We start from the raw sequence: 115,343 nt of genomic DNA, 5'->3' as shown, positions 1-115,343 counted from the left end.
ACGTCGGGCGGCTCGCGTTCGAGTGGGACGTGGACCGCTCGGCGGAGGAATGCGTCCTTCCGGCATTGCTGCTGCAGCCGCTGCTGGAGAACGCGGTTCATCACGGCGCGCTCCGTCGGGCGGGCCGCGGCCGTGTCGCCCTGCGGATCGCCCACGACGCGGACCGCTTGCGCTGCATCGTCGAGGATGACGGGCCAGGCTTCGACCCGGGCTCCGCCCGCCCCGGGGGCCGGGGGCTGGACCTGGTGCGGCGCCGCATCGCCCTCGAATCCGCCCACGCTTCGCTGCAGGTCGACGCGAAGCCCGGCCGGACACGCGTCGAGATCGTGTTGCCAAAGAGGACCGCATGAAGCCCCTGTCCGCTCTGATCATCGAAGACGAATGGCCGGCTCGCAACTACCTTGTAGAGCTGCTGCGCGACACTGGAAGCTTCGGGGACATCGCCGCGGTGACGAGCGTCGAGGACGCCCGAGAGGTGATCGAGCGCCCTGAGCTCGGCATCGAGGTCGCGTTCATCGACGTCCGCCTCGTCGATCGGCCGGGGGATCGCTCGGGGCTCGACTTCGCCCGGTCGCTCGCCGACCTGGCGAGCCCCCCGGCGGTGGTGCTCGCCACCGCCTCGGCGCAGTATGCGCTCGACGGGTTCGAGCTGGGCGTCGTCGACTATCTCCTGAAGCCGTTCACGCTCGATCGCATCACCACGTGCGCGGCACGGCTGCTCGAGCGGCGCCGGCCGCCGCCCCAGGGCGCCGCGCGGCGGCGCCTGGTCGCCCGGAAGAGCAACAGCCTGGTCTTCCTGGACCTCGATGGCATGTTGGCGTTTCAGACAGTCGATCGCCTCACCTACGTCCACCACGTCGATGGTGTATTCTCGATGGACCTCTCCCTCAACGCGCTCGGGGCGGCCCTGGGCAGCCGCGTTCTACGCGTGCACCGCAACTGGCTCATCGCCCCCGCGCACGCGCAGGGGCTGAGCCGGCTCGCGGGAGAGCTGATCGTCGAGGTCGGCCCCACGCTCCGCGTCCCCGTGTCGCGCGATCGGGCGCGGGAGGTCCGGCAGCAATTGCTGGAGAACACCGTGGGCATTCGTCAGCCAGGCTGAGCTCGTCCTATCTCGCCGAGAGAACGAATTTGGCGAGCTCGCCCCCGAACTGCTCGATATCGAACGCGTCGGACGCGTTCGTCCCGAGGATCACGCGGCTGTTCGCCTCCGGGCAGTCCGCCGCGTATCCCCCGAAGCCGTAGTCGCTGCCCCCGGCGTAGCCGTAAACCGTCTTGCCCTCGAAGGTTCCGCCGGAAAGGTACAGCGTCCGGTAGGCGTTGAGCGCGGCCGGGTCCAGCACGTCCCCGCCCCAGACGGCGACCAGCCACCGCTCCAGATCGGAGACCGTCGTGACCAGCCCGCCGTTGCCGACCAGCGACCACGTGTACGGCCACGCGGCCGGGTCGTTGCTCCCGAACGTCGAGTCGCCGTACCCGAATGCGGTGTCGACCCGTTCCCACACCGGGTCCCCGAAGAAGCCGCTGTGTTGCATCCCGGCCGGCGTCAGGAGCTCGTCGCGCACGTAATCGGTGAACCCTCGCCCCGAAACGGTCTCGACGACGTCGGCCAGCAACGTATAGCCCGAATTCGAGTAGTCGACCTCGCTTCCCGGCTCGAACCGCAGCTCCTGCGCGAAGATCCGCTGGCGGGCTTCGAGGCGCGCCATGGGCTCGAAGTCTCCCTCGGTGTCGTGGTACTCGTCGAACCCGGCGCTGTGCTGGACGACTTGCAGGACGGTGATCTCGGCTTTGTCGGCCGGCACGTCGTCGAAGAGGGTCGCGAGGGAGTCCGACACGCTGAAATTGCCCTCGCCTTCGAGCTTGAAGATGGCCGCCGCCGTGAGGTCCTTCATGACGGAGCCGAAATCGTACGCTGTGTCGGCGGCGTTGGGCACGCCGTCGTCGCGGTCCGCGAGGCCGTAGCCGCGCGCCAGCACCGTGCCCCCGTCCACCGTGACCCGCACCGATCCGGAGAACCCGGCCATCGCCGCGGCATCGAGGCGGCGCTCCAGCTCGTCGCGGAGGTCGTCAGGCGCGTCCGGCGTACCGGAGCTCGACCCGCATGCGGGGTTCAGAGCAACCAGCGCAGTGAGGGCAACTACCATCGACAGAGGATCTCGTCTCGTACGGGATGTCATAGGGCACCCATGTTGCCAGACGAGGTGGCGAGATCGAGCGACGGATGACCAGGCGGGGGTTTTGCCCGACGAGCGGCGGGTTCTCCGGTACGAGGCGCGGGGCGGTGCCGGCGGATCGCGCGCGCGGAGAGCTTTGGCGTCGGCGGGTCGCCTATCGCGCGCTTCCGCGGGGAATGCCGAGGCGGTCTTCGTAGGCGTTCAGGACCTTCACGAACGCGGGCCGCTCTTCGCAGCGACGGCGGTGGTCTTCGACGTTCGGATACCTGGCGAGGATCTCCGTCTTACGAAGTTCGCGCAGCACGCACGTGAGAATGATGTCGGCGACCGTGAAGTCAGCCCCCGTGATGAACGGCTGAGCCTGCAGCATCTGGTCGATCGTCGGCAAGAAGCGATCGAGTATCTCGACATGCCAAGGGCGCAAGGCCTGCAAATGGGGATTTGAGTCGCCTTGGAGATCGGCAAACAGAATCGGCAGCGAAAAGGGCTCGATGTTGTTCAATGACGTGATCGTCCAGCGATAGACCTGCGCGCGCCCCTTCAGATCAGAAGGGATCAATTTCCCGGATTTCTCCGCGAGATAAAGCAGAATCGCGCCCGACTCCGTCAAAACATACCCGTCATCATCGATCGCCGGAACCTGTCTGAACGGCGATACAACTCCGAACTCGACTTCATCCTGAAGACCCTTCGGCCCGCAATCGAGCCCGACGGCCTCGTAGGCGATTCCACACTCTTCCAGCGCCCACATCGCACGGAGGTCGCGCGTGTAACCCCAAAGAAACGGCGGCAACGATTTGAAAACGTATACTTTCATGAAGCTGACCTCATCCCGACTCGGGCGCCGCGCCGTCAAGTCGCCCTATGACGCCGAGATTTCTGTATCTTTCCTGGCGCTCTTGGCGGTTCAAACGACCCCATTCTCATCCAAGGTGCACCACGACGGGTGGTGGAGAAGATTTTACTTCTTCAACCAGGTCTGGGTCCTGCCGAGGAGGGAGATGCCCAGGAAGCCGCGCACCTTGAGCTTCTTCCCGCCCTCGATCGCCTCGAGCTTGCAGCTATAGGTCTCGCCGTTGTTCGGATCCAGGATCGTACCGTCATCGTACTCGTCGTCATCGCGGACCATGTTCTTGATGATGACGAGCCCCACAAGGGGCTTGTTCTTGTCGGCCCCCTCACAGGCGGTGCAGATCTTCGGCTTCCCCTTCGCGTCGAGCGGCTGCTTCAGGCTCACGATCTTGCCGAAGATCTTCCCGCCCTTCTCGTAAATCTCTATCACCGACTGCTCGACCCCCTGCTCATCAATCGTCCGCCACTGGCCGGTCACAGGGAGAGGACCCGCGAGCACGAGCGAAGTGGCGAGGGAGCAGCCCAAGGCGGCAGAGAGAGCCAAAAACGTCTTCATGTCGTCAGAACTCCTTTCATCGGTCTGCGGAGCCACGGCGTTCGGCCCTGGCGTGGTGTTTGATTCGCGTGTCGGCGTGCGCCGCCGTGTGCAACATGCCTTGGAGGGGGGAGAGGGGACGGGGCGCCGCGCCGTTTGTTCATCGGACCGGAGGGAGCGGCGGCGGAGGCAGGGCTCTGGTCAGAGGGGAGCCGAACGGTGGACATGGCTCCTCTCGCAGCAGCCCTGCGGCGCGGTGGACGTCATTTTTCCCCCGAGAGTACCGAGCGGGCTCGTGGAGCGCAACGGCGCCGTGCAGCGGGGCGCCGGGACGTTGGTTGGCCAGCGAACGGTTGATTCTACGGGGCTGGATCCCGCCGTGGCCAAGCTGCCCTTGGCCCGCGCCTCGGCCGCGCAGGTCCGTCCGTGCTGCGCCGGTGCGATCCCGCCGACTGAGGCGGTCATGTAAGGTTCTCTATGTGAACCAGCGCGCGCAGCGTGGCCGTAGGGTGGGACCGCTGATGCCACGAACCCTTCACCGCGGGCGAGCACCGCGCGGAGCTGGTGCCGCACCAGGGCGCACGCCGTCGCCGGAGATCCTGGCGAGCCGGACGGCGCGGGCGGCGAGGAACCGCGAGCGGCGGGCACGCGAGCGCGCTGGCTGAGTGGAATTGTGGATGCTCACAGCAGCGCGTACCTCGCCAGTCGCGCGGAGGGCTTGTCGATCCAAGTTGACATCGATCATGTGAACGCTCACACTGGCGACCGGTCGTTGCGCTTTTGCTTCGCTCCGGATGGGCCGTCATGCGCATCCAGGAGACAGTCATGAAGTAGCGATCGGTCATGCTGCTCGCGGCTGGGATCGCGGTCCTGGCCAGCGGCGACCCTGGTTGCAGCAACGGTCCCAGCGGCGGTGGGACCCCGGTGGAGCCGGCAGCGGCGGGAACCCCGGAAGCGACCCGACGTATCCCGCCCAGCAGCAGGCCTCTCCGGGGGGCTGCACCGTGAACGTCTGGTTGTGCTGTACGGCAACACCAGTGCTCGATGATGTGGTGGCTACTGCTTATCGCACCTTCATGAGGATCAGGCCCGCTCGCGATGCACAATCGGCTTGACGGACATGCCAGCCCGGAACAATAAGCACGATTATCGTGTTGCCCGGCGCACGCTGAGCAAATTTATTCACTTTGCGCGCATCTCGACGTTCGTCCGCAGCGGCAATGTCCAGCGCGGGAGCCTTGAGCGCGCGGCGAGCGACCCCGACCTACGCAAGAGCAGCGTTGAGCAGTAAGAAGATTCCAGTTTCACTTACTTAACAGGACGAGGAGAACAAGATGAGATTCGGAACCAAGCAGAGCTTGCTTGCGGCGGCGACGGGCATCCTCGCCGTGTCGTGCGTCGTCGGCCCCGAGGGGGCGTACGACGCCGAGATCGAGGAGGCAGGCTCGCTCGAGGGCGCCATCACGATCGATACGAGCGCGGTCTACACGATCGTCGGCGCCCAGAGTGGAAAATGCGTGCAGGTGGCTGGAGGCAGCACCGCTGATGCAGCGGCCATGCAGATCGCCAGCTGCAACGGCTCGACGCGGCAACAGTTCCGCATGGAATCGGCAGGCGGCGCCTACTATCGCATCCGCAACGTCAACAGCAACCGTTGCATGGACGTCGCGGGCGCCTCCACCAGCGACGGCGCCGCCATCCAGCAATACTCCTGCTGGACCGGGCAAAACCAGCAGTGGTCGTTCACGGACGTCGCCGGCGGCGTCGTGCGCCTCACCGCGCGCCACAGCGGCAAGTCCCTGGACGTCTACGGCCGCGGCACCGCGGACGGCACCGCCGTGATTCAATGGGCGTCGAACGGCGGCACCAATCAGCAATTCCGACTCACGCCCGTGGGCTCGGGGACCGGCGGCACCGGCGGCGGGGGCAGCACCAGCGGCTCCGGCGGCGGGGGCAGCACCAGCGGCACCGGCGGCGGGGGCAGCACCAGCGGCTCCGGCGGCGGGGGCAGCACCAGCGGCTCCGGCGGCGGGGGCAGCACCAGCGGCTCCGGCGGCTCCGGTGGTGGCGGCAGCTCCGGCGGCGCGCGCAGCGCCGGCTGCGGCATTCCCACCTCCCTCACCAGCGGTAGCCGCACCATCAACGTCAACGGCACCACGCGCCAGTACGTGCTCGACATTCCGGCGAACTACGACCCGAACAGGGCGCATCGGCTGGTGTTCGGCTGGCACTGGCGCGGCGGATCGGCCAACGACGTCGTGAACAACGGGTACTATGGGCTCAAGGCGCTGGCGAACGGCAGCGCGATCTTCGTCTCGCCGAACGGCATCGACAACGGATGGGCCAACACGGGCGGGCGCGACATCGCCTTCGCCCGCGCCATGGTCGACTCCCTCGAAGCCAACCTGTGCGTCGACACGAGCCGCGTCTTCTCGACCGGGTGGAGCTTCGGGGGGATGATGTCGAACGCGATCGGCTGTGATATGCCCGACGTCTTCCGAGCCATCGCGCCGATGTCCGGCGCCCTCTACAGCGGCTGCAACCAGTCCAACACCCAGCCCGTCGCCGTCTGGATGTCGCACGGCCTGTCCGACAGCGTCGTCCCCGTCTCGGCCGGAAGGGCGGCGCTCGACGTCTTCGTGCGCAAGAACGGCTGCAGCACCGAGACGAGCCCCGTGGGCCCCAGCTCGTGCGTCGCCTATCAAGGGTGCCGGGAGGGATACCCGGTGCACCGCTGCGAGTTTGCCGGTGACCACCAGACGCCGAGCTTCGCGAGCTCGGCCATCTGGAACTTCTTCACGCAATTCTGACCTCGCGCCCCGCCGACGCGGCGGATCGAGCAGCGGCAGACGCGCCCGCCCGAGCCGCCGCGTCGCCCCGCCCCGCCCGTGAGCTGTCGAAGCAGGTGCAAAAGGGCAAGGAAGCGAGGGAAGGGTATTCCTGCAATCCGTCGACCACGCGATGGATACCCTGCTTCAATCTCACCTCGCCAAAGTTGAGAGACTCGTTCGGCGCTCTGCCGCCGGGCCAGGCGCCGACCCCGATCGGTGACGCCGCGGGCCCTTCACCGCGGGCGACGCGGCGGCAGAGGGCGCTCCCAAGCTTGGGCCGAACGTCGAGCCCGCCGCTCGCGTCGACTCGCTGCCGGAGCCCTGTCGCTCGCCAGTGCCCGCAGGCTCTACTCGGATCGCCCGCGCGCGGCGGTTGCGTGCCGCAGCGCCCCGGAGGCATCCGGATAATGATGCCGGCAAGCACCAGGCCTGTGCCGGGAGACAAGCGCGGCGGCGTGCGCAGGCGACGACCCTCTCGCCGCGATGCTGCATGGTGCCGCCATGGCGGAACTGCCGACGTCGCGGGGAGCAATGGGAAAACGAGTGGCGAAGAGGCTCCTGCATGCTGGCACGGAGGCGGCACGCGCACCATGCGCCTCGGCGCCAGAGAGCGCAGATTCAAGCACGTGCCCGGCACGCTGCTCATTCATGGTCCCGATGAGAGGCATGACCATCACCTGCTCGGTGATCGGGATCATCGGCGTGGACAGCTCCGCTAGCCGGCTCTGCTGCACCCGGATGATCTCCTCCTGCAACGCTGCGCGCTCGCGCTCTGCGTTCTCGCGCTCCGACATATCGAGCGCGAGCCGGGGGCTCGGCGAGCGCCTCCTCCGCCGCCGCGGCAGCGAGCGTCGCGGCCCGCCGCCCCCCGTCCCGCCGCTCCGCCATGGCGCCGCCATGGGCGATAGCCCAGCGGGTTGTCGAAATTCGCGGCGAAAACGCGCCCTCACCGCGTGGCGTGCGGCGTACGGTGTCGGCGCCGTGTGGCCAGCGCGGCTCGCACCACGGGCGTCGTCTACGAGCGCCGTCCGGGCGGTCGACAAACCGCGCCGAGCTCTTGCGCCGCACATTTGCGATCGACGTCCTCGAGTGCCCAACTTGCAAGGGGCGGATGAAGCTCGTTGCCATGGTGACCGAGCCAAGGAACATCGCCCGCTTCCTCTCCGCGCTCGGCGAGCCGACCGACGTCCCAGCTCGCTCTCCCAGCGTCCACGCGGCGGCCGCCGTACTGGAAGAGCACCGTTCTGCGCCGCAAGGCGCCCGGTGACGCCGCATAGCGTCTCGCGACGCGCCTCCCGGGCCAGACCAACGCCACCTGGGCACCGAGCAGCTGGACCGCGCGCCTCGCCTCCGGGGTGGACAAAGCCGCGCGGCGACGGCGAGGGGGACATCCGCAAGGCCGGCAGCCGGCAGACAGACCTCCCCGACTGCCCAGTCTTGAAACCATCGGGAACGTGTTGACAGTTGATGCACAAATTGTCACACTGTCTTCATGCAAGCGACGACGACAGACGACGAGGCGGCCGCCCGCCGCGCGAGGATCCTGACCGCCGCGCGCTGGTGCTTCCTCAACTTCGGCTTCGCGAAGACGGCCTTCGAGGACATCGCCAAGCGCGCCGGCCTCTCGCGCACGCTGCTCTACCGGATCTTCAAGGACAAAGAAGACATCTACCGGGCCGTATTCGTGGACTGGCTGGTCTCTCGGCACCCCGCCGCGAAGGAGGCGGCGAACGGCCCGGGGAGCGCCTATGAGCGCTTGCTCAGCGTCTGCCGTCTGCTGGCGCTCGAGCCCTGGGCTGAGATGGTCGGGGCGCCGATGGGGAGCGATTTCATCGAGGCGTGCGAGCGCATCGATCCCGAGAGCGAGGCACTTTATCGCAAGATCACGCTCGAGTGCGTGGGCGCCATCTTGGGCGATGAGGCGAGCGCCGAGGTCTTCCTCCTCTCGCTCGACGGGTTGCTCTCGGACCGACCGTCGATGGAGGTGCTGGAGCAGCGGACGCAGCTCCTCGCAGCGCGCTTCGCTCCTCGTTCGTCGAAGAAAGGAGCGCGGCCATGACAGCGTCACCTGAAATCCAAGAGATCGTCATTATAACCGGTGCGTCTACCGGCATCGGCGCGGCCACGGCACGCGAGCTGGCTCGGCGGGGGTTCCACGTCCTCGCGGGTGTCCGGCGCGACCGGGACGCCGACGCAATCCGGGGGCCAGGTATAGAGCCGCTGATCCTCGACATCACCAACCCGGACCACATCCGGGCGCTGGCGACTCGGGTGCACGGGGACCCGCAGGGCCGGGCAGTGCGGGCCCTGGTAAACAACGCCGCCATGGCGGTCAACGCACCGGTCGAGGTCTTCGCGATCGACGAGTGGCGACGCCTGTTCGAGGTCAACCTCTTCGGCCACATCGCCGTTACCCAGACACTCCTGCCGGCCCTGATCCGCAGCAAGGGTCGCGTGGTCAACATCAGCTCCGTGGGCGGCAAGGTCGCCATGGCCACCTATGGTCCGTACGCAGGCACGAAGTTCGCGCTCGAAGCGGTCAGTGACTCCTTGCGACGCGAAATGGCCCCGCTGGGCGTCCAGGTGGTCGTGGTCGAACCGGGCGCCGTGCGAACGGAAATGCCCGGCCGGGCGATCGCCAGCGCCCATGAGGTGGCGTCGACCATGACGCCCGAGCAAAGCCAGCGCTACGGCGGGCTGGTGCAAGCCATCATCGCGCAGACCGCCTACCACACCAAGTCGGGCCTGCCCGCTGACGCTGCGGCCAAGGTGATCGCCAAGGCAGTGACGGCGCGCAAGCCGCGCACTCGCTACACCGTCGGCCGCGAGGCCGCACTCCTCACCTTGGTGCGCATCCTGCCCGACCGGATACTCGACCTCCTCTTTGCCGCTGCTCTGCGTCCCCACTTTCCCAAGGAGAGCAAGTGAGCACCCGAACCTCGACATCCTTCTCTGCGACCTGTCGCGGATGGCCGATGTGAAGCGCGCCGCCGAGGAGTTCAAGGCCAAGCACGATCGGCTCGACGTCCTCGTGAACAACGCGGGCGCCACCTTCAAGAAGCCGACGATAGGGCCCGACGGGTTCGAGCTTCCTGTTCACGACGTCGCTGCTTGCCCTCATCCGCAAGACCCCCGGCGCGCGCGTCGTGTCGACCTCAAGCTCCATGCAGGCGCGCGGAAAACTCGACCTCGCGAAGACGCCGACCTCGCCGGAGGCGGCGTCGCTCAAGGGCGAGTACATCTCGAAGCGACGGCCGGTGACCCCGCAGAAGCAGGCGATGGATCCGAAGCTCGCGGCCGACCTGTGGACGTCGAGCGAGAAGCTCGGCGCCGAGGCGGCGGCTCGGGCGGCGAGAGGCAACGCATGAGGTTTCATGGTCTTCGTCTGGAACGAGTTCGTTCGTCGAGGCAGTTCGACGGCGACGTCTTTCGTAACCCGCTGGGTCCGTGGAGGGCGTCGACGACCGGAGTCCTTCCGATGCTCCCCGAGCTCCTCTTCGGGGGGGCTCGACGTAGACCGAAAGCTCCCTTGCCGACGACGCGCCCCCACGAAGCATGGGGGCGTCCGGTCAGCTCCGGGCTCCGCACGACGTGGCTCGGCCACAGCACCGTGCTCATCGAGATCGACGGCCATCGAGTCCTGACCGATCCCGTCTTCGGCGAGCGGGCATCCCCGGTCTCCTTCGCGGGCCCGAAGCGCTTTCACCCCGTGCCGGCAGGGCTCGGAGAGCTACCTCCGCTCGATGCCGTGGTGCTCTCCCATGACCACTACGACCACCTGTGTGCGACCACGATCGCCGGTCTCGCTCGCATGCCGGAGATCCCGATCGTCACGTCGCTTGGGGTGGGGTCGCACCTCGAGCGGCTGGGAATTGCGCCAGAGCGCATTCACGAGCTCGACTGGGGTGAATCATGCGACGTTCGCGGGTTACGCTTCATCGCGACCCCAAGCCAGCACTACTCAGGTCGCAGCCTGAGCGACCGGGACGCGACCCTCTGGTCGTCATGGGTCATCCAGTCAGATCGGCACAAGGTCTTCTTCTCGGGCGACACGGGGCTGACCGAACAGTTCCGCGAGACGGGCCAGATGTACGGGCCGTTCGACCTCGTCATGCTCGAGATCGGCGCGTTCCACCCAGGCTTTGAGGCCATTCACCTGGGGCCCGAGAACGCGCTCGACGTGTTGCAGATGCTGGGCGGCGGGACCTTGCTGCCGGTGCACTGGGGTACCTTCGATCTTGCGCTCCACGCGTGGGATGAGCCTGCGGAGACGCTCGTGCGACTCGCGGCCGAACAGGGCCTACGGGTTGTCACGCCGAGCCTCGGCCAGGTCGTCGAGCCCTCGCAGCTCGATGCCCCAACGCCGTGGTGGCGAGACCTCAAGTCGAGGGAGGCGCCTTTCCGCCCCTTGGCCGAGCAGCTTCAACCGCCCCCGTAACAGCTACGGGTGACCCGATGTCCAACTCAACCAATGTCCCATCGAGAACTGCGGCTGCCCTGGACGAGACGGAGAAGGTGCGTCTGGGCAAGACGAACGTCCTCGTCTCGCGCCTCCGCGTAGGCACCGCCGCGTGGTGGAAGAACAAGTACATCAAACCTCTTCGGCAGCACAGAGCTCGCTCTGGTACCGTCGCCCGGAGTTCGATGGCGCGCTTGACGCGTGTCGGGAGCTCGGAGTCACTCCAGTCGGGTTCATGCCTCTAGCGATGGGCCTCCTCTCTGGAAAGTACCGCCCGGGAGATGTCCCACGGGACTCGGTCCGCCGCCGGCTCACCGGGGTGTTTCGGCCAACGGAGATGCCCGTCCGCCAGTTCCGAGAAGCGCTCGATCGCGAAGGGTGGCCGAGCGCCGTAGCGAAAGAGTCGTTCCCGCCCCTCGCGATCGTGGGCGGCAAGACGTACGCCCATCGGACGGGCCGCTTATTTTCCGGCGGCCGGTCGTCATCGAGCGGTGTTTCTGGCGGGATTTCTGACGCGCGGAACCCGGCTGCCGGCCGGCGCACGCGTCGCTCACCCCCGGCTCATCCGCGCGATCGCCTCGCCCAGCGCGCCGTCGTCCGCGCCCTCCGCGCCCTCCGCATCGCCCGAGAGCGCCGACTCGGCAGCCGCGAGCGCCGCGTCGCGGAGGCGGTAGAGCGCCGGCTCCGGGATGCGCTCGCGCGCGGCGAGGACGCCCGGCGGGACGCCGCGCAGCATCTCCAGGACCAGCCCGAGGCGGCGGCGGGCCTCGGGCGACGGCGGCGCGCCGAGGCCGAGCCGCCGCCGCGCGGCCTCCGGCGCGGCGGCGAGGCGGCGCGAGGCCGCGTCGGCGACCTGGGCGGCCAGCGCGTGGAACGCGGGGGGCGACGGGAGCCGCGCCTCCATCCAGACGAGCAGCCGCACGAACTCGCGCGCGCCGCCCTCGAACGCCCGGCGGCCGTGGAGCATGCGCCGGTTGTCGACGACCAGGAGGTCCGCCGGGCCGAGCGCGAGCTCGATCACCTCGCGCCGCGACGCCTCGATAAACGGCGCGAGGCGCGCGGCGATGGCGTCCCCCGGCGGCACGACCGGCGCGTGCGTCAGCGCGAGGGCGCCGTCGCGGAGCGACACCGTGGGCCCGAAGAAATCACCGAAGACGAACGGGATGCGCCGGTACACCGTGAAGAGCGCGCGGAAGAGCTCGGGATCGGCGCGCTCGATCGTCGAGAGCAGCGGCCAGCCGTCGAGCAGAAGGCAGCCGCCGCCGCGCTCCGCGGGCCGGACGCAGGCCATGATCTGCACGGCCGGCGGCGCGCCCGCAAAGCACTGGCTGTCGGTGTGGAGCGGCGCCGCCGCGGAGCTCGCGGCGAACGACCTCCCCCCCGGCACGGCCTTGATCGGCTGCCGCTCGACAAGGCGCGGCCTCGCCCCGAGGAGCCGCTCGGCGAAGCTCCACGGCGCCCGCGCGGCCTCCTCGGGGGCCAGCGCGGCGTCGCCGCGGAGGACCGAGAAGCCGCGCGCCGCGAGCTCGTCGAGGAGCCGCGCCGGACCGCGCTCAGCCCCGGGCTCACGCATCGAGGAAGCGGGCCTCGCGGAACCCGGCCCGGAGCAGATCGCGCGGGACGGGCACGACCCGGAGCAGCGGCGCGCCCTCGGGCACCTCGATCGGCGCCCCGATCCGGCGCACGTGGAACACCGCCGGGGTCGCGAAGAAGACGTCGGTCGCGACCACGCCGCGCATCACGTCGTAGCCCTCGCCGTGGATGCCATCGAGCAGGCTCGACCAGCCCGGCGGCGTCCGGAGGAAGGCCCACGGCTTGACGAAGAAGTGCGGCTCGCCCGGCGGATGGGGCGTGAAGTACTTCGTCAGGTACCAGAGCGCCCCGCGGTTCGCGGCGATGAAGTCCTCGCCGAAGACCCGGGCGAAGGTGCGCTCCACCGCGGCCGCCCCCTCGGCCAGGCGTGGCGCCTCCGGCGCGACGGCGAGCGTGTGCCCGTCGAACGTCGCGCGGAACGGGACGGCGTTCCTCACCACGAGGGACGCGAGCCGCCGAGCCCCCCCGCGCCACGGGACCGGATCCGGCCCGGCCGCGGTCGTGACCTCGGTCACCTCGGCGATCTCGGGCGCCGCCGGCCCGGCGACCACCAGCCGCACGCGCGCCGGTCCCCCGCTTCCCTCGCCCCCGCTCCCCTCGCCCGCGCTCCCCTCGCCCGCGCTCCCCTCGCCCGCAGTCCCCTTCCGCTCGCCCGCCTTGCCTCCCACGAGGCGCCGGTACTTGCGGGTCACCTCGCCCTTCTTCGCCGCGAAGTACCTCGCGTCATAGAACGCCGCGTGCGCCCGCCCCACCTCGGGATCGTCCGCCAGCGCGCAGGCCTCGATCTGCACGTCGGGGCGCACCGGCGCGATGCAGCCGATCTCGCCCTCGAGCCGCAGGCTCCGAGGCGCCTCGTCGCGGACGCGCAGCTCGACCACCAGCGGGACGAAGGCGCTGTCGTCGGCGAGGTACGCCTCGCTCACCTCGATCAGCACGTTGCGGCGGTTGGCCGCGCCCGCGACCCGCAGCCAGAGGCCAGGGTCCGGGCGCACCAGCAGCCCGGTCCACAGCCGCAGGCGGGGCCGCCCCAGACCCGTCCGGCACGTCCAGGCGAGACCGCCGCGCAGCGCCCGGTGCCACGCCCCCTCCGGCGCCAGGAAGCCCTGCGACACGAGCCGGGGCAGCGCGGCGCGGTGGGCGCGGAGCAGCGCCTCGCGGTGCTCGCCCGCCGGCTCGGCGCGGAGCGACCCGAGGCGCCGCTGCACCTCGATCGGCCACGCCAGCGTGATCTGATGCCCGAACGCGTTGCCCTCGAGGAGCGGCACGCACGCCTTGGCCACCCGGAGCGGCACCGCGCCGTCGAGGTCGCCGGTGCGCCGGGTGAGCCGGCACAGGCCGAGGGCGTCGAGCACCTCGAAGCACGCGTCACCCGCCGCAGCCACCGCCACCGCCGCAGCCGCCGCCGCCACCGCAGCCGCCGCCGCCGCTGCAGCTCGACGAGCTGCAGCCCGAGCCGCCGGACGAGCCGCCCCCCGTCGAGACAACGACGGGCGGCGTGATCGCGTAGACCATCGGCCCGAAGAGCGGCGACAGCGCGAGCGCCGCCGTGCCGGTCGCGGCCACCGTCAAGCCGATGTCCACCGCCTCCCGGCGGCGGCCGCCGGAGACGTCGGCGCGGAGCGAGACGGTCGAGTCCTCGATCCACTCGAGATAAGCCGCCTTCGAGGCCGAGTACGCGCTCGTGCTCCTCGCCACGATCCACGTCGCGAACAGGAGCGCGAGCATCTCCATCACCAGGAACGTGTGAGGCCGGTTGAGCTCCTCCGCGCGAAGGACCCGGATCAACCCCACGCCGAGCAGGCCGATGCCCACCGCCCAGACCACGGCCGAGAGGATCACCACGGTCCCCGGCGGGCGGATCATCCCGGCGGCGGCGAGCTCCTCGCGGATCTCCTGCTTGAACCGCTCCGCGATCTGGTCGGCGGAGGCGCGCACCTGCGACACCGAGAGCGTCCCGCCCGCGGCGCCCCTCGAGGAGAGCGCGCTGAAGAACGCCGAGAGCACCCGGTCGCGCGGCGGGGCGCCGCCCAGCACCTGGAACGACTCCGGCTCGCCCGTCGCGCCGCCGGCGGGGACGAGCCACCCCGCGGCCATCGCGACGGCGATCAGCGTGGCCGCGACGCCCTTGTTCTCGTCCCGGAGGTACGCGATCGCCCAGTACTCGTCCGGCTGCGGGATCCAGCCCACCGAGAGCCGCTGCCGAGGCGGCGGCTGCGCGTGGAAGCGGTAGGGCGTGCCCGCCCCGGCCGCCGCGGCCGCCGGCGCGCCGCCCGGCGGCCCCGAGCGATCGAGCGACGCGCCGATCGCCTTTCGCACCAGCACGGCGAAGAAGAGGCCGGCCGCCGAGAGCACGAAATAGAAGAGCAAGAACTCCGGCCCCGACTCCATGTTGAACGGGAAGAAGTCGAAGATCTCGTGGATCATCACGCCGCCTCCTCGTGCTCGAGCCGATCGACGTCATCGACCGCGCGCGCGAGCAGCGCCGCCAGCGCCTCGTACGCCGCGCCCGGCGCCTCGTGGATCCGCTCCAGCGGGGCGACGTCGGCGCCGAGCAGCTCGCCCGCGCCGGCGAGCACCGCGCCGAGACCGTCGTCCACGTCGATCCCGCGCAGGCCGAGCAGCGCGTGCAGCGGGGCGCGGATCTGCTTCACCTTGCGGAAGACAGCGCCCCGCAGGGCGTCGTCCGAGCCCATCCCGTCCACCACCGCGCGCCGGAGCCGGATCTGCGCCTCGCGGAGCTCCTGCTCGACGCGCAGGCGGCGGTTCTTCCCGTCGATCACCAGCGCCGAGAACGGGTCGCGGCCGGCGAGGAGCACGTGGCACCGGCGGATGTCGTCGTAGAGCAGCGGGAACACGTCCGCGGCCCGCGGGATCTCGGCCGCGGTGAGGATCATCGCCTCGACGCGGGCCGCGTAGCGCGCGAGCCGGAGCGCGTTGGCGATCGCGTCGAGGCTCTCCCGGGACGCTTCCTTGAGCACCACCATGAGGTCCACGTCGCTCTGGCCGTCGCGGTAGCCGCCCCGCGCCGCGCTGCCGTAGACGAGCAGGCATTCCAGCGCGTCGCCGAGCACCCGCTCCAGGCTCTCCTGGAGCTCGACGAGCCGCGCCTGCACCGGCGCCGGCAACCCGGACACGGCGCTCCCCGTGGCGATCGATCCTTCTTTCATAGGCTATCTTCGCGGCTCGACCAGCCGGACGTCGGCGCTCGAGCCCATCCCCTTGATCGCCCAGATTACCCGACCTCCCGGCAGCCGTTCCCGCCGAATGAACGGCAGGAGCCTGGGCCGCACGCTCCCGTCGCCCGCGGGCCCGACGAAGCGGGCGCGGAGGAGCAGGCGATCGACGATCGCCTCGGGCGCGAGGCGAGCGTCGGCCTCCGCCGCGGCGGCGATCCGGAGCGCGTCGGCGACCGCGGTCAGGCGCGGGGCCCGCGGCGACGCCTCGACGCACCGGGCCCCGAGGCGCGCGGCCGCCTCGCGGTGCGACGCGAGGCGCGGCAGCAGCGGGAGCGCGTCGTCGACGCGCTTGCGCTGGAGGATCGCGCGCGATCGCGCGACCTCCTCGGCCGCAAACGGCCGCACGTCGGCCGGCGACGGCTCGATCGGGGCGATGAGCAGCTCGGCCACGCGCGCCTGGACCGCGGCGAGCGCCGGGGCCTCGGCGGGCGGCTCGCCGGTGGAAATTTGCAACGAAGCTGCGCGCGAGGCGGGCGGCGCTGGACGGGGCGGCGCGGCCCGGGCGAGCTCCCGGACGGTCGCGAGCTCGTCGGCGAGGGCAGCGAAGGGCGGGAAGTCGCCGTCGCGCTCGAGGAGGATCGGGACCGGCCCGGTGCGCGCGAGGACCGCGGCGAGCAGGGCGAAGACGGGCGCGGGGACGGGGTGGGCGTGCGTGTCGAAGTAGAAGCCGTGCTCGCGGGCGCCGCCGGCGATGTGGATCATCGCCACGCGATCGAGCGGATACGAGCGGACGAGCGCTCCGGGATCGACGCCGGCGTTGACGGCGTTCGCGTAGACGTTGCCGACGTCGAGGAGGAGGTCGCAGCCGGTGCGGGCGGCGACCTCGGCGTAGAAGCTCCCTTCCTCGAGGGCGTCGTCGGGGAAGCGGAGCGTGCGCGCGGCGTTCTCGAGCAGGAGGGGGATGTCCGGGAGCGCCCGCCGGGCGGCGGCGACGTTCCGCGCGACGACGCGGGCCGCCTCGAGCGTGTACGGCAGGGCGGTGAGGTGCCCGATCTCGCGGCCGCCGCCGCGCACGAAGGCGACGTGCTCGCTCACGACGGGGGCCGCGAGCTCCCGGCAGAGCGCCCCGAGGCGGCGGGCGCGATCGAGGTCGACGCCCGCGGCGCTGCCGAGCGAGAGCTTCACGCCGTGGGGCACGACAGGCCAGATGCGCGCGATGGCCGAGGCCTCGCGCCGCGCGGCCGGGCTGGAGAAGCAGGCCTCGGCCACGACCTCGACGAAGTCCACGGCCGCAGGCGCGGCGAGCAGATCGGCGGCGATCTCGGGGCGGAATCCGATGCCGACGGCGCAGGCGGCGCCGGCGGCGCCAGCGGCGGTGAGGGGCGAGCTGGGGGAGCGTTCGAGCACTCGAGGACCCCGCGCAGTTTGCCCTGGCGGAGGGGTTCGCGACAGCGCGGAATCGGCTAGGAGGGGAGAGCACCCGATGCAGGAGTCAGCAACGATGCGCGTGGCGATCCTCGACGACTACCAGGGCGTGGCGCTCCGGATGGCCGACTGGCAAAGCCTCCATCCGGCGGCGGAGGTGCAGGCCTTCGCCGACCACCTCGACGATCTCGACGCCCTGGCCGAGCGGCTGGGCCCCTTCGACGGCGCGGTGCTCCTGCGCGAGCGCACGCCGTTTCCGCGCGCGCTGCTCGAGAGGCTGCCGCGCTTGCGGCTGCTGGTCACGGCCGGCATGCGCAACGCGTCGATCGATCTCGCGGCGGCGACCGCGCGCGGGGTCCAGGTCTCGGGCACCGACATGCTGCCCTACCCGACGGCGGAGCTGACCTGGGGGCTGATCCTCGCCCTCGTCCGGCACATCCCGCGCGAGGACCGCGTCGCACGCGAGGGCCGCTGGCAGACGACGCTCGGCCTCGGCCTGAAGGGCAAGACACCTCGCGCGGCCCCATCGTGGACGAGGCGGCGCTCCTCGCCGCCCTGCGCGAGCGGCGCATCGCCGGCGCGGGGCTCGACGTCTTCGAGCCCGAGCCGCTGCCCGAGGATCATCCGCTGCTCGCCCTCGACAACACGGTGATCACACCGCACCTCGGCTATGTCACCGAGGAGGGCTATCGCCTGCTCTACGGCCAGGCGGCCGAGAACATCCGCGCATTCCTCGACGGCAAGGCGCTCCGTCCCCTGAATCAGCTGGCCACAGCGCCCTCACCCCCCTGAGGGCGCCGATGGCCGGCGTGCTCCGCGGCGGAGAGGCGCTCAGAGGAACTGGCTGCTCCACTTGCGGAACGTCATGATGCCCTTTTCCCCGGCGCACAGGACGGGCTGGGGGCGATAGATCTTGTTCTCCCAGATCGGGATGTCCTCCTCGATCTGCCGGCACACCTCGGCGGCGAGGGCCTGAGCCAGGCGTAGCGCGCCGTCGTTGCGCAGCCAGAAGGCGACGCGGACGTCGATGAGCTCGTCGTCGATCGGGGTGACCGTGTTCACGAAGAGGAGCTCGACGATCCCGGTGAAGCGGATCGTCCCGTACCCCATGCCGTGGCCTTCCCAGGTGATCGTGCCGTCGACCACCTGGCCGCCCGGGCCCTTCTGCTTCACCGCCGAGCGGGATCGGATGATGTGGCCCTCGAACTCGACCTCGGTCCGGGGCGGCGCCGGCATGCTGTGCACAACGACGAAGTGGGCTGGATCCACGATGTTCTCGAGCGTCTCCTGGACGTGCGTCCGGATCCTCCAGCGCTTGCTCATGCCCGGGGACCACTCGGTCGACCGCGCCTCCGGGAGCGGCGGGATCTCGAACGCGGGAGGCTCTCCGCCGAGGGCGTGATGGACAAGGATCACGCCGTCGAGCTCCCGCACCTCCCAGCAGCGGATCCTCGCCTTCGGGGGGATCGTGTCGGCGTAGGGGATACGCACGCACACTCCCTGGCCGGAGATCACCCATCCGTGGAACGGGCACCGGATCCCGCCCTGCTCGACGCGGCCTCCCACCCCGAGGTGGGCGCCCATATGGGGGCAGTGGGCGTCGAGGACACGGGCCTCGCCCTCCTGCGTCCGGAACAGCACAAGATCCTGCCCGAAGCAGCGGAGCGGGAGGGGGCCGCCCGTCGACAGCTCCTCCGAAGACGCGACCTGAAACCAGCCTGTCGGGAACGGCTGAAGGGGGATTCGAGCGCTCACGTGGGTCTCCTCGGCTCCGCGTCTGTCAGGGTCGCCCGGGCGCTCGTGCAGCGACGGGGGATGGGGTCGGGTCGTGCCGGCGGTCGCGGCATGAGCTCACCATCTTACGAGACCCGGGCGCGTCGAGGTACTGCCAAGCCGGCTCCTGCGGGCCTCGCGCGCCGGAGCGGGCAGCCGCGCTCCAGCGTACATCGCGTGTCCGCCGCCTGACCTTGCCCGCCCGCGAGCTCTCGGACGATCGCCGCCCGCGGGATCCCCGCGGTTCACCGCCCGCGGCGCATTCCCTGTCAGCGCGCCGCCGAGAGCTGCTCCAGTCCTTCTTCCACGCCGACGACGGGCGCATACCCGAGCTCGGCGCGGGCGCGGTCGGTCTTCACGGTCACGGAGCGCGACACCCTGGAGACGGCGAGGCCGGTCATCGGCGGCGTCCGGCGGACGCCGAGGAGGCGCCATGCGCCCTCGATCGCGGTCGCGAGCGGGAGGGCGACGGCGCTCGGGATGCTGCGCCGTCGGGTGAATCGCCTTGTTGAGTCGCAGCGATCAACCGTCAGGAAAGCACTTCCGTGGCGGTCTTCGCCCCAAGGACGTTATCGATCCAGCGGTCGAGGGTAGCGATGTCCGTGCATGCCTGGATGCGCGCGCTCTCGCTCTCTGTGAGCACGATCCCTGTACGGGCAAGCAGCCGCAGCAGCGTGCCCCTCTTGCCCTCGAGCTTGCCCTCACGTAGGCCCTCGAGCTTGCCCTCACGTAGGCCCTCGAGCTTGCCGCGGTCGATGAGCTTCTGCACGAACGGGGGAAATGTCGCCTCGCCTTCGATCTGCCGTTCCATGACCAACGCCTCCAGAGCCTGCCGCATCGGCTCACGCAACCCGTTCCAGATGACCTGAAAGTAGACCGTCGCGTGCTCCTGGTCGAGCCGGCCGAGGGCAACGAGCGCCGCCTGGACCACGGTGAGCCCGTTCGGCCCGTTGCCGTGCGCCACCGCCGAGAGCACGGCGAGCTCAGTCTCCTTCTCCGCGTCGGCCGGGTCGGTGATCTCGGGTACGACGGCCGGACCGAGCACCAGCGGCTCGACGCTGCCGAGGCCCAGGCCGAGGTCGATGGTTTCCGTCGCCCAGGCAGCCACGCCGGCGTCCGGCGCGACCACGAGGACGACCGTGCCGCAGCGCTTCCTGGCGCGCACGCCCGTGACGTATGTCGGCCACGAGAACCTCTTGTCCGGGTCCACGTCGCGCTGGACCTCGATGACGATCGCCAGCACGAGCGTGCCGCTCGCGTCTCGAAGCTCGAGCACCAGGTCAGCGCGGAACTCCACCGGGAGGAGCTGGTCGAGCGACGACTCGACAACCGCGACCGAGGCGTGCGGCGGCACCTCGAGGTGGAAGAGCGTCGCGAGCAAGCGGGGCGCGAGCTCCGGGTGCTCACGGAACATCTCGACGAGGGCGTTGTGCTCGAGCGTCGGCATGACGCTCGGCCTCGAGCACACCCCATGCCGACATCAAACGACGGGAGAACGCGAGGCGAGAGCCAATTCAGGGGTGGCGGCGCCATGGCGGAGCGGCGCTGAGGTACGTGGTCATCTCGCTTTCGGCCGAGGGTTTTGAGCCGCGAAATACTCACGGAGCCACCTCATCCTTGAGCTCTCAGCCCAGCCCATCGCGGCCATGGCCCGCTCGATGGCGTCAAATTGCGCCTGGTCGACAGGAAGATCGAGGTCGCCGATCCAGTCAATGACGTGCTCCATGGCGAGCCCCCACTCCCCATACCGGTGAACCCAGTCGTGCGCATCGCGAAAGAGTCTTGGGGGGAGCACGTCCTTGAAGGACTCAAGAGCGACGGCGCACAGCGCACGGATGGCGTCTTTCGTCATCCTGCACCCAACCTACTCTTGGGCAGCGAATTCAGAACACCACGGGCCACGCTGGTTCCCTGGATCCGACCGCGACGGTCAACGCACCGGCTCGTACTCGAATGTGGCTGTTGAACCGACGGTCACGTCATACGAATCACCCAGCACTCGGAGCCGGTAGAGCGCGGCATGCTCCGCGTCCCACACCAGCAACCCGAGTCCGATGCGGTACGACTCGTCACTCTCATGGATCGATGTCCCGCTCAGGGATGCGAACGCGGTCCAGCTCGAGCAGCCATCCACGTCGGTCGGGATCTCCGCCAGCGCCGCGAAGGACGTCCCCCTCTCACAGATTGACTCGGCCGCAGTAGACCGAAGAGAAATCACCATCGCCCATCGGATACCAAGGTCTCCTGCATCAGACACGGTCCCATCTGAAAGGCGCACATACTCGCCGCCCCCGGCCTCCCGCGCCGTCAAGGTAACCGTTTTTGGCCACGTACCTGCATCAGGGGATGCGATTGAGCCCCCGCCGGCCCCGACAGAGGGTGCTGTTGAGCCCCCGCCGGCCCCGACAGAGGGTGCTGTTGAGCCCCCGCCGGCCCCGACAGAGGGTGCTGTTGAGCCCCCGCCGGCCCCGACAGAGGGTGCTGCTGAGCCCCCGCCGGCCCCGACAGAGTGCGCTACTGAACCAGTGTCGTCCTCTACAGTTGCGGCCCCTCCACACCCCACGGTCACTGCCAGCAGCGTGAAGCATGCTCCAGCGCACAATCGCCTACCGTATGTTCTCGACCGAGGTCTCATTGTCTGCGTCTCCATTTCTCTTCGCGGATCACGGCGGCAGCAGCTCTCGGTGAACCATGGGGCGCCCTTTGCTCGAAGCGTGCAGGCCGCTCCAGGCCGACCCGGCGACGAGGAGAGCGCTGGCAACGCCGCCGCGCGGGCCCGCGCGACGGCTGCTCAGGGGCGGCGTGGCTCAGCAGAGGAAGTTGAGGACGTCCTCGTTGAACTTTTCGGGGTTCTCGAGCCACATGAAGTGGCTGCCCCCCTCCTCGGCGCTGAAGATGATGAGCTCGGCGCCGGGGATCTGGTCGGCGACCCACTGCTGGGAAATGGGGTTGAAGATGCTCACCTCGCCTCCGACGACGAGGGTGGGCACGTCGATCCGCGGGATCACGTCCCTCCAGTCCTGCGCGGCCTGTTCCACGAGCAGCTTGGCGGCATACTCGCGCGGGAGCTTCAGGTTCTCCTCGACAACGAGGGCGAGCTGATCCGCCGGATAGCCGGGGCTGAACATGCTGGCCAGGAGGCCCTGGGTCGTGGGGATCCCGTGCGGGCCGCGCAGCCCGGCGGCCGTGTCGTAGAGCGATTGCGGGGTGAACACGGCCCCTGCCTCGGCCGCCTCTTCCGCGGACGCGTCGGGCCAGGCCGTCAGCGCCGGCCCCACGTCGACAAGGATCAGGCGGTCCAGGGACTGTCCCCCGTAGTTGTCCCAGTAGCTGTAAAGCACGCCGCACCCCATCGAGTGCCCGAGGGCGGTGACGTGCTTGAGCCTCATCCCGCGGATGAACTCGTACAGATCCCTGCTGAAGCGCGCCATCCGGTAGCCGTGGTCGACCTTCTCCGACTCGCCGTGGCCGCGCCAGTCGAGCACGAAGACGTGGTAATGCCGCGCGAAGGCGAGGATCTGCTCCCTGTACAGCGCCGCCGACTGGGACCACCCCGGCAGCAGGAGCAGCGGCTCGCCTCTGCCCGCCTCCAGGTAGTTGAGCGCGACCCCGTCCTCGGTCGTGAAGGTCCTGGCGCGGATGCGCGGCGCGGCGGACGCCTCTCCACCGAGCAGGTGCGCGACGGCCAGGCCCGCGCCGAGGCCCACGGCTTGCTTCAACACCTGGCGACGGGTACGGTCCGAGCTGGACGGATGTGCTCCTTGCTTCTTGTCGGTCATGACTCTTGATCTCCACTGCAGGGCGCGCGAGCACGAGGCTGTCCCCCGGACACAGCGCCGCCACGGCTGAAAGAAAGCAACCCGACGCGACCGCCGAAGTCGTCGGGATTGACGACCATGACCGGCGCGCCACCGAGCAAGCTGCACATGAGCGGGCGGCCGCGGCAAGCATGTAAACGCTATTTACAAAAAAACGTAAGCAAATCTCCGACACCGGCGCTTGCCAGCGTTCACCCGCGTTGGCCGCGTTGGCCGCGTTGGCCGCGTTGGCCGCGTTGGCCGCGTTGATTGCACGTCAACACCACGTGGTGTCAGTCCATGAACCGGACGCAGTGGGTCGGCGGGAGATGGCTGGAGATGGCCTGCCAGGACTCGCCTCGATCCTCGGTGATCCAGGGCGAGCCTGTGGTGGACCCGAAGGCGAGGCGATCGCCGCTGTCGTCGATGTCGAGCGCGTCAGGTGCGATGGACGGCGGGGTTACTGCCCCCTGCCCTCCTCAACCCCTTGCGCCTGCAGCGAAGCGCTCCTGCTCCGGCCCGGGATGTGCGTGCGGAGCGAGGTGAAGCTCACGACCACCAGCGCGACGGCGATGGCCACCGCGTAGAAGAAGTAGCTCACGGGCGGCTGCGGCTCGAGCGCGAAGAACGAGCCGCCGGCCACCGTGCCGAGGAAGCCGCCGGCGCGAGACACCGTCTGCGCGCAGCCCACGCCTGTTGCGCGGATATACGTGGGGTAGGAGTGCGCGCCCACCGTGTAGAGGAAGCTCTGCATGCCATTCATCGCCATGCCCGCGAGCGTGAGCAGCACGAGCGACCGGCCGTCGAGGCTGCCCACATTCTCCAGGAGGGTCACGCCGATGAGGAACGTGGCGACGGCGCCGACCGTCGAGAGCGCCCCACCCACGCGGCGCGAGCCCCACCAGCCGATCAGCACGGCGCCGCCCACCGCGCCGAAGAAGCCGCCGAAGTTGAAGAGCTTCGAGCCCTGCAGCGACTCGGCGGTGCCCATGCCCGTGGAGGACAGCACCGTGGGCAGCAGGTTCACGTAGGAATACAGCGCGAGCGTGTTGAACGCGAACGCGGCCCAGAGCAGCAGCGTGGTGGAGCGATAGGTGGGGTCGAGCAGCGTGGCGAGCCAGTTGCCGGGCGGCGCCGGCAGCTCGGCCACCACGAAGCGCTCGTCGCCGGTGAAGCGCCGCTCGCGGAACAGGCGGTTCAGCAGCCTCGCGAGGCGGCCATGCAGGTGGGGGCGCTGCGCGAGGTACTTGGGCGACTCGGGCAGCAGGAACATCGCCACGACGAAGAGCACGAACGGCAGCGTCGCGCCGATCCAGAACACGCTGCGCCAGCCGTACAGCGGGATGACCCGCTGAGCGACCGCCGCCCCGAGCATGCCGCCCAGCGGCACGGCCACCATGGCGCACGCCACGGCGACGCTGCGGGCGTGCTTCGGGGTCCATTCGGAGATCATCGCGGCCGCGAGCGGCGTCACCCCGCCGAGGCCGATGCCCGTCACCACGCGCCAGACCGTGAGGCTGGTGAGCGAGCCGGCATGGGCGCAGAAGAAGGACCCGAGGGCCAGGAACGCCATGCAGGCGATGTAGGAGCTCCTGCGCCCGATGCGATCACCGGCCCAGCCGAGCACCACCGAGCCGATGGCCATGCCCACCAGGCTGCCGGTCAGGGCCGGCGTCAGCGCCGCACGGGCGATCCCCCACTCCTTCAGGACCTCGGGCGCCACGAACGCCATCGCCTGCAGGTCGAAGCCGTCGACCAGCATGATGATGACGGTGAGCACGGTAATCGCGAGCGGCAGCCCGATGTACTTCGCCGAATCGATGAGCGAACCGATCTCGATCTCGTTCTTTTCCATCTGGCCTGCTGCTCGATCGACGCGACGGGGTCGCACCTCCTACTCGCTCTGGCCTGGCGCGTCCATCGACCGCCTCCGCGCCCGCGACCCGAAGCAGCGGTTAGCCACCGGCGTGATCACTCATCACATCATGACGGTCGAGCATCCGCAGGGGGTCGCCGATCGCATCGTGCGGTTCGCGAACCTCGTTGGCCGGGAGAACGTCATCGCCGGGTCGGACTGCGGGTTCGCCCAGGCCGACCCCATCCAGCGCGTTCACCCGTCCGTGATGTGGGCGAAGTTCGAGTCCCTCGCGCAGGGCGCGCGGCTCGCCACCGAGGAGCTGTGGGGGCGCGAGGCGTGACGCGCTGAACGCGCCGCGCGGGCGCCGCCGGCGACGCCCGGAGGGGGGCGCCCGGTCAGCCGCCGCGTCCCCACGCGTGCGCCGGGGCGCGCCGCGCCTCGAACCAGCAGAACGTCTCGCGCACGTGGAACGCGCCGCCGTCGCCGTGCTGCTCGGCGAACCGCGAGAGCGCCGCGGGCTCGATGGCCCGCGGGTCGAACCGGTCGTGCGTCGTCGCCTTCCACCACGTGAGCAGCGCGTCGAGCGTCGGATACACGTGTGTCCCCTGCTGCTCCTCCAGGCGGCTCAGCTGCAGGCCGGCGCCCTCGACGTGGTGCGCGATCGCCGCGGCGTCCTCGAAGGCGAAGTCCCGGAGGATCTTCTCCCCCGAAGGGTCCGCGAGCCGCGAGAGCTCCCCGATGAGCACGGGGAGCGACGAGACCCACTGGACGAGGATGCGCCCCGCGGGGTGGATCAGGCCGCGCATCAGGCCGAGGACCGCCCGCTTGTCGCGGATCCAGTGGAACACGAAGTTCGAGAAGACGAGATCGAAGGGGCGGTCCAGGGCGACCCCGCCGAGGGTCTCGGCCGCCCCCACGTGGAACTCCAGGTTGGGCGCGCCGGCGGTGTGGCGGGCGAGCGCGATCCGCGCCTCGTCCGGATCGACCCCGACGACGCGCCCGTCGGGGCCCACGAGCTCGGCGAGCCGCTGCGTGAGGGCGCCTGTGCCGCAGCCGAGGTCGAGCACGAGCTCGCCCCGCCGCACGCCGGCGAGCTCGATGAGGCGCTCGCCGCGCCCCTTCTGCCAGAGGCTCCCTCTCCGGTAAGCCTGCGCGACACGGGAGCTGGTCATGGCTTTCGTCCTTGCGTCGGCGTCACCGTCGAGGTCCCGAGGAAGGTCACATCTCATGTCGCAGCCCCGTGATCGAAGCGCACGGCGACGAGGTAGCCGGAGCCCCGGACCACGTTCGCGGAGTGCGGGACGCCCGGCGGGATCCAGATGCTGGTGCTGGTCGTGACGTGGTGGACGCTGGAGCCGAGCTCGATGCGGTATTCGAGGCCCGTGGGGTCGGGGAGGATCAGGTTGATCTCCGGGCCGTCGTGGGTGTGCAGCACGGTGTAGTCCCGGCGCGCCGGCTCGGCGCTGTCCACGCGGTGGACCGCCAGGTGAACCGGGAATCCCGCGGCGAAGAACCTCCGGATACACTCGACGTCCTGATGAAACGCGACCGCGGACAGCGGGCTCGGCACGTTGGCGCAGAGGACCGCCTCGTCGAGCCGCTCCTCGGCAGAGATGGACCTCGTGAGGAGGTCGAGGATCGTGATCGGCACCGGCGCAGACATCATGATGCTTCGTTCCCCGGGGCGATGGCGCGGCCACCCCGCCCGCCCGTGTGTGTTGCGAGCCAGCGGGCCATCAGCAAGGCACATGCCGCCCGGCGCCCCTCGCCGGCGTGACATCCCTTGACGCCGACGAAGCGCGCCGACGCGGCAACCCCGGCCGAAGCGGGCGAGCCGCGGCGCACGTCGGGCCGAGGGCTCGACCTCTGCGCCGGGCGAGCCACCGTGACATGTCACGGTCGAGGGCGTGACATGTCACGGCCGAGGGCGTGACATGTCACGCTCCGACCGTGACGTCGCGCGCCGCCGGGTGGCCGGGTGCGTAGGCTCGAAGAAATGCGCGCACCCCCTCGACGACGACCTCCCGGACGCGGGAGTCATCCGTGGCGATCGCGGGTCCGAACGCGTTGGCGGCGAGCAACAACGTCAGCGCGATGAAATGATCGGCCGCCAGCCGGGGGTTCGGCGCGTCGAGCAGCCCTGCACGCGCAAATTCGACGAACCGCTCCGCGATCGCCTCTTCCGGAGCGTTCATCATCCAGTGGTCGCGACCACGCAGCTGGGGCAGATGAACGGACTCCATCGTTACCAGTCGGATGAAGGCAAGGTAGTCCACCGAGCCGAGCATCTCGGTCACCATCCGCACCGAGAAGGTGATCAGGGCGTCCTGCAGGTCCGCGACGTGCGTCAAGCTGTCCTCGATGGCCCGTCGGATCGCCGCCATGAGCAGCTCACCTGCGGACTCGACGACGGCCAGCAAGAGAGCCTGCTTGTCGCCGAAGTAGTCATACACCGTCCTCTTGGAGACACCGGCGCGAGCGGCGACAGCGTCGACGCTCGAGCGGTCGAACCCGTCGGCCAGGAACAGCTCCCGGGCCGCCACGAGAATGGCGGATCGCTTTTGCGCAGACCCTTCACGGAGAGCCTTCTGTGTGCCGGTGGAGGACATGCACCTCCAAGCATAGCCGAGTTCGACCTCTATTTTCCCCTGGCTTTTCTACACTACACGGTGTAGTGTAGTTGACGTCGGAGCTCCCCTGGGGCCGAGTGGACCGCGGTCGCCCGCTGCTTGGCCTGCCTCATGGCAGCGGGCGGGTCGTGCCGATCTCTCGAGGACAGGTCCTCCGCCGGTGCGGGCTCACACCGAAGGAAGGCGGACGCATGACGACTTCGCGGAACAAGAAGATCCTGATCTCCGGCGCGAGCATCGCCGGCCCCGTACTCGCGTACTGGCTTCACAGGTACGGCTTTCAGGTCACGGTGGTGGAGAAGGCTTCCGCTGTGCGCAGCGGCGGCTACCCCATCGACATCCGGGGCACCGCGGTCGACGTCGTGAAGCGCATGGGCGTGCTATCGCGCATCGCAGCCGCGCACATCGATACACGCAAACTGACGTTCGTCGATGGCGACGGCGCGCTCGTCGGGTCGATCCGGCCCGAGGCGCTCACCGGCGGCAAGGAAGGCCGGGATCTGGAGGTGCCTCGCGGAGACCTCACGACGGTGCTTTACGACGCCGTCCGAGATGACGTCGAGTTCCGCTTCAACGACTCCATCGCCGCCTTGAACGAGCACGGCGGCGGCGTCGATGTGCACTTCCAGAGCGGCCTGCAACGCCCCTTCGATCGGGTCATCGGCGCTGACGGATTGCATTCGAACACACGCCGGCTCACCTTCGGGCCCGAGGCGCAGTACCACCGTTATCTCGGCTACTGCTTTGCAGGTTTCACCGTCCCCAACACCCTCGGGCTCTCTCACGAGGGGTTCGTCAGCAACACGCCCGGGAAGGCCGCCGTGCTGTTCGCGGCCGGCGACAGCGATCGCCTGCACGCCTTCCTGACCTTCGCCCGTCCCCAGCCTCCCTTCTCGGAGTTCGCCGACATCGAGGCGCAGCGAAGGTTGACCGCCAGTGTCTTCGCCGGCGCCCGCTGGGAAGTCCCGCGGATGCTCGCCGCTCTGCAGGAGGCCACCGATGTCTACTTCGACGTCGTCAGCCAGATCCACATGCCTCGATGGTCGAAGGGGAGGGTCGCCCTGGTGGGAGATGCGGCCCACGCTCCGTCGTTCTTGTCGGGCCAAGGCACGAGCATCGCCATGGTCGGCGCCTATGTCCTGGCCGGGGAGCTGGCTACCCATTCCGACCCCGGCGCCGCCTTCGCCTCCTACGAGCGCATCGTCAGGCCGTTCGTCGAGGTGAACCAGTCGCTCGCCAGCGACGGCGGCGCCAGTATCATCCCCGCCACATCGCGAGCGCTGTGGCTCCGGAATCGAGCGCTCCGGGTGGCACCATGGCTGGCGCGCACGGGCCTCCCCGGTCGCAAGGGCCGGAAGGCATCGACGGCGCTCACCCTCCCCCTCTATGGTGTCTAGGCCAGAGCGCTGGGCCCGTGCTCCAGCGGAAACCCCGCTCTGCCGGCCGGATCGTGCGTCGGCGCGCCCTGACTCGAGGCGCGAAGCGCGCGCTCAGTTCACGTCAACGTAGAAGTCGACGCTCTTCAGGTTCGTGATCGGGCCCTCCCAGATCTCGAACCCGACCTCCCGTGTCCGCGGGACTGGAGACAGGCTTGCGGTCGCCGAGCGATGACGCGTCCCTCGCCCGCGCGCCGCACGACCGAGCGCCCGGCGCGGTTGATGACGACGCCGGCCAGCCTGCAGCAGGCGACGCGACGGCTACAGGCGGCGCGTTGGGCCAAGCCGGAGATTCGCTCGGCTACGAATCAGCCTCACGAAACTAGGCCACGTCGTCCCGGCGGCGCGAGCATGCGGCCGGGACGATGAAACCCTCACCCTGGGATCGGCTGAACCACGACGGCTCGCCATCGCGGCCGCCGCACCCCGCGACGCTGGCGCAGCCGATGGCTTTGCCGCCGCACCCCGCGACGGCGATGCAGCCGAAGGCCTTGCCGCCGCACCCCGCGACGGTGGTGCAGCCAAAGGCGCTGCATCCGGCGAGGGTGCCGGGGCGCACGCTCCGCACGTCGGGGACAGTCCAGCCCATGGAAGACTCAGGTCCTCAGAGAGGCCACGCGCTGTACGAATCGATGCTGCGCACCGAGAAGGGAAAGGACCTCCATAAAGAGGCCGATAGCGCGTGTCCCTATGGTGGATATGGCATCAATTTCTCCGACAGGCCCACGCAGACACTCGGAACGAACATCAACATTTGCGTCGCCGACGGCTCACCTACCGATATCCTCTACGACATCGTCCAGGAGCTCTGGAACATGGCGAATCGCGCGAAGTTCAGAGCTCTGCGAGAGCACCCCCCGCAGCACGAGGGGCGCCCGGATGGCCTACAGCACGCGGTCAACATGGAGCTGCTCGAGAGGGGCGCGGTGCGCATCTACAAGGCGATCGCGGCGCAGTTGAAGCTGCCGCTCAACGTGTTCGTTCAAAGAACCGACGGCATGACCTCGTGGGATTACATAAATTACATGGCTGAATTCAACAGAGAGCATCTATTGCAATATGCCCGAGAGGTGAACAAGAACTTCGACCAAGAAGTCAGAAACTGGAGCGGTGAGGACAAGTGAGCCATCGCGCTTCGTGGCGCGGGAGCATCCCGCTTCTGGACGCCCAGAGCAGGCCGAACGTACGTCCCACGTGTCCTGTGCCAACGACGCCGATTTTCACGTCCACACTCCCTTCGAGCGATCGATCGCTCCGGAAACCGCTTCTCATCTGCACCCCCGAGTGCGCCCACCGGTCCCGGTGAGAGGGGCTCAGAACGTGCAGGTCGGCGTGGGGCCGGCGGTGAAGGGCTCCCAGCGGACGTCCTCGATCGCCATGTCCATCGGCGAATCCGAGTAGATGAGGAAGGGCGTGTTGACGTTGGTGATGTCGAGCCCGTTGTCCGTCAGGCACTTCAGCGGGACGGAGACCTCGTGCCACTGCCCGTCCGCGATGGAGGTCAGCGTGTCGGCGATGTTGATGTCGCCGAAGCAGGGGTACTCGCAGTGGGCCGACAGCGTGACCAGCGTGCCCTCGGGCGGAGCATCGACGCGCGCCCGGAAGACGATCGATGCCTCCGAGTTGTAGTAAGGCGACAGATCGACCCCGGGCACGCCCGCCGAGACCTGCGCGTAAATCTGGCCCGTCGCGCTCCAGGTCACCTGCTTGGCGCTGCCCTGGATCTCGCCGTCGACCGTGCTCACGCTGACCTCGCCGTCGGGCAGGGTGGCCCCCATGCCCACGTCAATGCCGCCCCAGTTCGAGGGGCCGCCGATGCGCAACACGTAATCGCCCTTCTCCTCGCCATCGACGAAGATCTCGAGCGGCTCGTTCGTGGTGCCGGCCATCCCCGGGTCCGGGGCCGCGCAGCCGTGGCCCGTGGAGACCTCGGGCAGATCGTCGCCGAGCACGTCGGCGTCGGCGGTCATGAGGCCATAGCCATACGGGAAGAGCGGCTGCTCGCCGTCTCCCTTGTTGATGGGCGTCTGGCAGTCGGCCGAGGGCCACGAGAACGACAGCTTGCCCTGGAACTCGTGATCGCCGAAGAGCACGTCGGCGACGCCGCCGCCCTCGCTGCCCGGCAGCCAGGCCGCCACGAACGCGTCCGACCGGTTGATCTCCTTGTTGGTGTGGAGCGGGCGGCCCGACACGAACACCGTCACGATGGGCACATTCGGCGCCTGGGCGCGGATGGTGTCGATGACGGCGAGGTCCTCGGGGTGGACGTTGGCGTGCTCGAGCGTCTCGAACTTGCCGATGTCGCCCTGGCCCTCGGCGTAGGGCGTCTCGCCGATGACCACGATCGCGGCGTCGAAGGTGTCGGCCGCGGCGGTGCCGTCGGGGCTCAGGGTCGCGGTGCCGTTCATCCCGGCGCCCGTGATCGTCTCGTTGACGCCGGTGTAGATGGACTGCGCGTTCGGGAAATCGGCGTTTGTGTTGCCGGTGCCCTGCCAGGTCAGCGTCCAGCCGCCGGACTGGTTCTGGATGTTGTCCGCGGTCTTGCCGGCCACGAGGACGTTCATCGACTTGCTGAGCGGCAGGACGTCGCCCTTGTTCTTGAGCAGGACGAGCGACTTGCGCACGGCCTCGCGCGCCACGGCCCGGTGCTCCGGCGCGGCGAGGAGCGTGGCGTCGCCGGCGACCGACCGGGTCGAGGGGGCGCCCTTGTTCGCCCTGGGGCCGAAGAGGCCGGCCCGCATCTTCACGCGCAGGATCCGGGTCACCGCGTCGTCGATGCGGGCCATCGGGATCTCGCCGCTCTGCACCTGGGCGAGGGTGTTCTCGATGAACGCCATCCAGTCGTTGGGCACCATGATCATGTCCACCCCGGCGTTGATCGCCGCGGCGCACTGCGCGTTGTTACAACCCGGGAGCTGGCCGTGCCCGTTCCAGTCGCCGACGACGAAGCCGGTGAAGCCGAGCTGGCCCTTGAGGATGTCGGTGAGCAGGTACTGATGGCCGTGCATCTTGTCGCCGTTCCAGCTGCTGAACGACGCCATCACGGTCTGCGCGCCCGCCTCGAGCGCGGAGAGGTAGCCCTGGGCGTGGATGTCGCGCAGATCCTCCTCGGAGCAGACGGTGTTGCCCTGGTCCTTGCCCTGCTCGGTCCCGCCGTCGCCCATGAAGTGCTTGGCGGTCGCGACCACGCGCGTGCCGCCGAACAGGTCCGCGGTGTCCGCCGGCCGGCCCTGCAGGCCCCGGACCATCCGGCCCGCGTAGCTCTTCACGATCTCCGGATCCTCGGAGTAGCCCTCGTAGGCGCGGCCCCACCGGTCGTCCCGCACCACGGCGAGCGTGGGGGCGAAGGCCCAGTCGAGCCCGGTGACGGCGACCTCGGTGGCGGTGATGGAGCCGATCTCCTCGATGAGATCGGGATCGTTCATGGCGCCGAGCCCGATGTTCTGCGGGAACAGCGTCGCGCCGATCACGTTGTTGTGGCCGTGCACCGCGTCCACGCCCCAGATGACGGGGATGCCGAGGTGCTCGCCGGGCGCGCCGCTCGTGTCGGTGGAGGCCGTGTAATAGGCGTCCGCGAGGGCGACCCAGTCGGCCACGGCCGCGTGCTTGGAGCCGCCCGGCCAGGAGCCGCCGCCGTTCAGCACCGAGCCGATGTGGTACTCCCAGACCTGGGCCGGCGTGATCGCCAGGATCTCGGGCTGGACCATCTGGCCGACCTTCTGCGCCACGCTCATCTGCGCGAGCAGCTCGGTGACGGCGTCCTCGATCTCGGGGTCGAGCGGGATCTCGCTCGTCGCCATCGGCCATTCGACCGACGCGGTCTCGCCGCCCGCGCCGCCGCCACCGCCGGTGCCGGTGGTCGTGCCCGCGCCGGAGCCGCCCCCGCCGCCGGTGCCGGCGGTGCCCGTGGTCGTGCCCGCGCCCGAGCCGCCCTCGCCGCCGCCGCCGCCGGTGCCCGTGGTCGTACCCGCGCCGGAGCCGCCGCCGCCGCCGCCGGTGGTCGTGCCCGCGCCGGAGCCGCCCCCGCCGCCGGTCGCGGTCGTGGCGCCGCCGCCCGACCCGCCCGCCCCCGTTGGGTCAGCCGGGGGATCTGTGGCGTCGTCCCCGCAGGCGGGAACAGGGATGGTCAGGGCTGCGAGCAGCAGCCATTGGGCGTACCGGTTCCAATGCTTCATGCCAGCACCGGAGCATCGTCCCGGCGCAGTGGGGCGTCAAATTAATACTCCCGCAGGCTGCGGAGTGAAGGCTGCCTCATCGTCGATGCATGGATAAGCTGTTGATACAGCGTCACTTTTCCAGGGGGAGCGGCTCGTGTGGAACGAACTCGGTCACCTGCGAACGGGCGAGGTCGGTCAGGTCGTAGAGCACGCCGTCGGGCGGATGCTCCGAACCCTCCGGCGGCACGGGCATCTCGAGATCGAGCACGACGTCGAGGAGGACGACGAGCCCGAGGCAGCGCTCTGCGCCTCCGCCGTCTCAGGACGAGAGCCGCGCCACACGTCGTCGCCCCGCAATGGCTCCGCGGGCTCTCGCCGTCCTCTCCGAGCGCGCTCACGTACGACAAGCCGCTGTGCGCTGCGCTCGATGGCTTCACCTTGCACGCAGCGACGCGCACCGGTGCGCACCATGCCGCGGCGAGGGAGGCGCTGCTGCGTTACGTGCTGCGACCCCCGATCGCAAAGGAGCGCGTCGAGCCGCAGCAGGACGGCCTGGTGCGGCTCTCGCTCAAGCGCGCCTTCGCTGACGGGACTGTCGCGGTGGACATGGATCCGCTCTCGCTCCTGTGAACGAGCTACACGGCAGAGAGGACTTGACGAAACGCTGGGTGCTGTCAGGTGGGAGCGTCCTTAAAACCAGGAAAATGCGCATGGTGCTCGTACCGCGAGCTGACAAACTCGAAATCCGCGGAAGGGCTGCGTGCGATGTTGAACGGATCCACGTCCAAGACGCCTCTGCGCGCGCTGCATTCCTTTCTCACAGAGGGGGCCGAGGATGAGCATGGTACGAAGAGCCGTGTCAGCATTCGTCGCGCTGGCTGTCGTGGTCGCAGGATCGCGCGCTGCGCGCGCACACATCATCGACGTGCCGGAGGACTACCCGACGATCCAGGCCGCCGTCGACGCGGCCGGGAACGGTGACAGGATCCGCGTCGCCCCGGGCACGTACCACGAATCCATCGTGTGGACCGGCAAGGCCATCGCGCTAATCGGCGCCGGGCCGGACGCATCGATCCTGGATCCGAGCCCCGATCCAGGCGGCCGGTGTCTGACGCTGGTCGACGTCTCCCATGGCAGCCGGGTGGAAGGCTTCACCTGCCAGAACGGCATGACCGACGCGACAAGTCCGGACGGCGGCGGGATGCTGATGCAGGGGGGCAGTCTGCAGGTGAAGAGGGTCATCTTCCGCAACAATTCCGCGTTCGGGAACGGAGGTGGCGTGTGGATCGACGGGGGCGACGTGACCGTGCACGACGCCAGCTTCCTGGCCAACGAGGCGGCCCTCGCCGGCGGCGGACAGGGCGGTGGGCTGGGCATCACCGGCGGGAGCCGGGTGAGATTGGTGCGAGCCCTCTTTTCCGGCAACTTCACCAACCCCTCAGGAGGCGGGCTCGCCGTCCTTGACGGCAGCAGCGCGTGGGTGATCGAGTCCCGTTTCGAGGCAAATTTCGGCAGGAGCGGAGGCGGGATCTGGTCCGCCGACAGCGAACTCAGGGTGTCCGGCTCCGTCTTCTTCAACCACGGCATCGACTTCGGCGGGGCCGCGATCGGCGCCGGCAACAGCAGCGTCGAGGTGGCCGATTCGACGATCGACAGTAATAGCTCGGAGCGCCGTGAGCACGCGATCAACGTCAGCGGGAGGCTGGCGATGCTCCGGTCGAGCGTCACCGGCAACCTGGGTGGCGGAATCGCGTCCCTCGGCGACCTCACGGTGCGCGACTGCTCGTTCGCGAACAACACCTCAAAGACGGGTGGAGCGATCAACGCCACGGGTACTGCGCGCGTGACCAACAGTGTCTTCCTCGCCAACACGGCGGACGGCGTGGGCGGCCTCGGCGAGATCGAGGCGCTGGGCGGCGCGATCTATGCAGACGGCGACGTGAGCGTGACGCACTGCACGTTCTATGGCAACAGGGCCGAGGGCTACGTTCCCCCCGACGATGGCGGCGGGATCTACCTTTTCTCCGGGAGCACGACGGTGCTCAACTCCATCCTCTGGGGAGATTCGCCCAATGAGATCGCGGGCCCCGGCACCGCCTCGATCACCTACAGCGACGTGATGGGCGGCTACCCCGGCACGGGCAACATCGACCAAGACCCGCTCTTCATCGACCCTGCTGCCGGCGACCTGCACCTCCAGGTCTGCTCGCCCGCCCGGGATGCCGGGCTCTTCACCAGCTCCCTGCCGCCGACGGACCTGGATGGCAATCGGCGCGTCGCGGGGGCCGCTCCCGACATGGGCGCCTACGAGATTCGCCGAGGAAGAAGAGGGCGTTGAATGACCTCGCAGGGGTGCGAGGCTCGCCCCTGGGTCGTACACGCGCCGTAGGGGCACCACGAACACCGAAGGCGCTCGCGCGACGCGCGCTGGGGATGGTCGGCCCATCTCGCGGCCGTGGCTGCCGGAGGGCTCAGGCGCGTCAAGGGTGGCCGCGCCGGGGCGCGGCGGCTACGCCGCCCTTGACCCGCCCTCCGCGCTCCGGCGACCGTCCCGTGCGGGCGATGGGCGAACGGAGCCTCCGGCGGGGGCTCCGGGCACCGGATGGCCATCAACCAGCGCGAGCGAAAAAGGGCCCAGGACCATCATCTAGCCAGTTCGGTAGCACACCTGCTCGGTAATCGGGATCATCGGCGTGGACAGCTCCGCTAGCCGGCTCTGCTGCACCCGGATGCTCTCCTCCTGCAACGCTGCCCACCCTTTCGCTCTGCCGCGCTACACTTCCTCGCGCTGCGATCCGGCTTGATTTGCCTACGCGCAGCAATCGTTGCGTGGACGGCGGGCCCTGGCAATCGGAGCGACGCCTCCGGCAGCGCGTCCGCCGCGCCCCCTCCAGGCGCCCCCGACCCACGGAAAAGCGGCGACTGCCGCCGGAATTCGACGGATCTATACTATGGCGCTGGACAGCATTTGGGCCTTGCGGCGCAGAGCCGATCCGTAAGATCTTTGTGGATTAACCCGCCATTTTAGCCTCCGGCCGCGGCTGAGTGTCAACGTTGGGCCGGCCGAGTGCGGGGACGCAGGCACAATCCCGAAACAGGCGGCAGCGCATCGAAGGGCTCGGCAACAGGGCGGCGAGCGAAGGAGAATCCTTCAGCGCTGCGCCGCCAGGCCAGGGCGCCGACCCCGATCGGTGATACCGCGGGCCCTTCACCAGTCTCCGCGCGAACTGGCGCGGCTCCGCACCGCGCCTCTCGGCGCGCTCATGGCCGACCTCGGCTCGACGCCGGCTGCCTGGCGCGCGCGAGCACGGCCGGTCCGGTCAGGGGTTGGCTCGCTTCGGCCCCTGGAAGCACACCACCCTGTCGGTCGCCACGCCTTCGCCGTCCCTCGGGTGGGCGCAGGCGACGAGCTCGTCGTGCCCGCACCCGCTCACCTGGAACACGTCGAGATTGTCGAGCGACTTCCTCGTCTCCGCGTCCTTCTCGGCGCGGTCTGCGTTCCACTTGGTGAGCCGTGCCGGGTCGTCCTTCACCTCGGCCGGCGGGGTCTCCTGCGCCCCCCCGCCGAGCACGACCGTGCTCCACTTGACGTCGGTACGCTCGCGCACCTCGACCCTTTCCTCCGGGCAACTATACCTCTCCGCGAAGTCTTCGCGGGCGCCTGTCTTGAGCCGCTTGCAGCCGGTGCTGGAGAGCACCACAAAGACAACCAAGAGGCAGTTCGAGAGCACCGCTCGCATTGTCAAATACTACACGAGCCAGTCTGCCGGCGGCAACGGCTGGCAGGCCGGTCATCCCTTGCTCAGCGGCCGCGCGACCTGGACGATCTTCTCCCGCGCAGACCTGTACGCCTCGTCGTCGTCCGTGGCGGCGGGCCAGAGCAGCTCCATGTACCCGGGCTGGACCTCGAACGGCAGGGGCTTGGTCCGAAGGTGCGGCTTGACGGCGCGGATGTCGGCGGCGACGATCTCGGGCACGGTCGCCAGCATCGCGGTGCCGTCGATCAGCGCGCCCAGGCTGGAGAAGGTCGCGACGGAGCACCGGATCCTCCGCGTCTTGCCGAACAGATCCTCCACGAAGCCGCGCAGGTCCCCGTTGTACGAGACGATGACGTGATCGTGCGCGAAGTACTGGGCCTCCGTCAGCTTGCGAAGGCGCGCGTGTCGCGGATCGTACAGGCAGGTGTAGCCGGCCTTCAAGAGCCGCAGCCGGCAGACGTTCGAAGGTAGATCGTCGGCGACCGTGATCGCCGCGTCGACGCCGCCCGCGAGCGCCGCGCCCACGGTGCGGAGCTGCACGGGCACGGCGACGACGCGCGTGCGTGGCGCCTCGCGCTCGAGCACGCGCAAGAGCGGCGGGAGCAGCCACACCTCGGCCGTGTCCGAGAGCCCGAGGCGGAGGGTGCGCTCGCACGTCTTCGGCTCGAAGGTCGCGGGCGCCAGCGCGGCCTCGATCAGGGCGCCGAGGTGCGGCTTCAGCGACGCGCGCAGCCGTTCGCCGCGGCCCGCCAGCGCGAGCCCGCGACCGCTCCGCACGAAGAGCGGCGCGAACCCGCGCGCCAGGCCGGTCGCCACCGTCTCGAACGCGGACGTCACGCCGAGCGGCCGCTTCGCGGTTCCCATCGCGAACGTCTCCAGCGCTCCGATCCCGGCAATCTCCGGTGCCCAGCGCGTGCCTCCCTGCGTGCTCATCGTCGCGCTCCTTCGATGTCCACGGTGGTCACCGTGCGTTCGGGGCCCTTCTTCTTTGGCAAGTCGAGCTTCTCCCACGCCGTCATTCCGCCGAGGACGTTGACGACATCGCTGAAGCCGCGGCGACGGAGAATGCTCGTCGCGAGGCCAGCGCGGTGCCCGACGCTACAGACGAGCTCGATGCGGCCATGACGCGGCAGCGCGGGCTGGATCTTCTCGAAGTGCTCATCGAGGCGAGCCGGGCAGGTGGCCCGACGCGAACGCCTCGGGGTCGCGCGCGTCGAGCACCAGCCCCTGCTTGGTTTGCGGAAGCCGTCGACACCCAAGGACCCACCACGTGGCTCGTCCAGCGCCCCCTCCCCGCCGGCATGGGAAGAGGGTCGGCTGGGCATCGCCGCCTACGCGCGGCCAGCTACGGCAGCCTACCCGGTCTACGCGGGCGAAGGAAGCTGCCGCCGAAGGCGGCTTCGTTCGCTCTCCAGGAGAGAGCGTGGCCTCCGAGACCGTGACTTGACCGGGGTCGAGCCCGATCCCGACACAAGTGCAGTTGCCATCCATGGTGGAGAAGTAGACATGGCCCGTCCGGGAGCCCCTGTTCGCGCACGCCGCAACGGGCCCCTGTCACGGGCGGTGGACAGGTGTCAACCACGCGTGACGATCGGCGCCGGATCCAGCGGCGCGATCGCCCGAGGAATGCGCGCGGGAAGGGGTGGAATGGCCATTGCTACAGGGTACAGAGTACAGAGTACAGAGTACAGGGACCGGCAACCCTGAAAGTACCAGGAGAACACGATCATGAGAAATCGACTCGCCACCACCTTCCTCGCGCTCACCGCGCTCGCTGCGATGGTGAACTGCACCTCTGTCAGCGGCGGCTCCGCGACAGGCACAGGCCCATCGCCGATCGCGTGCGATGGGCTCGACGAAGCCGCCTGTCTCCTGCGCGAAGACTGCGCTCCGCTCTACCGCGCGGGCTCGGACACCGCGTTCGTCAGGTGCGCGGACGGCGCCCTCACGTGCGATGTCGACGCGTGTGGTGAGCCGCCGCCCGCGGAATACTGGACATGCCCGGACGGAATCCGCATCTACCCTGCATGCACGCCGACGGACGGGGACTCCTGCGGCTGGGTTTTCCCGGCGTGCACTCCGGACGGGAGCGGCGTCTGCGACGTCGACACGTGTGGTGAGCCGCCGCCCCAGGAATACTGGACATGCCCGGACGGAACCCACATCTACCCTGCATGCACGCCGACGGACGGGGACTCCTGCGGCTGGGTCTGGGTTTTCCCGGCGTGCCCTCCGGACGGGAGCGGCGTCTGCGACGTCGACGCGTGTGGTGAGCCGCCGCCCGCGGAATACTGGACATGCCCGGACGGAACCCGCATCTACCCTGCATGCACGCCGACGGACGGGGACTCCTGCGGCTGGGTTTTCCCGGCGTGCCCTCCGGACGTGAGCTCGCGCTGATCGCGCTGCTCGCCGGCGCTCCAGCGCTCGTCGCGGGGTGCGCCGGGGCGACCGGTGAGGCGCCCCGCACGCCGCGGCCCGGCGTCCACGTCGCGCTCATGCCCACCGCATGGGCCACCGAGGCGAGCGTCGAGGGCGTCGACGGCGACAGCGCGATGGCGTCTGCGCTCGCGCGGCGCGGGGGCGCGCGGGTCTCGCTGCTCTCGGCGCGGCTGTCGCGCAGCCCCGGCTGCGCCGACGACGCCGCGTGCGTGCGGGAGACGGCCCACGCGCTCGGCGCCTCGAAGATCGTCCGGACCGAGCTCGCGGGGCTCGGCGCGACCGTGCTCGTGCGCGGCGCGATCGTCGACGTGGAGACACAGATGAGGGAGCAGCTCATGCAGGAGGTCGTGCACGACGCGGATCCGGCGCGGCTCCGCGCCGCGCTCGAGCGGCTGGGCGAGCGGCTCGCGAAGCCCTGGGCGCCCCTCCCGCCGGGGCCGCGCCGCGCCTGGTACGCGGAGCCGTGGCTCTGGGTCGGCGTAGCCGCCGCGGCGACGGCCGGCGCCGCGGCCGGGATCGGCGTCGCGCTGAGCAGCGGCGAGGGCGACCCCGACGTGGTGCTCACCCCGCCATGAGCCGGCGCCGGCGCGATCCTCCGGCGCGCGAGCCTGGGCAGGACGCCGCGAGGGGAGCCTCTCCCGCCCTCCGGCGCACGCTCGCGCTCGGCGCCGCCGGGCTCGCGCTCGGCGCGGCAGGGTGCGCGGAGCCGCCCGCGCTCGACCTGATGCTCGTGCCCGATCCGAACGTGAACACGACCGAGCAGCTCCTCGCGCACGTCCAGCAGGCCGTGCTCGTCGTCGACGCCGAGGAGGGCCTTTACGCCCCGGGCGAGGAGCGGTCGCGGGGCGGCGTGCAGGTGAAGAACGCCGACGTGGATGCGGCGCTCGAGCTCGTATTCACCCTCTCGATCGAGCGGGAGCGGCTCCCGATCATCCGCATCGAGCAGGGCAGTCTACCCGACGTCTCGCTCAATATCCGGGTGCTCGGCCTGCAGGCGAGCCCGGCGCCTGGCAGCTTCGTCGCGCGCGGCGAGCTGATGGGGGCGCGCTTCGCGGCGCCGCCGCCGATGATGACGGTGCCCTTCAACCTGCGGCCGGAGGTGAGGCCGCCTCGCGTCGAGCGCGTCTTGCCCGACGATGGAGGCGCCGCGCTCGGATGTGCCGTGCCTTCGCTCGTCATCTCCTTCTCGCGCCCCATCGACGAGGCGAGCCTGCGCGCGCCGGGCGCCGTCACGATCACGCCAGATCCAGGGCCGATCTCGGTGGCCATGGATCCGTCAGGGCTCGTCGCAAACATCGCCACGCCGAGGCTCGTGGGGGTCGACAGGCTCGCGTATCGCGTCACCATCGCCAGCGCGGTACGCGATCCGACAGGGCAGCCGCTCGATCAGGTCGCGGCAGAAGCGGGCGCGCAGGGGTATCTCGGCGACTTCTCCCTGTCCTGCGAGCCGCCCCCGACGGAGCCGACCGAGCCCCTGTGCGCGCCGGACTACGCGTGTCCCCTGGGCGCCGCGTGCGTCGGCGGGGTCTGCCTCCCCAGAGACTGCCCCGCGCCGTGCCCGGGAGGGCGCGTGTGCGATCGGCTGCGCGCCCTGTGCGTCGACGACTGTCGCGCCGACGCGCTCTTCTCGCCGTGCGCTCCGGAGCACCGCTGCGACGCCACGAGCGGGCTCTGCCGCTGACGGCGCACCCTCATCGCGCGAGCTCCGCGAGGAGGGCGTCGAGCTCGGCGTTCGTCGCCTCGTAGCGCCTGTCGAGGAACGACTGCAGCGCCGCCGCGGCGCGGCCCTCGGCGGCGCGCGTGTCGGCGCCGCGCGCGCGCGCGGCGCGGAGCAGGGCCCCCACCCGATCGAGCTTTCGGCGCAGGATCTCCTGATCGAGCCGCAGCCCGGCGGTGGTCGCGACGAACGTGTCGACCTCGGAGGCCGCCGCGGCGACGTCCCCCTCGGCGAGGGCAGCCTCGGCGCGCGCCGCGGAGGCGCGCAGGCCGGGCGGGAGGTCCGCGGCCTCGATCCCGCGCTTCGCGAGCGAGGCGCGGGCGGCGTCGAGCCGAGCGCGCAGCGCGGCCGCGCGCTCGTCGACCGGGGCGCCCTCCGGCCTGGCCGGTGGCGCAGCGAGGGCTTCGCCGGCTTCAGCGCGGGCGGGCAAGCCACCGTCGGCGGCAGACGGCGCGGAGGCGCCCCCGGAAGGCGCGGAGGCGGCTGCTGCCCCTCGGGCCGCCGGTGGGACGCCGCCGAGGGGCCATGACGCGCTCGGAAAGGACGCTTTCGCCCCGACATCCCCGGCCGCGGGCGCCGACGGGACCCCGGCAACGCTGCCTTCGCTCGCCGCCGTGGCGACCGGAGCGGTCCCAGCCGCGGGCGCGGACGGAACCTCGGCGGCCGTGCCTCCGCTCGCCGCCGTCGCGACCGGCGCGACCCGCATCGGGATCGCACGCGACGCCGCTCCGCCTGCGCGCAGCATGCGCTCTCCGGCCAGCGCGCCGGCGAGCAGCGTCGCGGCGAGCGCGGCGATGGCGGGCCACGCCGCGCGGGCGGGCTGCGGGCTCCCGGCGCGGAGCTGTCCCGTCTCGGAGGAGGGCGCGGCGCGCGGCGGCTCCGGCGGCGGCGCCGGGGCAGGGTCGGGCGCGCAGGGCGCCGGTCCGGGCAGGGCAAGGGCCTGCGCGCCGCGGGCCAGCCAGGCCCGCTCGTCGCCCCGGAGCTCGGTCTCGAGCAGCGGGGCGAGCGCGCCGCGGAAGGCGGCGGCGGTCGGGAATCGTTCCTCGGGGAAGCGCGCCAGCGCGCGGGCGAGCACAGGGTCGAGGCGCGGGTCGCCGCCGAGCGACGAGGGCGACCGGCGCGGCGGATTTTCCGCTGCGCGCAGCAGCGAGAGCTCGTCGGCTGCGTCGAGCCAAGGCCGGCCGGTCACGAGCTCCCAGAGGAGGATCCCAGCGGCATACAGATCCGCGCGCGCGTCCACGCTCGATCCGGTCACCTGCTCGGGCGCGAGATACGCGAGCTTGCCCTTGATGACACCGGTCCGCGTGCGCGCGTCCCGGAGGCGCGAGCGCGCGATGCCGAAGTCGCCGAGCTTGACGGCCCCATCGCGCGAGACGAGGAGGTTCTCCGGCGTGACGTCGCGGTGCACGATCCCGAGCGGGCGGCCCGCCGCGTCCGTGGCGCCGTGCACGAACGCGAGCACGTCGAGGAGCGTCGCGGTGACATGCAGCGCGACGCCGAGCGGCACGGCCTCCCCGGCGCGGCGGGCGGCGGCGAGGATCTCGGCGAGCGTTGCCCCTTCGACGTGCTCGAGGACGATCCATCCACCCGCCGCGTCCTCGCCGTACTCCAGCGTACGGACGAGGGCCGGATGGACCGGCGTCGCGAGCGCGCGCCCGAGCTCTGCCTCGTGCACGAAGGCGCGGACGAGCTCGGGATCGCCCCGGTGCTGAGGCAGCATCCGCTTCAGCACCGCGCGGGAGGCCCGCTCGCCGCGCACGAGGAACACCTCGGCCATCCCGCCCACGGCGATGCGGCGCACGATGAGCCAGCCGGGGGCGGCGGGGACATGGAGGTCGCCCTCGGCGGCCGGCTCACTCGACCCGGAGGCCATGCTTCTGCATCAGCCGATAGCACGACTGGCGGGAGAGCCCGGCGAGCCGCGCGGCCTCGGAGATATTGCCCTGCGCCCGCGCGAGGAGGTGCTCGAGGTAAGCTTGCTCGAAGCGCTCGGTCCATGTGCGCTTCGCCTCGTGGAACGGCTCGCCGACGGGGATCGGCAGGCCGCCGAGCTCGGCGCCGCCCGGAGCCCCGCTCGAGGTGCCGAGCAACGACGCCGCCGGGACCCCTGGGAGCGTCAGGAACCGCTCGACGACGTTGCGCAGCTCGCGCACGTTGCCCGGCCATGTGTGGCTCGCGAGCAGCTCGAGCATGGACCTGGGCAGATCGATCGGGGCGCCCGGCGCGAGCTTGCCGAGGAAGTGGCTGACGAGCCGCGGGATCTCTTCCTTTCGCTCTCGAAGCGGCGGGAGGCGGACCGTCACGACAGAGAGCCGGAAATAGAGATCTTGCCGGAAGCGCCCGGCGCGGACCTCGGCCTCGAGGAGCCGGTGCGTGCAGGCGATGTACCGGACGTCGATGTGCCGCGGCCTCGGCTCGCCGAGGCGGCAGACGGTGCGCGCCTCGAGCGCGCGGAGCAGCTTCGGCTGGAGCTCGAGCGGGAGCTCGCCGATCTCGTCGAGGACGAGCGTGCCGCCGTGCGCCGCCTCGAAGAGGCCCTCACGGGCCTCGGTGGCGCCGGTGAACGCCCCGCGCGCGTGGCCGAAGAGCTGCGCCTCCAGCAGCGTCGGGCTGGCCGCGCCGCAGTCGAGGATCACGAACGGCCCATCGCGCCGCGGAGAACGCTCGTGGATGGCGCGCGCGGCGAGCTCCTTGCCCGTGCCCGAATCGCCGAGCACGAGCACCGTCGCGTCGCTGCGGGCCGCGCCCTCGAGGATCGCGAAGGCGGCGCGCATCGGCGGGCTGTGGCCGAGGAGATCGCCGAAGTTCATGGCACGCGAGAGCGGGAGCTCCCGCGCCCCCTCCTCGAGGGTGAAGGAGAGGCGCGTCTCTCCGGCGCGGATCTCCGTGGCCTCGCCGAGCCAGACTTCGCCGGTGCGCCGGCCGTCGACGAACGTCCCGTTCGTGCTCCCGAGATCGCGCAAGCGGAAGCCGAGGGGCGTGGCAGCGATCTCGAGGTGGCGCGCGCTCACCGCAGGATCCGCGAGCGTGAGATCGACGTCATCGCCCGCGCCGACGACCACCGGCGCAGCCTCGACGGCGATCGTGTGGCCCGCGCTCGGCCCGTCCACGGCCGTGAGGCGGCCGCGGGGGACGACGAGCCGCGGACCGCCTGCCACCTCGATCACGCGGGTGCCGCGGGCCTCCGGTTGTACGCTGCGCTTCGACACAAGGGCCTGACCGTAGCGTACCACAGGCCCATCGGCGCTCGATCGTCGTGCCTGGCGAGGCCCGTAGACGACGAGAAAGTGCAGCATCTGCAAAGCAAGCGCCTTCCTGAGCGTCGTGGGACGCGCCTTGCGAAAGTAGGGCTAGAAAAGCCGAACCACTCAGCCGGAGGGCGCGCGGGTCTTGCGCGAGCTCGTCGGCCATACCAAGAGCCGCTCCCACGCGCCATCGCGCCGGGCCGAGCGCCGATCTATTGACACGCAGAAAGCTGTCGCGTTCCCTACGCTCCGGCCCAACGCGGCACCCGCAGCCTGCTCGCACGGCGAGACGCCGGGCACACGTGGAGGCTCGTCCCAGCTCAAGGGTCGCGCGCCCGTGCACGCCGCGCTCAGATCGAGATCGAGATCGCGTCGATCGAGAAGGAGATCGAGGCGCCGCAGGGAGGTGTGTCCAAGAAAGACGGCCAGTGGGTCCTGAACCTCAGTGGTACTTACAAGTTCAAACTGAATGGGCTACCGACGACTCCAGGAAAGAAGATCATCGTGCGCGCGAAGGACGATAAGGGGTTCTCCCACCCGTCGATCGAGCTCGACGTGCAACCCGCCGTACCGCGCGCTCTCTGATCCGGAGCCCGCGCGCCCGGCTGCCGTCCCTTTGCCGCTGCAGGCCGATGTCTATCCCGGCGGGCGCCGCGGGTCCCTCGCCGGCGGACGCCGCGAGCCGGCGCACGGCCACGCCCGAGCCCCGCTCGGCGGAAAATCAGACGGAAGCTATCGAATTCGCTGAGCTTTCTCCCGGTCCCTTCTCGCTGCCGCAGAAATCCTGGCGGGGTTTCTGACGCGCGGAGCTAGCACTCCGGCAGGTGGACCCCGACCTCCAGCGGGACCTCGACCACGTTCACCGCGAGGCCGCCGCGCGACGTCTCCTTGTACTTCGACTCCATGTCCGCGCCCGTGTCGCGCATCGTCTTGATCACCTTGTCGAGGCTCACGAAGTGCGCGCCGTCGCCGTGCAGCGCCAGGCGCGCGGCGCTGATCGCCTTGATCGCGGCCATCGCGTTGCGCTCGATGCACGGCACCTGGACGAGCCCGCCCACCGGATCGCACGTGAGCCCGAGGTTGTGCTCCATCGCGATCTCGGCCGCGTTCTCCGCCTGCGCCGGCGTGCCGCCCAGCCCCTCGGCCAGCGCGCCCGCGGCCATCGAGCACGCGGAGCCCACCTCGCCCTGACACCCCACCTCCGCGCCGCTGATCGACGCGTTCTCCTTGTAGAGAAGGCCAATCGCGCCCGCCGTCAGCAGGAACCGGACGACCCCCTCGTCCGTCGACGTCGGCACGAAGCGCCGGTAATAGTGCAGGACCGCCGGGATGATCCCCGCCGCGCCGTTGGTCGGCGCCGTCACGACGCGGCCCCCGGCGGCGTTCTCCTCGCTCACCGCGAGGGCGTAGAGGCTCACCCAGTCCATCGCCGTCAGCGGATCCCGCAGGCCCGCCTCGGGGCTCTCGATGAGCTTGCGATACAGGGCCGGCGCGCGGCGCGTCACCTTGAGGCCGCCCGGCAACACGCCCTCTGTCCGGAAGCCGCGCCGCACGCACTCCTGCATCACCCCCCAGATCCGCAGGAGCCCCGCCCGGATCTCCGCCTCGGGACGGAAGACCTTCTCGTTCTCCAGCATGATCTGGCTGATCGACAGGCCGCCCGCCGCGCACGCCGCGAGCAGCTCCGCGGCGCTGTGAAACGGATACGGGAGCGGCGTCGCGTCCTGCTCGATCGGACTCTCCCCCTTCGCCGCGGCCTCGTTCACCACGAAGCCGCCGCCCACCGAGTAATACACGCGCGCGCGCAGCGGTTCGCCGCCCGGGTCCAGCGCCGTGAAGCGCATGCCGTTCGGATGAAATGGCAAGCTGCGGTGCAGGAAGGCCAGATGCCCCTTCACCTCGAAGCCGATCTCGTGCCGGGCGAGCAGCGACAGCCGGCCGCTCTGCCGCACGCCCTCGACGATCTCGCCCGCGCGCTCGACATCCACGCCGTCCGGCGTCTCGCCCATGAGCCCGAGGATCACGGCCTTGTCGCTGCCGTGGCCGCGGCCCGTGGCGCCGAGCGAGCCGAACAGCTCCACCCGGACCGCCGCGGTGCGGGCGAGCAGCCCCGACGCATCGAGATCCACCGCGAACATGCGCGCCGCGCGCATCGGCCCGACCGTGTGCGAGCTGCTCGGCCCGATGCCGATCTTGAAGAGGTCGAAAATGGTGACTGCCATGGATGCTGGAACGCCGGAGAGCCCTCGCCGGAGGGCCTGTCGACGCCCGCGGACACTACGGGATGGCGACGGTCACCGCCACTGTCGCGCCAGCGCGGCGCAGGGCAGCACACGGAACTCAGCGACGGCGAGCGGGCGCAGGCCGGCGCGCCCGAGGAGCTCCGGGAGAAAACGCCCGGCGCGCCCGACACCCGCCGGCGTGGCGCCCCCGTCCCGGTGGTATACTCGGCCCGTCTTCCCTCACTTCCCTCACCCTCCGAGATGGGACCCCCATGCGCCATGTCCCGGCCCTGCTCCTCGCCGCCTCCCTGCTCGCCCCCGCCGCCGCGCGGGGCGACGGCCCGGCCCCCGCGCCCTCGCCAGCACAGGGCGCGCAGGCCAGGCCGCCGGCGCTGGAGGTGACGATCGACCGGTCCAAGGTGGACCTCAAGGGACGCCAGATCGAGGTCAAGCTGTCGCGCGCCGCCGCCAAGGTGCGCATCAAGGTCGTCGGCCAGTCGGGCGCCGTCCTCGCCGAGGAGGAGAAGCCGTTCGGCGGGGCCGCCGCCGGCACGCCGCTCGCCGTGACCTGGACGCCCTCGAGCGACGAGACCGTCGCGCGCATCGAGGTGTACGGCCACGACACCCAGGGCTACTGGGCAGGGGTCGCGATCATCCCATGGAACGTGAGCATCCCCCACGAAGAGGTGCAGTTCGAGACCAACTCCGACGTCCTCCGGGCGCCCGAGGTGCCCAAGCTGGAGGCGAGCCTCCAGAAGATCTCGGAGATCGTCGCGAAGACGAGCGAGCTCGGCAAGATCACCCTGTTCATCGCCGGCCACACGGACACGGTGGGCAGCGTGGAGCACAACCTCGCCCTGTCGCGGCGGCGCGCCCGCGCGATCGCCGCCTGGTTCAAGGGCCGCGGCCTGAAGGTCCCGGTGGCCTTCGAGGGGCTCGGCGAGTCGGCGCCGCTCGTGAAGACAGCGGACCAGACGGACGAGCCGCGCAACCGCCGCGTCGACTACATCCTGTCGATCGAGCCGCCTCGGCTGCCGTCGAGCGAGGCGTCCTGGAAGGCGCTCTGAGGCGAGCGGGCTCCTGATGAAGACCACCGTTCTCGCCGTGGGGACCCGGGGCGACGTCCAGCCCGCCATCGCGCTCGGCAAGGCGCTCTCCGCCCGCGGCCACGCCGTCCGCGTCCTCGCCGGCAAGAGCTTCCACGGCTGGATCGAGGCGCACGGGCTCAAGGCGATCTCGGCCAGCGTCGACACGATCGACATCATGGAGAGCGACCTCGGCAAGGCGTGGGTGTCGCGCGGCACCGATCCCCTGGCCCAGCCGCGGATCCTGCAGCAGATCATCGATCGCTTCGGCGCGGCGATGGCCGAGGACGCCCTGCGCGCCTGCGAGGGCGCCGAGCTCATCCTGAGCAGCTTCACCTCGGACTCGTACGCGGCGTCGATCGCCGAGGCGTCCGGCGCGGTGCAGATCAGCATGCCGCTCCAGCCCTCGATCCTGGCCACGCGCCACGGGCCGACCGCGGTCGTCGCCCCCGTCCCGCGCCGCGACAGCCTGCTCAACCTCCTCGTCGGCAAGCTCCTGATCGAGCCGACGGTGTGGCGCTGGTACGGCGGCGTCACAAACCGCGTGCGCAAGCAGCTCGGCCTGCCGCCGCAGGACCGGCGGGGGTACCTGGCCGCGCTGCGCCGCATGCTTGTCGTCCACGGCTACAGCGCCCACGTCGTCCCGCACCCGCCGGACTGGCCGCCGAGCTTCCACACGACGGGCTACTGGTTCCTCGACGAGGGCGGAGGGTACCGGCCGCCCGAGGCGCTCGAGCGGTTCCTCGCGGCGGGCGAGCCGCCGGTCGCCCTCGGCTTCGGCAGCATGACGTCCCACGATCCCGGCGCCACGACCCGGCTCCTCGTCGACGCGGTCGTGCGGAGCGGCCGGCGCGCGGTCCTGCTCTCGGGCTGGGCCGGGCTCGGCGACACAGCGCTGCCCGACTCGATGCTGCGGATCGACGCCGTGCCGCACGACTGGCTCTATCCGCGCGTGGCCGCCGCGGTGATCCACGGGGGCGCCGGCACCGTGGCCGCGTGCCTGCGCGCCGGGCGGCCCTCGGTGGTCGTCCCGCACCTCGGGGACCAGCTCTTCTGGGGGCGGCGCGTCGAGGAGCTCGGCGTCGGCCCGCGCGCCATCCCGCGGCCGCGCCTCACCGCCGAGTCGCTCGCGACCGCGATCCACGCCGCCGCGACCGACCCCGGCATGCAGCAGCGCGCCGAGGAGCTCGGCCGCAAGATCCGCGGCGAGGACGGCGTGGCGACGGCGATCGGCCACATCGAGCGGCACCTCGCGGCGCGGGCGTGACGTACGCGTCGTGCTCGGCGAGGCGCTCGCCGAGCACGACCGCATCTGCGTCTCTTCATCCTATCTGACCCCGACACCCCCGGCTTGCCCCCCGGAGGCCCGGCAGCGCAAGGGAGTCGGCGATGGGCGCTGGAGCGCCCGTGAGCGCCTCGCCGGCCCGGACACCGAGCATCGGCCGCCCACGGCGTGTCCGGGCACACAGTCGCACCTGGATGGAATAATTCACAGGGATTTTACGTCCTGCGCGCCCGATGCGGCTCTCCGAAGTATGTGCTCCCCCGGATCTCGGCTAGCCTGGGGCCCATGGCGGCGGCTCCCGTGGCGATAGGTGATGTGCTGGCGGGCAAATACCGCGTGGAGCAGGTCGTCGGAGCAGGCGCGATGGGCACGATCGTCGCCGCGTGGCACATGGAGCTCGATCAGCGCGTCGCGATGAAGTTCCTGCACGCGCCCGGCGTCGAGGGCGGCGACCCGGCGGAGCGGTTCCGGCGCGAGGCGCGCGCGCTGGCCAAGATCAAGAGCGAGCACGTGGCGCGCGTCCTGGATGTCGGCTCGCTGCAGGACGGAATGCCCTACATGGTGATGGAGTTCCTGGACGGGAACAACCTCTCCGAGGAGATCCGCGGGCGAGGTCCGCTGCCCGTGGTGGAGGCGGTCGCGTACATCCTCCAGGCGATCGAGGTCATGGCCGAGGCGCACGCCGCGGGCATCGTGCACCGCGATCTCAAGCCGGCCAACCTGTTCCTCGCGCGCCGGCCCGACGGCGGGCGGATCCTCAAGGTCCTCGACTTCGGTATCTCCAAGTCGCTGCTCGGCGGCTCGCGCGACGAGCTGGCCCTGACCAAGACAGCGTCCCTCCTCGGGTCCCCGCTCTACATGTCCCCGGAGCAGGTGCGCTGTGCCAAGGACGTGGACGCGCGCACCGACATCTGGGCTCTCGGCGTCATCGTGTACGAGATGCTGACCGGGCGGACTCCCTACAACGGCGACTCCGTGCCGCAGCTCTTCGCGTCCCTGCTCCACGAGGTGCCCCCCACGATGGCCCAGCTCCGCCCCGACATCCCGCGCGAGCTGGATACGGTGGTGATGCACTGCCTTGCCAAGGAACCCGAGCACCGGTGGAGGAACGTCGGTGATCTGGCGTATGCGCTCCTCGGGTTCGGTCCACCCGGGGGCCACGTGCACGTCGAGCGCGCGCGCCGCGTGCTCGGGCTCTCGGACACCGGGCTGCCGCGGCTCAGCCAGCCCGGCGTGACGTTCGGCCCGCCCGGCGCGCCGTTCGGCCCGCCCGGCGCGCTGACCGGAGGCGCGCAGCCCGGGGCGCGCCTGTCGGTGCCGCACGGCGCGCCGTCGCACGCGGCGTCCGTGGAGATGGGTCCCACGGTGAGCTCGTGGAGCCAGGCGGGCCAGCCGCCGCAAGCAGGGCGCAAGAGCGCGTTCGTCGGCCTGGCCCTCGCGTCCGTCGCCGCCCTCGCCGCCGGCGCCGCGATCTCGCTCGGCGCGGTGCTCTTCCTGCGCTCCGGGGGTCCAGCCGGCGACGGACAGGCCTCCGCGCCCGCGGCGACGCTGCCGCCGGAGACCGCAGCGCCGGAGCAGGCACGCGAAGCGCCGGAGCCAGCGCGCGAAGGGCCGGAGCCAGCGCGCGAAGGGCCGGAGCCAGCGCGCGAAGGGCCGGAGCCAGCGCGCGAAGCCGCTCCCGCCGCCGCGCCCGAGGCGGCCCCCCCCGCGCCGGAGCCGCCCGCGCCTGCCAGCGGCGGCCTGGCCGCGCCACCGCCGGCGGCGTCCTCCAGCGCGCCTGCGCCTGCCGCCGCCCCGCCGGCGAGCGCCGTGACCCGGCCCGCCGAGCGCCCGAAGCCAGACCCGGGAGCGCGCCCGGAGCCGCGTCGGAGCAACGAGATCAGCGACTTCGGCGGGCGGCGCTGAGCGCGGCGCCCGCGTCCACCGGACAGCCGCCCTCGGGCCCTGTCACGGACAGCTTGGAGGAGAGTACAGGACGAATGAGATGGCATCAGCGAAGCATCGCACTCCCCGCCTGCCTGGGTCTGTGCGCGGCGTTGTTCTCCGGGGCGCTCCCCGCGCGGGCGGAGCCGAGCGCCTCCGAGAAGGCGACGGCGGAGGCGCTCTTCGACGCGGCGCTCGATCTGATGAAGGAGGGCCGCAGCGCGGAGGCGTGCCCGAGGCTGGAGCAGAGCCACCGCATCGACCCGGGGATCGGCACGCTCCTCTACCTGGCCGAGTGCTACGAGAACACAGGCCGCACGGCGAGCGCCTGGGCCACGTTCCGCCAGGCCACGTCGGAGTCGAAGGCCGCAGGGCAGGCCGATCGCGCCCGCAAGGCGCAGGCGAGGGCGGCCCGGCTGGAGCCGAGCCTGTCCAAGCTGAGCATCAGCGTCGCGCCGGAGAACACGTCAATCCAGGGGTTCTCGGTGCGCTCCTCCGGAAAGCCCGTCGAACAGGCGGTCTTCGGCATCGCGATCCCGGTGGATCCGGGCGAGATCACGATCGAGGCGAGCGCGCCGGGGCATGAGGCCTGGACGACGACCGTGAAGCTGGGGAGCAACAAGGCCGCGGCGAACGTCGATGTGCCGCCGCTCAAGCGGGTCGAGGGACCGCCGCCCACCCCGATCGAGCCGCCGCCCAGCGAGGCGAGTGGCCCTGCGCCGGCGCCCGCGCGCGGCGCGCCGGCGGCACCGGCGCCGGCGGCGGGGTCGTCGGGCGACACGATGCGCCTGATCGGCCTCGTCGTGGGCGGCGCGGGCGTCGTCGGGCTCGGCGTCGGGACGTTCTTCGGCGTGAAGGCCATCTCGAAGAACGGCGACGCGGAGGACTACTGCAAGGGCGGCAGCACGTGCGAGGATCCGCGCGGCGTCACGCTGACCGAGGAGGCCAGCGGCGCCGCCACCGTCTCGAACATCGCGTTCGGGCTCGGGGCGGCCGCGGTCGTCGGCGGCGCCGTGCTGGCGTTCGTCGTGGCGCCGACGCGGTCGTCGCGCGTTCAGGTGGGGCCGATCGTGGACGCGCGCAACGTCGGGCTGCGCGTCGGAGGGACCTTCGAATGAGGCGCACCTTCACGACCGGGGTCCTGTCGCTCGTCCTGCTCACCCCGCCGGCGCTCTTCGGCTGGCTCGGCTGCCACGCCATCGCCGGCATCGAGGACCGCACCTACGTTCCACCGGAGGACCAGGTGGAGCCTGCCCCCGTGAGCGAGGCGTGCGCGTCGTACTGCGCCGACGTGATGGCGAACTGCACGGGCGAGCATCAGGCCTACTCCACGCTGGACACCTGCCACGGCGTGTGCGCGGCGCTCCCGCCGGGCGATCCCCTGGAGCCGGTGGACAACACGCTCGCCTGCCGCGCCCGCCAGGCGGGTCTGGCGGGGCTCACCGGCGAGCCCGCGGCGCACTGTCCGGCGGCGGGCCCGGGCGGCAACGGGGTCTGCGGGAGCAACTGCGAGAGCTACTGCACGCTGCAGGCGGCGGCGTGCTCGCCCGAGCTCGACACGCACGAGGCGTGCATCGCCAAGTGCGCGGGGCTCCCGGACGCCGAGGGGTTTGACGTCATCGCGAACCACGAGGGCGACACGCTGCAGTGCCGCCTCGTGCACGTGAGCTCCGCGACGGTCGACCCCGACGAGCACTGCGTTCATGCGAGCCTGATGCCGGTGGAGCCGTGCGCCGAGCCGGCAGGGACGGAGCCGACCTGCGAGGGCTACTGCCAGGTCGTCATGATCTCGTGCGAGGGCGACCTGGCCGTCTACGAGTCCACCGAGCAGTGCCTCGCCGTCTGTGCGGCGCTCCCGCCCGGCGGCACGGAGCACCGGACCGAGAACACCGTGGGCTGCCGCCAGTACCACGCCTACAGCGCCATGCTGGCTCCGGACACCCACTGCGGGCACGCTGGCCCGGGCGGCGACGGCCATTGCGGGACCGACAGCGACGCCACGACCACGGGCAACTGCGCGTCGTACTGCACGCTGCTCGAGGCGGCCTGCAATGACGCCTTCTACGAGCTGTTCGGCGGGGACCGGGCCGTGTGCGAGGGCGAGTGCGGCGCGGTGTCGGGAGCGGGCCACGACTCCGGCTACGCCGTCGCGAGCGCCGACGGCGACACGCTCGCCTGCCGGCTGCTCCATGTCAGCCGCGCGTTCGCGGATCCGAGCATGTGCGCCGCGGCGGTCGGCGACGCCCCCTGCCAGTGACGGACGGCGGCGATCGCCGCGTCGACGACTGCCTCAGCGGAGACTCAGAATCTGCCCCCCAGCGCGACACGGACCGTCGCGAGCTTGCCCTGCTCCAGACCGAACCCGAGCGGCTCGTCCAGCGCCACGAGCAGCCCGGCCCGGAAGTACAGGCCCGACGTGGGCGGCTCCACCCCGACGAAGGGCTCGGCCGCGAGCTGGAGCTTGTCGGTCTCCATGAGCGGGAACGCGGCCTGGAGCCGCGCGCCGACCCCGAACCCGCCCACGCTGCGCAGCTCCGCCTCGTTGCTCTGCTCGATGAGGAGCTCCGTGTCGCCGCTGTCCGTCGGGATGGCCAGCATCGTCACGAGATCGCTCCGCACATAGAACGCCTCGATCGGGCGCAGCTCGATGCCGCCGCGGGCCCGCAGCGGGACGTGCTCCAGGAGCGCTCGCTGCGAGTCGAAGTACCCCCGCACGGCCAGCGCCGCCGCCGCGGCCGCCTTCGTGTCGTCGGACGGATCCTGCGTGATGGGGATGGAGGCCGAGAGCCCGCCGATGAGCATCATCATGGGGAGAATGCTCGCGGAGTAGTGGAGTCCTATCGAGGGATTGCCGAAGAAGAACCCCGCGAGCTCCGGCGCGACGGTCGCCGCGTCGTGCTCCGCCGGGCCGGGCGCGCTCGCCTGGGTGCTCCCGTACGCAAAAGGCAGCTCGGCGTCGAGGTGGAGCCCCGCGACGAGCTGGATCTGGGCGACCACCGCGAAGGACGCCACGAAGGAGCTCCCCTCCACGCCGCCGCTCGTCCCGTCGCCGCTCGCGGTCTCCCGGCCGGGGAGGTTCGCCTCGATGGTGCGGGTGAGCACGTCCGCCTCCATGCCGAGACGGAAGCCATGGGACTTCGCCCACTGCCCTTCCGCGACGGTCTCCGCCGCGAGCGCCGGCGCGGTGAGCGAGAGCACGAGAGAGAGGGCGGCGAGGGACGATGCAGGCTGGCGCATGCGGATAGGGTATCGATTTTTCCGGACCGGGGCCATCCAGCGGGACCATGGAACAGGCAGCCCAGAGGAGGGCACGACCCGGGCGCCGGCTCCTCTGCAGACTCCGTGGGTGCATGGTTCGAGCAAGAGCATAATGACTTGCCGCAGCGCGAAACCAGAATTCAACGCCAAGGCGGCAAGGCCACGATGCACCTCGATCGCCGCGTCGACGGCGATCCTGGCCAGCTCATTCTCTCCCTCTCTGTCGTTCTGCGCCTTTGCGCCATTGCGCCTTGGCGCCGTCGTTCGGATTGCCGTTGACGTTCGAAACGAGGTAGCGGTCGTTCTACAGGGGGTTCCCCTCGTCGTCCCATGTGGAGAATCCGGGCGCGTCCGGGCGAGGAGCCTTCACCACGCAGAAGCGCTGGCCGGTCGGCGCGTCGAGCACCCACCACGTCCCGGCCTGCGTGACCCGCTTGGCGCCGAGCCGCTCGAGGCGGCGCACCTCGGCCTCGATGTCGTCGGTCTCGATGTCGAGGTGCACGCGGCTCCCGTGCTTCACGCCCTGCACCTCGACCACGAGATCGCGCTCCGCGGCGTCCAGGCGGACGTAGGCCTCGCCGTCGCGGCCACGCGATCGCATCCCGAGCGCCGCGCTCCAGAAGCTCGCGGCGCCGTCGAGATCGTCGGTACGGCAGTCGATGATGAACCCGGCCAGGCGGCTCTTGTGCATGCGCTCCTTTACCACGGCGAGGAGGCGACGCGAGGGCGTCGGACCTCCCCCTCGCCGGGCCCGGCGAAGGCCGTTGCGCGCTGCGTGGCCCTTTTGTCCTGGCGGCGCGGGTCCGGGAACGCACGATCCGAGCGCTTCGATCCGGGGTATCTGCAGGTCGAGGACTCGTTTATTTTGTAAACGAAATCGAGATCGAGATCGAGATCGACAACGGGTAGGATCGGGTCGACGAAGCACCGACGGGAGATCGCAAGCCGAGCTCGTTCCAGTCTGTCGGGTACCGAGGCAGGTGAGGACGCTCAGATCCGTGAGCCAGAAGGCTCGTCCGTCGTTTCACCATCACATAGGAGGTCGAGATGTGCACGAATCTTTTGCTGTCCGTTCCCAAGGTCCCTGGTGACGCCTCGCAGGGCAAGGTGCACGCGAGCGCTCGATGCCTGGAGCTCGCCGGCACCCTGGGGACGAACATCTACGTGGTCCCGCCCGGGCAGAGCTTCCCCCTGGTCTCTCCTCCCGTCCCACATCCGCTCGAGTGGAGCAACAAGTTCGGATTCGTCGGCGTCGGCCCGGAGCCGAAGGGCTTCGCTCAGGCCCCCTGTTTCCTGGACGGGTTGAACGAAGAGGGCCTGTCTGCTGCGGCGCTCTGGTTGCCGGGGACGGCGTATCCCCTCTCGGGGGGCCCGTCCAACAACGTGTGGTTCACCGATTTCGTGGCGTGGATCGTGGGGAGCTTCGCCCGGGTGTCGGATCTCAAGGCCACGCTCCAGGCCGGGGCCGCCGGGATCAACGTGATGGGGCCCCCCACCCCCGACGGACCTCTCCCCGTCGGCCCCCGCCTTCCGCTCGGCCCGACCGCCGAGGACGTCTACCTGCCGCTCCATTACATCGTGACGGACGCGACGGGCGCGAGCGTCGTCATCGAGTTCGTCGACGGGGCCATGAACGTTTATGACAGCTCCGACGGCGTCCTCACGAACGCGCCGCCCTATCCCTGGCAGCTCGCCAACCTCGCGCTCTACCCGCACCTCGACACCGTCGGTGCGCAGACCGCGGTCGTGAGCAGCGGCCCCCCGGTGGGGAGCGGGCTCGTGGGGATGCCGGGAGATCCCATGTCCTCCTCGCGGTTCGTGCGCGCCGCGACGTGGGTCAAGGGCATGCATCGCCTCCCCTCGGACGGCTCGGGATGGCTGCCCGCTCCCGGCGGGGCCACCGGCGGCTCCGATCCCGTGCAGACCGTCGTCAACATCGCGATGCAGCTGGTTCAGGTGGTCATGGCGACGCCGTACGGGACCCTGCTGGCGCCGTCCGCGAGCCCGTCCACGCAGCTCGCCGTTGGAGACTGGACGATGTGGTCGCTGGTCCGCGACCACACGCATCAGGACCTCTACTTTACTACCGCGTTCAACGGCATCATGCGATCCATCAACGTGAAAGCGGCGGTGGCTGCGTCCTCGGGCGCCAGGTTTCCGGGCTTTCCCACCATCGCGCTCGCGTCCGCGTCGGCCCCTGCCCACTGGCACGAGGACGTGACGAAGCAGCTCTCCCAGCCCGCCTGACCGACGCTCCCGGCATGGGGGCGAAGGGATCGCAGCGCGTCCGAGGTGCGCGGCGCTGGGGGGCGCCGACCTGGGCCTCTGCGTCGGCACGGCCGCCTGGCAAGCGGCCTGCTCCTGGAGGCACGGCCCCGAGGCCGCTCGCTGCAGCTCGCCACGGGAAGGCCCGCGGCGGCTTCGGTCCTCCGACGGGAGGTCCGCGCGGATCGCGGCAGCTCTGCTATAGACAGCCTCCATGGCCAGCACCGACGCGCAGCCCCCGAACGGCGACTACCTGGACCGGCTGATGCGAAGGAGCTCCTTCGAAGCGCTGTGGCCCTTGTTCGCAAAAGCGACAAAGCCCGCCAAGGAAATGACCGAGAGCTACTCTGCCCTCTGCCACCTTCGGCCCCTCCTGCCGAAAGGCCGCCCATGTCGCGTCATTCACGTCGGGGACGGGGCCCACGCGAGGACCGGCGCCCTCTTTTCGCTGAAGAGCGAGGCGGACAACATCAGCGTCGATCCGCTGCTCAACGTGGGCCTGGTGGAGGCGTGGCGCGATCGCTTCGGGGTCCGGCGCCTGGCGTGGCTCAAGGCCAGCATCGACGACGTCGCGGACCAGCTCAATGCCCTGCCCCCGAGGCCGGTGTTCGTCACGTTCGTCCACGCCCACGTGCACATGGACAGGGTGCTCGATCGGCTGCGCTGGGACGCGGCCTTCACCCTCGCATGTTGCTTACCCGGCCACCAGCTCACGCGGACGCGCGTACCGCTCAAGGAGGGCATGGATTTGAGCGTGCTGTCCACGGGACGCCAGTACCAGGTGGTGGTGAACCCCGACGCCTCGGTATCCTAGCCTCTCCGGGCCATTTCGTCGGTCGGGCGAACGGTGAAGGTCCGCTGCAATCTTGCGCCCCGAGCGCCATGTGCTCTCTGTCAAAGGCACTTTTCGGCTGCAGAAGCCGCTGACCGTTCGACGAGACTCAGCTAATGAGAAAGTCCTGAGGCCACGGCGATCCCGCACGCGCCTCCCTGAAGTGGCATCACGTCGTCATGCGCAAGACAGCCCCCTCCGAAGCCGCACGCACCTGGTTGAAAATTCAAGCGCTCGTCGCGTCGCTCGCCGCACTCACCGTGGCCGTGTCGTGCTCCCCGCGCGATCCGAGCCCTTCCGTGGACGCCACGGCAGCGGGGAGCGGTGGCCAGGGGGGGAGCGGAGGCGGCGCGACCGCGGGCTCGGGTGGCGGATCGTCGACGTCGAGCGGCGGCGCGCTGGGCGGGAGCGGGGGCGAGGGCGAGGGCGGGGGCTCGCCGACCGAGCCACGCCCCACGGTGACCGCCGATCCGGGCACGGAGCTCGTCAAGATCGACACGGACGTGCTTCACCAATCTTTCGAGGGCTGGGGCACGAGCTTGTGCTGGTGGGCCCATCACGTGGGCGGATGGGCGGAAGCCAAGCGCAATGCCGTGGTCGAAGCGGTCGTCGATCCGGTGCGTGGCCTCGGCTACAACATCTTCCGCTACAACATCGGTGGAGGGGAGAATCCGTCCCACGAGCACATGGAGCGGCATCGCGAGATGCCGGGGTTCCAGGACGCCGACGGGACCTTCACGTGGGAGAACGATGCCAACCAGCGCGCCGTCCTCTTGCGCATCGCAGAGCGCGGAGAGGATCTGATCTTCGAGGCGTTCTCCAATTCTCCTCCGTACTGGATGACGACCAGCGGCTGCGCCTCGGGCAGTCGCACCGGCGGAGACAACCTCAAGGCCGACCACTACGACGACTTCGCCCACTACCTCACGGAGGTCGTGCGTCACTACAGGGACGAGCACGCGATCACCTTTCGCACGCTGGAGCCGCTGAACGAGCCTTACGCCAACTGGTGGAAATCGAACGGCTCCCAGGAGGGTTGCCACTTCGACCGGGCGAGTCAGGAGAAGATCATCCAGGAGGTCGCCAAGCAGCTCGCCAGCAAGGGCCTCGGCGAGACGGTGGTCAGCGCATCGGACGAAAACAGCATGGATGATGCCGTCCAGAACCTCCGCGCGTTCGGCTCGGGGACGCTCGCCGCTCTCCAGCAGATCAACGTCCACTCCTACGCGGGCAGCCGGCGCGAGGAGCTCCGGCAGCTGGCGACCGAGCTCGGCAAGCGGCTGTGGCAATCGGAGTCGGGGCCGCTCGGGCAGAGCCTGAACGACGACACGGACGCGGCGCTGTTCATGGCGGAGCGCATCATCCGGGATCTGCGTGAGCTGAGGCCGGAGGCCTGGGTGGATTGGCAGTCGGGCGATCCGGCGCGCAGCTGGGCGAGCTTCACGCTGAACGACAGCGAGCAGTCCTACACCCCCATCAAGCGCTTTTACATGCATGCCGGCTTCAGTCGCTACATCCGGCCCGGCGCGACAATCGTCGACGTCGACAGCGAGGACATGGTGGCTGCGGTCAGCGCCGACGGCAGCTCTCTCACGCTCGTGGTCCGCAACGGCGATCGCAGCGCAAGCCGCGGCTACACGCTCGATCTCACCCGGCTCCCCACGGTCGGCCGCGCGGCGGAGGTGCACCGCACCTCGCGCACGGAGGACCTCGAGCGGCTTCCCGACATGGCGATCGAGGACTATCGCCTGGCGGTCACGGTCCCGGCCTTTTCCATCACCACCTTCGTGATCCCGATGCCTTGAGTTTCCCCTGAAGGGACCTGCCCCGGGCCCCTCGCGCGCATGACCGCCTCGCGCGGCGCCCGCGTGCGCGCCGATGCGCAATGTGAGCCGCAATTTCAGCTGGTGTGGTGCTCGTTCGTGTCCGAGAGGCCCGCGCAGCTCATCCACGGGGTGCCCGCGGTCACGTGGGCGCTCCACGTCATCGCCGGCCGTTCGTTTTTGGCCTCGGGCAACAGCGAGAGTGCTTGCTGCGCCCGGCCGCGTAGTGGGGCTGGACGGCGTCCTGCACCGCCGGCGCCTCGCTCCCGCCGGCCGCCCAAGCCCGTGACGTCGCGGATCACGATGTGCGCCGTTGGGTGCTCGACTCCCTGCAAGATCGTGTGCAGCACGGCGCTCGAAGTCGATGACGACGACGCCTCGTGAGACAAGAGCCCGCCGCCCTCGGGTACCCGGACGCCACCTCCGCCCCCGCGCGTCTCCGCGGTGCCGCCTACAGCGATCCGTCGCGTTGCGCTCCGCATGGAAGCTCTCTATGCTCTGTCCATGCGATGGTCACAGCGACTGCTTGCAATTTCGGTCGTGAGCTATCTCGGCTGTGAAGCGAGCGACCCGGAGGCAAGCGCCGGCGGCACGGATGTTCGGGACGTCTCGAGTGGCACCGGAGGCTCGGGCGGCACCGGAGGCTCGGGCGACGCCCGGGACCCGAGCTTCGGTGCGGGCATGCATGCGGAGGAAAAGTTCGATCCCATCCCGCTTGAGGGCCTCACGCCCTGCGCAGAGCGCCCGGTGTTCTGCGAAGCTGGAGACACCTCCGAAGACGCCGCGATGGAGCACCTGCTGGAGATCGGCAATGATTGCGTCATCGCTCGTGGCTTTCCGTGCGGCCCTGCGATCGCGGTCAAGTTCGATGAGATGGGCTGCGCCGTCGGAACACAGAATCCTGACGACATCGACGCGAGGGCGGCGTCGTGCGTCATCGAGGCCATCACGGCGGAGCGATGGGCTTGCGCCACGGGCATGGTCGTGCGCGCGGGCGCCTGGACTTGTGAATGACCGGCGCTCGTCTCGACACGCCGCCCCGGGCTCATGACCGTTCGTCCTCGTGCCACACTCCGTAGCAATCCATGACGGATCGCGCCACCGCGCTCATGCGCCAGACTACCAATGGTTCGAGGTGCGCGCCGGCTCCGACGTCACGGGCGCGCCGCTCGCCCGCCCACGCCCTGTCCCGTCGCTGCCGGTCCTACGTGGCTGGGAGCCGGCGCGCATGGACGAGCTACTCCCGCCAGCGCTCGAGGAGCTCGCGGGCGGAGCCGCCGCGCTCGAGGCGGGCGCGCGTCACGGCGCCGCCGGGGGCGATGTCGATGATGAACTCGAGCGTCGGGTTGCCGCGGAGGTGATAGCGGAGGTCGGCGACGCGCACGGTGGTGCCGCCTCCCTCGGCGGGGGCGTGGCGGACCACGGGGAAGCGAGCCCAGGCGAGCGCCTCGCGCACGGTGGGGACGGCCATGACGTGGGCGGGGACGGGGCCGCTGGGCGCGCGCGAGAGCCGGCGCTCCTCGATCGGCGCGCCGCCGAACAGGGCGACCGAGCCGGCGGCGTAGGCGTCCTCATGCGTCGCGATGAAGCGCCATGTCGTCACGCCGAGCATCGCGGGGAACACGGCGACGCGTTGCGCCTCGGGGTGGGCGGCGGCGACGCGGGCGACGAGGATCTGCTGCGCCGCGATCCGGCCGCCGACGTACACGGCGGCGACGGCGGCGCCGGCGAGGATCGCGCGCCGCCAGCGCGCCGGCCGGCGCCACGCGACGAGCGCGCCGACAGCGAGCGGCAGCGTGACGAGCGGGTCGAGCACGCCGGTCCAGTCGAGCGTCAGGCGCGCGTCGGAGAGCGGGAGGAGCAGGCGCGTCCCCCACCCGGTCCAGAGATCCGGCAAGAGGTGCGCGAGAGCGACCGCGAGCACGCTGAAGGCGTAGACCGGGCCGATCCGCGCCCGCCGCCCGAGGACGAGCCAGGCGATCCCGGCCGCCACCGCCGCCACCGCCGGCGCGAAGAGGAGCGCGTGCGACGGCCCCCGGTGCGCGCGCAGCGTGCGCAGCACCGCGTCCCCCGCCGGCCAGAGGTAATCGAGATCCGGCAGCTCGGCGGCGATCACGCACGCGAGGAGCACGGTCCGGTCGGTCGGCGACGGGCGCCCCTGGCCGGGCGTGACGTCGGGGCGACGCATCGCGCCGACCGCCAGCCCGAAGAGCCCGTGCGTGAGCGAGTCCATGCCCGTCGCTAGCTATCTCCTGGACCCGGGCGAGGGCAAGGGCGTGCCGCGCGACGAACACCCTTTCCGAGGGCCGGGCAGCTCGGCAAGACTTCCCTCGCGACCAGGGGCGAGCCGGATGGGATGGGGCAGCCCAACCGGCGCCTGGGACATCCATGGCCCAGACAAGGTCGCGCCGGAGCGACTCGGGGTGCTCCTCGACGCTTCGGGGCGCCGCAGGAGCCCGGCGTACCAGCTGCCGGTGGCTGTCTTGGCCGCATACCATGCGCTGCGCGAGGAGTGCGCTGCGCGAGGAGGAGAAAGAGCCCCCCGAGGCAGCCCGAAGCCGTCCCGGCGCCCTCGCCCTGGGCGGGCGGCACGCCGTGAACCCGCCCCGGTGGGCTGGCGCGTCCAAGAAAAGATGGGTCGCACCATCTCCCGGTGGACGCGCCTCCAAGAAAAGATGGGTCGCACCCGTCTCCCGGTGGACACGCCTCCAACAAAAGATGGGTCGCACCCATCTCCAGGTGGACGTGCCTCCAACAAAAGATGGGTCGCACCCATCTCCAGGTGGACGTGCCTCCAACAAAAAGATAGGTCGCACCCATCTCCGCGGTGGAGAAGCCTCCGTTCTGTAGTGTAGAGCGTCAGTAAAAAGTTACTGTCGCTTGACACCTCCGCCGGCGACGCTGTCCGAAGCCGCCTCGTCGGGCCCCCTTGCAGAACCGCCGGTGCCCGCGCCGAGTCGTGGGCCGACACCGCTCCGTGCTCAGCGTCATCGACCCTGGCGAGAGCTGCAAGAGGCCGTGCCCATGGCAATGGCCGGGTGGTTACCACCGTCTGGGCGCCCTCACCCCCGCAATTTCCGGCGCCACTTGGAGAACGCTACGGGGATCCAGGGGGGAGAAGCCACTGGAGGAGCTGTCCCCATCTTTGATAGATGAGGTCATCCATCGAGAGAGAAACGAGCCGTGTCCTCTCCTCCGAAGGCATCACGCCCCACTTCTCCCACATGCCACCTGGTTCCGTTATCCATGCCCACCGATCGTTGGCAGCAAGCACGTCGCCCACGGGGAACGCCGTCAGGAAGTCCCGGTGATACGGGTGAATGTTCCTCGTGAACGCGCGGGTCAACCTCACCGTAGCCGCCGTCTCGAAGTGGCTCCTTAACATGTCGTAGTGTGGTTGAATGATGGAAAATTGCTCGTTCTGCAGGAGCATCCGATTCCCCTCGGCGACTTGGTCCGGAGTACCTGAGGCGATCTTGATCCAGGCATCTGCATACCTCGTGCTTCCCGGATGCCGGCGGTCGTGCTCTGCCGCAAGCAGGATTGTCTTCTGCGCATCCGCGAGGAACGCCTCGTGCTGCCATGCCAGATCGAGAAAAATGTTCTTGCCGATCTGGACCATTGTATTGGTCAACAACGACGGGTCCGGATGAGAGGGTACCGGGAACGGTGGATTGACTAGAAAATCCAACCCGCTAACCACGGCTCCCCCAGCCATGCGTCCGAGCCCTGCCCAGAGAAATCGGTTCGGGGAGGTCAGGTAGGTGCTCTGGTAGTACTTGTAAAGCCGGAGAATTCGATCGCGGTTGGCGCTGTACCCGGCTGCAGGGTCCCAAGAGTCATCGCGCTGACCGAATGCTTTCACATACGATTGAAGCGTGTAGTAATCCCGATTATCGGCGTAGAAATCCGGCATTGGCCCCTCTCTTTCCTGGGCTCACGGTGATCTGCAACAATCGGCTATCGGATCGTGTCGCGGCCAGTCGAGCTACAATACTCACCAGGCGCACAACATCCGCCCATGCAAAATTGATAAATTTCTGACCGCACTAAAGCGGGGAGCAGGTCCGACGGGTACAGCATCCGCAGTGGTTGGACCAGCCGCGCGCGTCCGCCAACGTGGCCGCGTGCACCTTGGACATGCTCCCCGCTCTAGAGCATCAGATGTCGTGGTCAACCAGCGGCATCGACCTGTTTTCACGGGGCTATCTCCAGGCATTCCACCCAAACACGCTGGGGAGAATTCAATGCGTAGACCCGCCTGCTTGCGGCTCCGAAATGAGATCGAATACCCTGTGGCATCTTCCGTTCATCGGACACGTGTACCGATTGGCAGTGTTCTTCCTGTCTGGCGCCGCTCACCGCTCATCTTGCCGCTCGAGTGCGCCCCCCGCTCATTAACCTGGCTCTGGTATACAGCCGGTCAATACATGACCTGACCGATGCATGAGAACCAGCAGGATGCAAGTACCTCGGAAGCGCCAAGTCATTTATTGAGCTGCCGCACCGGTTAATAAAATGCGCCCAGAGGGCAAGAAAGCTCAAGACGATTCGGGCAGAAAAAAATCCAAAGCGTTTTGGAGGCATCGTAGGTAGCACTACGAGCGCACATGTCGCTTACAGCTGCGCGAGTACCGAGTGGGCGGCGGAACCGTCGGAGAGTGGGCGCCTCGGCAAATCAAGGACGAACTAACCTCGAACGCCGAGGCGGACGGATGGCTGCAATGGCTCTCCCAGCGCCCGCCTTCACAAGCGGACGCACCTGCACGTGCAGGGGCAGTTGCTTCCGGGAAAATCAGGGTTGCACGTAGAAGTATTCGGACAGGTGCAAGTCAGGCTGTTGCCTTCTTCACACTTGCCTCGGCATTCCGGATGCGCGCCGATGCCGCCGACGCCGCCGACGCATCTGCAGTTCGCCTCCTTGGCATCCAGGATTGCGCATCGCTCCGTGGTGAAAGTGCCGCACGGGCCGGTGTCACAAGACGTCGTGGCAGCGTCCGCCGTCTTCGGGCTGTCCAAGATGCCGCCCAGAGCCATCGCGACTCCGCAGAACAGAACGGAAATGATGCGTTGAATGGTGCGTCTCATGAGCCCCCCTCGCGTGGCGTCCAATCTTTCTCCACGCCCATGGAGGTCGAGCAAGGACTGTTCCATGTCCGCGCGTAGAGGATTAAACCCGTCGTCGCCCCGCCTGGAGGAAGCCAATGCGCAGTGACAAGACCGCTACTGGAGTTTTCACAATTCTTTTAACATAGCCCGCAAACGCTGGCCGAGCCTACGCACGGGAGACGAGCCGCGATCGCGTCGCTCTGCTCCACGAATATGTTCAAAGATGTCAAAATAACCTACACGGCACGTCCAAGTCGGCGATTCACACATCCAAGAGAATGATGGTGAAGGCCGGGTGAAGTTGGGCAACCCCGCCGCAGCGTTCTGTTCCGCCGCATGGCGGTGATGAGACAGCCGCGCGCGGAGAGGTCGAAGACCCACAACTGTCAGAGCGCTAAATACACCTCATCCTGCGCATAATTCGTTGTCTCCTCTGCGCGGATGGGCCCCGTTCGTGCAACGGTGTAGGCATGCGAGAGCGATCTGGTCGGACATTGGAAACTTCCTGCTCGCGGCGTCGCTGCTGGATGTCCTTCGGACGCGCAGCAGCCCCGACGCTCAGGCATTGGCGCCGTGCCTTCAGGAAGAGCTTTTGGGAAAGTCGGAGCCTTCGCTAATTTTGGTGCCCTAATAATCTCTTGGTTCCAGGCGACGTTCATTTGGAGAAGCCGATGTCTCACAACTCCAGACGCCCAGGCGGCAAGGCCGATGACCAGGATCGTTCGCGCCGGGCTCCCGCGGCGCGCCCCGGCGCCCCCGTGATGTCCCGCCGCTCATTCCTCGTCTACGGCGGCGCGACGCTCACCGCGGTGACGCTGCCGCTCGGCTGCAGCAGCGGAATCGACCTGTCGAACCTGGAAATCACCTTCTCGATCGCCGTCCAGCGGGCTGAGGATCTGCTCAACCTCAACTTCGGCTTCGTCCGCTTCGTGCGGGCGACCGGAAATCAGCGCCGACTCGTGCGGTCCGCTTCCGGGCAGGCCCTGATCGTCGTCACTTTCCCACCCCAGCACATCCTTGAGCCCGCCTTCCCGGCGAACAGCCCCCTGCAAACGCCGCCGATCCCCAGCCGCATCAGCGAGGAGAGCCGCATCGTCTTCCTGGTGCCGGACGACGTGACCCAACTCCCGCTCGACATCGCGGGCCTGCTCGAGCTCTGCCGCCAGTACGCGATGAGCGTCCACGCGAATGCGGCGCCGCCCGAGGGCGTGGCGCTGCCGGAAAGCCGTGCCGCCGCGGGCCTCGCCTGGGGTATCCAGGGCAGCCCGGCCCCGCCCGATCCGCTCCAGACGGCCATCGAGCTGCCCTTCCGCCTGCTCATCTCACCCAACGTGTATGGCCGCTGGGCCCACGCCACCGGACCGTTCACGTCGCCGCGCGGCCGCGTCGAACTCTGGCACACTCGCCTCGGCGTCTGGAGCCCCACTGGCACCGACGAGCGCAGCAGCGCGCTGCGCACCGCCCGCGCCCTCTGGACGCGTGACCGTGACGTGCCCACCGATCCTTTTTCCTCGGACTACGACAGCTCTCTGACAGTCCAGGACCGCCTCGACATCGTCACCGTGACCGCGGATTTCAGCCGCTCGATCGCGTCCCTGGACCCGCGGGAGAGGCCGCAGCCGATCCGGGTCAATCGTCTCATGCTCTCCTCGCTCGGCGGCTGGCTCGACTCCGAGACCCGCGCCGCGCCCCACGCGCCCACCAACCTCGAGCGATGGACCCATCAGGCCTCGATGGGGCGCGATTACCACGTCGAGGTGGTGCGCGGGGGCTGGGCGTTCCCCTTCGGCCTGCGTACCTCGGTGATCGCGGTGACCACGCGCGAGTTTCACGGCTCCACCGCCTACCTGATCAAGCGCTGCTACGTGCACATTCAAGAGCTCCTGCAGACCTACGAGCCGCGGCCCGGCCTGCCGGACCGGTTCGTCCGCGGCATGCCCCTGAGCTGGCTCCGGGTTGTGGAAGCCACGGCCACCTCGCCTGCCCTCGATCTCTGCCCCGCTCTCGATCGGCCCTTCGTCCCCATCGTCAACGGAAAGCCGTGGCGGGTCCCGATGGTCACCTTCGACCGCGGCGGCAACGAGGTGCCCATGGCTCCGCCGATCGTCTGGATTCCCAGCCGGCCCCCGCACGAGCCTCCTTACAGCTCGGACACCGTGGACAAGCTGAGAGCGCTTTACAGCACGGCCGATCCGCGCACCGTCACGGACAATCGACGCCACGCGCCGGCGCCGCAGCGGGGGACCGACGACACCACGTCCGAGCTCGTGAGCATCACCTTCGACGGCCTGCCCGCGCCGCAGGACCCGCTCGGCTTCTACGCGGTGATGGCGACGTCCGAGGTCGTGATCGAGGCGCTGCGCCACGTTGCCGGCATTAAAGCCGTGTCGACCGTGAAGTGGAGCGAAGCCTATCTCGACAGCGGCTTCGGCCCGGGCAACCCGCGCGAGCTCTTCCTCGATCTCACCAGCGGGCCCGTCCCCGTCAATTTCTCCGGGCAAGCGGATCGATCCGGCGGCTTCGTCACCCCCAACCTGTCCGTCGATGGCCTGTCCCGACTGACCGGGCCGGCGTCCAACGTGAGCCATCCGGAGCGCGCTTCTCTCGAGCCGACGGACGTGTTCCGGGGCGTCGATCCAAAGTCGCTGTTTACGCCGAAGATCTTCGGCTGCATCCCGCTCACGGCCATCCTCGCGGGGGATGCGTTCGCGAAGATGGTGCCGCGCTTCATTACAGAGGCGCTGAACGAGGCCCAGCAGTTCATGGCCACGATGGCACGGCTCCAGCGCGACGTGCAGGATCTCCCCGGCCGCCTCGCCGGCCAGGTCGACGCCGCGCTCAAGGCTCACCTCGCCGAGCTGCGGAGCCGGCTCCACGCCGTCGCCGCGCAGATCACCACCGCGCTCGATCGCCTCCAGCAGGTGCCCGCCGGCCTGAGCCCGGAGAGGCTCCCGGCGCTGATTAACGACGCGACCCCCGATACTCTGCAAGCGGCGCTCGACGACCTCAAGGCCACGCTCGACAACCCACTCACCGGCAAGGTGACGCTCGCCCTGCCCGGCGCCGACATCACCGTGCGCGAGGTGTCGCGGCGGCTCGGCCAGCTCCCCCGGCTCGCCGCCGTGCGGACCGCGCTGAACTCCTTCTTCCGCGGCCGCGAGATGACCAAGGACCTCCACGTCACCATCGAGTGGAGGCCGACGCTGAAGGGGTTCGAAGGCATCTTCGTTCCCCATCGCACCGACGGCCTGGTGCTGTCTGCCGACATCCGCGCGAAGAGCGGGGGTGGCAAGAAGGCCGGCACGGACATCGTCTGCAGCCTCGAGGACTTCGCACTGCACCTCATGGGCAGCGGCAAAGCCGAGTTCATCGTGCTCGAATTCAAGCGCCTGCAGTTCCGGCAGAGCTCGGGCAAGAAGCCCGAGATCGACGTGGTGTTCAAGGATATCCTGTTCACGGGCGTGCTCTCGTTCGTCGAGACGCTCAGGGACATCATCCCTCTCGACGGCTTCAGCGATCCGCCCGAGGTCCAGATCAGCCCGAGCGGCATCGTGGCCGGCTTCTCGCTGTCGCTGCCCAAGCTCGCGGTTGGCATCTTCTCCCTCGAGAACATCTCGCTCGGGGCGCGGCTCAACGTGCCCTTCATCGGCGACGCGCTGACGTTCTCGTTCCACTTCGCCACCCGCGAGAACCCGTTCATGCTGACCGTCTCGATGCTCGGCGGCGGCGGTTTTTTCGGCATCACCCTGACCCCGGAGGGCGTCACCAGCCTCGAGGTCCAGCTCGAGTTCGGCGCGCGCCTCTCCGTCAACTTCGGCGTTGCCAGCGGCGCGGTCTCGATCACGGCGGGCATCTACTTCGGAATGGCCACCATCGAGAAGGTGACGACAGCCACCCTCCGGGGCTTCCTGCGCATCCGCGGCGAGGTCGACGTGCTCGGTCTGATCTCGGCGTCGATCGAGCTGCGCATGGAGCTCGAGTGGGTCGAGCGCACCGGCAAGGTGATCGGCCGCGCCATCCTCGAGATCGAGATCACGATCGTCTTCTTCAGCGTGAAGGTCTCGCTCGTGTGCGAGCGCCAGTTCGCCGGCGCCAACGGCGATCCGACCTTCGCCGAGCTCATGGGTCCCGACGGCGGGAGGTTCCCCTGGCTCGAGTACTGCGAGGACTTCGCCGCCGCGGCCTGAGACGCGCCGTCTCCCGGGATTGTCGACAGGAGCACCATGACCACCTCGACCCTGATCTTCACCGCGATTCCGAACCCCACCGAGTCCGCCGCCGGGCTGCGGCTGACAGTGCTGGTCTCCCCGCGCCTCGAGGCGCGGATGGCCAGCGGCCTTCGCCTCGATCAGTTCGAGATCGGCACGGTTCCGTGGCCGTCGCGAGTCGCGGCGATGACGCTCGGCGTGAGGTTCGACGGAGGGCCGATGCTGCCGGCGCAGCTCGCGCCGCCGGCGCGCCCGGTTGAGGCCCGCGATCCCGCGATGTGGCAGGCGCTGTTCCCGGGCGACACGCCGGTCGCGCCCTATGTCTTCCAGGACGATCGCTGGCGCAAGCTGCGCAGCTTTCCCGCGGCGCATATCCACGAGCGGCTCCTCGATCTCTACCGCGACACCGCCCAGAGCTCACCGCATAGCTACCCGAGGCTCGATCCCGGCGCCGCTTCGCCCGGTAAGCTCGATCGCTTCACCTTCAGCCTCGGCACGCTGCCCGATCTGCTCGACGAACTCGCGTTCCAGGACTACGAGGACGCCTGCATCCTCGACCGGACGGAGACCGAGTATCAGCGCCCTCATTACGACGCGCTGCGGTTCTACACCCGACGCCCGCTGCGGCTGCCCAGCGCCGACGACCCGCCGCCACCACCGCCACCGATCCCCGAGCTCGATTTTCACCGGATGGTCTCGGTGCTCGCCGATCACCCGACGCTCCTGCGCAAGCTCGGCCTGGCGTTCGAGGTGATCGTGCCGGGCGTGAGCCTGGCAGCGCTGCCGACGCGGGGGACGGTGCAGCTGCATGCCGAGTGGCGCGGCCCGAGCTCCGCCGACAAGTTCCCGCGCATGCATTACGACACCTCGTCCGGAAGCTTCCAGCCGGCGCCGCGCGATCCGACGTTCTGCGACGGCGGCTACCTGCGCCTCGATCGCGCCGACCGCTTCCCGGTGATGGTGCTCGACATCGACGGCGCGGCGCTGAAGGTCGTCGATTTCGCGGTCGCGGTGCGCAAGGCCCTGACCGATCCGCAGCAACCACCGATCGCGGACACCAGCCTGCCGGCGCTGCGGACCGGCGGCTTCACGATCACGCACGCCGAGCGCTCGGCGTGGGTCGAGCAGCAGATCGGCCGCGGCGCGACGCTCAATGGCAACCTCGACAACGTCGAGCTGTGGGCGGAAGATGTCGTCCGCGGCTACCGGATCGACGTCCACTCGAACGGAGCGTGGTACTCGCTCTGCCGGCGCTGGGGCGCGATCCGCGTCGGCGAGCTGGCGCCGCTCCCTATCCCCGAGGCGCAGGAGGAAGAGGGGTACGTCAAGGCGGCCTCGGCCGCCTCGAACGAGCGCGCCAACGAGCTATATTTGCACGAAGCGATCGCGGGGTGGGACGGCTTCAGCCTCTCCGCGCGCCGCCCCGGCAAGGCGCTGGTCTTCACCGGCGATCCGGAGCACCCCGACGAGGTCCGGACGGTCGGGAACACGCCGGGCCCGAACATCGACGTGCGCACCGAATACCGCCCCACGCGGCGATCGCTGCCGCAGCTGCGCTTCGGCCGGAGCTACCGGCTGCGAGCGCGCCTGGTCGATCTCAGCGGCTCCGGCCTGCCGCACACGGATCCGGCCGAGGAGAGCGCGACGTCGGAGCACCTCTACCAGCGCTACGAGCCGGTGGCGTCCCCGGTGCTGGTGCTGCGCTCGCCGATCACCGAGGGCGAGTCGCTCGAGCTGATGGTGATCCGCAGCACGCCGGGGATGACACCCGAGGAGTACGTGGCGAGCGGGCCGGTGAGGGGCGCGCGCTACCCGAGCCGCAACGAGCGCCACGTGCTGCCGCCCAAGACCTCGCAGGCGATGGCCGAAACCCACGGCATGTTCGATCCAGCGTTCACCTCGACGGCGCTGGCGCAGGTCTATTACCGCGTCGCGCTCAAGGAAGAGGGCACGCTGCTCGATCGCGAGATCATCGATATCCGCACCGGCACTAAGATCGCCGTCAAAGCTCTCCGGCTCCACAACCCGTCGGGCGTGCACACCGATCAGCCCCTCGCGTGGCCGGCGCGGCGCGGCGATCCGTTGCTGCCCGGGCAGTACGTGACCCACGGCGGCGAGGAGGTGCGTATCCCGTACCTGCCCGATCCGCTCGCCGCGGGCCTCGCGCTCTTCGAGCCGGCCCTGCCGGAGGCCGTCGTTCAGCGGACCTATCCGGTGCTGCCCGGGCCGTGGCCGGCCGGGCTCGCCGACTGGCCGGAGAAGCAGTCGCTGCGCGTGATCCTGCGCGGCACCACCGGCAACGCGATCGTCCGGGATGCCTCGGGCGGCGATCCACGGACGGTGATCTTCGAGGTGCCGCAGGGCCACAAGCACACCCTGCGCTACAGCTCGCTCATCCCCCAGGCGCGGCTGCCCGAGATGGCCGTGTGGAACCTCCTGGGGCCGGCCAGCCAGATGGTGCACGAGCGCCTCGTGCTCGCCGGCAAGCACTGGATGCTCACGCCGTACCGCGAGCTCACGCTGGTGCACGCGGTGCAGCGGCCGGTGACGCCGCCCCGGTTGGTGACGACGCTCGCCCGTAACCCGGGGGAGACCTTCGTGCGCTTCGAGGGGCACATCGACTGTCACGGCTGGAGCACCAGCCACATAGATATCCGGGCCAGCTGGGCTGATCCGATCGATCTGCCGAGCGAGCCGGCTCCCCGCATGGTCACGCATGCGGCCGAGGCGTTTCGCGTCCCCGTCGCGTACGCCGAGACCAGCGTCGCGGTGCCCCGGACAGCGCCGGTCCAGGAGCGAGCGCTCCGCATCTCGCCAGCCGGAATACCCTACCTGCACGTCACGACGACGCCCCAGACACGGTCCGGGTTGCACGAGTTCGGCGACACCAAGCACCACTCCGTCACTTATCGACCCGTGGGCACCACTCGTTACCGGGAGTACTTCCCGGCCGAGCTGATCGCCAGTCCGGCCAACCTCGAGAGCCTCGGTGAGGAGCCGTGGGTGGCCTCCGCCCGGGCGAGCACGCGCCCGGAAAAACCGCAAGTGCTCTACATCGTGCCCACGTTCGCGTGGGAGACGGCGACCAACGGTAAGCGCACCCGGCGCGGCGGCGGCCTGCGGATCTATCTCGACCGGGGGTGGTTCTCGTCGGGCCGGGAAGAGCGGCTTGGCATCCTGCTCGCCCCCTATCCGTGGAGGTACCTAGAGCGCTTGAAGCCCTTCATCTCGCTCTGGGGCCGCGATCCGATCTGGAGCGCGCCGGCGCCGGACGCGCTCTCGCTGGAACATGTCGCCGGCCTGGGCGAGAAGACGCACTGGTTTCCCGAGCTGGACGGCGATCCCGAGGTCGATCGCCTGGTGGTCGCGGAGGCGGTCCGGCTCTACGAGCCCGGGAGAACGGCAGAAGAAGTTCAGCAGGAAGTACGGGTACTTGGCGTGGTCCCAGCGTTTCACGCCGAGCGCCAGCTGTGGTACTGCGACCTCGAGTTCGATCCGCAGCGAGGCTACTTCCCGTTCATCCGTCTGGCGCTGGCGCGCTACCAGCCCAACGCGATCACCACGCCCGAGCTGTCGCTCGAGCTATCGGAGACCGTGCTCGCGGAGTTCGCCCAGATCGCGCCCGACCGCGCCGCGACCCTCGTCGTCAGCCCCGACTCCGTCCTCGTGCAGCTCTGGGGGATCACCGCCGGCAACGGCCTGGAGCAGCTGGGCAGTCCGCCGGAAGGCCCGAGCAATGCAGGCGCTGCTCACCGCGTCCGCGCGCGGATCGAGCGTCGCGACGGCGGTGACCAGGCCGGCGATCTCGCGTGGCGTCTGGTCAGCGGCCCCGTCGATCTCCCGGCCACCTGGAACGACGAGACCACCGGCGAGGCCACCTGGGCGGGCAGCGTGCCGCTGCCACGCCAGGAAGGCCGCGAGGAGTACCGCGTCGTCCTCGTCGAGTCGGAGATATACGACACCGATCCTCCGGGCATGCTCGCGACCCGCGAGCGCGTGTCCTACCTCGACGCGCTCAAGATCGTCCGCTGAGAACCACCGCCAAGAACGATGAAGGAAGCGCATCATGTCCAACGCTCTCTCCCGAGACTTGACACTCTTCGCCGCCTGCGCGGCGCCGTTCGTCCTCGGCAGCTGCTGCTCAGAGAGGCCTCCAGGACCGGGCGGCAGCGGCGGATCGAACGAGCCCACAGGCGAGGTGCCGAGAGGGCGCCTGGTCGAGGTCATCGCCACCGAATACCACCTCAACCCGAGCCGGATCTACGCCGAGCCTGGCGAGACGCTGACTCTCGCTCTGCGCAATGAGGGCACGAGCCTGCACAACCTCGAGATCGATCTCGGCCAGGGCGACCGGCGCGCGTTCCGGTGGAGCATCTACCCGCACGACACCGACACGATGACGCTCACCGTCCCGACCACGTCGGGTGATTTCCCGTATTACTCTCCGATTGGCAATCACCGTGGGCTCGGGATGGGGGGGACGCTCACTGTCGCACCCGCGCCCCAGGTACGGCTCTGCGAGGTCGCCTCCGGCCTCACCGCTCCCGTGGCTATGGTCGTACCCCCGGACGGATCGGGGCGGCGATTCCTCGTCGATCAGATCGGCGTCATTCGTATCCTCGGGGCCGACGGGACGCTCCGTGGCCGCCCGTTCCTCGACGTCCGCAACCGGATGGTGAAGCTCGCCGCCGACTACGACGAGCGCGGCCTGCTCGGCCTGGCGTTCCACCCAGGGTATGCGCAGAACGGGCGCTTTTTCATCCACTACACCGCTCCACGGCGGCCGGAGGCGCCCGAGGGGTTCGACACCACCCTTCACGTCTCCGAGCTCCACGCGTCCGCGACCGACGCCGACAGCGCGGATCCGGCGTCAGAGCGCGTGCTGCTCGCGATCGATCACCCGCAGAAGAACCACGTCGCCGGCATGATCGCTTTCGGCCCCGACGACGGCTTCCTCTACATCGCCGAGGGCGACGGCGGCGGTAGCGGCGATGTCGGCCCCGGCCACGCCAACGTGATAGGCAATGCCCAGGATGTCACCACGCTGCTCGGCAAGATCCTGCGCCTCGACGTCGATCACGGATCGCCATACGCCATCCCGGCGGACAACCCCTTTGCCACGTGCGGAGGCGCGCCCGAGATCTACGCCTGGGGCTTCCGGAACCCATATCGGTTCTCGTTCGACGCCGGCGGCGCTCATCAGCTCTTCGTCGGAGACGCCGGACAGTGCATCTGGGAAGAGGTGAGCCTCGTCGAGCGCGGCGGCAACTACGGCTGGAACGTTCTCGAGGGCACCCACTGCTTCGCGGCGGACCCGTTCTACGCGGCCCTCCGCACCTGCCAGCAGACCGATACCCGCGGGCAGCCCCTGCGCTGGCCGGTGATCGAGATCCCCAATGCGCACCAGCCAGGCGGATACGCGGCGGCGATCATCGGAGGCTATGTTTACCGGGGCGCGAAGATCCCCGAGCTCTCGGGACACTACGTGTTCGGCGTCTGGAGCCGGAGGCGCGACCAGCGCGACGGCGCGCTGTTCATGGCCAGCGCCGGGACGCCGTCCACCGATCTCTGGGCGGTCCGGCGCATCCAGTTGCAGGGGACGCCGAGCGGAAACGTGGGCCGCTACGTGCGCGGGTTCGGCCAGGATGAGGAGAACGAGCTCTACGTGCTCACGTCGGAGGTCGCGGGACCGTACGGTGCCACAGGCCGGGTCTTCCGCGTCGCCCCGGCCGGCGCCTGATGATCGCGTAGGCGGAAACGACGATCCAGGATCCTCCGGGGGCGTTACCGGGCGGGTCAAGCCTCCTGGCGCGGATGTCCGCATATCCCTGGCAAAGACCGGACCTACGTGGGGCTCGGTCGTGTAGCCGATCTTCACCTCGACGGTCGGCGCAACGTAGCCGCTCCGCCGACTGCGTTGTTGACATAACCAGTTTCGGCGGCAGGTTACGCGGTGCCGGAAGCGAGCAGTGCCCTCCTCGGCGTACAGGAGCGAGCGATGCCAGGAAGCAGGGATCTGGTGCAGCTGCCCGCAGCGCTGTCGACGCATCGAGAGCATCAGAGGCGTGGGAAGTATCCGAGCGAACTGCGAAATCGGGCGGAGATGTACGCCCAAGAGCGCTGGCGGGGGCGACGCCGACCGAGATCGCCACGGAGCTCGGTCTCCGCAAGATCACCGCCGATCGATGGGTATCTGGAGGTGAGCGTGCGGAGGAGGGCGCGTTGCCAGCAATCCCGAAGGTGGTGGATATTTCCCCGCTCATGTCCGTCGTGGTGCGCCCGGAGCGCCGAGAGACGCAGCTTTTGCGGCTCAAAGTCGCGTTTGCGGATGGGACGCAGATGCAGGTATGTGGGATCGGCACGCGCGACCTCGTGGAAGCGTTCGAAGCGCTGCGGAGGGGACGGTGACCCCCGCGACGATAGCGTACTATTTGGCGGTCGGTCCGGTGGACTTACGGGGCGCGTTTGTAGAGCGTCAGTAAAAATGGCTCTCCCGCACTTTCGAAGGGGACAAGCGAGGTGTTCCTTAGAGCATGATCGCGACGAACGGGTTGCCTCGATGTCTTCCTTCTCGAACTCTACGAGCGTCCCTTGAACATGGCCGATATCCTACCCAGCGGCCCAATCCAAGCCATGCCGGGTGCTGGCTCGGCTGCTCTCGGCATTTCCAGTTTCAAGGCTGTACTGATCGGAGATGCTCATGCTGATGAACCCGTGACGGCCGCCCTGAAACCTGAGCTGAGCCGAGCCATGGCGAAGGGCGAAGAGAGATGGTAATCTCTGGAGCAGCGTCTCGTCGCACTGACAGCTCGCAACACATCGACCAGAGCTCCATAGGATCACCATCGGAGCCGCAGGTCAAGAAGTGATTTTGATGGACGTGGTCAGGAAAATGTTGCCAAGGGATGCCTTGTACTCGCCGCGTTCACCAGAATACCTCATTCGCTCTTCAAGGCGCCCCTCACGCCACGTAGCCGACTCGATCACGACCTTGCGCCTGCTCTTCGCCCTCGTGGTGATGCGTTGGCTCCCGCGGTGCCCTACATGCAACACGGCGCGTGTCTCGATGCACAACCTGCACGTCTAGGAGCGCGCCCGCCGCGCCGCGTGACGCAGCAATACTAGTCGACCGCCGGTCCAGCCCGACCCCTGCCGCCGTGCTTGCGCATTCGTGCATCAAAATGGCCTAATGCAGCGACATTTCGGGTTCTCCTCGATGCATACGCCGCCGATGTGCGTTTCGCAGTGACAATAGCAGTCGGGCTTCAAAGGCGGTATACATGAAATTTCGCAGGTCGTCTTCGAGATAATGCCACAAGGCACAGAGGTGCAGGAGTTCGCGGCGAGCGACAGCTCGACCTCCGCAGTCGCTTCGTCGGGCTGCTCCGCCGGTGAATCCGCCGGCGGATCTGCCGAGGCGTCCGGCGGGCTGCCGAGGGCCAGGCATCCTGCGACGAGCGCCGCGCCCAGGGCCAGGGCCAGCTGGATTCGGCTGATTAGCGACTTGTTCATACTTCCTCCCGATGTTCGGTGATCGGCAGCGGCGCATTGCCGTAACACGACGAGGAGGAGTGCAACCCGAGTGCCAGCTCTCGCGTGGGATAGGTAAATCGCGATGCGAGCTGCACGGTTCCGGTTATCGCCTCGTCGTCAACTTCTTCCTGGCCAGGTGAACGGCGATGCCGATCAGCCAGCGCTGGAGGACGCGCCGCGGATGGAGGCCGGACTCCGGCCGGTAGCGTCCCTCGCGGACGGCCACGACGGCGCCGATGAGGCGCTCTTGGAGCACGTCGTCGCGATCCCGGGCGGGCACGCCGAACCTGGCGAGCATGGCGCGCAGCAGGCCGCTCTCGGCGAGGACTGCCTCCGGCGGGATCGTGACCGACGGCGGCTTTGTCGGCGCGGCGGGCGGGCGCTTGGCCCCCCTCCGCCGCTTGCTCACCGGGCCCTCCCATGTTCAGCCGGGCCGGCGGGCGTTGAGGAGCCGCCGGACTCATCGGACGATCAGTGCGGGCGTTGGCCTCGACCAACGGCGCGCGCTTGCTCGCCCGTACGATGCTGACGGCGAGCCGAGTAGCTGACTGACCGCCTCGTGAACGACCGGGGCTGCCAGCAAGACCCCGAGTGCGACGGCGCGGCTCAGGGGGCGGTGAGCGAGGCTGCCCCGCAGCCCGAGGTGACGGCTCCATCATCGCGAGCTCCCCGGGCCCGAAGTTCGGTGGTTGGACCAAGCCGCTTCGCGGCAGCTCCTGCCCCTGCTGAGGCCGACCGCGACGACGACCGCGGCTCCGACGGCGACCGCGATGAAGGCGCCTCCCTCGCGCCCCGCGTAGGCCTCCACGAGACCCTGGGAGCCATGGACCTGGCGGCGGCGCTCGGGGCCGCGAGCGAGCGCGATGCTGACGCGGTGCAGGAGCTCGGTGTGAGGCTCAAGAAGATGCTGCGGGTCCTGCTTCGTTAAGCATTCCGGACACCGAGCCGCGGTTTCCTGCCGCGGCTCGGGTCCTTGTCTTCGCTGCGGTTGTCACGGCAGTCATTGCTGCCGCAGCGCGGCTTTTGCCGGTGTTCACTGCGAAAAAAAGCGCCCGGCGCAGCGCAGGACTGGCCGCCCGCCGCCTCATCCCCTGCCCACCCTGCCGCTCGCGACGCCCCTGCCCGGGCGCCGCGTCCACCAGGAGGGCAGCGATGGGACAGCTCCGCGATCGAATGGCCGAAGACCTGAAGCTGCGGCGATACAAGCCGGCGACATGCGACAATTACCTCCGCTGCGCACGGGCCTTCGTCGCTTACCACCGCAAGCCGCCGCAGCAGATGGGTCTCGACGAGGTGCGCGCGTTTTTGCTCTGCCTCGCCGAGCAGCGCAAGGTCGCGGAGGCGACGCAACACCAGTACGTGGCGGCGATCAAGTTCCTCTACGCCACCACGCTCGGGCGTCCGGAGGTCGCCGTCGCAATCCCCTGGCGAAGGTGCCCCAGAAGCTGCCGCCGGTCCTCAGCGGCACCGAGGTCGAGGCGCTGCTCAACGCGATCGGCTCGGTCAAGCAGCGCACGATCGTACTGACGGCGTACGGCGCCGGTCTGCGGATCGATGAGGTCTGCTCGCTGCGGGTCGAGGACATCGACGGCAAGCGCAACCTCATCCACGTCCGCAATGGCAAGCACGGGCGTGATCGGTACGTGATGCTCAGCGCCCCCGTGCTGACCGCGCTGCGCATCTACTGGCGGGCGGACAGACCCGCTGGACCGGAGCTGTTCCCGGGTCGCAAGCAGGGCTCGGTCATCTCGCACGAGGCGGTGCGCAGCGCGCTGCGCCAGGCGGCGAGGCGCTGCAAGCTGCACAAGCGTGTCACCCCGCACGTGCTGCGGCACAGCTTCGCTACCCACCTGCTCGAGCTCGGCACCGACATCCGCGTCATCCAGGTCCTGCTCGGCCACCGCTCCATCCGCACCACCGTCCGCTACGCCCGCGTCAGTCAGGCTCACGTGGGTCGCACCCGCAGCCCGGTCGAGGTGCTCGGCACCCAGGAGGCCAAGAAGAAGCTCGGCTGAGGTCGCGTGCACCCGCATCGCCCGACGCCACGGCCCGCGGCGACGGGTAGGCCTCGGCTCGAGGTCGCGGATATCGTCCGCGCCCACGGCGAGGCCTACCTGCGCGCCCACGCCGTCTCCGCCGCCCAGCGCAAGGTCCTGCGCGACATCGCTGCGTGCAGGACCGCGGTGCTGGGCGGCCATGTCGACGTGTGCACCAGCTGCGGCCACGAGCAGCCCTCGTACAACTCCTGCCGCAACCGCCACTGTCCCAAGTGCCAGAGCCTCAGCCAGGCCAGGTGGATCGCCGAGCGGCAGCAGCGCATCCTGCCGACGCACTACTTCCACGTCGTCTTCACGCTCCCGGCCGAGCTGCGCCCGCTGGCGCTCGTCAACCAGCAGACGGTCTTCGATCTGCTCTTCCAGTGCGGCTCGCAGACCCTGCTCACGCTCGGCCGCGACCCCAAGCGGCTCGGCGCCGACATCGGTGTCACCGCCGTGCTGCACACCTGGAGCCGCGATCTCAGCTTCCATCCGCACCTGCACTGCATCGTCACCGGCGGCGGGCTCTCACTCGACGGCTCGCGCTGGATCGAGGGGCAGCGCGGCTACCTTTTCCCTGTGCAGGTCCTCGGCAAGCTCTTCCGCGGCAAGTTGCTCGCCGCGCTTCGGCAGGCCTATGACGCCGGAGAGCTCGACCTGACCGGCGGGGCCGCCGCGCTGGCCAACCCCGCTGCCTTCGCTGCGCTGCTCGACGCGCTCTACCGCAAGCCCTGGGTGGTCTACGCCAAGCCGCCCTTCGCTGGGCCCGAGCAGGTCTTTTCCTACCTTGGTCGCTATACCCACCGTGTCGGGCTGTCCAATCACCGGCTGCGGTGGATGGATGAGCGCGGCGTGTGCTTCCGGACCCGCGGAGACAAGACCGTGACGCTCTCCGCAGAGGAGTTTTTGCGTCGCTTCCTGCTGCACGTGCTGCCTCATCGCTTCGTGAAGATCCGACACTTCGGCTTGATGGCTGCGTGTCACGCCACCACCACGCTCGAGGTGGCACGCACGAGGATCCTGGCGGCGCGAGACGCAGGGCAGCGCGCTGTCGGGGGAGATGAGCACCGGGAAGGCAGCTCTCACGAGCACGAGCCCTCTCCGCGCCACGTCGTCAAGGTCGACTGGTGCACGCTGCTCACCGCGCTCACGGGAATCGACCTGTCCATCTGTCCTCGCTGCGGTCAGGCCGCGATGGCTCGCCGCCCGCTGCCGTCGTGCGTCGTCGCCTCTTCCGCTGCTCCTCCGGACACGTCATGAGCATCGCTGGCCTGGGCAGGAGCAACAACACCACCTCCGTTACGCGGCGGTCAGGCATCGATCCGCCTTCTGCGCCGTCCACGTCGGCGGTGTGCCTGCTACTGGGCCTCCGTCGGCGCCGCGCTCGGTCTCGGCACGTCTGCGCCCAACGTCGTGGCGGCGGGATGCACCACGCGTGCGAGCCCCGCCGAGACCGCCCCCTCCTGCCTTCTCGGGCAGGATCTCCATAGCCCTCGCGACCGCCCCGCCCGGCCGCGAACCGGCCCGGTCCAACCCGACGTTTGCGGGACTGCGCCGGGACCTCGCCGCCGCTGCTGCTCAGGCGCAGTTCCGCAAACGCCTATTCGTTGGGCCGGGTTGGGTCGATGCCTTCCGAACGAGTGCGATCGGTGGTCTGGTGCCCCCCAATTCCCGGGTGTAGTGACGGATCGCGACGGTTCGCCACCGCAAATTCGTGCCTCCAAAAAAAGATGGGTCGCTGCCACCGTTCCGCCGCGCCGCCGTCCCCATCCGCGAGCGCACGGACTCGATCGCCCGCTCGCGCGGCTCGCTGCGCGCGAACAGCGCCGCGAATCGCCCAGGAAATCCCTCAACCCAAGACAGCCCGCGCCCCGCGCCCCGCCCTCACGGCGGCGCGATGAACCCCGCCGGCCCCGCCACGGCGGGGGACCTGTCGCCCCGGTAGCGCTCGAGCAGCGCGCGCCGCTCCTCCGTCCACCCGTTCTTCGGCGACGCCGCCTGCACGAGCGCCTCCAGCGCGAGCCGGCGCAGCCGCGGATCGTCGCTCCCCCGCAGCGCTTCCTCGAGGGGCGACGGGTACACGCAGCCCTGCACCGCCGCCATCGCCGCGACCATCGCGTCGTGGTGCAGCAGATCCCGCCGGCCGAGCTCGGAGAGCGCCTGCCCGAGCTCCCGCCACTGCAGCAGGCGCGCCGCGAGCCCGAGGTACTGGGGCACGGCCAGGGCGTCCGCCTTCAGCACGGCGAGGAGCCCCTCGCCGACCGCCAGGTGGTGCCGCGCGGCATAGGCGCCGAGCCGCGCCGAGAGCACGGGCAGGAACGCCACGAGGTGGCGGCGCCTCGACGAGAGCTCCCGGAGCCGCGCCACGACCGCCGCGACCTCGGCCGGCTGCATCCGGGCGAGCACGGCCGCCAGCGCCTCGGCCGCCTCCTCGGGCGTCGGCACGTCCAGGTGCGCGAGCAGCCGGAGGAAGAGCGCGCGCTGCTCGTCCCGGAGCGGCAGCTGCGCGGCGCGCCGGAGCAGGTCGAGCCGCGCCTCCGGCTCCGCCCGCCCGAGGATCGCGGCGAGCAGGCCCACGACGCGCGGCTCGGCCTCGGTCGAGAGCCTGCCGAGCGGGAGGTCCGCGAGCTTCGAGGCCACGATCCAGTCGGGATCCCCGACGGCGCGGTCGAAGATGTCCCAGGTCCCGGGCTTGTCGAGGTGGTCCCAGAGCGCCCGGAGCAGCGCGATCCGCACGTCGCGGTGGGTCTTCGGGCCGTCCAGCCGGAGCAGGTCCCGGTAAGCGTCGTCGCCGCCCAGCTCGCCGAGCAGGCGCACGACCTCCTTGGCCACGGTCACCTTCGTGGTCGGCACCGCCCGGAGCTCGGCGAGCACCCGATCCCGCGGCATCTCGGCGAACGCCTTCCGGAGCGCGTAGATGGCCCACCGCGCGCGGTCGTCGCCAAGGCACTCGACAAGGACGGGCACGCCCTGGCCGGCGTCGAGCCACGGCAGGCCCCGGATGGCCATCTCGCGCAGCGGCGGCCTCGGATCCGCGGCGAACGGCGTGATCGCCGAGGCGTCGACGTACGCGAGCCGGACCAGCGCGGAGACGGCGAACCGCAGCGTGGGGACGTCGCACCCCTCGTCCGCGAGCAGCGCGCGCAGGCCGACCGCGTACCGCTCCTGCTGCCGCGCCGTCCAGCGGCCGTGGCCCCCGCCGAAATCGAGCACCCAGCGCGTCCGGCCCGTCGCGAACCTGCCCGTCATGGGCCGGCCGTCCAGCAGCGGGTCGAGGAGATCCTGGCGCTTCCAGCTCACGTGCCGGGCGACGTCGCCGATCAGGACGAAGCTCGCGTCGTCGCGCAGGAGCGCGGGCACGAGCCGCGCGAACCGCGGCCGATCGTGGGCGCGGAGGAGCGCCAGCGCGCCGGCCGCGACGCCGGCGAACGGGAGCTCGCGGGACAGCCGCTCGAGCGCCTCGAGCAGCGGCACGACCACCCCGAGGCGGATGCCGAGGCTGTGGGCGAGCGAGAGCACCGCCCCCGCCCGCTCGCGGGTGCACCACGCGCCCGCGAGCTGCGCGAGCGCGGGGGTGAGCCGCTCGGCCTCGGCCCCCGTCAGCCCCTCGCCGAGCCCCGCCGTCGAGACCGAGCCGCGCACGGCGAGGATCCGCGCGATCCAGCGGGCGCCCCACGCGCCGTCGACGCGGAACAGCCGCACCACGAGCCGCTCCACGGCCGAGGCCGTGGCCTGGGACAGATCCGCGGCGTCGAGCGCGTCCTGCGCCACGGCGCCCACCGCCTCGAGGTGCTCCGGCCCGAAGCGGGCGAGCGGGAGCGCGGCGAGGGCGCCGATCATCGCGCGCCGCACCGGATCCTGCTCGAACTTGCGGGCCCGCACGCTCGCGAGGGCGTCCGCGAGCGCGCCCCGATCGTGCAGGACGCTCGCGAGGAGCAGCGCCTGCGCCTTCGCGCGCTCGTCGCCCTCGGGGTGCCCGAGGAGCGGCGCAAGGACCGTTTTGGCCTCGGCGAACGGCAGGAGGCGCGCGTAGCTCATCCGCCGGTCCGGCCTGGCGACGAGCGCGGGGCAGTCGACGAGGTGCCGCCGCGCCTCGCGCTCGCGCAGGTCGGCGGGCAGGGCGTCGAGCACCTCGGGCGCGATCGAGCCGTCGGCGGCCTGCGCGGCGCGCGACCAGCGCTCGAAGGCTCGCTCCCGGATCGCCTGCTCCTCGGCGGACTCGGCCGTCACGTAGCGGAACAGGAAGGCGCCGAAGCCCCCCCGCCCGCCGAGGAGGAAGGCCCGGAGGACCGCCCTCTGGTCGTCGGGGCGCAGCCGCAGGAACCACCGCGGGCCCCGCTTCCCGTCGCTCAGGGCGCCCCAGGCGTTGCGGATGAGGTAGTCGAGGCGCTCGGCGCCGAGGGCCGGCGCGCCCTTGTCGAAGCTCACGACCGCGAAGGCGCCGGGCGGCCGCGCGGGGCGGCCGCTCTCGTGGCGCGCCTTGAGGAGGTCGAACGTGGCGGCCGGGCGCGCGCGGGCCAGCACGCCGAGGGGGCCCGCGAGGAACGAGGGCTCCTCGCCGAGGTCGAAGAGGGCCCCGATCAGCGGGAGCGCCGCGTCGGGCGCGCGCCGGGCGAGCGGGACGAGCAGCGGCGCGAGGCGGTAGCGCAGCCGGACGTCGAGCGTTCGGGAGCGCGCGATCGCCTCCCCGAACCAGCGCGCCGCGGCCGCGGGGTGCCTGACGGCCAGCCGCGCGAGGCAATGCGGACCGCCCGCCTCGTCGAGGGCGTGCCGGTGCGCCGAGACGAGCGGCTCGGAGCCGAACGGGAGCAGATCCACGATCGCCGGATCGCGCCCCTGCTGGAGGCGCGCGCCGAGGAAGGCGTCCACGACCCCCTGGCGCTTGCGGCGGGCGAGCTGGGCCACCGTGCGCCGGAGGGCGCGCCGCTCGACGAGGGCGCCGAGCGCCGCGAGCGCCTGCGCGTCGTCGCAGAAGCGGGCCACCATGCGGCCCGCGCGCCGCCGGACGAGCCGGGACGGGTCCGACACGGCCGCGACGACGCGCGCGCCGTCTCCCGAGCCGTACACGGCCATGAGCGCGAGGAGGCGCTCGTAGGCCTGATCGCTGCCCGAGAGCGCGCCGAGGAGCGCCGCGGCGCCGGCGTCGTCGCCGCGCGCGGCGGCGCCGCCCAGCGCCACGACGCGGCGGACGCGGTCGTCGTGGGCAAGCGGCTCGACCTCGGCCAGGAAGGAAGCGATGTCCATGACGGCGATGCTACCGCCGCGAGGCGTGATCAGGGCAAGGTCGAACGCTCCGCCGCCCCAGGGCCAGGTGCTTTCAGGGCGTTCCCTGACACCCGGCGCGCGTCAATTCACGACGGGCACGAACTCCTCGCACGCCTCTTCGATCGCCGTCAGGGCGTTCGTGAGGCCGTCCTCGAGGTGCCCCTCGCAAAGATCCCAGAAGAAGCCACGGTTGTCGGCGGCGAAGGTGTCCACGAGCCGCTGCATGTCCTCGGCCTCGTTCGCGCTCCCATAGGCCCCCTCGCAATCGGTCCTCCCGCCGATGCCGAGGAACACGACGTTCTTTGCTTCGCCCTTCACGGCGACGAGCCGATCGTGGATCGCTTGCGGCTGCTGGCGCGGGACGGGCTGCTCGTCCTCATCGGTGATCGCCACCACCACGAGCAGCGCATCGTCGCGGAGGAAGCCCGCGTTCTCCTCGTTCGAGAACGGCGGCTCCAGCGAGGCGGCGACCGAGGACGCGGGCTGCTCGTCATCGTTGTTGCTGCTGCACTGGACATCGTCCGAGTAAACATCTGCGGCGCACTCGAACTCGGCGAGGAGGTCGGTGCTCGAGCTCTCCATCCACGCCTTTCCGCTCTGGAACGAGCACTCGCCCGCGACGCCGCGCGTGTGGAAATTTGCGGGCTGCGGGCAGGCGTCCAGCACGGCCGCGCGGAAGTCCTGGATGCCGCTGATATCGAGCAGCGCCTGCGCGAAGGCCGGGAACACGACCTCGCGCATCGATTGCTTTTCCTCACCCATGCTCGAGGAGTTGTCGACCGCGAACACGACATCGACGTGCTGGCACCCCGAGCCGTTCGGGCCGTTGCCCCCTGTCCCACCGCTCGCGCCGTTGGCCCCGTTGCCGATGGGGCCACCCCCCTGCCCGAAGACGCCACCCCCCTGCCCGAAGACGCCACTCCCCTGCCCTTGACCTCCGGCGCCCGGGCCACCGGCGCCCGGCGAACCGCTGTCCTGGTTTGTGCCCGCGCCCCCGCCGCACCCCACGAGACCCATCGTCCCTGCGCAGAGCGCCGCGCACCATGCCCTGAGCTCCATTCCTCACTCCTTCTTTTTTGGGGCGCCATGCCCTACCCATTCGTTGCAAGGTCCCATGCGACACCGATCGCCGGAACGATGATCGTATCATGCGCGCACCGCTGGCTCCAGGGGATCGGCCAAGAGCGGGGCGGACGAGCGCTCCTGCCGGGCCTTTGCGCAGACGGAAGAGGGGGGTCTTCACGCGCTTCACGCGCTTCACGCGCCTCACGCGCCTCACGCGCTTCACGCGCTTCATCTCCTGTACCGATGAGCTCGACGATTTATGAGCGCAACCGTCGCGCGGTATCGCAGGGCACCAGCACCACCGCGGCGGAGAATTCCTCGCTCGCGTACGTCCTGACGCCCGCGAGCCTCGACGGCATGAAATGCAAGAACACCGGCGACACAAAGGGCTCTTGGTCTTCAAGCCGTCCATGTACAAATCGCAGCGTGTTGCGTCCTGCGATCCGGCGGCGGCGGGCGACAGCTGTGTGGCGCGCGCCAAGGTCTTTTGCTGCGAGTCCTACCGAGCCAGCTCGAACACCCGCCGCCCCTACGTTCGCACGGGAAAGCGGTAGGCTCGAGGAGCCCCTGTTCGTCGCCCGGCGCTAGTCCCATCGCTCCGAGAGGACGGCCCGCATCCGGTCGATCCTGAGCGCGCGCTCGAGGGCGCGGCCCTCGAAGGCGCTGAGGAGGGCGGGCAACGCCTGCCGGGCCAGCGCCAGCAGCGCGCGGCGGCGGACCTCGGGCTCGAGCCTGCCCTCGGTGACGATCTGGCTGAAGGCGAGGGCGAGGATCGCCTCGTCGCGCATGAGCAGGCTGTACTCGTCCTCCTCGCCGAGGGCCTGGACCTCGGCCGCGTCCACGGCGTTCCAGTGGGCGTTGTCGACCTCCCAGCGGGCGAGGAGCGCGTCGAGGAGCTCGATGGGGCTCGCCTTCGGGTGCTCGTCGCGGAAGTCGCGGAACGCGGTGAGCGTGTCGTGCGCCGTCTCGTTGCCGAAGGGGGCGGTCACGTCGGTGAGCGACCAGAAGAACGGGTCGGCGAGCGCGGCGGCCGCGCGGGGGTGGCAGTCGTCGGGGGAGAGGTCGGGGAGATCGGGCGCTTCGGTCATGGAGAAGGGCTTTCGGTCGGGTGAGGCGCGTGCGCGCGCCGCCCCTACCTTACCGCGCCCGGGCGCCGCGGGTGGCCGCGGCGCGCACCTCCACCATCACTTCCCCCTCACTTCCAGCGCCACTTGCCCCGGCCCTTTCCCTTCCCCTTGCCCTTGTGGACGACGATGACCCGGCGGCCGTCGTCGTCATCGTCGTCGTGCACGATCACCGTGGGCTTGACGTTGACCTTCACAGCCCACGCGGTGGCCACCAGGATGGCGATCACCGGCGCGCTCGGGCCGACCACGATCACCGAGCCCGGACGGTAGCCGCAGAGGACCACGTCCGTGTGCCCGCCCTCCTTGAGCACCACCGTGATCTTTGTCGGGTTGACCTTCGCGTTCAGCTTGCCCGTGAAGTAAAGCCGATCGGGCCCGGGCGCGAGCACGAGGACGTCGGGGCCCGACGCCGTGTGGATGGCCAGCTTGATCTCGCGCTCGCCGATCGCGACCGGCTTGAGGTTGAGATCGAGCACGTAGACGCGCACGTCGCCCGTCGCCTTGTCGGCGACGATCTCCACGATGTCGTCCCCGACGGGCTGGAGCACCCCCCCGTTCGGGCCCTTCATGCCGTCGATCTTTGTCGCCTGGCTCTCCTTGGCGCTCTCCTGGAGCTCCCGGGTCCCGCCGCGCGGCACGTGCAGCACCCCCGTGAACGGCTCGCCCTTGACCTTGAACTCGTAGCTCACCTCGGTCAGGTCGTCCTCGAGCGGCGGGATCTTGGTGACCAGGACACCGCCCGATCTGGGCTCCGGCACGAGCTGCGCCGTCACGGGGGCGCCGTCCTTGCCAGGCACCTTGACCGTGAGGTTGCCCGACACGCCCTCCTCGATCGGCTTCCCCTCGCGGTCCTTCACGAGCACCGTGACCTTGCCGTCCTGGGCCACGGTCATGACCACGGAGCCGGGCTCGTGCTGCTCCACGAGCGCCCAGTTGTCCTCGAGGCTCTCCGCCGTGATCTGCGGCGACTTGCTGCAGGCGGGCGAGACGAGCGCCGTGGAGGCGACCGCGAGCGAGAAGAGCACGGAGCGGAGACAACCCTGGATTCTCATACATCCCTCTCTGGCAAAGCCTTGATCGAGCGCTTCAACGACGACTTCACACCTGCTTGCGGGTCACGGACCAGATGAAGCCGTCGTACCAGAAGTGCATCAGGGCGACGGTCTGCGTGAGCGACCAGAGCGCGCGGTCGTCCGCCGGCGCGAGCTCGGCCCAGACCCCGTACGCGAGGACGCCGCCGAGGAAGGCGGCGACCGCGATCGCCTTGCCGGCCCGGAGCGCGTCGAGGCGCAGCCGCCGGCGGAGGCGGCCGCCCTCCGACCACCAGACGAGCGCGAGGTACTGCACCGCGTGGAACAGGTTCATGATGAAGAAGGCCTGTCCCCAGGGGTTGAACCCCCACGCGTAGATGGAGCAGAGCCCGGTGCTCGCGAGCAGCCACACCTTGGGGAACGACACCCGGTAGCCCCGCCTGTACAGGGAGCGGTAAGCGAGCGCGTAATAGACAAGGAACAAGGTGCCTGCGGCGATGACGGCCTGGCTGATGGCGCGGTGGTGCGAGTCCATCAGCGCCGGGACAGCGGTGAAGAAGGCGGCGCCCACGTCCTCGAAGGCGTCGAAGCTCTGGACGTGAAGGAGCATCGTCGCGCCGGCCAGGATGGGGCCGACGTAGAGGAGCAGGTTGAGCCAGAGATCCAGCCGGCGGCCGAGCGCCGGCGCGTTCCCGGCGCGCGTGTCATAGATGCGCCCGAGGCCGAACGTCTGGAGCGCCGAGTGGTAGACGTCCCAGAGCACGACGAGGACCGAGACGCAGGCGACGGCCCACAGGGACAGCATCATCGCGGCGAACAGGGCGACCGGCGCCACGAGGAAGCGGAGCCGGTACTGCCGGAAGATGTCCGCGTTGCCGTGGCTCCGGAGGAGCACCGCGGCGAGGTGGCCGTGAATGAGCGTCCCGATGAAGAGCCCCGCCCACGTGACCTTCTCCCCGTGAAGCCGGAACCGCGCGTCGGTGAACGGCGTCCCGGCGATCAGCGCGCCGGCGCCGAGCGCGACGAGCGGCGGGAGCAGGAAGAAGGCCCAGTCGTACCAGGGACCGACGATGTAAACCGCCCTGCCCGCGGCGAGGAGCGCCGGAGACGCGGGCTCGGCCCGGGCGCTCATGCGGGACGCTCGACCGGGGCGGGCCGCGGCTCCGGAGCTGCCTGCGAGAAGCCGATCGTCCACCCTTGCACGCCGAGATAGTCGACGAGGGACACAAGGAAGAGATTCACCCCCAGCATCTCCAGCGACTCTTCCACGAAGTCGATGAGCGCGTAGACGAGGTTGTCGCTGCCGGCCTGCTCGGTCCAGTACCCGAGCGGCAGCTCCAGGGCGAGGGCGCCGGTGACATAGAGGCTTCCCGCGAGCAAGAACCGGCTCCGGGTGCCGCGCGGGAGGTGCGCGAGGAACCGGAGGTACGCGAGCCCGAACGCCGCCACGACGACGGCCGCCGGGATCACCCAGCTGAAGTACAGCACCCCGCCCAGATCGAGCCAGGAGCTCGCCGCTTCATGAATCTCCACGACCTCGTCGAGCGAGATGTACAGGAACGCCGCGGCGAGCCCCCACCAGTGCCTCACGAATTTTCCCGCGCGGCGGGCGCCGACAGCGATCGCCGCGAGGGTGAGAGAGCAGGCGAACAGAAGACACGATGTGTACCACGTGGGCACATTCTGCTCGTAGCTCAGCGAGAGCAGCGGGACGACACCACTGCGGCTCTTCAATCGGAGGATCGGCCTGAGCACCTCGACGGCGAGCCCGGCGCCCGCGACGGCCGCCAGCAAGGCGAACAGCGCTGTTTGCAGCCTGGCTCCCGAAAGGGTGATCTGCATCGACACAGGAACAGTTACGCGATCGCGTCAGCCGAGGTCTATAGTTGCGCCGCGGCGCGCCGGCGGCTCAGGAATCGACGCGAGCGGGCGACCGGGCGACCGGGCCGCGCGGGGGCTCGACATGCGCCTGTCAGCGGCCTGCGCCGCGCGCTGCCGGGAGGCCCTTCAGCGGCCGGGGAGCGGCAGCCCGGCGTGCGACGAGAGCCGGGCCATCGCGAGCTTCGCGGCGACGAGCGCCTCCTCCGGCGTGCGGCCCGTGGCCGAGAGGTGGCCCATCTTGCGGCCGGGGCGGGCGATCCGCTTGCCGTAGAGGTGGAGCCGGACGCCCGGGATCTCCAGCGCGGCCTCGAAGGCCGGCGACGCGCCGTCCACCCAGACGTCGCCGAGCAGGTTGACGATCGCGGCGGGGCGGACGACCTCGGTCGAGCCGAGCGGCAGATCGCAGACGGCGCGGACCGCCTGCTCGAACTGGCTCGTCGCGCAGGCGACCTCGGACGCGTGGTAGCTGTTGTGGGGCCGCGGGGCGAGCTCGTTGATGAGCAAGCGGCCGTCCCGGAGCAGAAAGAGCTCGACGACGAGCAGGCCCTCGACGCGCAGGCCGACCGCGAGATCGAGCGCGATCTGCACCGCCTGCCCGGTCACCGAGGCCGAGAGCGGGCCGGGCAGCAGCGACCAGTCGAGGATCTGGTCGCGGTGGTGGTTCAGGGCGGGCGGGTAGACCGCCAGCTTGCCGCTCGGGCTCCGCGCGACGAGCACCGACAGCTCGGCCTCGAGATCGAGCGCCTGCTCGACAACGCAACGCTGGCCGCCCAGCGACCCGAAGAGCGCCGCCGCCTCGCTCCCGGCGTCACCGTCGCCCGACGACGCGCCCCCCGAGAGCCGCAGCTGCCCCTTGCCGTCGTACCCGCCGACGCACGACTTCACGAAGCACGCCCCGCCCATGGCGCGCGTCGCCTCGAGGAGCTGCGCGCTCGTCGCGACCTCGCGGAAGGGGCCCACCGGGAAGCCGTTGCTCGACAGCCAGCTCTTCTGGACGCCGCGGTCCTGCACCATGGCCAGCACGTCGGCCGACGGGCGCACCGGCGCGAGCCGGGCGGCGGCCGCGAGCGCCTCCGTGGAGATCTTCTCGATCTCGAGCGTCACGACGTCGCACTGCGACGCGAGCTCGGCCGCCTGCGCCGCGTCGTCGAACGCGGCGACGAGGCAGCGATCGAGCACCGAGCGGGCCGGGCAGTCCGGGTCCGGGTCGAGGGCGTGGACCTTGTACCCGAGCGTGCGGGCGGCGAGCGCCGTCATGCGGCCGAGCTGGCCGCCGCCGAGAATACCGAGCGTAGAGCCGGGAGCGATGGGCATTTCCGAGGACCTGGGACGAGGCGGAGCGGGTGGAGGAGGAGGTTAGACGATGACCGCGTCGCGGAGGACCGCCGCCTCCTGGGCGCTGCGGAACGCGGCGAGGCGCTCGCGGAGCTCGGGGTGCTTGCCCGACAGGACCGCCGCCGCGAACAGGGCGGCGTTGGCGGCGCCGGGCTTGCCGATCGCCATCGTGGCGACGGGGACCCCCTTCGGCATCTGGACGATCGAGAGCAGCGCGTCCATGCCGTTCAGCGCCGTGGCGGGGATGGGCACGCCGATGACCGGGAGCACCGTCTTCGCGGCGACCATCCCGGGCAGGTGGGCGGCGCCGCCCGCGGCGGCGATGATCACCTCGATCCCGCGCGCTTCCGCCGTGCTCGCGTACTCGAACATCCGGTCCGGCGTGCGGTGCGCCGAGACGACGCGCACCTCGTGCGGGATGCCGAGCTGCGTGAGCAGCTCGCTCGTCACGGCGAGGTGCTCGTAGTCGCTCTTGCCCCCCATGATCACGCCGACCCAGGGCCCCTCGGTCGAGCTCGCTCCCATGTCCGTCGGGGCCCGGCCCTCGCCGGCCCCTCGCTGCGCCATCGTGCTCATCGTTCCACCGATCGCCGACTCATCGATACCATCCATCCACCCACCGAGACGCGGCGCCCCGGTCAGCGCGTGAGCTGCTCCAGCAGGCTCAGGCTCTCGCGCTCCTCCTCGCCGATCTCGCCGTCGGACGAGATCATCTCGCGCGCGGCCGCCAGGAAGAGCTGCCGGTGCGCGCGGGGGATCTGCATCGGATCGACGTCGTCGGCCACGGGCGGCACATCGAGCCAGCTGCGCACCTCCTTGGCCTCCTCCTCGTCGAGCTGGAGCCGCAGGATCATCTTGCGCACGAACTCGCGCTCCTGCTCGCGCACCTGGAGGTCGGCCCAGGCGAACGAACAGATGAACCGCATCAGCTGGAGGCGTTCTTGCCGAGTGAGCTTGTCGAGCATGGGCGAAGACTCTAGCCCGGATCAGCCGGCGTTCTGTGTGGAAATCGGCGCACGGCCCGCCGTAAGGGGATCCCCGCCGCGGCTCAGCGGCTCCGCGGCTCGGCGGCTCCGGCGGCCCGCCCGCTGGTCGCGGCTCAGCGGTACGGGCGAGCGACGCGCGGGCCGCGCAGGAGCGCCGAGAGGTGCAGCTGCGCGTCGAGCAGGTCGCGCAGGGTGGCGGGGTCCTCGAGCGGGGCCGGCACCGTGATCACGATGGCGTGCGGGGCGATGCGCAGCGCGTGCGTGCGGGCCCGCAGGCGCCTCACCGCCTCGCGCGCCCGGGGCGAGGCCGCGCGCAGCTGCTCGGGGTCGTCGGGATCGAGCGCCGCATCCAGGGGCGGATCGAGCACCAGCGTGACCTCGGAGCGCTCGGGGTGCGGGCCTCGCTCGAAGCACGTGTCGATGTGGAACGTGACGCCGTCGAGCTGCGCGTCGCGGATGCGCATGCGGCCCACCTCGAAGCGGCCGTGGACCTCGGCCGCGAACTGCTCCCAGGCCGGGCGCATCGCCGCCATGGGCGTGGGCGGCGGGATGCGCGCGGACGCGGCGCGGATCTCGACCGCCAGCGCGGCGAGGTGCTCCAGGAACGCGCCGAGCCAGGGCTGGTCGTGGCCGGGCGTGCGGGACCGGACCGACACGTGCTCGTCGTCGAGCCGGACATCGTCGAAGGCGAGCAGCGCCCGGCGCAGCGGCCCCGCGACGACGGCGCGGACCTGGCCGGGGTCGCGCCCGCGCACGCGGTAGCGGCGGCCGAAGCCCTCGTCGTCCTCGGACGCGAGCGCGAGCAGGAAGCGCTTCACGCCGACCTCCAGGTCGAGCCCCCACGACGGCCAGCGCAGCTCGCCGACGATCGCGCCGCTCGACGAGGCGCCCGCGTCGATCCACACGGACGCCGCGCAGCCGGCGAGCACGCCCGAGAGGCGCAGCTCCAGCGGGTCGAGCGACAGGCCGTGGCGCGCGCCGACCGTGCCCCAGACCCCGCGCCACCGCCCCGAGCCGATCTGCCGGCGCATCGCGCCGAGGCCGGGCGGCCGATCGAAGACGCCGAGCACGAGCGGCGTCGTGTGGACGATGCCGTCCGAGCGCGCGAGCTCGACGCGCACCTCGAGCCCCCAGAGGAGGGCGACCCACCCGGCGTCGAACGACGGCGCGACGGACCGGGGGATCCGGAACCGGAAGGGCAGCTCCCGCCCCTCGTCGCGGCTGTCCGCGCGGCGGAAGGCGGTGAAGCGGTGCGCCTCGGTCGCGCGGTTCGACGCGGCGGGGTCGACGCTGAGGAGCCGCTCGACGCCGACAAGCGAGATCTCGATCCCGCGCACGCTGCGGCCCTGCACGTTGCCGAGGGCCACCGCCCCCGAGATCTCGTCGCCCGGCGCGAAGACCTGATCGTCGAGCGAGACCTCGATGAAGGGGCTGTCGCCGCGCGCCGTGGTGCCGGCGACCGGCGACCGGGCCGGGCGCGTGACGGGGCACGGCGTGACGAGCACCTCGTACGACTCCTGGACGTCGAGCCACCACGGGATCGCGATGGAGAGCGTGATGCCGTAGCGGATCTCGGCGCGCGTGCCGAGGTACGAGCAGGGCGCGTCGGCCGGGAGCGGGAAGCTCGCGCGGTAGCGTTGCTCGCCCTCCGGGAGCGTCGTCTCCCCCGCGAGGCGGGCGACGAGCGAGAGGAAGTGGGGCGGCACGAGGACGCGCTCCTCGACGCGGGCGACCTGCATGCCCTCCAGGTGGAGCTCGATCGAGTCGACCGGCGTCCTCCCGCGGCTGCGGAGCACGAGCTCGACCTGGACGACGTCGCCCGGGTGGACGGTCCTGGACATCCGGAGCTCGACGTCGGGTCGGCTGCGCATGGAGAGCGGCTCAGCGCGGCGGGCGCGGGCTCACTTCACGAGCGGCGCCGGGACGGCGAGGCGGAGCGGCCCTCGGGGAGCGCCGCGCTCGAAGACCTCGCCGCGCCGGTCGGCGACGCCGAGGCGCATGAGGCCGTCCGCGCGCACGAGCGCGAAGGGGGCGCGCGGGACCGGCGCGTCGCGGGCCGAGCCGCCTCGGCCCGCGTCGAACGGGACGACGAAGACCGCGACGTCCTCGGCGCCCGAGGGGGGCGCGCGGGGCGGGGCGGCGTGGGCGCAGCGCACCGCGACCGAGGCGTTCCTGTCCTCGCCGGCGCAGCGGGCGAGCGCGCGGCGATCGGCGTCGGCGCCGCCCTGCGCGAGGTGGTCGGCGGCGGCGAGGCGGACCGCCTCGGCGGGGTCGCGCGCGAGCAGGTCCCGGGCCGCGGCGCCGTCGCAGCGCGCCCGGGCGACCGTGAGGCCGGCGAGCGCGTTGGCGCGCACGTAGGGGCGCGCGTCGGCGAGCGCCCCGCAGAGCGCCGCGGCCGCGCGGGCGGGCTGGCCGGCGCGGCCCGCGATGCGCCCGATCGCGCCCGCCGCGTTGCCCGCCACGGCGGCGTCGGGGTCCTTGAGGAGCGGCTGGAGCAGCGGCAGCGCGGCGCTGTCGTCCCCCACCGCGCCGAGCGACCAGACGGCGTTGGCGCGGACGCCCGGATCCGGATCGCCCGCGAGCTTGCGGAGCGCGGCGGCGGCCTCCGGGTGCCCGGCGAGCGCCTCGGCGATCTTGCGGCGGTCGTCGATGGGCGCCGCCGAGGCCATCCGCGCGAGCGCGGCGCCCGCGGCCTGCCCGGGCATGCGGCCGAGCCCTTCCAGCAGCGCGTCGCGCGCGGCGTCCGGGGCGCTCGCGATCGCCGCCGCGACGTCGTGGGCGAGGCCCTCGCCGCTGCCGTCCTTCGGGTCGTCCGCCACGCGCGACAGCGCGCCCGAGAGGGCGATGCCGAGGGCGCCTCGGTCCTGCTCGGCGGCGACGGTGAGGCGCTCGAGCAGCGCGCGCGCGATCGTGGGGCCGGCGACGCGGGAGAGCGCGACCGCTGCCCGGAGGCGCACGTCGGCCGACTCGTCGTCGAGCGCCTCGAGCAGCGCGGCGTCCACGGCGGCGCCGAGCTTCCCGGCGGCGCGCGCCGCGCCGAGCGCCTCGATCACGGCGAGGCGGAGCGGCGCGGAGCGGGCCTTCGCGAGCGGCAGCAGCACCTCCTGCGCGCGCGGCGAGCCGGTGCGCCCGAGGAGCTGGACGAGGGCGAGCTTCTCGTCGGGCGGGGTCGCCGGGTCGACGAGCAGGGCGCGCGCGGGGTCGACGGCGCGCCCGTCGGGCCGCGCGGGATCGAGCAGCGCGGTCGCGGCGCGGATCGCCTCGCGGCGGACCGAGGGGTCGACGTCGCCGAGCAGCTCGAGCACGCTGGGCAGCGCCGCGGGGTCGCCGAGCGCCCCGAGGGCGCGGAGCCCGTGCCGGAGCGGGACGACGCCCCGCTGCATCCCCCGGACGATCGCGGGCAGCCCTTCCCTGGCCTTGAGCTCACCGAGCACGAGGGCGGCGCCCGCGGCGGTGTTGGCCGACGGCGCGGCCGCGAGCGCGGCGACGAGCGCGGGGAGGGCGGTGCCCTTCGGAGCGCTCGCCGCGCCGCCGGGCGGGGCCGCCGGCGCGGGGGCCGCAGCCGGCTCGAGGGCCGCTGCCGGCGCGAGGGCCGCAGCCGGCGCGGGGACCGCTGCCGGCGCGGGGGCCGCTGCCGGCGCGGGGGCCGCTGCCGGCGCGGGCGTCACCGCCGGCTTCCCGGCGCTGACGAGGGCGTCACGGACCGCGGACCGCGGCGCCGCGGGGTCGTCCTTCGCGAGCGCCGCGAGCAGCACCTTCACCGCCGCGTCGGAGCCGATGCGGCCGAGCGCCCGGAGCGCCGCCTCCCGCACGTCGTTGCTCGAGGTGCCGCTGTCGGTCGGGCGCGCTCCGAGGAACGCGCTCGTGCCTGCCGGCGACGCCTCGACGAGATCGGCGATCGCGGACGTCGCCTCGTCCGAGCGCAGCCGGCCGAGGGCGCTCACCGCCTCGACGCGGACGTCCTGGGATGCGTCCTGGAGCGCGAGGATGAGCGCGCTGACGGCCCGCGCATCGCCGAGCTCTCCGAGCGCCCGCGCCGTGGCCCGGCGGACCTCCGGGACCGAGTCCTGCACCTTGCCGATGAGCGGCACGACGGCGCGCGTGTCGCCGATCCGGCCGAGCGCGCGCACGACCTCCGCGCGCACCTCCGGCGCGGTGTCATCGAGGTGGCCGAGCAGCGGCGAGACGGCGTCCGGGAGCCCCGCCGCGCCCATGGCGGCCGCGGCGGCGAGGCGGACGTGCGGGTCGGGATCGCCGAGCACCCGGCCGAGGGCGACGACGGATCGATCGGTGGGCGCCGCGCGGATGACGTCGCAGGCGGCGAGCCGCAGGCGCGCGTCGCCCTCGCCGAGCCACTCGATCACGAGGTCTCCTGCGCGCGGCATCCGGAAGCGCACGGCCGCCCCGGCGAGGGCCAGCCGCACCTCGACGTCCGGATCGCTCATGCCCTTCTGGATCAGCCCGATCGCCGTCTCCGGGGCGAGCTCGCCGATGCGGGTGGCGGCGAGGCGCCGCTCCGAGACGTCGCCCGACGTGAGCGCGCGCGCGATCTGCTCCGGCACGTTGGGCCAGAGGAACGCGGCGGCCTCCCCCGGCGCGAGCGCGGCGGCCGAGGCGGCGACGACGAGCAGGACCTGCGGGAGCCGACGCAGCGGAGAGACGGTACGGCGCACGACCCGAGCGTAATACAGCGAGCGCGGCCGCGTCATGGCCGTTCCAGGCGGCTCGAGCGCCGAGGGCGAGGCGCCGGGCGGACGGGTGCGCTGGAGGGAGGGCGCGGGTGCGCTGGAGGGAGGGCGTTTCCGCGCCCCAGGGAGCGCCCCCCTCCCCGGGAGTGCTCCCGGAACCGTCCTCGCCGTGCAACAGTCCACCGAGGTGCCCCAATGACCCCCTTTTCCGTTCTCGACCTGGCTCCGATCGTTCAAGGCGGAGATGCCGCCCTGGCCTTCCGCAACACGCTCGACCTCGCCCGCCACGCCGAGCGGCTCGGCTATCACCGCTACTGGCTGGCCGAGCACCACAACATGGGCGGCGTGGCCAGCGCCGCGACCTCGGTCGTGATCGCGCACGTGGCCGGCGGTACCTCGACGATCCGCGTCGGCGCGGGCGGGATCATGCTGCCGAACCATGCGCCGCTCATGATCGCCGAGCAGTTCGGCACGCTGGCGTCGCTCTTTCCAGGGCGCATCGATCTGGGCCTCGGGCGGGCTCCCGGGTCCGACCCGGCGACCGCCCGCGCGCTAAGGCGTAACCTGTCCGGAGACGCCGACAGCTTCCCTCAGGACGTCCTGGAGCTGATGGGCTACTTCCGCCCGGCGGAGCCTGGCCAGCTGGTTCAGGCCGTGCCAGGCGCGGGCCTGAACGTGCCGATCTGGATCCTCGGCTCCAGCCTCTTCGGCGCGCAGCTCGCTGCGGCGCTGGGCCTCCCTTACGCCTTCGCCTCCCACTTCGCGCCGGGCCAGATGGCGCAGGCGATCGCGCTGTACCGCCGGGAGTTCCGCCCCTCGGATCAGCTCGCGCAGCCGGTTGTCATGCTGGGGGTCAACGTGTTCGCCGCCGACACCGACGAGGAGGGCCGACGGCTGGGGACCTCGCTTCAGCAGGCCTTCGTCAACCTGCGCCGCGGCCGCCCGGGGCCCCTGCCGCCGCCGGTCGACGACTTCGAGCGCCAGCTGAGCCCGCTGGACCGCGCCGGCCTCGATCAGATGCTGGCCTGCACGATCGCGGGCTCGCCCGAGGCCGTGCGGCGGGGGCTCGGCGCCTTCATCGCCCGCACCGGCGCCGACGAGCTCATGGTGAGCTCACCGATCTTCGACCATGCGGCGCGCGTGCGCTCGCTCGAGCTCACCGCGCAGGCGCGCGACGAGCTCGCCCGGGCCGGGTGAAGCCCCTCGCCGGCCGCGCGGGCTCGTGCTGGGCTCGGCGCCGCGTTCGCGTGCAACGTACGCAGTCCGACACGTTCTCCGGACGGTGCTCGACCACCTCCGGCGAAGTCCGCCGGGCTTCCGGGAAGGTGCTCCACCACCTCCGGCGAAGTCCGCCGGGCGTCCAGCGCGGTGCTCCACCACCTCCGGCGAAGTCCGCCGGGCGTCCAGCGCGGTGCTCCACCACCTCCGGCGAAGTCCGCCGGGCTTCCGGGACGGTGCCACCGCCTCAGGAATCTGGTGCCGGTGGTGCCGCGAGCATCTTCTTCACGCGTGCAAGGCCACCACCGAAGCTCCCGATGAAATCACAACGGAGCCGACGGAGGCATGCCACGATCTCCGGGTCGTCGAAGTCGTTCGTGTTGCGGTTGAGGAACACGCTCGGCGCGGGTCGAGCCTCCGCATCCGCAAGCACGGATGCGAGCATGAGCGCATCCGGTAGATTGAGCGCAAAACCCTTCACGAGGTTCCCCGCCGCCAGAAGTGCCGGGCCGTCGATGGGGAGGATCTGCGCGACGCCGAGCAGTCTCTCGCGAACGGCAAAGAAGCGCTCTTTCGCATTCTGTTCCGCACGAATCAGGAGATACGAGGCATCGCCAAGCTGCGACGCTTCGACAGACATGGAGGCGGAGCGCTGGAGCTGTTTGTGCTGGATATCGAGGCCCGAGCGGAGTCGCTTCCATTCGATGATGCGCCGCGCGAGCGTCTCATGAGGCTCGAGCAATGCGTAGGCAGGAAGTACCAGCTCGATCGATCTATCGACGGCCAAACCGATGAGGCCATCGCAGGCCAGGTGTTGCTCTTGCTCGAGGACGATTTCGAGGACGAAGTTGCTCTCGGCGTACACTCTCATGCCGCGTCCTGCCGAACGACCTCGCCTCCTCGAAGGATGTCCAGAAAATCCCGAGCGTTCGGAGTATCGTTACCCGCAGGGAGCTTGCCTTGCACGACATCATCGAGCCAGAGCCCGACAATCGTCTCGAACACCTGCGGGTCGACCTCCACAACGGGAATCTTCAACCTGTCAAAGTACGGCCTGAGCCACGGCTCCGCATCGAGCATCAGGTCCGGATCCGCGGACGCGCCGGCCCCAGGTCGCCAGGCGTAGATGCGGTCCGGAACGACCAGCACGACGGTTGCGTCGATCGGTTGAGCCATGCGTTCCACGACCATCGCATGCCACGCACGGGCCCAAGACGGATCCGTCCCGAACCGTCGCTTGGCCTCCAGCAGCACCGAGAGACGCGCCTGGCCATCATAGACGGCGAAATCGCAACGAACCCTCCCGCGCGATGCAGAGCTCATGGCCTACTCTACCTCCACGGCGGCGCTGCGGCGAGGGCGGACAGCAAGCGCCAGGCAGATCGCGCCGGTCCTCGCTGAGTAGAGCCGTGGAGCTCGATCGCCGGCTCTCGCCGCGTACGAGCGAGGAGCGCTCGATGGCCCCCGCCAGCATCACCCCGCCGACGAGCGCGCGGCACTGCGATCCAAGGCGCCGCTGAGGCCGCCGCCGATCCCGATAGCCATGCAGGAAGGCGTCGGACCTCGCCGCCGGAGAAGCATTCGACGCCTCGAAAGGGCCTCGCGGACGCCTCACCCCGGGTCGATCCGATAGATACGCCCCGTGTTGAACATCACCACATAGATCTCCCCGGCGGCATCCTCGCCGAACGAGGCCGGGAGACCGTTCGGGCTCAACGCGGTGGTGAGCTCGGCGCGATCGGTCGCGGCCTTGCCGTCCCACACGAAGGAGAAGAAGCGCCCTGTCACGTAATCGGCATACAGATAGCGGCCGCGCAGGCACGGGATCTTCGCCCCGCGATAGACGTAGCCGCCGACGATCGAGCCCGCCTCGCTGCGGGGGTGCTCGACCGCGGGCGGGACCCCGCGCGGCTTGCACGCCGCGCCCGGTGGATAGCAATGGGCGCCCTCCATCGCTTCCCAGCCGTAATCGTTCCTGCCCTGGCCAGGGCGCTCCACAAGGATCTCCTCCCAGCTCTTCTGACCGACATCGCCGATGTACAGATCCCCCGTGAGCCGGTCGAAGCTGAACCGCCACGGGTTCCGGAGCCCGTAATCCCAGATCATCGGATCGCCGCTGGTCATGTTGCCCGCCGGCGCTTTCCCCGGCTGATCGACGTCGATCCGGAGGATCTTGCCGAGCTTCGAGGTGAGATCGGCCGCCGGGCTCGGCGATCGCGCGGAGTCGCCGATGGCGGCGTAGAGGTGGCCGTCCTTGCCGAAGGCCAGCATGCCGCCGACATGGTTCCAGGCGCCGTGCTTCACGTCGACGAGCGACCGGACCGGCTCGGGATGGGCGGCGCCTTCGCCCTGCGCCCCGCGCTTCCACTCCTCGATCACCACGTTGCCGCGCGGGGCCGACGAGTAATGAAGCCAGAAGCGCCCGTTCCTCGCGTAGTCCGGGTGGAAGGCGAGCCCGAGCAGGCCGCCCTCCGCGTTCGGCGCCGGAAAGAACACGCGCGATCGCACGTCGAGGAAAGGCGCCGGCTGGACCGCGCCGTCCTTGACGAGCCGGAGGATCCCCGGCTTCTCGAGCACCACGAGGCGCGCCGGATCGCCGGGCGGCGCGGCGACATACGTCGGCTGGTCGAACCCGCTCGCCACCAGCGTGAGCTTCAGCGGCGGGACGCCGCCGCACTTTGCCGGACGAGCGAGCTCCGCCGCGTTCGCCGGCGGCGGCGCAGGCGCGCCTTCCGCGGCGGGCGCGCCCTTCGTGGCGGCCGCCTCCGCCCCGGCGGGCGCCGGACCGGGGGGCGCCGCGCCCGCCTGCGCCGGCGGCGGGGCCGCGTTCTCTGCCGCGGCCTGGCCGGCGGCGCCGCCCTCGCGAGGCCCTTCGGGCGGCCCCGCGACCTGCACACGCCTGTCGCAGGCGGCTACACTGCCCGCGAGCAGGAGGCACAAGGCGGCCCGATGGAACGCGCACGCTCTCGTCACACAGGCAGCGCGCCCCGCGGCGCGGCGGTGGATCGGTCTCTCGGACAAGCGGACACCTCCGTCTCCACCTTCACCATGACCGGCCATCCATGGCAAGCCGTGGTCGCGTCGCTGCTGCTCGCGAGCTGCGGCGGTTGCAGCGCGCAGGAGACGCCCCGGGCCGATCGCCTCCCCGCGCCCGACCGGCTCGGCGCACACGCCGGAACGGCCACGCGCGGCGCCGACACAGCCGCGCGCGGCGCCCGAGCGGACGAGCGCCCAGCCGCGAGCGCGCCCGCCGCGCCCCGGGATCCGCCGCCCTGCAAGGACGGGGACGAGGATCCTCACGATCTCCGCTGCACCGGCCTCTACAGCGACTTCGGCGCGCGCTCGCTCGCGGAGGGGGTCCGCGAGTTCAGGCCGGCGTTCGAGCTCTGGAGCGACGGCGCCGAGAAGACGCGCTGGATCTACCTCCCTCCGGGCTCGACCCTCGATGTCTCCAGGATGAACGACTGGATTTTCCCTGTCGGCACCAGGCTGTGGAAGGAGTTCCGGGACCCCGCCTCCGGCGCGAACCGCCGCATCGAGACGAGGCTCCTCTGGAAGACCGCGGAGGATCGCTGGACGCGCGCCACCTATGTCTGGTCGGAGGACGGCGCGAGCGCGCTGCAGGTGAAGGCCGGTGTTCCCCGCGTGCCCGGCGCGGACGGCTATGCGATCCCGGCGCAGGTCGACTGCATCCGCTGCCACGCGGGCAAGACCGATAACCCGCTCGGCTTCGAGGCCATCCAGCTCGCCGCGCGGGGAGCAGGCGGGCTGACGTACGCCGAGCTGCTCCAGCGCGGCCTGCTCTCGACGACGTCCGGCGGCCCGCTGCCCAGCGCGGCCGCGCTCGAGGTGCCCGGGACCGAGACGGAGCGGCGCGCGCTCGGTCTGCTCCACGCGAACTGCGGTGTCTCGTGCCACCATCCGTCCGGCGTCGCCACGCACTTCGAGATGCGCCTCGACATCGATGCTGCCGGCCAGGTGGGCGATGTGCGCGGCACGCGCGTCTACAAGACGGCGATCAACCAGCCAGCGAAGCTCCGCCCGTCCGGGGCGCCGCCGGAAGCCCGCTATTACCGGCTGAGGCCCCGCGATCCGGATCGCAGCACGCTGCTCCGCGCCATGTCCCGGCGCGACGCGCCCGGCGCAACGCCCGAGCAGATGCCGCCGCTCGCGACCCGCCGCGTCGACGAGGAGGCCGTCGCAGCGGTCCGCGCCTGGATCGAGGCGATGACCCCCGCCGCCGGCTACCCGCCCGCCGCGCCCTGACAGGCCGAGAGCGGCAAGGGTCGGCGCCGGCCCCGGGTGGCTGTCCGCAACCGGAAGCCCTATCCTCCCGCCATGCCGCCCGCCGCTCTGAAGAAGGCGCCCGCCACGGTCGCCGACCTCCTCGCCATCCCGGAGCCCGAGCGCTTCCACGAGATCATCGATGGCGACCTCGTGCGCAAGGCGATGCCCAGCCCGCGTCACGGCAGCTCGCAGGCGCGCCTCACCATCCGGCTCGGCGGCCCGTACGATCGCCGCCCCGGCGGACCGTGGCCCGGCGGATGGCGCTTCCTGACAGAGACCGAGGTGCAGCTCGAGATCCGCGAGGTCTACCGCCCGGATATCGCCGGTTGGCGCCGGGAGCGGCTGCCCGAGCTCCCCAGGGAAAGTCCCATCCTGGTGCGACCGGACTGGGTCTGCGAGATCCTCTCGCCCTCGAACGAACGCAACGACGTCGTGAAGAAGATGCGCGCTTACAGGCGCTCGGGCGTACCCCATACCTGGCTCATCGATCCGGTCGCCGAGACGCTCATCGTCTATCGCTGGACGGAGGACGGCTATCTCCTGGTCCTGGACGCTCAGGGTGAGGAGCGCATCCACGCCGAGCCCTTCGAGGCCGTCGAGTTCTCGGTGCATGGCCTGCTCGACGGCGACGACGACGCCTGACGAACACGGACGAGCGTCCAGCCTGACCCCTGCGGAGCCCCTGCCGCGCGCGGTCGCCAGCCGTCTCCCGGCCGCCCGGCCGGCGCCGTCCGAGGCGCCGGCCCGAGGGGCGCGCCGGAAGCCGCTGAAGGGGGCGCGCCGGAAACGCCCTCGCCCGCGCGCCGGGCCGTGGTGATCGCGGCCGCCGGGCTTCATGCTCCCGGCGGTCGCAGCGCCCCGCGGCCTCGGCCGACGCCGCGCTCGCCGCGCGCACGGCACCGGCGGATGCCCCGCCCCTGCCCGAGGAGCGCCCACGACCACGACCGGGGGGAACACGTCACGTGAAGCAGCCGAAAGAGATCAAGAAGGCAGAGGGCAAGCTCGGGGTCCTGCTGCCGGGGCTGGGCGCCGTCTCCACGACGACCATCGCCGGCACGCTGCTCGCGCGGCGCGGGCTCGCGGCGCCGATCGGGTCGCTCACGCAGATGGGCACGATCCGGCTCGGCCGGCGCACCGACCACCGCGCGCCCAGGATCAAGGATTTCCTGCCGCTCGCGACGCTCGATCAGCTCGTGTTCGGCGCATGGGACATCTTCCCCGACAACGCCTACGAGGCGGCGCGCCACGCGGACGTGCTGGAGCGCCGCCACCTCGACGCCGTCCGCGAGGAGCTCGAGCGCATCCGGCCGATGCCCGCCGCGTTCTACCCGCAGTACGTGCGGCGCCTCCACGGCACCCATGTGAAGAAGGCCGCGAGCAAGGCCGAGATGGTGGAGCAGCTCCGGGAAGATCTCCGCGCCTTCCTGCGCGACAGCGGCGCGGCGCGCGCCGTCGCCGTCTGGTGCGGCTCGACCGAGGTCCACATCGCACCTGCGGAGGTCCACCAGTCGATCGCGCGCTTCGAGGCAGGGCTCGCCGAGGACCACCCGGCGATCTCGAGCTCCCAGCTCTACGCCTGGGCCTGCCTGAAGGAGCGCATCCCGTTCGCGAACGGCGCCCCGAACCTGACCGTCGACTTCCCGGCCGCGTGGGAGCTCGCGCGGAAGCAGGAGGTCCCCATCGCCGGCAAGGACTTCAAGACCGGCCAGACCCTGATGAAGACGGTGATCGCCCCGGGGCTCAAGGCGAGGATGCTCGGCGTCGCGGGGTGGTTCTCGACGAACATCCTCGGCAACCGCGACGGCGAGGTGCTCGACGACCCGGAGTCGTTCCGATCGAAGGAGGTCTCGAAGCTCGGGGTGCTCGAGCACATCCTCCAGCCGCACGTCCATGGCGAGCTCTACGGCAAGCTCTTCCACAAGGTGCGGATCGAGTACTACCCTCCTCGTGGCGACGCCAAGGAGGGCTGGGACAACATCGATCTCGTCGGCTGGCTCGGCTACCCGATGCAGATGAAGATCAACTTCCTCTGCCGCGACTCGATCCTCGCCGCGCCGCTCGTGCTCGACCTCTCGCTCCTCCTGGATCTCGCGCAGCGCGCCGGGCTGCGCGGCACGCAGGAGTGGCTGAGCTTCTACTGGAAGAGCCCGATGACCGCGCCGGCCCTGTACCCGGAGCACGACCTCTTCATCCAGTCGATGAAGCTCAAGAACACGATGCGCTGGCTCATGGGGGAGGACCTCATCACCCACCTGGGCAACGAGTACTACGACTGATCGCGGGCAGCGCAGGCGCGCGCGGCGTGCCCGGCGGTCCCGGCGAGCGGGGAGCGCGCGCTGGCGATCGCGCGCTCCCCGCTCCGCGCGCTGGCTCAGTGGATCCAGCTCGTGCCTTCCGCGATCTTCTGCCCGGCCGGCCCGAACATCGTCTGCAGCACCGACTTGCCCTTGATGCGGACCTTGGTCACCGTCTTGGGAATAGCCCAGCTCACCCCGTCGCTGCAGCTCGGCGGGATGAAGCCGCCGCCCGGGGAGTACACGCCCGTCTTGCTCCTCGTCGCGCCGATCTGCACCCAGCAGCCCTCGACCTCGTCGAAGCCGTAAAGCGTCGCGGTCGTCGTCGTGTTCTCGCAGAGGCTCTTCGACTGGGCAGCGTTGACGCTGTACGCCATCGCCGTCTGGCTCGACGCGAACGAGTTCTTCACGTTCGTGACCTCGACGACGTAATTGACCTTGCTGCTGTAATAGCTGTTGTCGGGCGACTCGCGGACGGTGAAGCTGCCGACGTCGCCCGAGTTCGACTGGACGGCCGTCTGGTCGAACGCCGGCAGCGCAGCGCGATCGACGCACAGCGCCTGCGCGGCCTCCTCGACCTCCTCCAGGCCGGCCAGCTCCGCGTCGAGGTCGGTCGCGTCGGCGACGCAGCCCATGAGCGCAAACGAGGACACGAGGGACGCGACGAGGAGGTTCATTGCACGCTTCATGATTGAGCTCTCTTTCGGGTATTTCATTGGACACCACATGAACTGACATGCGGGCAGGCCGCCGCGCAGGCGATGGAGTCGAGTCCATCGTCACCCGGGTCGTCCCGCTCGCCGCTTGGACCGCGCCAAGCGTCATGCAACTCCCTTAAACAGGAAACGTGCCACTCCCCGCTTCCGGTGCTCGACCCCGCGAACGCCGGCGTTTGCGCGCCTCGGCGCGCTCCGGGGCGCGGGCGGGCCGCGCCGGGTCCGGCGCGCTGAGGGCGCGCTCCCTCAGGCTGGAGGCGCCGCCCTCCATCGGGGGTCATCCGCGGGTGATCGAAGCCGCGCCGGAGCGCTGGCCGGGGTGGGATGCCCGGCGACGACGGTGTTCAGGGCGCGAAGGAGACGTCGAGCGTGTACGGCCCGGCGTCGTCCTGAGACCAGAAGCCGTCGACGAAGAGGAACAGCGGAACGCCGCCGGTCACGTCGAGCACGAGCGTCTCGTCCTCGCCTCCCCCTTCCCTGTCCTCGCACGCGAGCTCGGAGCTCGCCCACAGGCAGCTCGACCTCACGAACAGGGCCTGATCGGTGTCGGACGACAGCACGAGCGTGAGCGTGCCGTCCCCCGGAGGCGTGAACCAGTACACGTCCTCGCGCGTGTTCGGCAGGGTGCAATGGCTCGTGAAGGCGATCGTGCCCGTCTGCGTGTCGCCGGTGTTCACCCCGAGGACGGCCTCCCTCGCGCGCTCGCAGGCCGAGGAGCAGTCGTCGGCGCAGGCGCCGAAGCCCTCGGCGTCGTCGCACTGCTCGGGCCGCGTCAGGGTGCCGTCCCCGCAGACCGCCGGCGTGAACGTGGAGCGCAGGGCGTACGGGCCCTCGTCGCCCGGCGCCTCCGCGTCGACGACGAGGCTCACCGACTCGCCGGCGCTCACGACGATCTCGAGCGACTCGGCGATCCCGCCGTGGGCGCCGTCGGCGCAATCAAGCTCGGTGTCTGGGTCCTCGCACACGCCGCGGAAGTAAAGCCCATGGTGGGTGTCCGACTCGAGCACGACCGAGAGCGTGCCCGACTGTTCCTCGGGCGCCACGAACAGGTACACGTCCTCGCGGCCGGCGCCCGTGCAGGAGGCATCGAACGCGTTCGTGCCGAGCGAGGTGTCGCCCGAGACCTCCGGCAGCGCGGGCGGCGCGGCCGCGCAGGCCTCCGCGACGAGCGCGGCGCACGGTTCGTCGCAATCGTCGTCGTCGCAGTCGACGGCTGCGTCGCGGTCGTTGTCCTCGCCGTCGGCGCAGCTCGCCTCGTAGATCCTGCAGAGGCCGGTGCTCACGTTGCACCTGCCGCGCGTCGGGCAGTGCGCGTCCTCCGTGCACGCCGGTCGGCAGCTCAGCGTCCCGTCGGCGGCGGGTGCGCAGGCATAGCCGGGTCGGCAATCGCTCGAGGTGGTGCACGCCCCGTAGCAGAGGTGCCCGTTGGTGCCGGATTCGATGCAGACGCCATGGCCGGGACAGGTGCCGCCGGTGTGCTCGCACGAGCTGATGCAGTAGCCAGCGGGCCATCCGTTGAAGTCCTCCCGGCTGCAGAAGCTCCCTGCGCACGTCGCGTCCTCGGCGCAGGCGGCGCCGTCGGGCAGGTTGAGACTTCCGCCTGAGCCACCGACGCCACCCGAGCCAGCGTCACCTCCCGAGCCGCCGGTGCCGCCAATACTGCCGCCCGAGCCGCCGGCACCGCCCGCGCCGCCAATACCGCCGCCCGTGCCGCCAGTACCGCCGCCCGTGCCACCAGCACCGCCCGCGCCGCCAATACTGCCGCCCGAACCGCCGGAGCCGCCAATACCGCCGCCGGAGCCGCCCGAGCCGCCAATACCGCCGCCCGAGCCGCCCGCGCCGCCAATACCGCCGCCCGAACCGCCCGAGCCGCCCGAGCCGCCAATACCGCCGCCCGAACTGCCCGAGCCGCCAATACCGCCCGAACCGCCCGAGCCGCCAATACCGCCGCCGGAGCCGCCCGAGCCGCCAGTGCCGCCGCCGGAGCCGCCCGAGCCGCCAGTACCGCCGCCGGAGCCGCCGTCACCGCCCTGGCCGCCACCCCCCGTCGCGCCGGCGCCGCCGTCGCCCCCCGTTCCCGTGCCCGCGCCGCCGCCATCGTCCCCGCATGCCGCGGCGCCCGCCGTCAGCCCCAGCATGAGAAGGCACGTCGTCCATCGTGGATTCATTCGATCGCTCCGGGGAAAGGGCAAACTCGCTCGTCGATGACGCGGCGTGGCTACTCCACCCGCGCGGCGCCATCTTCGGTGCAACCTCCTTTCATGTGAAGCCCCCACAGCCGCCCTTTCCGGAGTCCGTGGGGGCCTCGCGCGGGGCGGCGGCCCAATCTGCCCCGGAGTGAACCCCATGAAGGCGGAGTCACAGGTCAGCGGCGCTCAGCCGGCGTCCTCGCGCATCCTCGCGCGTCCTCGCGCGCTACCCTCGCGGCGGCGCGTAGAAGTCCACGATCCGGATCGGCTCGGTCAGCCGCACCCGCACGCGCGAGCGCTCACCGCGGACGTCGCCGCCGATCTGGAAGCTCGTCGCCGGGTCCATCTCGATCGTGACCTCGTCGACGAAGTAGTCGAACACCGTCTCCAGGTCGTCGAACTCCCCGCTCCAGATGCTCGAGAAGTTCCGCACGAACGTGAACGGCGAGATCATCGACACGCGCAGCTGCATCCGGTCCTGGCGATCGTCCGCGTACGGGAACATCCGGAAGCCGAATCCGTAATAGGGGATCGTCGACAGCGCCGCGATCTTCGCCGGCCCCTCGTAGATGATGCCGCCCTTCTTGATGGGCGCCCCGAGGATCGTCCCCTTCTCGCCGACGCGGATCGCGTCGTTGCCCTCGTTGATGATGCGGCAGTGCGGCGTGCGCCGCACAAGGTAGCTCGGGATCGTCCGCGTCGTCGCGGCGACGGCGTACGCCACCGGCCCCGGCGCGAGCCGCTTCAGCGGGCCGCGCGCGAGCGCCGACTTCACCGCGTTGTAGTCGCGCAGCATCACCGCATCGATCCCGAAGCCGCAGAACGGCGACAGGATGTCCTCGGCCTCGACCAGCCGCAGGTTCCGGCTCCCGGCCTCGGCGCGCAGCCGCTGGAGGTCCACCGCGAGCCCAGGCTTCGCGCCCGCGCCCCCGGACGCGCCGAGCACCCACGCCAGCGAGTTGCCCGTCCCCAGGCGGAGCAGCCCGAACCGCGGCAGCGGCAGCCCGCGCCGCTTCGCCTCGTTCACCACCGCCGTCACCACCACGGTGAACGTCCCATCGCCCCCGCCCGTGAGGATCGTGCCGTAGCCCCGGTCGACGAGGATCCGCGCGATGCCCTCGCTCTCCTCCACCCGCCGCGACACGAATAGATCCCCGGTGTCAAGGATTTGATCGAGCGTCTCGATCACCTCCGCCGTCACGCTCTTGGCGTTGCCGTTCACCACCACGGCAATCCGATGGCTCGCCGCGCCCCGCGGCACGTCGCTCGGACGACGCGGCGCATCAGCGGCCACGGCCTGGGAGACGTCATCGGGGCCGCGACCGGCGGGCGGAGAGGTCATGGACCGCGATCTACCACGACCGACCGCCGCGCTTGCAGATCGCGCGGGCGCGCCGAAGCCGAAGGCGAAGGCGACGCGCAGAAGCCGCAGAAGCCGACGCCGGCCGGTGGATCGAAGCGTCGAGCCCGCCGGGACCTTGCTGTAGTCCAACGTGACCAGAACACCGCTCGCGGGGCGACCTCCCGCTTTTCGAGAGACGCCCAAGCATGCGATGCTCATGGGTTTTGGCTCTCGGGCCGATCTTGGGTCATGCTGACCCTCGGTAAAGCGAGAGCCTCCCCGAAACTTAGTGGACGGGGAGGTCGATTTTTTGGTAAGGCGACGACCTGTCGAACCAATTGGGCTTGACAGCCGTGCGGGTCTTTACCCCCGCGCGGGCGGCGCGCGCTTGGGGCGAAGGGCCGCGACGATCTCGTACCCAGCGGGGGACGCAGCGACATGCCGAAGATCACAAAGCAGGGCAGCTCCGAGAAGACGGGCACGAAGAAGAAGGCCTCTTCGAGCGCCAAGGGGGGCGCTGAAAGTCAGCTTGCGAAGCCCGTGAATCCGGTAATCAAGGAAGACTCGAAATCTTCGTCAAGCGCTTCGAAGCGTAAGCTCGGCCTCCGCGGCGCTGCGCCCTGGGCTGCCCGGCACGCCGCGAAGCACGCCGCCGAGGCGCGGGCCCGGGCCGCCGAGCCGGCGCCTCCCGGCAGCGCCCGCGCGACGATCCGCGTGCCCAGCGGCGCGGAGGAGATCAAGGCGAAGATCGCCGAGCTCCACAACCAGACCCAGAAGATCCGGACGCTCCGCAAGCGGCTCGACAAGGGGTTCTTCGATATCGGGGTGGTGCTCGCCGAGATCCAGCAGCAGGAGCTGTATCAGGCGAAGGGCTACGGCTCGTTCGAGGCGTTCCTCGAGCGCGAGATCGACCTCGGCAAGCAGACGTCGCTGCGCCTCATCAAGGTCGCCCACGTCTTCCAGCGCGAGGTGGCCCTCGACTACGGCATGGACCGGCTGTTCGTCGCGCTCGCCGCCCTCGAGGGCGACGCGGTCCCCAAGCCGGCCCCCTCCGCGATCCCCTCCGCTCCCGGCTCGAAGCCCCCCCTCCCCCTCAAGCCCCCCATGCGCATCGTCGGCTGAGCGGCGCTCACCCGCTGCGGATACGGGCCCACCTCGACGTTTTCGGTGCTCGGCGTACTGGAGTACGCCTGCGCGCCGAAAACGCCGATCTGGGCCCGTCTCCTGTGCGGGTGAACGCCGCTCGGTGGGGCCAGAGCATCAGACTAGATGCCGGCGCCGCGGGGCGGGGTGGAGCCGGTGGGAGGGCGGGAGACGGGATCGGGGGTGAAGCGGGGGAGGCGCACGCGGACCGTCGCGCCGTCGGCGGCGCGCGTGTTGACCTCCACACGACCCGTGTGCTGATCGACGATCTTCCGGACGATCGCGAGGCCGAGGCCGGTGCCCGCCGCCTTGGTGGTGAAGAACGGATCGAAGATCTCCGCGAGGATCGTCGGGTCGATCCCGGGACCGGTGTCCGCGATCGACAGCCAGACCTCGTGCGCGTCCCCCGAGGCACACGCGCGCAAGACCCCGCCGTCGGGCATGACGTCGAGGGCGTTGACGACGAGGTTCAGGACCACCTGCTTGAGCTTCTCCACGTCGCCGAGCGCGAAGCAGTCGTCGGCCAGGTCGCGGACGACCTCGACCCGGTGGCTCGCCAGCGCCTCCTCCTCGAGGTCGAGCACGTCGCGGACGACCCGGGCCAGGTCGACGGGCTCGCGGTGGGGCGCGCGCGGGCGGGCGAGCTCCAGGAACTCGCCGAGGAGCCGGCCCAGGCGGCCGATCTCCGCCTCGACGATGCCGACCCGCCGCTTCATGGGCTCGCGGATCGCCTCGTCGGAGAGACGGTCGATGCCGCGGCTGAGCAGGTGGAGCTCCAGGACCGCGGCGTTCAAGGGGTTCCGGATCTCGTGCGCGAGCCCGAGGGCGAGCGGGGCCATGGCGTTCAGGGCCTCGGCGTCGGCGGCGCGCCGCTCGAGGGCGCGCCGCTCGGTCACGTCGATGCCGATGCCATAGACGAGGTCGGTCCGGCCGCCGCGCGCGCCGCTGCGGACGCCGGAGAGGTGCCAGCGCACCCGGCGGATCGCGCCGACCGCGTCCCGGACGCCGACCTCGACCTCGGCGGCGGCGTCGCCCTCGACGACCCCCTGGAACGACTGGTTGAACCGGCGCTGCTCGGTCTCGTCGACGAGCGTCTCGCAGAACGGCATGCTGAGCGCGGCGTCGCCGCCCACCCCGGTCAGCGCGGACAGGCGCGGGTTGAAGAGGGCGACGCGACCCTCGGCGTTCAGCCCGAGGATGAGCACGTCCGCCGCGTCGACGATCGCCCGGTACCGCCGCTCGAGCTCCTCCCGCTCCCGCTTCAGCGAGATCTTCTCGATCGCCTGGGCCACCGTGGAGATGAGCTCCTCGGGGCGGAACGACTTGAGGATGAAGGCGAAGGCGCCGGCCCGGAGCGCGGCCATCGCGGCGTCCACGGTCGCGAAGCCGGTCACGAGGACGATCTCGCCGTGGGGGGCGGCGGCGCGGAGCGGGGCGATGAGCTCGAGGCCGCTCGCGTCCGGGAGCTTGACGTCGACGACCGCGACGTCGAAGCCGTCGCGGCGGGCGGCGGCGAGCCCCCGCTTGCCGTCCGGCGCGAGGGCGACCTCCACGTCGAGCTCGCGCGCGCCCTCCAGGACCTCGCGAAGATTTCCGGCGAGGCTCGTGTTGTCGTCGACGATCAGGATTCGAGCGCGCACCTGGGATCTCCTGGCAGACCGGTCGGGCGGGCGGCCCGATGCACGGGGCGGCCTTCCGCTTTGGGGTCTTTCCTCAGTTCTATGCTATGAGCCGCCACCATGCGTTCTGTGAGCCGCCACCATGCGTTTCGTTGATCGGTGCCGTCTGAAGGTCATCGCGGGGGATGGCGGCAATGGAGCGGTCGCATTTCGGCGCGAGAAGTACATCCCCTTCGGCGGCCCAGCGGGCGGCGACGGCGGCCGCGGCGGGGACGTCGTCTTCGTGGGTGACGAAGGCCTGTCCACGCTACTCGACTTCACCTACGCGCGCACGCTCGAGGCCGACCGGGGCGAGCACGGGATGGGGAGCGACTGCCACGGGCACGCCGGCGCCGACCGGGTCGAGAAGCTCGCGGTGGGGACGCAGATCTTCGACGCGGAGAGCGGCGAGCTGATCGCCGACATGACCGAGCACGGCCAGCGGATCGTCGTCGCCCGCGGGGGCAAGGGGGGCCGCGGCAACCTGCACTTCAAGTCGTCGCACGACCGGGCCCCCCGGCGCGCCGAGCCCGGGGAGCCGGGCGAGGTCCGCGAGCTCCGCCTGGAGCTGAAGGTGCTCGCCGACGTCGGCCTGCTCGGCTTCCCCAACGCCGGCAAGAGCACCTTCGTCGCGGCCGTCTCGGCGGCCCGGCCGAAGATCGGCGACTATCCCTTCACGACGCTCACCCCGACGCTCGGCATGGTCGAGATCGGCGGCGGCGGGCGGGCGGGCGGGTCGAGCTTCGTCATCGCGGACATCCCGGGGCTGATCCCCGGCGCGAGCGAGGGCGTCGGGCTCGGCATCCAGTTCCTGAAGCACGTCGAGCGGACGCGGGCGCTCCTCCACCTCGTGACGCTCGATCCCGGCGAGGGGCGCGAGCCGCTCGCCGACTACCGGGCGCTCCGCAAGGAGCTCAAGAAGTTCAGCCCGGCGATCGCGGAGCGCCCCGAGATCGTCGCCCTGACCAAGGCCGACCTGACCGAGGTGCGCGAGGCGTACCCGAAGCTCAAGGCGCGGTTCGCGAAGGCGAAGGTGAAGCTCCACCTCGTCAGCGCCGCGACAGGCGAGGGCGTAACCGAGCTCATCAACGAGCTCACGCCCTTCGTGCGCAAGCGCGAGGCGTGATCGCCTCAGCGGGGGTGTCCTCTCCGCGCAGATCACACGGTGTCCTCACGTGGGCTCACCGTTCACATCGGTCGTGAATCCGCGCGAGCGCGCCCCGCCTGGACAGGCGAGCGAAGTTGGAGTCCACTTGTCGTTTCGGACTCACGCGTCCTTTCACGAGAGGAAGCCCGATGCGCTGGTCGACCTTCAGCAAACCGTCTGCTCTTGCGTGGTGTGTGGCCCTCTTGGCGGCGCTCGGCGCCGGCGGGACGGCGCGCGCCGACGTCGTGCAACCGAACGGCACCGTCGTTCCTGCGGTCCCTGGACGACTGAGCGACCTGATCAACGGGTCGGCGAACAACGACGGCATCGACGAGATGATCGACGTCGTGGCCGACGCCGCGGTGGAGCCGCAGGTGTTCTCGCCGCTCTGCGAGTTCAGCGGCAAGTACATCGCCAAGGGAGGCGGCGCCAACTTCGCCGTCGGCTGGTACAACGTCGACGACAGCCGCGCGAGCGGCGACCCGCCGCTGTACGTTCCTGTGGACACCGCAGGCAGCCTCAACACGCCGGCGCCGGACAGCGATATCCAGATCCTCTTTCCCTTCTCGACCGCCCTGCCGCCCGCCGCGATGCGCGAGCTGACGGCGGTCTCGATCCGGGAGAACCCCGCGTACGCCGGCGGCACCATCGGGTTCGTGCTGATCCCCAACCCGAACGGCACCGGCAGCGGGAACGCCACGCAATACCATTACACCGAGCACCGGTTCAACGTGGAGTGTACGGCGTGCGCGACCCCGGGCCCGTGGTACTCGGATCTCATCTACAGGTCGAACGAGCTCATCAACACGTTTTACCTCGCCTTCGAGGATCTCGACTTCCTGAACGCGGCCGGCGCGGCAGGGGTGAACGGCAACGATCTCGACTACGAGGACTTCCTGTTCCGCTTCTCCGGCATCACGTGCCCCGAGGCCGGCCAGCCGTGCGAGGTCGACGAGAACATAGGCGCGTGCCGCCTCGGGATCTCCGACTGCGACGCGCAGGGACAGGTGATCTGCACTCCCTTCGTCCTGCCCGGCAGCCAGACCGAGCAGTGCGACGGCGTCGACAACGATTGCGATGATGTCATCGACGAGGAGGCGCCCTGTCCGGAGAACCAGGTGTGCAACCGCGGCCGCTGCGTGGACAGCTGCGGGTCTTCGGAGTTCCCGTGCGGGAATGGGCTCGTGTGCCACGAGGACCTGTGCGTCGAGGCGGCCTGCGTCGACGTGACGTGCGAGGTGGGCGAGGTGTGTCACGGCGGCGAGTGCCGCGCTCCGTGTGACGGTGTGGTGTGCCCGCACGACCAGGTCTGTCGCGCCGGGCGCTGCATCGACCCGTGCCAGGACGTCGTGTGCAACTCCGGCCAGGTGTGCGAAGGGGGCGTGTGCGTGCTCCAGTGCAACTGCCGCGGGTGCCCGACGAACGAGCGCTGCGACCTGGAGGGCGGGCGATGCGTCGAGGCGGCGTGCGCCGACGTCGCGTGCGAGGCCGGCACCTATTGCCGGGAGGGCGCGTGCGTCGACGTCTGCGACGGGGTCGTGTGCCCCGCGGGCGAGCGGTGCGAGGCGGGCACGTGCGTCCACGAGCCGCCGCCGCCCACCGCCACCACGTCGGTCGGCGCGGGGCTCGACCCCGTCTCGTCGTCCGGCGCGGGCGACGCCGCGTCGGGCTCGGGCGGGGCCTCCGCTTCCGGTTCCGGCTCGGGCGGGGCGCCGTCCACCGGCTCGGGCGACGGCGCTTCCGGGAGCGGCGAGTCGTCGGGCTGCGGCTGCCGCCTCGGCGCCGAGACGCCCTCTGCGGGCGGGGTCGCCGCGTTGCTCCTCGCCGTGAGCCTCGGGTTCCGCCGCGGGGTACGCCGCCGGCCGGCCCGCGGGCAGCGCCCCGCGGCCGGCGGCGGTGATGAGATGAGCTGAAGAACCACAAGGGCGCGCGCCGGAGAGCGCGCGGAGAGATCGGGCGGGCCGCGGCGTCAGGCGCTCACGGGGCGCCGGACGTCGCGCCGAAGATCTCGACGTCGTCGATCACGAGGGCGCCCGAGTCGACCTTGCCCCGGCCGAGGAAGCCGTTCGCGCCGACGCCGTTCATCTCCGGGCTGAAGGCGAGGCCGATGATCGACGCGAGCACGTCGTTCACGTCGTCGCCGGGGTCGAGCCCCTGGTCGATGGCCCAGCCGGGGAGCGCGATGTCGGCGAACCTGAGCTCGATGAGCGCCGGCTCGGCGCCGAGCCGCACGTCCCAGCCGTGGCGGACGCCGGCGACTCCGTTGCTCTGCGCGGGGCTCTCGACGTCGACGCGCATCCAGCGCGCCGCGTCGGCGCGCGCCCAGAAGCGGACCCCCTCGAGCGGCGTCACGTCGACCGAGCCCTCGGCGACGGGCGCCGTGAAGTACACATACTGCCCCCAGGCGGACGCCTCGTCGCGGAAATCGAAGCTCAGGAGCAGGCTCTGCGCGCCGTTCAGCGGCGCGTCCTGCGTGAGGCCCTGCACGGCGCCGGACGCGCTGTTGGTGGCGAGCACCGTGCCGACGTACAGCTCGATCGTGTCCGCGGCCTCGAAGTCGTTGATCCCCGTCGCGGTGAACGAGAACGGCACGAGAGGCGTGTTGCTGGCGAACCGGCTCAGGCGCTCGCGCAGGATCGGCACCTCGTCCTCGAGGCGCTCGACCGCCAGCTCCCACGCGGCGAGGCCGGGTCCGAACGGGTCCTCCTCGACGGCAGCGCGGATCAGCGCCGCGTGCTTCTCCACCTGCTCTTCGAGCCGCCCCTCGCTGAACGGCCCGTCGAGCAGCGCCTGGAGCGCGGCCTGATAGCCCGCTGCGTCCTGGCTCAAGGCGCCGAGCAGCGCGTCGCAGCCCGGCACGCGCACCCGCTCGGCGCCCATGAACACCGGGAGCACGGTGGGGCAGGTCGCCGGCGTCTCGGTCCAGCGGGGCACGTGGCCAAAGTAGGTGCTGGCGTTGAGGGTCAGGTCGAGATCCCACGGAATCAGGTGGAACTTGCCCGAGGAGGGCTCGTCGTAGAGGTAGAAATTGTGGTTGTGGGCGCCACCCGCGCTGTCGACGTAGAAGGTCGTGACCCCGTCCCAGTTCACGATCGCCTCGTCGACGGCCATGTAGCGCTGCAGTTGCTCGATGTCCGTCCACTGCGACAGCGCGGCGAGGCGCTCGTCGCCCTCGGCGGACGCGAGGGCGGTCGAGAACGCGACCACGCGCTCGTGCGTGGCCTCGTCCTCGTTCGTCTCGAGCCGCTCCGCGTAGTAGCTGGCGTCGCCCGTGACCGGCCACGCTTGCTTGTAGAGATCACCGTCCGGCCCCTCGCGAAAGTGGCTCTCCAGGAAGCGGCCGTCCACGTCTTCGACCATCGAGAAGAGCCCCTGCGACTCGCCGTTCACGTGCAGCGTGGCCCACGCGCTCCTCGAGGCCGCGACGCCCATCTCCCGGTACAGGCCGTAAGCGATCCGCTCGTGGAGCTGGGTGGGGTCCCGGATCATCGAATGGAAGTTCAGGCGCTTCTGCGCGTAGAAGCGCTGGCCGTCGACGTACTCGTCGAATTTCACCTTCATGCTGAGCTTCGGGCAGGTGAGGTTTCCCTCCGCGTCGAAGCACATCTCCAGGGTGCCATAACCGCCCTTGAAGCGCAGGCCGACGACGCCCAGGCTCTTGCCCTTGTAGCAAGCCTCGGCCTCCACGTACTCCTCGTCGCGGGCGTTCTTCTTGAGCTCGGCCCAGCGCTCGTCCGGAAGGCGGAAGTCGAAGCGCGGGACCTCGTCCCCCGCGTACAGCTCGTCCGCGTCGCGGTCGGCCAGCGTGGGGTCGGACGGCTCGCAAGGCGGCGTCGGGGTCTGCCCGCCGGCCCCGCCGTCGCTCGTGCCGCCGGCCCCGCCGGTGCCCGCCCCGCCCGAGCCTCCCCCGCCGGTGCCCGCTCCGCCGGCGCCGGCCCCGCCGGTGCCCGCTCCGCCCGAGCCTCCCGGCCCAGCGCCGCCGCTCCCGCCCTCATCGTCCCCGCAGCCCGCGCCCGCCGCGGCAGCCGCCAGTACAAGCAAAGTCCAATACCCAAGCTTCATGCAATGCTCCTTCACCGGCGGCGAGGGCCGTCGTGCCCCTCGCGCCGCTCGACACCTGATGTTCGCACGTGCGCTGGCCCGGAGCTCGCGGCTCACCCGCGATGCCGAGGCGCGCTCGCGGCCGCGGCGAGGGCCGGCGCCGCGGCCTCGACGGCCAGGCACGCCTCGAACCCCTCGCGGTAGCTCGGGTAGAGCAGCGTCATGCCGAGGGCGCGCTTGATATTCGCGTTGTCCACGGCGCGGTCGTGGCGGAGCGTCTCGTGAAGATCCTCCCGCGGCGCGCCGGCCGGCAGCTCCAGGCCGAGCCGCGCGCAGAGCCAGCGGACGACCTCGATCTGCGGCACGGGCGCGTCGTCCGCGACCAGGAAGGCCTCGCCGGGGGCGCCGCGCGCGAGGGCCGCGAGCGCGAGGCGCGCGAGGTCCTCGACGTGGATGCGCGAGACGACGTTCCTGCCCTGCTGATCGCCCT

At 70.7% G+C, this 115,343-nt stretch carries 91 protein-coding genes and 1 pseudogene (2 of these 92 cut by a window edge); 40 read left to right on the top strand and 52 right to left on the bottom strand.

The window, feature by feature from the left end; genetic code table 11:
• Together WME75_RS09750 and WME75_RS09745 are read left to right on the top strand one after the other, a co-directional pair.
• Window positions 1-350: the final stretch of a sensor histidine kinase gene (locus WME75_RS09750; protein ID WP_437488925.1), read on the top strand. Its footprint begins 781 nt before the window's first position; 350 of the gene's 1,131 nt are visible here — the last part of the coding sequence; its start codon lies off the left edge, out of view; it ends in the stop codon at window positions 348-350.
• Window positions 347-1,102, top strand: coding sequence for a LytR/AlgR family response regulator transcription factor (locus tag WME75_RS09745; protein ID WP_437488922.1), 756 nt, complete (start codon window positions 347-349; stop codon window positions 1,100-1,102). The genes WME75_RS09750 and WME75_RS09745 overlap by 4 nt, the downstream gene beginning before the upstream one ends.
• A 7-nt stretch (window positions 1,103-1,109) precedes the next feature.
• Here the strand turns inward: WME75_RS09745 and WME75_RS09740 are convergent, their stop codons facing one another.
• The 3 genes from WME75_RS09740 to WME75_RS09730 form a co-directional block, all read right to left on the bottom strand.
• Window positions 1,110-2,147, bottom strand: coding sequence for a serine hydrolase domain-containing protein (locus WME75_RS09740; protein WP_437488920.1), 1,038 nt, complete (start codon window positions 2,145-2,147; stop codon window positions 1,110-1,112).
• A 184-nt stretch (window positions 2,148-2,331) separates the two neighbouring features.
• Window positions 2,332-2,994, bottom strand: a complete 663-nt coding sequence (locus tag WME75_RS09735; protein ID WP_437488917.1) for a glutathione S-transferase family protein — start codon at window positions 2,992-2,994, stop codon at window positions 2,332-2,334.
• Between the two features lie 144 nt (window positions 2,995-3,138).
• Complete coding sequence (locus WME75_RS09730) at window positions 3,139-3,585, bottom strand: DUF2147 domain-containing protein (RefSeq protein WP_437488914.1); 447 nt, start codon at window positions 3,583-3,585, stop codon at window positions 3,139-3,141.
• 1,313 nt (window positions 3,586-4,898) lie between these two features.
• Between WME75_RS09730 and WME75_RS09725 the strand changes: the two genes are divergently transcribed.
• The 6 genes from WME75_RS09725 to WME75_RS09700 all read left to right on the top strand — a co-directional run bounded on the left by WME75_RS09725 (window position 4,899) and on the right by WME75_RS09700 (window position 10,833).
• Entirely contained in the window at window positions 4,899-6,374 is a 1,476-nt protein-coding gene (locus tag WME75_RS09725; RefSeq protein ID WP_437488911.1) for an RICIN domain-containing protein, read from the top strand.
• Between the two features lie 1,132 nt (window positions 6,375-7,506).
• Entirely contained in the window at window positions 7,507-7,662 is a 156-nt protein-coding gene (locus WME75_RS09720) for a hypothetical protein (RefSeq protein ID WP_437488909.1), read from the top strand.
• 225 nt (window positions 7,663-7,887) lie between these two features.
• Window positions 7,888-8,454: a TetR/AcrR family transcriptional regulator gene (locus tag WME75_RS09715; protein ID WP_437488906.1), complete on the top strand. Its 567-nt coding sequence runs from the start codon at window positions 7,888-7,890 to the stop codon at window positions 8,452-8,454.
• Window positions 8,451-9,323 carry an SDR family NAD(P)-dependent oxidoreductase gene (locus WME75_RS09710; RefSeq protein ID WP_437488904.1) on the top strand — a complete coding sequence of 291 codons (873 nt, stop codon included), beginning with the start codon at window positions 8,451-8,453 and terminating at the stop codon, window positions 9,321-9,323. Before WME75_RS09715 ends, WME75_RS09710 begins: the two co-directional genes overlap by 4 nt.
• 236 nt (window positions 9,324-9,559) lie before the next feature.
• Window positions 9,560-9,763, top strand: a complete 204-nt coding sequence (locus tag WME75_RS09705) for a hypothetical protein (protein WP_437495112.1) — start codon at window positions 9,560-9,562, stop codon at window positions 9,761-9,763.
• The gene (locus tag WME75_RS09700) at window positions 9,760-10,833 is read left to right on the top strand and encodes an MBL fold metallo-hydrolase (RefSeq protein WP_437494780.1); all 1,074 of its coding nucleotides are present in this window, start codon (window positions 9,760-9,762) and stop codon (window positions 10,831-10,833) included. The genes WME75_RS09705 and WME75_RS09700 overlap by 4 nt, the downstream gene beginning before the upstream one ends.
• A 571-nt stretch (window positions 10,834-11,404) precedes the next feature.
• On the opposite strand, the gene WME75_RS09695 is transcribed toward WME75_RS09700, so the two are convergent.
• Genes WME75_RS09695 through WME75_RS09675 form a run of 5 tightly spaced genes read right to left on the bottom strand, consistent with a single transcriptional unit; the run spans window position 11,405 to window position 17,030 of the window.
• Window positions 11,405-12,427 (bottom strand): TauD/TfdA family dioxygenase, encoded by a 1,023-nt coding sequence (locus tag WME75_RS09695; RefSeq protein ID WP_437488901.1) that lies wholly within the window; start codon window positions 12,425-12,427, stop codon window positions 11,405-11,407.
• Window positions 12,420-13,829, bottom strand: coding sequence for a hypothetical protein (locus WME75_RS09690; RefSeq protein WP_437488898.1), 1,410 nt, complete (start codon window positions 13,827-13,829; stop codon window positions 12,420-12,422). Before WME75_RS09690 ends, WME75_RS09695 begins: the two co-directional genes overlap by 8 nt.
• Window positions 13,813-14,871 (bottom strand): TIGR04222 domain-containing membrane protein, encoded by a 1,059-nt coding sequence (locus tag WME75_RS09685; RefSeq protein WP_437488895.1) that lies wholly within the window; start codon window positions 14,869-14,871, stop codon window positions 13,813-13,815. Before WME75_RS09685 ends, WME75_RS09690 begins: the two co-directional genes overlap by 17 nt.
• Window positions 14,871-15,614 (bottom strand): nucleotidyltransferase domain-containing protein, encoded by a 744-nt coding sequence (locus WME75_RS09680; protein WP_437488894.1) that lies wholly within the window; start codon window positions 15,612-15,614, stop codon window positions 14,871-14,873. The genes WME75_RS09685 and WME75_RS09680 overlap by 1 nt, the downstream gene beginning before the upstream one ends.
• 3 nt (window positions 15,615-15,617) lie before the next feature.
• Window positions 15,618-17,030 carry a DUF692 domain-containing protein gene (locus WME75_RS09675; protein WP_437488891.1) on the bottom strand — a complete coding sequence of 471 codons (1,413 nt, stop codon included), beginning with the start codon at window positions 17,028-17,030 and terminating at the stop codon, window positions 15,618-15,620.
• Window positions 17,031-17,124: 94 nt separating this feature from the next.
• Between WME75_RS09675 and WME75_RS09670 the strand changes: the two are divergent.
• A pseudogene (locus tag WME75_RS09670) lies at window positions 17,125-17,840 on the top strand (NAD(P)-dependent oxidoreductase).
• Between the two features lie 39 nt (window positions 17,841-17,879).
• Here WME75_RS09670 and WME75_RS09665 read toward each other — a convergent pair.
• The 7 genes from WME75_RS09665 to WME75_RS09635 all read right to left on the bottom strand — a co-directional run bounded on the left by WME75_RS09665 (window position 17,880) and on the right by WME75_RS09635 (window position 24,473).
• Complete coding sequence (locus tag WME75_RS09665) at window positions 17,880-18,803, bottom strand: Rieske 2Fe-2S domain-containing protein (RefSeq protein WP_437488888.1); 924 nt, start codon at window positions 18,801-18,803, stop codon at window positions 17,880-17,882.
• Window positions 18,804-19,090: 287 nt separating this feature from the next.
• Window positions 19,091-19,222 (bottom strand): hypothetical protein, encoded by a 132-nt coding sequence (locus tag WME75_RS09660; protein WP_437488886.1) that lies wholly within the window; start codon window positions 19,220-19,222, stop codon window positions 19,091-19,093.
• Window positions 19,223-19,350: 128 nt separating this feature from the next.
• On the bottom strand, window positions 19,351-20,268 hold the full coding sequence (locus WME75_RS09655; protein WP_437488883.1) for a hypothetical protein: 918 nt from the start codon (window positions 20,266-20,268) through the stop codon (window positions 19,351-19,353).
• Between the two features lie 111 nt (window positions 20,269-20,379).
• Window positions 20,380-20,673: a MafI family immunity protein gene (locus WME75_RS09650; RefSeq protein ID WP_437488881.1), complete on the bottom strand. Its 294-nt coding sequence runs from the start codon at window positions 20,671-20,673 to the stop codon at window positions 20,380-20,382.
• A gap of 78 nt (window positions 20,674-20,751) precedes the next feature.
• The gene (locus WME75_RS09645) at window positions 20,752-21,042 is read right to left on the bottom strand and encodes a hypothetical protein (protein ID WP_437488879.1); all 291 of its coding nucleotides are present in this window, start codon (window positions 21,040-21,042) and stop codon (window positions 20,752-20,754) included.
• Window positions 21,043-21,628: 586 nt separating this feature from the next.
• Window positions 21,629-22,543: an alpha/beta fold hydrolase gene (locus tag WME75_RS09640; protein WP_437488876.1), complete on the bottom strand. Its 915-nt coding sequence runs from the start codon at window positions 22,541-22,543 to the stop codon at window positions 21,629-21,631.
• Window positions 22,544-23,078: 535 nt separating this feature from the next.
• Complete coding sequence (locus WME75_RS09635; protein ID WP_437488873.1) at window positions 23,079-24,473, bottom strand: MFS transporter; 1,395 nt, start codon at window positions 24,471-24,473, stop codon at window positions 23,079-23,081.
• Between the two features lie 130 nt (window positions 24,474-24,603).
• Between WME75_RS09635 and WME75_RS09630 the strand changes: the two genes are divergently transcribed.
• Window positions 24,604-24,816, top strand: coding sequence for a hypothetical protein (locus tag WME75_RS09630; protein ID WP_437488871.1), 213 nt, complete (start codon window positions 24,604-24,606; stop codon window positions 24,814-24,816).
• Window positions 24,817-24,871: 55 nt separating this feature from the next.
• On the opposite strand, the gene WME75_RS09625 is transcribed toward WME75_RS09630, so the two are convergent.
• The 3 genes from WME75_RS09625 to WME75_RS09615 form a co-directional block, all read right to left on the bottom strand.
• Window positions 24,872-25,648, bottom strand: a complete 777-nt coding sequence (locus WME75_RS09625; RefSeq protein ID WP_437488868.1) for a class I SAM-dependent methyltransferase — start codon at window positions 25,646-25,648, stop codon at window positions 24,872-24,874.
• Between the two features lie 53 nt (window positions 25,649-25,701).
• Window positions 25,702-26,142: a hypothetical protein gene (locus tag WME75_RS09620; RefSeq protein ID WP_437488866.1), complete on the bottom strand. Its 441-nt coding sequence runs from the start codon at window positions 26,140-26,142 to the stop codon at window positions 25,702-25,704.
• 271 nt (window positions 26,143-26,413) lie between these two features.
• Window positions 26,414-27,085: a TetR/AcrR family transcriptional regulator gene (locus WME75_RS09615; protein WP_437488863.1), complete on the bottom strand. Its 672-nt coding sequence runs from the start codon at window positions 27,083-27,085 to the stop codon at window positions 26,414-26,416.
• Window positions 27,086-27,297: 212 nt separating this feature from the next.
• Here WME75_RS09615 and WME75_RS09610 point away from each other — a divergent pair, with 212 nt between their 5' ends.
• Both WME75_RS09610 and WME75_RS09605 read left to right on the top strand, forming a co-directional pair.
• Window positions 27,298-28,503, top strand: coding sequence for an FAD-dependent monooxygenase (locus WME75_RS09610; protein ID WP_437488860.1), 1,206 nt, complete (start codon window positions 27,298-27,300; stop codon window positions 28,501-28,503).
• A 404-nt stretch (window positions 28,504-28,907) separates the two neighbouring features.
• Window positions 28,908-29,666, top strand: coding sequence for a hypothetical protein (locus WME75_RS09605; RefSeq protein ID WP_437488857.1), 759 nt, complete (start codon window positions 28,908-28,910; stop codon window positions 29,664-29,666).
• 189 nt (window positions 29,667-29,855) lie between these two features.
• Here WME75_RS09605 and WME75_RS09600 read toward each other — a convergent pair whose 3' ends face one another.
• Window positions 29,856-32,717, bottom strand: a complete 2,862-nt coding sequence (locus WME75_RS09600; RefSeq protein WP_437488854.1) for a glycoside hydrolase family 3 protein — start codon at window positions 32,715-32,717, stop codon at window positions 29,856-29,858.
• 112 nt (window positions 32,718-32,829) lie between these two features.
• Window positions 32,830-32,967, bottom strand: a complete 138-nt coding sequence (locus WME75_RS09595; protein WP_437488852.1) for a hypothetical protein — start codon at window positions 32,965-32,967, stop codon at window positions 32,830-32,832.
• A gap of 170 nt (window positions 32,968-33,137) precedes the next feature.
• Here WME75_RS09595 and WME75_RS09590 point away from each other — a divergent pair, with 170 nt between their 5' ends.
• Both WME75_RS09590 and WME75_RS09585 read left to right on the top strand, forming a co-directional pair.
• Window positions 33,138-33,329 (top strand): hypothetical protein, encoded by a 192-nt coding sequence (locus WME75_RS09590; protein ID WP_437488849.1) that lies wholly within the window; start codon window positions 33,138-33,140, stop codon window positions 33,327-33,329.
• A 226-nt stretch (window positions 33,330-33,555) separates the two neighbouring features.
• The gene (locus WME75_RS09585) at window positions 33,556-35,037 is read left to right on the top strand and encodes a right-handed parallel beta-helix repeat-containing protein (RefSeq protein WP_437488846.1); all 1,482 of its coding nucleotides are present in this window, start codon (window positions 33,556-33,558) and stop codon (window positions 35,035-35,037) included.
• Window positions 35,038-36,019: 982 nt separating this feature from the next.
• Here WME75_RS09585 and WME75_RS09580 read toward each other — a convergent pair.
• From WME75_RS09580 to WME75_RS09570, 3 genes are all read right to left on the bottom strand, one after another.
• On the bottom strand, window positions 36,020-36,307 hold the full coding sequence (locus WME75_RS09580; protein ID WP_437488843.1) for a hypothetical protein: 288 nt from the start codon (window positions 36,305-36,307) through the stop codon (window positions 36,020-36,022).
• A gap of 183 nt (window positions 36,308-36,490) precedes the next feature.
• Window positions 36,491-37,390, bottom strand: a complete 900-nt coding sequence (locus WME75_RS09575) for a LysR substrate-binding domain-containing protein (protein WP_437488841.1) — start codon at window positions 37,388-37,390, stop codon at window positions 36,491-36,493.
• Window positions 37,387-37,782: a rhodanese-like domain-containing protein gene (locus WME75_RS09570; protein WP_437488838.1), complete on the bottom strand. Its 396-nt coding sequence runs from the start codon at window positions 37,780-37,782 to the stop codon at window positions 37,387-37,389. Before WME75_RS09570 ends, WME75_RS09575 begins: the two co-directional genes overlap by 4 nt.
• 403 nt (window positions 37,783-38,185) lie before the next feature.
• On the opposite strand from WME75_RS09570, the gene WME75_RS09565 reads away from it, so the two are divergent.
• Genes WME75_RS09565 through WME75_RS09555 form a run of 3 tightly spaced genes read left to right on the top strand, consistent with a single transcriptional unit; the run spans window position 38,186 to window position 40,580 of the window.
• The gene (locus tag WME75_RS09565; RefSeq protein WP_437488836.1) at window positions 38,186-38,857 is read left to right on the top strand and encodes a hypothetical protein; all 672 of its coding nucleotides are present in this window, start codon (window positions 38,186-38,188) and stop codon (window positions 38,855-38,857) included.
• A complete protein-coding gene (locus WME75_RS09560; protein ID WP_437488833.1) occupies window positions 38,830-39,474 on the top strand; it encodes a hypothetical protein in 645 nt (214 codons plus the stop codon). The genes WME75_RS09565 and WME75_RS09560 overlap by 28 nt, the downstream gene beginning before the upstream one ends.
• Complete coding sequence (locus WME75_RS09555) at window positions 39,471-40,580, top strand: Ig-like domain-containing protein (protein WP_437488830.1); 1,110 nt, start codon at window positions 39,471-39,473, stop codon at window positions 40,578-40,580. Before WME75_RS09560 ends, WME75_RS09555 begins: the two co-directional genes overlap by 4 nt.
• A 10-nt stretch (window positions 40,581-40,590) precedes the next feature.
• On the opposite strand, the gene WME75_RS09550 is transcribed toward WME75_RS09555, so the two are convergent.
• Together WME75_RS09550 and WME75_RS09545 are read right to left on the bottom strand one after the other, a co-directional pair.
• Window positions 40,591-42,489: a protein kinase domain-containing protein gene (locus WME75_RS09550; RefSeq protein WP_437488827.1), complete on the bottom strand. Its 1,899-nt coding sequence runs from the start codon at window positions 42,487-42,489 to the stop codon at window positions 40,591-40,593.
• Entirely contained in the window at window positions 42,470-43,912 is a 1,443-nt protein-coding gene (locus WME75_RS09545) for a sigma 54-interacting transcriptional regulator (RefSeq protein ID WP_437488824.1), read from the bottom strand. The genes WME75_RS09550 and WME75_RS09545 overlap by 20 nt, the downstream gene beginning before the upstream one ends.
• Before the next feature lie 357 nt (window positions 43,913-44,269).
• Between WME75_RS09545 and WME75_RS09540 the strand changes: the two genes are divergently transcribed.
• Window positions 44,270-44,446 carry a hypothetical protein gene (locus WME75_RS09540; protein WP_437488821.1) on the top strand — a complete coding sequence of 59 codons (177 nt, stop codon included), beginning with the start codon at window positions 44,270-44,272 and terminating at the stop codon, window positions 44,444-44,446.
• A gap of 224 nt (window positions 44,447-44,670) precedes the next feature.
• Here the strand turns inward: WME75_RS09540 and WME75_RS09535 are convergent, their stop codons facing one another.
• Window positions 44,671-46,083: an L-serine ammonia-lyase gene (locus WME75_RS09535; protein ID WP_437488819.1), complete on the bottom strand. Its 1,413-nt coding sequence runs from the start codon at window positions 46,081-46,083 to the stop codon at window positions 44,671-44,673.
• A gap of 272 nt (window positions 46,084-46,355) precedes the next feature.
• On the opposite strand from WME75_RS09535, the gene WME75_RS09530 reads away from it, so the two are divergent.
• From WME75_RS09530 to WME75_RS09510, 5 genes are all read left to right on the top strand, one after another.
• Window positions 46,356-47,150 (top strand): OmpA family protein, encoded by a 795-nt coding sequence (locus WME75_RS09530; protein ID WP_437488816.1) that lies wholly within the window; start codon window positions 46,356-46,358, stop codon window positions 47,148-47,150.
• 16 nt (window positions 47,151-47,166) lie between these two features.
• Window positions 47,167-48,435 (top strand): glycosyltransferase, encoded by a 1,269-nt coding sequence (locus WME75_RS09525; protein WP_437488813.1) that lies wholly within the window; start codon window positions 47,167-47,169, stop codon window positions 48,433-48,435.
• 303 nt (window positions 48,436-48,738) lie between these two features.
• Entirely contained in the window at window positions 48,739-50,358 is a 1,620-nt protein-coding gene (locus WME75_RS09520; protein ID WP_437488810.1) for a protein kinase domain-containing protein, read from the top strand.
• A 131-nt stretch (window positions 50,359-50,489) separates the two neighbouring features.
• Window positions 50,490-51,494, top strand: coding sequence for a hypothetical protein (locus WME75_RS09515; RefSeq protein WP_437488807.1), 1,005 nt, complete (start codon window positions 50,490-50,492; stop codon window positions 51,492-51,494).
• Window positions 51,491-52,633, top strand: coding sequence for a hypothetical protein (locus WME75_RS09510; protein ID WP_437488805.1), 1,143 nt, complete (start codon window positions 51,491-51,493; stop codon window positions 52,631-52,633). The genes WME75_RS09515 and WME75_RS09510 overlap by 4 nt, the downstream gene beginning before the upstream one ends.
• A gap of 44 nt (window positions 52,634-52,677) precedes the next feature.
• Here the strand turns inward: WME75_RS09510 and WME75_RS09505 are convergent, their stop codons facing one another.
• Complete coding sequence (locus WME75_RS09505) at window positions 52,678-53,613, bottom strand: hypothetical protein (protein WP_437488802.1); 936 nt, start codon at window positions 53,611-53,613, stop codon at window positions 52,678-52,680.
• 325 nt (window positions 53,614-53,938) lie between these two features.
• Window positions 53,939-54,325, bottom strand: coding sequence for a VOC family protein (locus tag WME75_RS09500; protein ID WP_437488799.1), 387 nt, complete (start codon window positions 54,323-54,325; stop codon window positions 53,939-53,941).
• A 356-nt stretch (window positions 54,326-54,681) separates the two neighbouring features.
• On the opposite strand from WME75_RS09500, the gene WME75_RS09495 reads away from it, so the two are divergent.
• The 4 genes from WME75_RS09495 (at window position 54,682) to WME75_RS09480 (ending at window position 59,568) form a co-directional block, all read left to right on the top strand.
• Window positions 54,682-55,881, top strand: a complete 1,200-nt coding sequence (locus tag WME75_RS09495; protein ID WP_437488797.1) for a linear amide C-N hydrolase — start codon at window positions 54,682-54,684, stop codon at window positions 55,879-55,881.
• Window positions 55,882-56,113: 232 nt separating this feature from the next.
• Window positions 56,114-56,713: a hypothetical protein gene (locus tag WME75_RS09490; protein WP_437488794.1), complete on the top strand. Its 600-nt coding sequence runs from the start codon at window positions 56,114-56,116 to the stop codon at window positions 56,711-56,713.
• 236 nt (window positions 56,714-56,949) lie between these two features.
• Window positions 56,950-58,536: a glycoside hydrolase family 30 protein gene (locus WME75_RS09485; RefSeq protein ID WP_437488791.1), complete on the top strand. Its 1,587-nt coding sequence runs from the start codon at window positions 56,950-56,952 to the stop codon at window positions 58,534-58,536.
• Between the two features lie 498 nt (window positions 58,537-59,034).
• Complete coding sequence (locus WME75_RS09480; protein WP_437488789.1) at window positions 59,035-59,568, top strand: hypothetical protein; 534 nt, start codon at window positions 59,035-59,037, stop codon at window positions 59,566-59,568.
• 223 nt (window positions 59,569-59,791) lie between these two features.
• Here WME75_RS09480 and WME75_RS09475 read toward each other — a convergent pair whose 3' ends face one another.
• On the bottom strand, window positions 59,792-60,787 hold the full coding sequence (locus tag WME75_RS09475) for a metal-dependent hydrolase (protein ID WP_437488786.1): 996 nt from the start codon (window positions 60,785-60,787) through the stop codon (window positions 59,792-59,794).
• Window positions 60,788-61,651: 864 nt separating this feature from the next.
• Window positions 61,652-62,470, bottom strand: coding sequence for a hypothetical protein (locus WME75_RS09470; RefSeq protein WP_437488783.1), 819 nt, complete (start codon window positions 62,468-62,470; stop codon window positions 61,652-61,654).
• A 1,954-nt stretch (window positions 62,471-64,424) separates the two neighbouring features.
• Here WME75_RS09470 and WME75_RS09465 point away from each other — a divergent pair.
• From WME75_RS09465 to WME75_RS09455, 3 genes are read left to right on the top strand one after another with little or no spacing between them, the layout of a single operon-like run.
• Window positions 64,425-67,850: a hypothetical protein gene (locus WME75_RS09465; RefSeq protein ID WP_437488780.1), complete on the top strand. Its 3,426-nt coding sequence runs from the start codon at window positions 64,425-64,427 to the stop codon at window positions 67,848-67,850.
• Window positions 67,851-67,886: 36 nt separating this feature from the next.
• Window positions 67,887-71,903: a hypothetical protein gene (locus WME75_RS09460; RefSeq protein ID WP_437488778.1), complete on the top strand. Its 4,017-nt coding sequence runs from the start codon at window positions 67,887-67,889 to the stop codon at window positions 71,901-71,903.
• A gap of 34 nt (window positions 71,904-71,937) precedes the next feature.
• Complete coding sequence (locus tag WME75_RS09455) at window positions 71,938-73,611, top strand: PQQ-dependent sugar dehydrogenase (protein WP_437488775.1); 1,674 nt, start codon at window positions 71,938-71,940, stop codon at window positions 73,609-73,611.
• 1,436 nt (window positions 73,612-75,047) lie between these two features.
• On the opposite strand, the gene WME75_RS09450 is transcribed toward WME75_RS09455, so the two are convergent.
• Together WME75_RS09450 and WME75_RS09445 are read right to left on the bottom strand one after the other, a co-directional pair.
• Window positions 75,048-75,383, bottom strand: a complete 336-nt coding sequence (locus tag WME75_RS09450; protein ID WP_437488772.1) for a hypothetical protein — start codon at window positions 75,381-75,383, stop codon at window positions 75,048-75,050.
• 124 nt (window positions 75,384-75,507) lie between these two features.
• A complete protein-coding gene (locus WME75_RS09445) occupies window positions 75,508-75,813 on the bottom strand; it encodes a hypothetical protein (protein WP_437488771.1) in 306 nt (101 codons plus the stop codon).
• Between the two features lie 743 nt (window positions 75,814-76,556).
• Here WME75_RS09445 and WME75_RS09440 point away from each other — a divergent pair.
• Genes WME75_RS09440 through WME75_RS09430 form a run of 3 tightly spaced genes read left to right on the top strand, consistent with a single transcriptional unit; the run spans window position 76,557 to window position 78,700 of the window.
• Window positions 76,557-76,931, top strand: a complete 375-nt coding sequence (locus WME75_RS09440) for a site-specific integrase (protein ID WP_437488768.1) — start codon at window positions 76,557-76,559, stop codon at window positions 76,929-76,931.
• A complete protein-coding gene (locus tag WME75_RS09435; protein ID WP_437488765.1) occupies window positions 76,838-77,419 on the top strand; it encodes a tyrosine-type recombinase/integrase in 582 nt (193 codons plus the stop codon). Before WME75_RS09440 ends, WME75_RS09435 begins: the two co-directional genes overlap by 94 nt.
• Window positions 77,420-77,425: 6 nt before the next feature.
• Window positions 77,426-78,700, top strand: a complete 1,275-nt coding sequence (locus WME75_RS09430; RefSeq protein WP_437488763.1) for an IS91 family transposase — start codon at window positions 77,426-77,428, stop codon at window positions 78,698-78,700.
• Window positions 78,701-79,324: 624 nt separating this feature from the next.
• Here WME75_RS09430 and WME75_RS09425 read toward each other — a convergent pair.
• The 11 genes from WME75_RS09425 to WME75_RS09375 all read right to left on the bottom strand — a co-directional run bounded on the left by WME75_RS09425 (window position 79,325) and on the right by WME75_RS09375 (window position 94,803).
• Window positions 79,325-82,684 carry a hypothetical protein gene (locus tag WME75_RS09425; RefSeq protein ID WP_437488761.1) on the bottom strand — a complete coding sequence of 1,120 codons (3,360 nt, stop codon included), beginning with the start codon at window positions 82,682-82,684 and terminating at the stop codon, window positions 79,325-79,327.
• 102 nt (window positions 82,685-82,786) lie between these two features.
• Window positions 82,787-83,764: a hypothetical protein gene (locus WME75_RS09420; protein WP_437488758.1), complete on the bottom strand. Its 978-nt coding sequence runs from the start codon at window positions 83,762-83,764 to the stop codon at window positions 82,787-82,789.
• A gap of 590 nt (window positions 83,765-84,354) precedes the next feature.
• Window positions 84,355-84,858: a hypothetical protein gene (locus WME75_RS09415; protein ID WP_437488755.1), complete on the bottom strand. Its 504-nt coding sequence runs from the start codon at window positions 84,856-84,858 to the stop codon at window positions 84,355-84,357.
• Between the two features lie 107 nt (window positions 84,859-84,965).
• Complete coding sequence (locus tag WME75_RS09410; protein WP_437488752.1) at window positions 84,966-85,949, bottom strand: hypothetical protein; 984 nt, start codon at window positions 85,947-85,949, stop codon at window positions 84,966-84,968.
• A gap of 46 nt (window positions 85,950-85,995) precedes the next feature.
• Entirely contained in the window at window positions 85,996-87,060 is a 1,065-nt protein-coding gene (locus tag WME75_RS09405; protein ID WP_437488749.1) for a hypothetical protein, read from the bottom strand.
• Entirely contained in the window at window positions 87,057-87,770 is a 714-nt protein-coding gene (locus WME75_RS09400; RefSeq protein WP_437488747.1) for a hypothetical protein, read from the bottom strand. Before WME75_RS09400 ends, WME75_RS09405 begins: the two co-directional genes overlap by 4 nt.
• Before the next feature lie 165 nt (window positions 87,771-87,935).
• The gene (gene purK, locus WME75_RS09395; RefSeq protein ID WP_437488744.1) at window positions 87,936-89,123 is read right to left on the bottom strand and encodes a 5-(carboxyamino)imidazole ribonucleotide synthase; all 1,188 of its coding nucleotides are present in this window, start codon (window positions 89,121-89,123) and stop codon (window positions 87,936-87,938) included.
• 42 nt (window positions 89,124-89,165) lie between these two features.
• Window positions 89,166-89,669: a 5-(carboxyamino)imidazole ribonucleotide mutase gene (purE, locus tag WME75_RS09390; RefSeq protein ID WP_437494778.1), complete on the bottom strand. Its 504-nt coding sequence runs from the start codon at window positions 89,667-89,669 to the stop codon at window positions 89,166-89,168.
• A 113-nt stretch (window positions 89,670-89,782) separates the two neighbouring features.
• Entirely contained in the window at window positions 89,783-90,109 is a 327-nt protein-coding gene (locus WME75_RS09385; RefSeq protein ID WP_437488741.1) for a TerB family tellurite resistance protein, read from the bottom strand.
• Between the two features lie 134 nt (window positions 90,110-90,243).
• A complete protein-coding gene (locus WME75_RS09380) occupies window positions 90,244-92,001 on the bottom strand; it encodes a hypothetical protein (RefSeq protein WP_437488739.1) in 1,758 nt (585 codons plus the stop codon).
• Window positions 92,002-92,031: 30 nt separating this feature from the next.
• On the bottom strand, window positions 92,032-94,803 hold the full coding sequence (locus tag WME75_RS09375; RefSeq protein WP_437488736.1) for a HEAT repeat domain-containing protein: 2,772 nt from the start codon (window positions 94,801-94,803) through the stop codon (window positions 92,032-92,034).
• Between the two features lie 210 nt (window positions 94,804-95,013).
• On the opposite strand from WME75_RS09375, the gene WME75_RS09370 reads away from it, so the two are divergent.
• The gene (locus WME75_RS09370; protein ID WP_437488733.1) at window positions 95,014-96,015 is read left to right on the top strand and encodes an LLM class flavin-dependent oxidoreductase; all 1,002 of its coding nucleotides are present in this window, start codon (window positions 95,014-95,016) and stop codon (window positions 96,013-96,015) included.
• Window positions 96,016-96,283: 268 nt separating this feature from the next.
• Here WME75_RS09370 and WME75_RS09365 read toward each other — a convergent pair whose 3' ends face one another.
• The 3 genes from WME75_RS09365 to WME75_RS09355 all read right to left on the bottom strand — a co-directional run bounded on the left by WME75_RS09365 (window position 96,284) and on the right by WME75_RS09355 (window position 99,057).
• On the bottom strand, window positions 96,284-96,907 hold the full coding sequence (locus WME75_RS09365; RefSeq protein WP_437488731.1) for a hypothetical protein: 624 nt from the start codon (window positions 96,905-96,907) through the stop codon (window positions 96,284-96,286).
• Window positions 96,904-97,359 carry a hypothetical protein gene (locus WME75_RS09360; protein ID WP_437488728.1) on the bottom strand — a complete coding sequence of 152 codons (456 nt, stop codon included), beginning with the start codon at window positions 97,357-97,359 and terminating at the stop codon, window positions 96,904-96,906. The genes WME75_RS09365 and WME75_RS09360 overlap by 4 nt, the downstream gene beginning before the upstream one ends.
• Before the next feature lie 288 nt (window positions 97,360-97,647).
• Window positions 97,648-99,057: a PQQ-dependent sugar dehydrogenase gene (locus WME75_RS09355; RefSeq protein WP_437488725.1), complete on the bottom strand. Its 1,410-nt coding sequence runs from the start codon at window positions 99,055-99,057 to the stop codon at window positions 97,648-97,650.
• A gap of 27 nt (window positions 99,058-99,084) precedes the next feature.
• On the opposite strand from WME75_RS09355, the gene WME75_RS09350 reads away from it, so the two are divergent.
• The 3 genes from WME75_RS09350 (at window position 99,085) to WME75_RS09340 (ending at window position 102,599) form a co-directional block, all read left to right on the top strand.
• Complete coding sequence (locus tag WME75_RS09350; protein ID WP_437488722.1) at window positions 99,085-100,302, top strand: hypothetical protein; 1,218 nt, start codon at window positions 99,085-99,087, stop codon at window positions 100,300-100,302.
• Between the two features lie 72 nt (window positions 100,303-100,374).
• Window positions 100,375-100,965, top strand: a complete 591-nt coding sequence (locus WME75_RS09345) for a Uma2 family endonuclease (RefSeq protein ID WP_437488720.1) — start codon at window positions 100,375-100,377, stop codon at window positions 100,963-100,965.
• 320 nt (window positions 100,966-101,285) lie between these two features.
• Window positions 101,286-102,599 carry an inositol-3-phosphate synthase gene (locus tag WME75_RS09340; protein WP_437488717.1) on the top strand — a complete coding sequence of 438 codons (1,314 nt, stop codon included), beginning with the start codon at window positions 101,286-101,288 and terminating at the stop codon, window positions 102,597-102,599.
• A gap of 95 nt (window positions 102,600-102,694) precedes the next feature.
• On the opposite strand, the gene WME75_RS09335 is transcribed toward WME75_RS09340, so the two are convergent.
• From WME75_RS09335 to WME75_RS09325, 3 genes are all read right to left on the bottom strand, one after another.
• Window positions 102,695-103,306: a hypothetical protein gene (locus WME75_RS09335; protein ID WP_437488715.1), complete on the bottom strand. Its 612-nt coding sequence runs from the start codon at window positions 103,304-103,306 to the stop codon at window positions 102,695-102,697.
• A 371-nt stretch (window positions 103,307-103,677) separates the two neighbouring features.
• Entirely contained in the window at window positions 103,678-105,501 is a 1,824-nt protein-coding gene (locus WME75_RS09330; RefSeq protein ID WP_437488713.1) for a DUF4215 domain-containing protein, read from the bottom strand.
• A gap of 247 nt (window positions 105,502-105,748) precedes the next feature.
• Window positions 105,749-106,864: a diacylglycerol/lipid kinase family protein gene (locus tag WME75_RS09325; protein WP_437488710.1), complete on the bottom strand. Its 1,116-nt coding sequence runs from the start codon at window positions 106,862-106,864 to the stop codon at window positions 105,749-105,751.
• A gap of 438 nt (window positions 106,865-107,302) precedes the next feature.
• Between WME75_RS09325 and WME75_RS09320 the strand changes: the two genes are divergently transcribed.
• Window positions 107,303-107,986, top strand: a complete 684-nt coding sequence (locus tag WME75_RS09320; protein WP_437488708.1) for a hypothetical protein — start codon at window positions 107,303-107,305, stop codon at window positions 107,984-107,986.
• A gap of 143 nt (window positions 107,987-108,129) precedes the next feature.
• Here WME75_RS09320 and WME75_RS09315 read toward each other — a convergent pair whose 3' ends face one another.
• A complete protein-coding gene (locus tag WME75_RS09315; protein ID WP_437488705.1) occupies window positions 108,130-109,647 on the bottom strand; it encodes an ATP-binding protein in 1,518 nt (505 codons plus the stop codon).
• A gap of 121 nt (window positions 109,648-109,768) precedes the next feature.
• On the opposite strand from WME75_RS09315, the gene obgE reads away from it, so the two are divergent.
• Entirely contained in the window at window positions 109,769-110,791 is a 1,023-nt protein-coding gene (obgE, locus tag WME75_RS09310) for a GTPase ObgE (RefSeq protein ID WP_437488703.1), read from the top strand.
• A 170-nt stretch (window positions 110,792-110,961) separates the two neighbouring features.
• Window positions 110,962-112,725 (top strand): hypothetical protein, encoded by a 1,764-nt coding sequence (locus WME75_RS09305; protein WP_437488701.1) that lies wholly within the window; start codon window positions 110,962-110,964, stop codon window positions 112,723-112,725.
• 64 nt (window positions 112,726-112,789) lie between these two features.
• Here the strand turns inward: WME75_RS09305 and WME75_RS09300 are convergent, their stop codons facing one another.
• Entirely contained in the window at window positions 112,790-114,874 is a 2,085-nt protein-coding gene (locus WME75_RS09300) for a CotH kinase family protein (RefSeq protein ID WP_437488699.1), read from the bottom strand.
• Between the two features lie 92 nt (window positions 114,875-114,966).
• On the bottom strand, window positions 114,967-115,343 hold the 3' end of the coding sequence (locus WME75_RS09295; protein ID WP_437488696.1) for an NAD-dependent epimerase/dehydratase family protein. It continues 505 nt past the right edge of the window; 377 of the gene's 882 nt are visible here — the last part of the coding sequence; the start codon falls outside the window, past its right edge — the gene reads right to left on this strand; its stop codon occupies window positions 114,967-114,969.

Origin of the sequence: Sorangium sp. So ce1014 (assembly GCF_051521505.1) — a bacterium.
Taxonomy (GTDB): Bacteria; Myxococcota_A; Polyangia; order Polyangiales; family Polyangiaceae; genus Sorangium.
Note: the sequence above shows the minus strand (reverse complement) of the source record. Positions and strands in the feature narration are given on the sequence as shown.

Excerpts from the sequence above, each read along its gene's own strand:
- WME75_RS09615 (WP_437488863.1), bottom strand. The coding sequence starts at position 27,085 with ATGTCCTCCACCGGCACACAGAAGGCTCTCCGTGAAGGGTCTGCGCAA.
- WME75_RS09745 (WP_437488922.1), top strand. The coding sequence starts at position 347 with ATGAAGCCCCTGTCCGCTCTGATCATCGAAGACGAATGGCCGGCTCGC.
- WME75_RS09620 (WP_437488866.1), bottom strand. The coding sequence starts at position 26,142 with ATGATGTCTGCGCCGGTGCCGATCACGATCCTCGACCTCCTCACGAGG.
- WME75_RS09645 (WP_437488879.1), bottom strand. The coding sequence starts at position 21,042 with ATGGTGATTTCTCTTCGGTCTACTGCGGCCGAGTCAATCTGTGAGAGG.
- WME75_RS09370 (WP_437488733.1), top strand. The coding sequence starts at position 95,014 with ATGACCCCCTTTTCCGTTCTCGACCTGGCTCCGATCGTTCAAGGCGGA.
- WME75_RS09570 (WP_437488838.1), bottom strand. The coding sequence starts at position 37,782 with ATGCCCAGCCGACCCTCTTCCCATGCCGGCGGGGAGGGGGCGCTGGAC.
- WME75_RS09660 (WP_437488886.1), bottom strand. The coding sequence starts at position 19,222 with ATGACCGGCCTCGCCGTCTCCAGGGTGTCGCGCTCCGTGACCGTGAAG.
- WME75_RS09480 (WP_437488789.1), top strand. The coding sequence starts at position 59,035 with ATGGAAGCTCTCTATGCTCTGTCCATGCGATGGTCACAGCGACTGCTT.
- WME75_RS09575 (WP_437488841.1), bottom strand. The coding sequence starts at position 37,390 with ATGAGCACGCAGGGAGGCACGCGCTGGGCACCGGAGATTGCCGGGATC.
- WME75_RS09685 (WP_437488895.1), bottom strand. The coding sequence starts at position 14,871 with ATGATCCACGAGATCTTCGACTTCTTCCCGTTCAACATGGAGTCGGGG.
- WME75_RS09305 (WP_437488701.1), top strand. The coding sequence starts at position 110,962 with ATGCGCTGGTCGACCTTCAGCAAACCGTCTGCTCTTGCGTGGTGTGTG.
- WME75_RS09365 (WP_437488731.1), bottom strand. The coding sequence starts at position 96,907 with ATGAGAGTGTACGCCGAGAGCAACTTCGTCCTCGAAATCGTCCTCGAG.
- WME75_RS09600 (WP_437488854.1), bottom strand. The coding sequence starts at position 32,717 with ATGAAGCATTGGAACCGGTACGCCCAATGGCTGCTGCTCGCAGCCCTG.
- WME75_RS09710 (WP_437488904.1), top strand. The coding sequence starts at position 8,451 with ATGACAGCGTCACCTGAAATCCAAGAGATCGTCATTATAACCGGTGCG.
- WME75_RS09655 (WP_437488883.1), bottom strand. The coding sequence starts at position 20,268 with ATGCCGACGCTCGAGCACAACGCCCTCGTCGAGATGTTCCGTGAGCAC.
- WME75_RS09450 (WP_437488772.1), bottom strand. The coding sequence starts at position 75,383 with ATGAACAAGTCGCTAATCAGCCGAATCCAGCTGGCCCTGGCCCTGGGC.
- WME75_RS09405 (WP_437488749.1), bottom strand. The coding sequence starts at position 87,060 with ATGAGCGCCCGGGCCGAGCCCGCGTCTCCGGCGCTCCTCGCCGCGGGC.
- WME75_RS09535 (WP_437488819.1), bottom strand. The coding sequence starts at position 46,083 with ATGGCAGTCACCATTTTCGACCTCTTCAAGATCGGCATCGGGCCGAGC.
- WME75_RS09720 (WP_437488909.1), top strand. The coding sequence starts at position 7,507 with ATGAAGCTCGTTGCCATGGTGACCGAGCCAAGGAACATCGCCCGCTTC.
- WME75_RS09565 (WP_437488836.1), top strand. The coding sequence starts at position 38,186 with ATGAGAAATCGACTCGCCACCACCTTCCTCGCGCTCACCGCGCTCGCT.
- WME75_RS09420 (WP_437488758.1), bottom strand. The coding sequence starts at position 83,764 with ATGGAGCTCAGGGCATGGTGCGCGGCGCTCTGCGCAGGGACGATGGGT.
- WME75_RS09505 (WP_437488802.1), bottom strand. The coding sequence starts at position 53,613 with ATGCGCCAGCCTGCATCGTCCCTCGCCGCCCTCTCTCTCGTGCTCTCG.
- WME75_RS09385 (WP_437488741.1), bottom strand. The coding sequence starts at position 90,109 with ATGCTCGACAAGCTCACTCGGCAAGAACGCCTCCAGCTGATGCGGTTC.
- WME75_RS09320 (WP_437488708.1), top strand. The coding sequence starts at position 107,303 with ATGCCGAAGATCACAAAGCAGGGCAGCTCCGAGAAGACGGGCACGAAG.
- WME75_RS09455 (WP_437488775.1), top strand. The coding sequence starts at position 71,938 with ATGTCCAACGCTCTCTCCCGAGACTTGACACTCTTCGCCGCCTGCGCG.
- WME75_RS09605 (WP_437488857.1), top strand. The coding sequence starts at position 28,908 with ATGAAACCCTCACCCTGGGATCGGCTGAACCACGACGGCTCGCCATCG.
- WME75_RS09330 (WP_437488713.1), bottom strand. The coding sequence starts at position 105,501 with ATGAATCCACGATGGACGACGTGCCTTCTCATGCTGGGGCTGACGGCG.
- WME75_RS09465 (WP_437488780.1), top strand. The coding sequence starts at position 64,425 with ATGTCCCGCCGCTCATTCCTCGTCTACGGCGGCGCGACGCTCACCGCG.
- WME75_RS09415 (WP_437488755.1), bottom strand. The coding sequence starts at position 84,858 with ATGACCGAAGCGCCCGATCTCCCCGACCTCTCCCCCGACGACTGCCAC.
- WME75_RS09735 (WP_437488917.1), bottom strand. The coding sequence starts at position 2,994 with ATGAAAGTATACGTTTTCAAATCGTTGCCGCCGTTTCTTTGGGGTTAC.
- WME75_RS09700 (WP_437494780.1), top strand. The coding sequence starts at position 9,760 with ATGAGGTTTCATGGTCTTCGTCTGGAACGAGTTCGTTCGTCGAGGCAG.
- WME75_RS09360 (WP_437488728.1), bottom strand. The coding sequence starts at position 97,359 with ATGAGCTCTGCATCGCGCGGGAGGGTTCGTTGCGATTTCGCCGTCTAT.
- WME75_RS09470 (WP_437488783.1), bottom strand. The coding sequence starts at position 62,470 with ATGCCGGATTTCTACGCCGATAATCGGGATTACTACACGCTTCAATCG.
- WME75_RS09610 (WP_437488860.1), top strand. The coding sequence starts at position 27,298 with ATGACGACTTCGCGGAACAAGAAGATCCTGATCTCCGGCGCGAGCATC.
- WME75_RS09440 (WP_437488768.1), top strand. The coding sequence starts at position 76,557 with ATGGGACAGCTCCGCGATCGAATGGCCGAAGACCTGAAGCTGCGGCGA.
- WME75_RS09475 (WP_437488786.1), bottom strand. The coding sequence starts at position 60,787 with ATGGACTCGCTCACGCACGGGCTCTTCGGGCTGGCGGTCGGCGCGATG.
- WME75_RS09530 (WP_437488816.1), top strand. The coding sequence starts at position 46,356 with ATGCGCCATGTCCCGGCCCTGCTCCTCGCCGCCTCCCTGCTCGCCCCC.
- WME75_RS09500 (WP_437488799.1), bottom strand. The coding sequence starts at position 54,325 with ATGCACAAGAGCCGCCTGGCCGGGTTCATCATCGACTGCCGTACCGAC.
- WME75_RS09520 (WP_437488810.1), top strand. The coding sequence starts at position 48,739 with ATGGCGGCGGCTCCCGTGGCGATAGGTGATGTGCTGGCGGGCAAATAC.
- WME75_RS09625 (WP_437488868.1), bottom strand. The coding sequence starts at position 25,648 with ATGACCAGCTCCCGTGTCGCGCAGGCTTACCGGAGAGGGAGCCTCTGG.
- WME75_RS09495 (WP_437488797.1), top strand. The coding sequence starts at position 54,682 with ATGTGCACGAATCTTTTGCTGTCCGTTCCCAAGGTCCCTGGTGACGCC.
- WME75_RS09740 (WP_437488920.1), bottom strand. The coding sequence starts at position 2,147 with ATGGTAGTTGCCCTCACTGCGCTGGTTGCTCTGAACCCCGCATGCGGG.
- WME75_RS09400 (WP_437488747.1), bottom strand. The coding sequence starts at position 87,770 with ATGCAGATCACCCTTTCGGGAGCCAGGCTGCAAACAGCGCTGTTCGCC.
- WME75_RS09550 (WP_437488827.1), bottom strand. The coding sequence starts at position 42,489 with ATGGCCTCCGGGTCGAGTGAGCCGGCCGCCGAGGGCGACCTCCATGTC.
- purE (WP_437494778.1), bottom strand. The coding sequence starts at position 89,669 with ATGGGAGCGAGCTCGACCGAGGGGCCCTGGGTCGGCGTGATCATGGGG.
- WME75_RS09695 (WP_437488901.1), bottom strand. The coding sequence starts at position 12,427 with ATGCGTGAGCCCGGGGCTGAGCGCGGTCCGGCGCGGCTCCTCGACGAG.
- WME75_RS09635 (WP_437488873.1), bottom strand. The coding sequence starts at position 24,473 with ATGGAAAAGAACGAGATCGAGATCGGTTCGCTCATCGATTCGGCGAAG.
- WME75_RS09510 (WP_437488805.1), top strand. The coding sequence starts at position 51,491 with ATGAGGCGCACCTTCACGACCGGGGTCCTGTCGCTCGTCCTGCTCACC.
- WME75_RS09680 (WP_437488894.1), bottom strand. The coding sequence starts at position 15,614 with ATGAAAGAAGGATCGATCGCCACGGGGAGCGCCGTGTCCGGGTTGCCG.
- WME75_RS09555 (WP_437488830.1), top strand. The coding sequence starts at position 39,471 with ATGAGCCGGCGCCGGCGCGATCCTCCGGCGCGCGAGCCTGGGCAGGAC.
- WME75_RS09350 (WP_437488722.1), top strand. The coding sequence starts at position 99,085 with ATGACCGGCCATCCATGGCAAGCCGTGGTCGCGTCGCTGCTGCTCGCG.
- WME75_RS09545 (WP_437488824.1), bottom strand. The coding sequence starts at position 43,912 with ATGCTGCACTTTCTCGTCGTCTACGGGCCTCGCCAGGCACGACGATCG.
- WME75_RS09705 (WP_437495112.1), top strand. The coding sequence starts at position 9,560 with ATGCAGGCGCGCGGAAAACTCGACCTCGCGAAGACGCCGACCTCGCCG.
- WME75_RS09425 (WP_437488761.1), bottom strand. The coding sequence starts at position 82,684 with ATGGACATCGCTTCCTTCCTGGCCGAGGTCGAGCCGCTTGCCCACGAC.
- WME75_RS09460 (WP_437488778.1), top strand. The coding sequence starts at position 67,887 with ATGACCACCTCGACCCTGATCTTCACCGCGATTCCGAACCCCACCGAG.
- WME75_RS09325 (WP_437488710.1), bottom strand. The coding sequence starts at position 106,864 with ATGACCTCTCCGCCCGCCGGTCGCGGCCCCGATGACGTCTCCCAGGCC.
- WME75_RS09725 (WP_437488911.1), top strand. The coding sequence starts at position 4,899 with ATGAGATTCGGAACCAAGCAGAGCTTGCTTGCGGCGGCGACGGGCATC.
- WME75_RS09345 (WP_437488720.1), top strand. The coding sequence starts at position 100,375 with ATGCCGCCCGCCGCTCTGAAGAAGGCGCCCGCCACGGTCGCCGACCTC.
- WME75_RS09630 (WP_437488871.1), top strand. The coding sequence starts at position 24,604 with ATGACGGTCGAGCATCCGCAGGGGGTCGCCGATCGCATCGTGCGGTTC.
- purK (WP_437488744.1), bottom strand. The coding sequence starts at position 89,123 with ATGCCCATCGCTCCCGGCTCTACGCTCGGTATTCTCGGCGGCGGCCAG.
- WME75_RS09650 (WP_437488881.1), bottom strand. The coding sequence starts at position 20,673 with ATGACGAAAGACGCCATCCGTGCGCTGTGCGCCGTCGCTCTTGAGTCC.
- obgE (WP_437488703.1), top strand. The coding sequence starts at position 109,769 with ATGCGTTTCGTTGATCGGTGCCGTCTGAAGGTCATCGCGGGGGATGGC.
- WME75_RS09525 (WP_437488813.1), top strand. The coding sequence starts at position 47,167 with ATGAAGACCACCGTTCTCGCCGTGGGGACCCGGGGCGACGTCCAGCCC.
- WME75_RS09335 (WP_437488715.1), bottom strand. The coding sequence starts at position 103,306 with ATGAAGCGTGCAATGAACCTCCTCGTCGCGTCCCTCGTGTCCTCGTTT.
- WME75_RS09380 (WP_437488739.1), bottom strand. The coding sequence starts at position 92,001 with ATGCGCAGCCGACCCGACGTCGAGCTCCGGATGTCCAGGACCGTCCAC.
- WME75_RS09715 (WP_437488906.1), top strand. The coding sequence starts at position 7,888 with ATGCAAGCGACGACGACAGACGACGAGGCGGCCGCCCGCCGCGCGAGG.
- WME75_RS09300 (WP_437488699.1), bottom strand. The coding sequence starts at position 114,874 with ATGAAGCTTGGGTATTGGACTTTGCTTGTACTGGCGGCTGCCGCGGCG.
- WME75_RS09730 (WP_437488914.1), bottom strand. The coding sequence starts at position 3,585 with ATGAAGACGTTTTTGGCTCTCTCTGCCGCCTTGGGCTGCTCCCTCGCC.
- WME75_RS09490 (WP_437488794.1), top strand. The coding sequence starts at position 56,114 with ATGGCCAGCACCGACGCGCAGCCCCCGAACGGCGACTACCTGGACCGG.
- WME75_RS09410 (WP_437488752.1), bottom strand. The coding sequence starts at position 85,949 with ATGAGAATCCAGGGTTGTCTCCGCTCCGTGCTCTTCTCGCTCGCGGTC.